Source organism: Lentzea sp. DG1S-22 (genome assembly GCF_036321065.1).
Lineage (GTDB): Bacteria > Actinomycetota > Actinomycetes > Mycobacteriales > Pseudonocardiaceae > Lentzea > Lentzea jiangxiensis.
The window spans coordinates 8,190,970-8,304,570 of sequence record NZ_CP143276.1; the positions used below are offsets into that span (position 1 = coordinate 8,190,970).

Genomic DNA, 113,601 nt, shown 5'->3' on the forward strand with positions numbered 1-113,601 from the left:
CGACGCCACCCGAGCCGACGCGCCGCTGCGCCAGGACCTGGAGCGGTGGATGGACCGCGCGGTGGACGAGGGCCTCACGGGCGACGAGGTCGACGCGATCTACACCGACGTGCGGGGCACGCACTACTAGTGTCCTTTGTGGATTAGGAGCCGCGCATGAACGCTCCCGTGCGGGCGGAGGACGTCGCGAAGCGCTTCGGGCGCACCCGAGCCCTGGACGACTGCTCGTTCACGTTGCCCGAAGGCAGCGTCACCGCCCTGGTGGGCCCGAACGGCGCGGGCAAGAGCACGCTGCTGTCGCTGATCGCGGGCCTGCTGCGGCCTTCCCGCGGCCAGGTGACCGTCTGCGGGACGCCGGTGCGCGGGCGGACGCACCCCGACGTCTCCCTGCTGACGCAGAAACGGCCGTTGTACGAGCAGTTCACCGTGCGCGAGATGATGCGGGCCGGGGCCGCCATGAACGACCGCTGGTCCGCGGAGCGCGCCTTCGAGGTGCTGGACCTGCTGGCCGGTGTGGACAAGGACGCCAGGGTGCGGACCTTGTCGGCCGGGGCGCGCACCCAGGTGGCCCTCGCGCTGGCGCTGGGGCGGTTGCCGAAGGTGCTGCTGCTCGACGAGCCGCTGTCCGACCTGGACCCGCTGGCGCGCGACGAGACCCTGCGGATCGTCATGACCGACGTGGCGGAGCGGGGGACGACGGTGCTGCTGTCGTCGCACCTGCTGACCGATCTCGGCGACGTGTGCGACCACCTGCTGCTGCTGGACGAGGGGCGGGTGCAGGTGGCCGGGGAGATCGAGGAGGTCCTGGCGGGGCACCGGGTCCTGGTTGGCCCGGCGGAGCTCGAGCCGGAGACCGGCGGGGTGGTGGTCGACTCCTCCCGCACGGCTCGGCAGACCACGGCCCTGGTCCGGGGTGGGGACGCGGCTTCCGGTTGGGAGGCAACGCATCCGGACCTGGAGGGGTTGGTGATGGGGTACCTGCGGGCGTCACGGGCCCGCAGGCTCGCCCGTCAGTAGTTACCCCGTTCGGGTGGGTTCGTCCGGATCTTCTAACAGCTGGACGCCGCGGTGCGATGACGCCGGTACCAGTCATCGTGCCAGGGGAGTCGCCACGTGTTCGGCAGCAAGCAGAAGAAGATCGTCTCCCTGGAGCAGGCCGCGGACGGGCTGCGGGCGCAGGTCGACCAGCTCAACGGGTATCTGAGGCAGATCGGCGGGCTCGACTACGTCCAGGTGCGCGGGCAGGTCGACGGGATGCGCGCCGAGCTGGCCGGTCTGCAACAGGCGCACGCTGCGGAGAAGCACGCGCAGCAGCAGGTCTTGGCGGCCGAACGCCGTGCTCAGGAGGAAACCCTGGCACTGCAGAAGAAGGGCTTCGAGCAGGGCTTGGCCCGGCTGAAGGAGGAGCTGGCGGAGGCGCAGCGAACCCTGGTGCCCTTCACCGATGAGTTGCTGTTCCAGGACGCGGGAGTGTTCCGCTACCACCACCCGCTGGAGAACTCCGAGCAGTACAAGACGCAGCTCGACCGCGTTCAGGCCTCGATGAAGGAGATGATCCGCAACAAGACCGCGGTCGTGGGCAGCAGCAACTTCACCTTCAACGGGTCGTCGCGCGAGGGCGGCAAGATGGTGGCCGACTGGTGCAAGCTCATGCTGCGTTCCTACAACGCCGAGGCGGAGAACAGCCTCCGGGTGATGAAGGCGGGATCCGTCGACGCGGCCAAGAAGCGCCTGGTTCGCGCGGCGGAGGCGATCGAGAAGCTCGGCAAGATGCTCAGCATCGAGATCGATGACCGCTACGAAAAGCTGCGCATGCTCGAGCTCGAGCTCATGGCCGACTACCTGCAGAAAAAGCAGGAGGAGAAGGAGAACGAACGCGCCGAGCGCGAGCGTTTGCGCGAAGAGGCCAAGGCGCAGGCCGAGTTCCGCCGCGAGCTGGAGAAGCTTGAGAAGGAGCGCAAGCACCTGGAGAACGTCCGCCAAGCGTTGCTGGCCAAGGGGGACCACGCCGCCGCTGAAGAGCTCCAGTCCGAGCTGGACGAGGTCGTCGCCGGCATCGACGGCGTGCACCAGCGCGAGGCCAACATCAGGGCCGGCTACGTGTACGTGATCAGCAACCTGGGCGCGTTCGGGCCGAAGATGGTGAAGATCGGCATGACCCGGCGGCTGCACCCCGAAGACCGCGTGCTGGAGCTCGGCGACGCGTCGGTGCCGTTCCGCTACGACACGCACATCCTGCACTACTCGGCCGACGCCGTCTCACTGGAGACGGCGCTGCACCAGGCGTTGTCCGACCGGCGGGTCAACCGCGTGAACATGCGCCGCGAGTTTTTCTACGCCACGCCCGAGGAAGTGCGGGAGCTGCTGAAGAAGCACTCGGGTCAGATGCTCGAGTACGTCCTCGAACCGGAGGCCGCCGAGTACCGGCAGAGCCTGACTCAGGTGTAGATCGCCCTGTGGGCGCCCTGGATCAAGGCCTTGTACAGTCCGCCCGCCACACCCCACCGCGCCAGCGCCGCCCGGGCCGCGTTGGCCCCCGCGGCCCCGTGCACGCCGCCGCCCGGCCAGGCCGACGACCCGGTCAGGTACAGCCGGTCGAACGGCGTGTCCGCGCGGCCGAGCCCCGGCACCGGCCGGAACACCAGCTGCTGGTGGATGGCCGCGGTGCCGCCGTTGACCGAGCCGATCTCGGCCGGGCCGAGCACCGAGCGGCCGACGATGCGCGAGCGGAAGCCCGGGGCGCGTTCCTCGATCATCAGCTCCAGGCGGTCGGCGCGGCGCTTCAGCCTGTCCTGCGACCAGTTCCCGCCCAGCGGCACGTGCGTGTAGGCCCAGGCGGCCTCGGTGCCGGCGGGGGAGCGGGTCGGGTCGCTCGTCGTCATCTGGCCCACGATCATGAACGGGTTGCGCGGCACCTTGCCGCACGCCAGTTCGTGGGCGGTGGTCGCGAGGCCGTTGACGTCGCCGCCGAGGTGCACGGTGCCCGCCTGCGAGGCTTCCGCGTTGCGCCACGGGATCGGGCCCGACAGCGCCCAGTCCACCTTGATCGTGTCGCCGTCCCACTGGAACCGCGTGAGGTCCTCGGCGAGCTTCGGCGGCAGCGCGTCGGCGCCGATCAGGTCGAGGTAGAGCCGAGGTGCGGGCACGTCGGCCAGGACGGCTCGGCGTGCGCGCACAACGGAACCGTCTTCCAGACGCACACCAACGGCGACACCGCGGGCGTGCAGCACCGAGGTGACGCGGGCGCCCGTTTCGATGCGGCCGCCGAAACGGCGCACGAGGGACGCGGTCAGCTCGCCGGCGCCGCCGCGGGGGACCGGGTTGCCGACGTCCTGGGCGAGCATGGCGAGCAGCCACCCGAAGCCCGCGCCGCCGGCCTGGTCCGGGCCCAGGTCGGAGTGCATCGTGTTGCCCGCGAACAACACCCGCGCGCCCTCACCGGAGAAGAGCTCCTCGCCCAGACGGCGCACGGGCAGCGTCAGCAGCCGCGTCAGGCGCAGCGTGTCACCCAGGCCCAGCTTGCGCAGCAACGACATCCCGCCGCGCGCGGGCGGGAAGGGGCGCAGCAGGCTGTCCAGCACGCTGTCGCGGATCCGCTGCCACTGCGCGAACGTCGCCTGCCAGGCTTCGGCGTCCGAGTCGGCGAACGAGCCGACGGACTTGGCGGTGACCTCGACGTCGCGGGAGAGGAGCGCGACACGGTCGTCCGGCAGCACGTGGGCGAGCACGGCGGGTGCGTGCTCCCATTGCACGTCGAGGTTCAACGCGCCGAGGACGGGCGATCCGAGGCCGAGGGGGTAGAACGCGCTGTAGACGTCGTTCGTGAAGCCCGGTGCGGTGATCTCCGCGGACGTCACGGCACCACCGACCGTGTCGCGCTGCTCCAGCACGAGCACGTCCCAGCCCGCGTCCGCCAGCAGGGCCGCGGCGACCAGGCCGTTGGGGCCGGAGCCGATGACGACCGCATCCACCTCGTTCACGCACGCCCTCCCATTGCGTCGACGACCTCGCGCAACACGTCACGCGCGTCGTGCTCAGGCCACCATTCCAGATCTTCGTGTGCCCGTGTGGTCCGCACGAGCGGAGCCTGATCGGCCATCCGGACCCATTCCGGCGTCAGCGGTTGCAGCCCGAGGCGGGCTGTCGCGCCCGCGAGCTTCTCGATCACCGGGTACGGCACCGGCAACCGGGCGGCACCGACGCGTTCGGCGATCATCGGCGCGGTCAGCACCGGCTCGGCGGCGAGGTTGAAGGGACCCAAAGCCTTGCGGCGCACGATCTCCACGATCGCGCGCGCCACGTCGTCGGCGTGCACGAGCTGCAGGCGCAGGTCGTTCCACAACGGGATCGGCAGGTAGGGCAGCAGCCTCGGCGGGAGCAACGGGCTGAGCAGCCAGCGGCGGATCTGCCGGGCCGCGGACGCCTGCCCGATGCCGCACGGCCGGATCACGCTGCACGGCAGCGGGTAGCGGCTGATCATCTCCTCCAGCCGCACCTTGTGCGCGCTGTAGGTGTTGCCGGCGATGCCCGTCAGCCGCCACGACTCGTCGACCCTCGACCAGCGCTGCGCCGGGCCGTACGCCGCGACCGAGGAGGCGATGACCAGGTGGCCGACGTCCTCCTTCACACACGCGGCCAGCACGTGTTCGCTGCCGTCGACGTTGGTCTCGCGATTCGTGGGCTTGATCGCCCACGCCAGGTGCACCACGACGTCGGCGCCGCGGAACGCGTCGCGCAACGACGAGAGGGTGCGCACGTCGACACCGGCGTCCTCGAACTCCAGATGACGGCGAAGCGCCGTGCCGACGTTGCCCGAGCCACCGGTGACGACGATTTTCACCCTGCCGGAATACCCGCGATGTGCCCGATCACGCGTATCTCATTTCGTTCGGTACCGAAGGGCTAGCACACTCCGTAGTCGAACGGTAGATGCATGAACCTTACGAGGCTGTGTTCCGTAGCACATAAGGGGCCATTGTGTGAGGCCCCGCTCGATACTGAGCTACCGCTTAGTACGCCTCGATCATCCGACAAGGACCTCTGCATGCCCCTCCGCCGCGTACTGCCCACCGCCACCCTGGCGCTCGCTGTCCTCGTGGCCGGCTGCGGCGCGAAAGAAGAGGCGAAGGCCCAGGTCAGGACCGGGCCGGGCGTTACCGACGACACGATCTCGCTCGGCATCCTCACGGACATGACCGGGCCGTTCAAAGCCTCCGCGCTGACCCGCATGAAGGGCTACGACCTCTACCTGAAGCAGGTCAACGACCGCGGCGGCATCTGCGGCCGCAAGATCGAGCTCAAGCAGAAGGACCACGCGTACGACGTGCAGAAGGCGCTCGACGCCTACTTCGACCTCGAACCGCAGGTCCTGGGGCTGCTGGAGCTCGCGGGCACGCCGATGACCGCCGCGATCGAGCCCGACCTCATGCAGACCCGCACGCTGACCGCCCCCGCCTCGTGGGCCGCGTCGCTGCTCGGCAACCCGCACATGATGATCGTCGGCACGACCTACGACCTCGACGTCATCAACGGGCTCGACCACTACAAGCGCCGCGGTGTCATCAAGGAGGGCGACACCGTCGGCCACATCTACGCCCAGGGCAGCTACGGCGACAACGCCGTGGAAGGCAGCCGGTTCGTCGGCACGCAGTGGAACATGAGGATCGCCGAGCAGCCGATCGGCGAGACCACGGCCGACCTCAGCCAGCAGATCGCCGCCCTGAAGGCCGCGGGCGCCAAGGCCGTCATGCTGAGCACCACCCCCGCGCAGACCGCGGCCGCCGTCGGCGTCGCCGCCGCGCTGAAGTGGGAGGTGCCGTTCATGGTGAACGTGGTCGGCTTCGACACCGCGATCCTCGAGTCGCCCGTGGGTCCCGCCGTGGAGAAGCAGGTGTCCGTGGTGACGTCGGTGGCGCCGTTCACCGGCAGCCAGCCCGGCCCGCGCGAGGTGGCGGCGGCGTTCAACCAGTACTACCCCAACGACAAGCCCGCGATCTACGTCGACCACGGCTACACGGTCGCGAAGGTGTTCCTCTCCGTCGTGGAGAAGGCCTGCAAGGAAGGCGACCTCACGCGCGACGGCGTGCTGAAGGCCTTCCAGGACACCAACGGCCTGGAGACCCAGGGCCTGACCGGGCCGCTGCGGTACTCGCTGGTGGGCAGGCCCTCCGCCACGCAGTCCTACATCACCAAGGTCGACTCCAAGGCGCCCGGCGGTCTCACGACCGTGGAGGAGCTGTTCGAGTCGGAGCTCGTGAAGCTCAAGGGCACCCGCGCCAAGTAGACGCCGAACGCAGAACGGCTCCTCCCGGTGTGCGGGAGGAGCCGTTCCCCGTTGTCCTACTTGCCGAAACCGGCCTTGCGGAGCGCGTCCGCCATCGACCCGTTCGCCGGCGCCGGCGAGGTGCGCTGACCACCGCCGCGCTGCTGACCGCCGCGCTGCTGCGGACGGCCGCCGCGGTCACGGCCACCGCCGCCACCGCCCGGCTTCGGGCCGGGCTTGCCCGGCTCGTCGGTCAGCCGCAGCGTCAGGCCGATCCGCTTGCGGGCCTCGTCGACCTCCAGCACCTTCACCCGCACCACGTCACCGGACTTCACGACGTCGCGCGGGTCCTTCACGTAGTTGTCGGACAGGGCGGAGATGTGCACGAGACCGTCCTGGTGCACGCCGATGTCGACGAACGCGCCGAACGCGGCCACGTTCGTCACGACGCCCTCCAGCACCATGCCGGGCTTGAGGTCGGCGATCTTCTCGACGCCGTCCGCGAAGGTCGCCGTCTTGAACGCCGGGCGCGGGTCGCGGCCCGGCTTCTCCAGCTCGCGCAGGATGTCCGTGACGGTCGGCAGACCGAACTTCTCGTCCACGAACTGCTCCGGGCGCAGCTTCGTCAGCACCGCGGTGTTGCCGATGAGCTCGGCGCCCGCGACGCTCTGCATCTTCCGCACGACCGGGTACGCCTCGGGGTGCACCGAGGAGGCGTCGAGGGGCTCGTCGCCGCCGCGGATCTTGAGGAAGCCCGCGCACTGCTCGAACGCCTTCGGGCCGAGCCGCGCCACGTTCTTCAGCGCCGCCCGCGTCCGGAACGGGCCGTTCTGGTCCCGGTGCAGCACGATGTTCTCCGCCAGGCCGGCGGTGATGCCGGAGACGCGGGTCAGCAGCGGCACGGACGCGGTGTTGAGGTCGACGCCGACCGCGTTCACGCAGTCCTCGACCACCGCGTCGAGGGACCGCGACAGCTTCGACTCGGCCAGGTCGTGCTGGTACTGGCCGACGCCGATCGACTTCGGGTCGATCTTCACGAGCTCGGCGAGCGGGTCCTGCAGGCGGCGCGCGATCGAGACGGCGCCGCGGATCGACACGTCGAGGTCCGGCAGCTCCGAGGAGGCGTAGGCCGACGCCGAGTAGACCGACGCGCCCGCCTCGGACACCACGATCTTGGTGAGGCCGAGCTCGGGGTGGCGCTTGATCAGGTCGGCGGCGAGCTTGTCGGTCTCGCGGGAGGCCGTGCCGTTGCCGATCGCGATCAGGTCGACGTTGTGCTGCTTGGCCCAGGCCGCGAGCTTCGCGATCGACTCGTCCCAGCGGTTCGCGGGCACGTGCGGCTGGATCACGCCGTGCGCGACGACCTTGCCGGTGGCGTCGACGACGGCGACCTTCACGCCCGTGCGGTAGCCGGGGTCCAGGCCCATCGTGGCGCGCGTGCCGGCCGGGGCGGCCAGCAGCAGGTCGCGCAGGTTCGAGGCGAACACCTTGACGGCCTCGTCCTCGGCGAAGCTCCGCAGACGGCCGCGCAGGTCGATGCCGAGGTGCACGAGGATGCGGGTCCGCCACGCCCAGCGGACGGTGTCGGTGAGCCACTTGTCCGCCGGGCGGCCGCGGTCGTCGATGCCGAAGCGGGCGGCGATGCGCACCTCGAACGACGACGGGCCCTCCTGCACGGGCTCCTCCGGCTCCAGGACGAGGTCGAGGACCTCCTCCTTCTCGCCGCGGAACAGCGCGAGGATGCGGTGCGACGGGAGCTTCGCGAACGGCTCGTCGAACTCGAAGTAGTCGGCGAACTTGGCGCCCTCGGTCTCCTTGCCCTCGCGGACCTTGGAGACGACGCGGCCGCGCGTCCACATCTGCTCGCGCAGCTCGCCGATCAGGTCGCCGTCCTCGCCGAACCGCTCGACCAGGATGGCCCGCGCGCCCTGCAGGGCGGCCGTCGCGTCGGCGACCTCCTTGGCGGGGTCGACGAACTTGGCGGCTTCCTCCTGCGGGTGCAGGGTGGGATCACCCAGGAGGGCGTCGGCCAGCGGCTCCAGGCCCGCTTCCTTCGCGATCTGGGCCTTCGTGCGGCGCTTTTGCTTGTACGGCAGGTAGAGGTCCTCGAGCCGCGCCTTCGAGTCGGCGGCGAGGATCTGCGCTTCGAGGGCGTCGCTGAGCTTGCCCTGCTCGCGGATCGAGTTGAGGACGGCCGCCCGGCGCTCCTCCAGTTCGCGCAGGTAGCCGAGGCGTTCCTCGAGCGTGCGCAGCTGGGCGTCGTCGAGACCGCCGGTCGCCTCCTTGCGGTAGCGGGCGACGAACGGGACGGTCGCGCCACCGTCGAGCAGTTCGACAGCAGAGCCGACCTGGCCTGCGGCCACGCCGAGCTCGTCAGCGATCTTCTGGTGGATGAGCGTTGTCACAGCGCGCCATTCTGCCCGCTGCCCGATTCGACGTGGCACGGTGTCCTTCATGACCATCGCCGCGGTCGTCCCATCACTGCTGTCGGGCCTGGAGGTTCCTGGCGTCGACAACACGCTCGGCCTGCCACCGGCCCGGCGTGTCGTCCTGCTGCTCGTCGACGGTCTCGGTCACGAGCTGTTGCGCACGCACGCAGCGCACGCGCCGTTCCTCTCCTCGCTGACCGACCGGTCGATCGACGCCGGGTTCCCGTCGTCCACCGCCACCAGCCTCGCCTCGGTCGGCACCGGGCTGCTCTCGGGCGAGCACGGCATCGTCGGCTACACGTTCGCGGTCGGCGAGGAGGTGCTCAACTCGCTGACCTGGTCCCGCGCCGGGGACCACCGCCACGACCTGCGCAAGGCGCTCGTGCCCGAGGTCGTCCAGCCGCACCCGACCGTGTTCGAGCGCGCCGCGGCGGCCGGGGTGGCGGTGAGCACGGTCGCGCCGCTCGCCCACCGCGGCAGCGGCCTGACGCGGGCCGTGCTGCGCGGGTCGTGGTTCCGCGGCGTGGCCGGGTTCGGCGACCTCGCGCTGGGGGCGGTCGCGGCGGTCGGGCAGGACCGCTCGTTCTGCTACGCCTACCACCCCGACCTGGACACGATCGGGCACTTCTACGGGCCGGGGTCGCCGGAGTGGGTGATGCAGCTGGAGTTCGTCGACGCCCTGGCGTCGCGGATCGCGTCGCGCCTGCCCGCCGGTTCGCTGTTCGTCGTCACGGCGGACCACGGCATGATCACCGCGGGGGAGCGGATCGACTTCGACGCGGAACCGCTGCTGTGGCAAGGAGTGCGCGTGATCGCGGGAGAGCCGCGGGTGCGCTACCTGCACACCGAGACCGCCGAGGTGCTGCCGGTGTGGAGGGAGTTCCTCGGTGACAGGGCGGACGTGCTGACGCGCGAGGACGCGGTGGCGGCGGGGTGGTTCGGCCCGGTCAGCCCGCTCGCGGCCGACCGCATCGGGGACGTCGTCGTGGCGATGAAGGGCACCGCGGTGCTGCTGCGGGGCCAGGCCGAGCCGAGCTGGAACGGCCTGAGGGGGTTCCACGGGGCGCGGACCAGGGAGGAGATGGCGATCCCGCTCCTGGTTCACTCAGTACCTTCAGTGTAGACCGAAACAAGCCCTTCGCGCAGGTCAGCTCTAGGATCACCGGACGTGACGATCGAACTTCCAGGACCGGTCGCCTTCGTGCTCGGCGGCGGGGGAAGCCTCGGCGCGGGACAGGTCGGCATGCTGCGCGCGTTGCGCGAGCACGGGGTGAGGCCCGACCTGGTCGTCGGCACGTCGGTCGGGTCGGTCAACGGCTCGTTGCTCGCCCTCGACCCGGACAAGGCCGCGGAACGGCTGGCCGTGCTGTGGGAGGGCATGACGCGGCAGCGGGTGTTCCCCGGCGGACCGCTCGCGCAGCTGAGGTCGTTGCGCACCAACAAGACCTACCTCTTCCCGAACACCGGCCTGGCGCACGTGCTGGCCGAGGGGCTCGACGGGGTGACGTCGTTCGGCGACCTGGTGCTGCCCTTCGGCGCGGTGTCGGTGGACTGCGTGACCGGTGAGGCCGTGAACATCACCGAGGGCGAGCTGGTCCCCGCGATCCTCGCCAGCGCGGCCATTCCGGGTGTCTACCCGCCCGTGCGCATCGGCGAGCGCGTGCTCTACGACGGCGGCGTGCTGGCGAACGTGCCGATCCGGCAGGCGCTCGCGATGGGCGCGAAGTCGTTGGTGGTGCTGGACTGCGCGTTCCCCGGCCACCTGCCGACCGTGCCGGCGACGCTCGCCGAGACGCTGCTCTTCTGGGCGACGCTGGGGATGCGCAACCAGGCCGTGCTGGAGGTCGAGCTGGCCTCGCGGCAGGCGCCGGTGCTGTACCTGCCGGGCCCGCCCGTGCAGGCCGTGACGCCGCTGGACTTCTCGCACACGGCGGAGCTGGTCGAGGCCTCCTACGGGGCCTCGGCCGCGTTCCTCACGTCGCTGGAGATCGCCGGCGCCGGGTTGTACGGCCACCCGTCCCACGGGTAGCGCGCCGCTGCCCGGTCGCGGGTGCGAACCCGGTGGTGGGCGCGGGAAACCGAACCGCCCTCCCCGCCGTCCAAACCGCATGCGCACCACGATGGCCGTCGTCCTGCTCCTGCTGGCCGCGTGCACCGGGCCCGCCGAGCCCGCGATCAGCGGCTTCGTGAAGCTGGGCGCGCTGCGCGGGAAACCACCCGAGGCGGCGGAGCTGACCGGCGACGTCGGCGACGCGACCCACCGGGCGCTGAGGCAGGTCTCCGCCGGGGACGACGAGCAGGCCCGCGAGCTGCTGACCCGCCCGCGGGCCGCCGGCACCAGGACCTTCGCGTTCGTCGAGCCCGGCTGCGCGGAGACCGGCGCGGTGCCGGTGCTGACGGGCGACGTGCTCGACGTCCGCCTCACCGGCGGCGCGAACACGGCCTGCGCGCAGGCCGCCTACTTCCTGGTGACCGTCACCGCCGAGGACCCGGACAACCGGCTGCGGTTGCGCGCGTAGCGCGACGAGCGCCGGCTCGAGACCGGTGCCAACACGAGCCGGGCGGGCGGACACGAACAGGTATGACAAGCGAAGACCCGGACGACCGCGCGTTGTGGTCGCGGGCCGCCGGGGGCAGCCGTCCAGGTCACCACCTCGCCGCCGGTCGAGACCGCGCCCGCGGACGCGGAGCCCGGAGTGCCACCGGACGTGGTCGCGGCGATCGAGGAGGGATGCGCGCGGGCCGCGGGCGTCGTCGGCAGGGCGAAGCTCTACCAGTTGCGGCGCGAGGAGACCGCGTGGGCGCTGCTCTACACCGACACCGAGTCGCTGACCTGCAACCTCGGCCAGGCGGGCGTGGAGTACCGCTCGGAGGCCAGGCGGGTGACCCCGCGGTGGCTGCCCGGCCACTTCTCCGTCGAGGACGTCGGCGCGAAGGCCGGGGGTGACCGGACCCTGCTGCCGGGCGACGCGGGACGGCCCGGTTACCGCACCGCCGCGGGACGGGTCGGCAGCGGTGTCGCGAAGGTGACGGTCTCCGCCGACGACCGCACGATCGAGGCCGGGATCGTCAACGGCACCTACGCCGCCCGCCTGTACTACCCGCCGGACTGGGGCGTCCCGCAGAACGACGGGGTCCCGTCATCAGGGCGTACGACTCCGGCGGCAAGCTCCTCGGCGCCAGTTCGCAGCCGGGGGAGTCGTGCTACTTCGAACCCGGCAGCGGCACGATCATCCAGGGTGACCTGCGCGGGGGGAGGGACCGGTGCCAGGTGGCGACGCCCTGGAGGTGATTCGTCCGCTGGCCGCTACCAGCCGGTCGGTTCAACCGACATACTGGTTGGTATGACGACTGTGGCGAACTTCGGCGGCACCAGCCACCACGCGGACCTCGGCGGCCCCGTGCACTGGGTCGACTTCGGCGGGCCGGCCGACGGCCCGCGGATCGTCCTCGTGCACGGGCTCGGCGGGTCCCACCTCAACTGGGTGCTGCTGGCGCCGTTGCTCGCGCGCAGGGCCCGCGTCATGGCAGTCGACCTGGCCGGGCACGGGCTGACCCACCCCGAGGGCCGGGAGACCACGGTCCAGGCGAACACGGAGCTGCTCGGCCGCTTCGTCGACGAGGTCGCCGGCGAGCCGGTCGTCCTGGTCGGCAACTCGATGGGCGGGATGATCTCGCTCTTCCAGACCGCCGCGCACCCCGAGCGGGTCCGGGGACTGGTGCTGGTCGACCCCGCGCTGCCGATGGTGTTCGGGACGCGGCCGGACCCGACGATGCTCGGCACGTTCTTCCTGTACTCGGTGCCGGGCCTGGGCGAGCGGTTCCTCGCGAGGTCGCGGACCGCCTCCGCGCGCCGCCAGGTGGAGCGCGTCCTCGAACTGTGCTGCGCCGACCCGTCGGCCATCCCCGAGGAGCTCAAGCAGGCGTCGGAGCACCTGATCGGCGAGCGCGCCGAGGTCGACGGCCTCGACAAGGCGTTCCTCGCCGCCGCGCGCAGCACCGTTTTCACGACGTCCAAGCGCGCCGCCTACTTCGCGGCGATGGCGAAGATCCGCGTGCCCGTGTTCCTGATGAGCGGCGACCGCGACCGGCTCGTCAACGTCGTCGCCGCCCGGCACGTGGCGCGCAAGCACCCGCACTGGCGCTACGACGAGTACGAGGGCATCGGTCACGTGCCCCAGATGGAGATCCCCGACGTCGTGGCCGAACGCGTCCTCGACTGGATGGAGGCCAACCGCCTGACCACAGGCGCCGGCTGACCGGGCTCACGCCTCGGTCTTCTCCACCGCCTCCGCGGCCAGCGCGACCATCTCGTCGAAGCCCGCGCGGATGCCGTCCGCGAGCAGCTGCACGTCCGGCACGCCGTCGAAGTCGGCGTTGATGCCGAACGTGAACCGGTCGAGGTAGGAGAAGATGCCGACCGTGATCCGGATCGTCGAGGCGACCGGCACGTACGGGAACATCTCCACCAGCGGCCGGCCGAGCATGTAGAGCGGGATGCGCGGACCGGGGACGTTCGTGGTGACGGTCTGCAGGATTTGCTGCGGGAACCGCATCGCGGTCCGCGACCCCAGCGCCATCAGCGTCGGCGCGGCGAAGTTCGACAGGTTCGTGATGACGTCGGCGCCGGCGGCCTGGCGCGAGCTCTTCAGGTCGTCCATCTGCGCGCGGATCGAGGCGAGGCGCTTCACCGGGTCCGCCTCGCCCACGGGCAGGTTCACCAGCACGGCGCTGACGCGGTTGTTCAGCTCGTTGTGCTGGTCGGCCTTGCGCATCGACACGGGCACCATGGTCCGCACGACCATGCCCTCGGTCAGCTCGCCGCGCTTCTCCAGCAGGTCGCGGAAACCGCGCGTGATCGCCGTCAGGACGACGTCGTTGACGGTGCCGCCCGCGACCGTGCGGATCTGCTTGATCTCCGCCAGGTTCGCCCGCGCCCACACCCAGCGGCGGTGTGGCCCGATAGGACCGTTCAGCGACGTCGCCGCGCGCGTCACCAAGCGACGTGCCGTACCGGGAAGAGAACCGAGAACGGACTTGCCGAAGTCCACGATCTCGTTGAGGGACCGGGCGTTGCGCGCGATCGCCGGCAACGCCGACAGGTGCTGCACCGGCGTCACCACGGCGTCGCGCACGCCGTCGACGACCAGGTCGAGCGTCGAGGGCTGCGGCCGCGGCGCCCACTCCGCGGGCTCCGGCAGCTCGCTGTCCCGCCGGAAGTCGAGCACGAGCTGCAGCATGTCCGAACCGGACACGCCGTCGACCATGCAGTGGTGGACCTTGGAGATGATCGCCCAGCGGCCGCCCTCGAGACCCTCGACGAGCCACGCCTCCCACAGCGGCTTCGAGCCGTCGAGCCTCTGCGCGAAGATCCGGCCCGCGAGGTTGCGCAGCTGGTCCTCGCCGCCCGGCGCCGGCACGGCGGTGTGGCGCACGTGGTAGAGGATGTTGAAGTGGTCGTCGTCGACCCAGACCGGACGCCCGACGTGGAACGGCAGCGCCTTCACCTTCTGCCGGTAGCGGGGCACCTGGTCCATGCGCGCCAGGAAAAGGCGGATCACGTCACCGTAGGACGGCACCGGGCCGTCGAAGACCAGGACGGAACCGACGTGCATCGGCACGTTCTCGTCCTCGATGAAGTAGAAGCCGGCGTCCAGGGAGCTCATGCGATCCACTCGGGGAACAGTAGAGGAGCTGTGCGTCCCAATCGACGTCCATGCAGGTGAGAGGCACTGCACAGCTGCGAGGTTGCCGACGCGTTACATCCGGGAGGCGAATCGAGACTCGAAAGTGCTGGCTAAAAGATCGATCACGAAACATCATGGACCCACTGGGCGAAGCCGCCCGGGGCGCCGGCTCGGGGTTGTCGACGTGTGGGGAGGCTCCTATGTCCGCTGCTGTTCCGGACGAGGTCTTCGAAGATCCTGCTGCCTCTCGCCTGCACCTCGTCAGAGGCTCGGCGCCCGGTCTCTTCTGGTACCTCACCGAGCCCACCCGCTGCGCCCTGGACGTCAGCGGGTTCGTGGCCACGCGGTCGATGCTCAAGGGCGCTCCCGCGGGGGACGGGCACCCGGTGCTCGTGTTCCCGGGGCTCGGCGCCGCCGACTCGTCCACGGTGATGCTGCGCCGTTTCCTGTCCGGTCTGGGCTACCGGGTGAACCCGTGGGGCCTCGGCCGCAACATCGGGCCGACGCGCAAGGCCGTCGACGGTATGCACGCCCTGGTGAAGAAGGTGTCCGACGAGTTCGGCGGGCCCGTGTCGATCGTGGGCTGGTCGCTGGGCGGGATCTTCGCGCGTGAGATGGCGCGCGACCACCCGCACCGCGTCCGCCAGGTCATCACGCTCGGGTCGCCGTACAACATGAGCGATCCCGTGCAGTCGCGGGCGATGCCCGCGTTCGCGTTGTTCTCACGCCTGCACATCCCGAAGGACGAGTTCCCGCCGCCCGAGGCGACGAGGCCGCCGATCCCGGTGCCCGCCACGTCGATCTACTCGAAGACCGACGGCATCGTGTCGTGGGAGTCGTGCGTCGAGGAACCGGGACCGGGCAGGGAGAACGTGCAGGTGTCGTCCTCGCACCTGGGCTACGGCTTCAACTCGAGCGTGCTGTGGGTCGTCGCGGACCGGCTGGCGCAGGCGGAGGGCACGTGGGCGCCGTTCGCCGCGCCTCCGGGAATGGCGCGGCTCTACCCGCGCGCGGCCTAGAAACCCTGTCGCGCGGGGAAAGCGGGTGGGACTCGGTCCCACCCGCTCCGCGCTTGGTCGCTTCAGAGGGTCGCGGTCAGTCGTTCACCGCCTCGAGCAGGTTCGTGGCCGCTGCGTGGGCGTTGCCGCCGTGGCCGCCGTGGCCGGTGTTGCCGCCGTGGGTGTTGCTGGCGTTGATCGCGTCGCCGGTGTTCCCCGTGGAGGTGTCACCGGAGTGACCCGAGTGCGTGCCGGTGAGGCAGATGGAGTGCACGCACATCACGGTTGCCGAGTTGTGGCCGGTGTCGCCGGAGTCACCGGAGTCGTCGCTCTCGCCGGAGGTGGCGTTGTTGGTGCTGTTGGCGTCGCCGCCCTCACCGGAAGGCGCGCCGTTGCCGCCCGTCGCGGTGGCCGTGGCGTCGCTGTCCGCGCCGCCGTGCGGGGCCTTGGCGTCGTCGTCCGACTCGATCGCGGTGGTGTTCGTGGCCGCTGCGTGGGCGTTGCCGCCGTTACCACCGTTGCCGGTGTTGCCGCCGTGGGTGTTGCTGATGTTGATCGCGTCGCCGGTGTTCCCCGTGGACGTGTCTCCCGAGTCGCCGGAGTGCGTGCCGGTGAGGCAGGCGGAGTGCACGCACATCACGGTTGCCGAGTTGTGGCCGGTGTCGCCGGAGTCACCGGAGTCGTCGCTCTCGCCGGAGGTGGCGTTGTTGGTGCTGGAGGCGTCGCCACCCTCACCGGAAGGCCCGCCGTGCCCGCCCGTCGCGGTCGCCGTGGCGTCGCTGTCGGCCGCGTCGCCGTGGTGGTGGCCAGGGGCGCTCTTGTCCTCTTCCTCGTCGGCTTCCTCGTCGTCCTCTTCCCAGTTGGCCGAGACCGAGTTGTTCGCCGCGGCGTGGGCGTTGCCACCGTTGCCGCCGTGGCCGGTGTTGCCGCCGTGGGTGTTGCTGGTGTTGATGGCGTCGCCGGTGCTCCCCGTGGACGTGCCGCCCGAGTTGCCCGAGTTCGTCCCGGTCTGGCACTTCGAGTGCACGCACATCACCAGCGCGGAGTTGTGCCCGGTGGAGCCGGAGTCGCCGGACTCACCCGAATCCCCGCTCGTCGCGTTGTTCGTGGCAGCCGCGTCGCCGCCCTCACCGGAGTGCGCGCCGTGCCCGCCCACGGCCGATGCCGCGGCCTCGAGACTGAACCACTCCGCGGACATCGGGTGATGTCCTGCGCCGCCGATCTTGAACGGGTGGAAGGCGCTGATGTCGGCACTGGCGGTCGATCCACCCGCCAGCACGAGGCCTGTGGCCACGGCCGCGGCCAGAAGGCCTGATTTGACGTTCTTGCGCATGTTCTTCCTCTCTTGACGACAACCTCTGGGAAGTGGAGGCGTGCCGGTCATCCGGCCGAGGTGTCCCTCCACGACCCGGAGTCGATCGGCGTCCGGGCCGCGGGGTTGACGTTCGAGCCGGGGACAGGACTTCGCCGCCCACCGTCGCGCGGGTGTTCCGCGATCGAGCACCTCCTCACAGCGGAACAACCTCGTTGCGCCGTTTGGAGTAGCCGGGGTGGACGGTGAAAAACATGCAGGACATCTCCTAGCTGAATGGGCGACAAGCTGTCTGCCTGCGCCGATGTCGGCAGCCACCTGACGAGGGAGGCGCACCTCGGACAGGGGACGCGCGAACGGATGACCCGTCACCGCCCGACGCGGCTGGCAGAAGGCGTTGATGTGTCAGCGGAAGGCGTTGCGCGTGTAGGTGAGGCTGAAGTCGCCCTTGCCCGAGAAGTAGCGGTCGACCACCAGCGCCGGGTCCGTGGCCAGGTAACCGCGGTGGATCGCGCCGTCGTTCTGGTCGTCCCAGCCCCACGGCGCGTTGGCGGCGTTGTCCTTGCCGTTGTCACCGCGGAACGTGCCGAAAGACGAAAACGTCTCGGAGTTGTTGCGGCGCGCCCACATGCCGTTCGCGTCGAAGATGTTCACGAGGCGGTAGCCGACGTTCCGGTCGTTGCCGCCCGACGGGACCTCGCCCGTGGCGGCGGGGAAGTAGACCACGCCGTCGCCGCCGGGGAAGTCGGTGCCGTCCCAGCGGTACAGGCCGTGGCCCTTGGCCTCCTGCCACGTGGCGGGACGGCCACCGACCAGCAGCAACGTGCCGTCGACGGTCTCCGCGCCGCTGCGGAACGGCGAGCCTGCGGGCACGTAGGAGTAGAAGTCGCTGTGCGCCACGGTGATCGCGGCCTCGAGCTTGCCGAACCCGGTGTCCCTGCGGACGACGAGCAGCACGCCCTCCAGGTCGTTCTCGTGCGTCCTCGTGCCGAACGGGTCCGGCTGGTCGTCCCAGTCGCGCGGGTGGAAGAAGCTGTAGACGAGGAACCAGTGCGTGGACGTCTCGACCACGGAGTAGTAGGAGGCGCCGGTGAGCTTGGCGAGCTGGGTCTGGTTCTCCCAGCTGTTCGAGGTGTTCCAGTCGCCGTCGAAATCCACAGTGGACAGGTAGTCGGCGTCGGCGTCGGAGTCGTCGGTGTCCTGGTGGTGCACCGGCGCCCAGTGCGACGCCAGGTCGTGGTCGGACACGGCGGCGTGGGCGGGCGCGGTGAGGGCCGTGGTGAAGAGGGCGACGGCCAGCAGGGAGGCGCGAATCGTTTTCACGCCGGCGCACGCTAGCTGTAGATGGTGACCGTCAGACGGGGGTTCGAGCGAAAATCAGTCGACTCGTAGGCGACGCGCGCGAGAGGCATCGAGCCGGCCGCCGCCGTCAGCGTCGTCTCGATCTCGTGGCGCTCGTCCTCGGTGAGGTACGACCAGAAGGAGCTGTGCCAGACCACCGTGTACGTGCCGCGGCCCTCCGGCGGCACGAGGTTCTCCCGCAGCCACCGCCCGGCGGGGGACCGCGCGACCTTCACGCCCACCTTGGCGGCGAGGTCGATGGCGTCGTCGAGGTCCCACCGCAGCGAGTCGTGCTCCGGCGGGATGAACGACTGCAGGATCATGGCGTGCTTCGGGTCGGCCGGGTCGCGCGGCTGCAGGTCGCAGCCGGCCCGGTCGACGATCTCCAGTCGCGGCGGTTGCGGCCCCGTCGCCGCCAGCCGCACCGGCGAGTCCTTGTCGCCCCACTCCCAGCCGAGCCCGAACCAGCGGTAGTGGTCGAGGATCAGGTTCAGCCCTGCGCACGCCCCGAGCTCGAGCAGCCGCACCTTCGGCGCGCCGATCATCGTCAGCCCGCGCAGCAGGAACCCGGCGGTCTTGGGCTGGTGCTGCTGCACCGTCCGGTCGAGCGCGGCCAGGACCTCGCCGGGGTTCTCGACGATCGCGTCCCGCGCCGCCAGCCACGTGAGCAGCGCCGGCGAGTCCGACTCGCCGCTCATCGCGGCGGCCTGCGCGCCGGCGAACCGCCGGCTGAGCTCCGGCGCCTTGCCCGACAGCATCAGCAACCGCACGCCCGCGAGCGCCTGGACCCCGAACAACGGGCTGTGCACGGCGCTGTGCGAGCACAGCAGGTCCGCCACGGGGCCGCCGCGGTCGAGCTCGCTCGCGAGCTCGGAGAGGAGGCGCGCGGACACGGGCGCGGTCGTCCGCAGACGCACCGCGAGAGCGCGGAGCGTCGAAGCCCCCATGGCAGCCGCGGTCACGAGCCCTCCCCTCCTCGGCAGGGGGACTTTACAAGCACACCCCCGCGATCCCGGCCCTGTGAGACCACGCGTGCCGCCGGTGGCGGTGGGTATCGTGCGGCGGGTGAGCGAGTTCCTGGAGCTGTCCGCGGCCGGTCCGGTCGCCACGTTGACGATCAACCGCCCGGCCAAGCGCAACGCGATGTCGTACGAGATGTGGTCGGCGCTGCCCGGGTTGCTCGCTCGCGTTTCCGCAGATGAGAGCGTCCGAGTGCTGGTGATCCGCGGTGGGGAGCACTTCTGTGCGGGCGCCGACATCTCCGAGTTCTCGTCGTTGCGGCGCGGTGCCGACGGCGCCGCCCGCTACGGCGAGGCGGTGCACGCGGGGGAACGCGCGATCGCCCGGCTGGACAAGCCGACGATCGCGGCGGTGTCCGGGTTCTGCGTCGGCGGCGGGTGTGAGATCGCCCTCGCCTGCGACATCCGGGTGGCCGCCCCCGGCGCCCGGTTCGGCATCACGCCCGCGAAGCTCGGGATCGTCTACAACTTCACGTCGACCAAGGCGCTGGTGGACGTCGTCGGGCCCGCCTGGGCGAAGCAGATCCTGTTCTCCGCCGACCTGGTCGACGCCTCGACGGCGTTGCGGATCGGACTCGTGAACGAGGTCGCCGAGTCGCTCGACGCCAGGGTGGAGGAGCTGTCCGGGCAGATCGCCGGGCGGGCGCAGGTGTCGGTGCGCGGCGCCAAGGAGATCATCGGCTCGATCGTCGACGGCGGGCACGAGGACGACTTCGTGCGGGCGCTGTACGCGGAGGCCGCCTCCAGCGCCGACTACGCCGAGGGCGTGTCGGCGTTCCTGGAGAAGCGGCCTCCGCGGTTCTGACTTCTAGAAGACCTCGGCGGCGATCGTCGTGTCCGGGCCGTGGCCCGTGTGCACCACGGTGTCGCCGGGCAGCGTCAGCAGCTTCTCCCGGATCGACGCCTCGATCGTCGGCCGGTCCGAGAACGACCGCCCGGTCGCGCCCGGCCCGCCCTGGAACAGGGTGTCGCCGGTGAACACCGCGCCCAGCGAGGGCACGTGGAAGCACACCGCGCCGGGCGAGTGGCCCGGCGTGTGCAGCACGTGGATCTCCTCGCCGGCGACCGTGATCACCTGGCCGTCCTCCAGGGCCTGGTGCGGGATGACGCCGGTGTGCGTCAGGTTCCACACCACGTGGTCGGCCTGGTGCAACGCCATCGGCGCGTTCGTCGCGTGCGCCAGGTCCGGTGCGACCCGGACGTGGTCGTCGTGCGCGTGCGTCAGGAGGATCGCCACGACGCGGCGCCCGGCCACGACTTCGAGGATGTCGTCAACGGAGTGCGGGGCGTCGATGACGACGCATTCGCTGTCGTCACCGATGACCCACACGTTGTTGTCGACGTCGAAGGTCTCGCCGTCGAGCGAGAACGTGCCGGAGGTGACGGTGTGGTCGACGCGCAGGGCCATCAGAACACCACGACCGATCGCAGCACGTCGCCGTGGTGCATCTTCTCGAAGGCGGCCTCGACGCCGTCCAGCGGGATCTCCTCGGTGACGAACGCGTCGAGGTCGAAGCGGCCCTGCCGGTACAGGTCGACGAGCATCGGGAAGTCGCGGGACGGCAGGCAGTCGCCGTACCAGGAGGACTTGAGCGATCCGCCGCGGGAGAAGAAGTCGATCAGCGGCATGTCGAGCTTCATGTCCGGTGTCGGGACGCCCACCAGGACCACGGTGCCGGCGAGGTCGCGGGCGTAGAAGGCCTGCTTCCACGTCTCGGGGCGGCCCACCGCGTCGATCACGACGTCGGCGCCGAACGAGTCGGTGAGGTCCTGGATCGCGGTGACGACGTCGTCGACCTCGCGGGCGTTGATCGTGTGCGTGGCGCCGAAACCCTTGGCCCACTCCAGCTTCCGCGGGTCGGTGTCGACGGCGATGATCTTCGCGGCGCCGGCGATGCGGGCGCCCGCGATGGCGCCGTCACCGACACCGCCGCAGCCGATCACGGCCACCGAGTCGCCGCGGCCGACGTTGCCGGTGTTCACCGCGGCGCCGACGCCCGCCATGACGCCACAACCCAGCAGGCCGACGGCGGCGGCGCGGGCGGACGGGTCGACCTTCGTGCACTGTCCTGAGTGGACGAGCGTCTTCTCCGCGAACGCGCCGATGCCCAGCGCCGGCGAGAGCTTCGTGCCGTCGGTCAGCGTCATCGGCTGCGAGGCGTTGAACGTCGAGAAGCAGTACCACGGCTTGCCGCGCTTGCAGGCGCGGCAGGTGCCGCAGACCGCGCGCCAGTTCAGCACGACGAAGTCGCCCGGCTCCAGGTCCGCGACGCCCTCACCGACGGACTCCACGACACCCGCGGCCTCGTGGCCCAGCAGGAACGGGAACTCGTCGTTGATGCCGCCCTCGCGGTAGTGCAGGTCGGTGTGGCAGACGCCGCACGCCTGGACCTTCACCACGGCCTCGTCGGGGCCGGGGTCGGGCACCAGGACCGAGGTCAGCTCGACGGGAAGACCTTTGCCTCGGGCGACGATGCCCTTGACCTCTTGCGCCACTGCGGTTCCGTCCTCACTTGATCAGTGTCGTGCCTTCGAACTCACCGAGTTCTTCCCGGTAGAACTCAATCCCTACACCGTTGGGGTCGCGGATGTACAGGCTGTCCTCGACGCCGCGGTCGGGCCCCAGGTACTCGATGCCCGCCTCGTCCAGCTTGGCCCTGATCTCGGCGAACCGCTCGGGGGACGTCGACAGCGCGAGGTGCTGGACGGCGCCGATCGTCTCGGAGAACGCGGGGTGGTCGTGACCCGGGAAGTCGAAGAACCCCAGCAGGTTCTTCGACCCGAGGTCGAAGAAGAAGTGGCTGGAGCCGTTGTAGTCGCGGTTCTCGACGAGCTCGACGAGCGGGAAGCCGAGGAACTCCTGGTAGAACTCGATCGTCTCCTCGACGTCCTTGCAGATCAACGCGATGTGGTGCACCCCGCGGGTGGGGGAGCCGCCTCGCTCGGCGAGCGGCTTGACGTAGCGTTCGCGCAGCTCGTCGCGCTTGGCCCGGATGGCGGCGAGCTCTTCACCCTCTGGCTGTGGCATGCCAGCAGGGTAGTTGAGGGTTCAAACTCCCGCAGGCTGAAACCGCGTCGCCCCAGTCGCGAATGCCCGGCCCGCGACGCCGTGGGCCGGGCACGCGCGACAGCTCGCTCAGTCTTCCTCGTCGCCGGGCCACTCGCCCGTCAGCTTCTGGAAGCCCTTGGCGCCGCCGCGGTCGATCGCGGCCTTGACCAGGCCGAAGATCGCACCCTGCAGCGCGGCCGCCAGCAGGACCTCGGTCCACGCGCGGTTGCGCATCGTGGCGCTCGGCGCCTCCTTGTCGCCCGCGACGAGCTTCCAGATCTGGCCGAAGATCGCGGTGGCGAGGAAACCTCCCAGCGCGCCGAACAGCATTCCCAGCGGTCGGTACAGGAGCTTCATCGGTTCCTCCTGGAAAACGCCCAGATGGCGACGATCAGCGCGATCAGCGCCGCCGCGAGGGCACCGGGGTGGCGGCGGGCCTTCTCGACCTGCTCCGCCACGGGGGTGGGCAGCGAGTCGACGGCCTGGTTGGTGGCAGCGGTGAGCCGCACGACCGTCTCGTGCGCCTGCTCCTTGACGCGACCGGCCGTCTCCTGCGCCTGCTCCTTGACGCGACCGGGCACGTCGACCTTGTGCGCCAACGCTTCCACGGTCTCACCGAGTTCGCGCCGAGTCCGTTCGACGTCGCGCTGCAGCTGCTCCTTCGGGTCGGTCATCGGTGCGCACTCTCCTTGATCATCGCGATGTCCCGCTGGACGTTGTCCATCGCCTGCCGCGGCACCGGCGGCGCGGCCTGCTTGACCTGTCCCTTGCCGACGAGCGCGAAAATGCCCGCGACCAGCAGAAGGGCGGCCGCGACGATCAGCGCGGCCGCCCACGGCGGTACTACGAGTGCCAGCAGCAGGATCAGGCCCGCGACGACGCTGAGCCCACCCCACCACGCGAACACGCCGGCCGCGCCGAACATCCCGGCGCCGACACCGGCGTGCTTGCCCTTGTCCTTCAGCTCTGCGACCGCGAGACGGATCTCATCGCGTGCGAGCCTGCTCACCTGCTCGGACAGCTGGCTCACCAGCTGCGCGGTCGACGTGTCGGTGTTCATGCACGTCGGCTACCCAGGGCGAGGTTGAGCCAATCAGTCCGCGTGGCCTCTTGCGCCTCGTGAGGTCCAGGTCAGCCCTGCTGCTGGGCCTGGGCTTCCTTGACCTTGGCGTGGACCTCGGTCATGTCCACGTTGCGCGCCTGCTCGATCAGGTCGTCCAAGGCGTTGCCCGGCAACGCACCCGGCTGCGAGAACAGCACGACGCCCTCGCGCACGATCATCAACGTCGGGATCGACCGGATGCCGAACGTGGCCGCGAGCTCCTGCTGCGCCTCGGTGTCGACCTTGCCGAACACGATGTCCTCGTTCTTGTTCGACGCCGCCTCGTAGGTGGGTCCGAACGCACGGCACGGCCCGCACCACTCAGCCCAGAAGTCGACCAGGACGATGCCGTCAGCGCCGACCACCTCGTCGAAGTTCTCCGTGGTCAGCTCGACCGTCGCCATGTGGTCCTCCTCGTTTGTCGGGTATCCGGTCCAACGGACGGGACGGCGCCGGAATTCCCCGGGCGGGTGGTGGGGTGCTTCCGGGCACGGCTCGGGAGGGCCGGGTGGGCGGAGTGCGGTCCGCCGCTCCGCTGCACCGCACTCCGCCCCGCTGCGCCGTTCTGCTCGGCTACCCCGCCGCGCCCCGCTCCACGCCCGCCCTCCCACCCCACTGTCACGTCTCTTCCCCCACCTCACCCACGTTGCCAATTCGTGTCCTTCGACCGCTTCAACTTTTTGTGGAGACCTTCAACCAGGTGTAAGCGCAGGTAGGAGCGAAGCATCGGAGCCAAACCTTCCCAGCCGCCTCGCACACCCCCGGACGTGCGGGTTCAACTTTTTGTGGACGGCTTCAACGCGGCGTTGTACGGTCCCCGCCATGATGCCGCGCCTGCTCGTGACCTCGCTTCTCGTGTTGGGGCTCGCCGCCTGCGGGTCCACGTCCGATCCCGCCTCGCAGACGTCCACCCCGCCGTCCGCGGACCTGTCGTCGGTCCGGAAGGACGACAAGCTCGCCGCCCTGCTGCCGCCGGAGGTCGCCTCGGCCGGCACGTTGAAGGTCGGGTCGAACATCCAGAACCCGCCGAACAACTTCTACGCCGAGGACGGCAAGACGCCGATGGGGTCCGAGGTGGACCTGATCAAGGCGATCGGCGCCAGGCTGGGGCTGAAGGTCGAGCACAGCGACATGGCGTTCAGCTCGCTGATCACCAGCCTCGAGACCGGGCGCGTCGACGTGACGATGGCGGCGATGAACGACACCGCCGAGCGCCAGCAGAAGATCGACTTCGTGGACTACTTCACGTCCGGCATCACGATCATGGTGCAGAAGGGCAACCCGCAGGGGGTCAAGGGGCCCGACGACCTGTGCGGCAAGGGCATCGCGGTGAACCTCGGCAGCTCGCAGGAGCAGTTCGCCAAGGAGCAGAGCGCGAAGTGCGTGGCCGCGGGCAAGCCCGAGGTGCAGCTGAGCGTCACCGACAGCGACACCGGCAACCAGAACCAGCTGCGCACCGGACGGGTCGCCGCGATCCTCAACGACCTGCCGACGGCCGTCTACGTCGCGAAGACCGCGGGTGACGGCGAGTACTTCGAGGTCGTGCCGCTCGCGCCGATCAACGGCGGGCCGTACGGGATCGGCGTCGCCAAGAAGAACGCCAAGCTGTCCGAGGCGATCAAGGCCGCGCTGCAGTCGCTGATCGACGACGGCACCTACGACAAGATCGTCACCACCTGGGACATCAAGCAGGGCGCGATCGCGAAGGCCGCCATCAATGGCAAGTGACACCCGCACCCGCGACGTCGGGGAAGAACTGGTCGTCGTGCCGCTGAGCCACCCCTGGCGGTGGATCAGCGGCGCGGTGATCGTGCTGGTCATCGCGGGGCTGGGCTGGGCGATGTCCGAGGCCCAGATCCAGTGGGAGGACGTGCCGGGGTTCTTCACGCACCCCGTGATGCTCGAAGGCCTGCTCAACACCATCGTGCTCGCCGTCGCCGCGCAGGGCGGCGCGATCGTCCTCGGCGTGGTCGTCGCGCTCATGAGGTTGTCGGCGAACCCGGTGGCCCGGTGGTTCGCGGTCGGCTACATCTGGCTGTTCCGCGGCCTGCCGGTGCTGCTGCAGATCCTGATCTGGTTCAACCTGGCGCTGATCTTCAAGAACATCAGCATCCCGATGCTGTTCTCGGTGCCCACCAACGTGGTCATGACCGCGTTCGTCGCCGCGCTGCTCGGCCTGGGGCTCAACGAGAGCGCATACATGGCGGAGATCGTGCGCGCCGGGCTCAGCAGCGTCGACGAGGGGCAGACGGAGGCGGCGAAGTCGATCGGCATGACGCCGATGACGACGTTGCGCCGAGTCGTCCTGCCGCAGGCGATGCGGGTGATCATCCCGCCGACGGGCAACAACTTCATCAACATGATCAAGGGCACGTCGATGGCGTCGGTGATCGCCTTCACGGAGCTCATCCACGCCGCGAACAACATCTCGTCGCGGAACCTGGAGATCATGGAGACCCTGTTCGCCGCCGCGGCCTGGTACCTCGTGATGGTGTCCCTCGCGTCGATCGGGCAGCACTACCTGGAGCGTGCTTATGGCCCTCGTTGAGGCGATCGGTGTCCGCAAGTCGTTCGGCCACACCGAGGTGCTCAAGGGCATCGACCTGGAGGTCGAGCGCGGCGAGGTCGTGTGCCTGCTCGGGCCGTCGGGCGCGGGCAAGTCGACGTTCCTGCGCTGCGTGAACCACCTGGAGACCATCGACGCCGGGCGGATCTGGGTCGACGGCGTGCCGGTCGGCTTCCGCTCGGCGAACGGCAAGCTCCACGAGCTGCGCGAACGCGAGGCCGCCCACCAGCGCCGCGACGTCGGGATGGTGTTCCAGCGGTTCAACCTGTTCCCGCACCGCACGGCGCTCGAGAACATCATGGAAGGGCCCGTCCAGGTGCTCGGCAGGGGCAGGGCCGAGGTGCGCGCGGAGGCGTTGGCGCTGCTGGAACGGGTCGGGCTGGCCGAGAAGGCCGGCGCCTACCCCGCGCAGCTGTCGGGTGGTCAGCAGCAACGTGTCGCGATTGCCCGCGCCCTGGCGATGAAACCCAAGCTGATGCTGTTCGACGAGCCCACGTCCGCGCTGGACCCGGAGCTGGTCGGCGAGGTGCTCGACGTCATGACCTCGCTGGCCCGCGACGGCATGACGATGATCGTGGTCACCCACGAGATCGGCTTCGCCCGCTCGGTCGCCGACCGCGTGGTGTTCCTCGTCGACGGGGCGGTGGTCGAGACCGGCACGCCGGCCGACGTGCTGGACAATCCGCAGCAGCCGCGCACGCAACAGTTCCTCGCAAAGGTGCTCTGAGTTGATCGACGCCTCGTACCTCGCCCAGTTCCGCGAACCGGAGGGGTATCTCGACTTCGCCCGCTTCGGCCCGCCGTCGCTCCCGGTCGTCACGGCCACCGCGCGGTTGATGGAGCAGGCGTCGCTCGCCGGTCCATCCACTGTGGACACCCTGATGCGCGAGGAGCAGCGGGTGAAGGCCGCCGTCGCGCGGCTGTGCCGTTCGGACACCGACCACGTCGCCCTGGTGCCGAACACCTCGACCGGCCTGTTCCAGGCGGCCTTCGGGCTGTCGGGCACGGTCATGTACTCGGCGGCGGAGTTCCCGTCCAACACCTACCCGTGGGTGCGGGCGGGGCTCCCGTCGGTCGTGCTGGACGGCCCGGTGCACCCGGCCGCGGTCGCCACCCGCCTCGAACCGGAGGTTTCCGCGCTGTCGGTGTCCGCCGTGGACTTCCGCACCGGCTACCGGGCGGACCTGGCGGCGCTGCGCGAGGCCGTGGGCGACCGGCTGCTCATCGTCGACGGCATCCAGGGCTTCGGCGTGGTCGACGAGCCCTGGGAGCTCGCCGACGTCCTGGTGGTCGGCGGCCAGAAGTGGCTGCGGGCGGGGTGGAGCACCGGTTTCGTGGTGCTCTCGGACCGGGCGCTGGAACGGCTCGACCCGGTGCTGTCGGGCTGGACGGGCGCGGTCGACGCCGGCCTCTTCGACAACGAGGTGCACGACGCCGCCCCGGACGCCGCCTCCTGGAACATCACGAACCTCTCGCCGGTCGTGTCCGGTGCCTTCGCGGAGGCGCTCGAGCTCGTGGAGCGCGCGGGGGTGCCGGAGATCGACGCCGCGGTCGGCGAGATCGTCGCGGAGCTCGAGGAGATCGTGCTGTCGAGCGGCGGCAAGGTCGTGTCGGCCCGCGAACGACGTGCCGGCATCCTCGCGTTCACCATGCCGGACGCGGCGCCGGTGGTGGGGGAGGCGTTGAACGCCTTCGGCATCACGGCCACCGTCAGGCCCGAGCACGTCCGCCTGTCGCCGCACGCCACGACGTCGCGCGGCACCCTCGAACGCCTGCGGACCGCCCTGAAGTCGTTGTCCGGCCCGGTTTACTCACCGGTGCCCGCGGCGCTGTCGGCACTGGTGCCGACGGTCGACAGCCTCGCCTCGGCGCTGGGCCCGGACACCGAGGTCGTCGTGCACGACCTGTCGAGGCTGCCGAACTCGATCATCGCGATCGCCGGGTCCCTCACCGGCCGGCAGGTGGGCGGTCCGATGACCGACCTGCTGCTCGGCCTGGTCCGCCGCGGCACGACCACCGACATGCCCGGCTACGAGACCTACGCGCCGGACGGCCGGGCGATCTGGTCGTCGACGACGTTCGTGCGCGACGCGGCCGGGGTGGCGGTGGGGTGCCTGTGCGTCAACAAGCTCGCCGCGCACGAGGCCTCCGGACCCGTGGAGTCGTTCCCCCAGGACGTGGACACCCTGCAGCGCGTGCTCGTCGAGAAGGCGATCGCGGACGTCGGCGTGCCGGTCGAGCTGATGAAGAAGGTGCACAAGTCGCAGGTCGTGAGGGTCCTCGACGAGGCGGGGTTCTTCCTCATCCGGGACTCGGTCGACCACCTGGCGGGCGTCCTGGAGGTCACCCGGTACACGATCTACAACTACCTCAACGAGAACCGAGGGACCTGAGCAGGTCCTGCCAGGCGGGGACGGAGAACGCGAGGACGGGACCGCTCGCGTTCTTCGAGTCCCGGACGAGTGCGTTGTGAGCCAGCGAGACCTCGACGCACTCGCCGTCCTCGGTGCCGTCGCTGTAGCTGCTAGTACGCCAAGTGCGGTCCTGAGTCATCGAGTTCCTCTCGCGGTCGGCTGACGTACTCCGCCAGCTTGCTCCGCGATTGTTCCGCACTCAAGGCGACCTCACCCAAGCGGTCGAAGAGGAGTCTGGTCCGCGCGATCGCTGCCGGGTCCTGGACGAAGACCTTCGCGAGGTTGGTCTCGCTGAAGACGATCGGCCTGGACTTCTCGTACTCCCACAGCACACAGCCCGTGGCGGCCATCGGTGCGTCGGCGGGCACGATGCGGATGGTGTGGGTGTCGAACAGCAGCCGGGCGTACTGGTCCTCCATGATCAGGCTGCTGCCGACTCGCAGCTGCAACGCGTGCTCGTGGATGTAGAACAAGCAACTCGGCCGATCGTGCCGGCGAAGAATCGCTTGGCGGTCGGTCCGGAACTGGACCAGCGTCGGAATGCGATCCTCGGTGACGAGTCCGGTCATCCGGTACAGCCCGTCGGCGTACTCCGGGGTCTGGACCAGGCCGGGTATCGACTGCGGTGAGTAGCTGGTGATCGTCGTGGCGGTGGACTCCGCCATCGCGACGGTGCGAAGATTCCCCGACACCTGGACGAAGTACTCGTCGAACGCGTACCGGTAGCGGCGCTTGAAGTCGTTGACGAAGTCGATGTCCTTGCCGCACATGGACAGGTACTGGATGAGGTCGATCTCGCTGGCGCGTGCCTTGCCGTGCTCGACGGTGGAGACCTTGCTCAGGTCCCAGCCGAGCTTCACGGCGAGCCTGTTGCCGCTCAACCCGGTGCAAGTCTCGCGCAGGTGCCGGAGCTCGTCGCCCAGGTCCCTGCTGTAGGCGGTGGAGGGAGTCATGCGTCGACGCTATGGGTTGTATTCACTTCAAGCAGGTGCTCGTTCGGGTGAAAACGAACTCGCGTCACCGAGCTTTCGTGAAACTTTCATCTTCCGCATCCGTCATCTCCGCTTTACCGTTCCAGGTGTGAGAGCGCTCTCAAAGGTGAGATGGCGGCGTGGTCTGGCCGCCGCAGCGATTGCCCTGTCGTCATTGGCGACGGTCGAGGCCGCGTACGCGGCCGACGACTACACGCAGAACGTGACCGCGATCGACGCGACTCAAGCCAGGATCAACTTCACGCCGACGACCCCTGCTGCCTACGTCGACGTGCACTACCTGATCCCCGGCACCTCGCAACAGAACTTCCGCATGACCAACAACGCCGGGACCTGGCAGAAGACCGTGGGGTCGCTGTCCTCCGGCACGGTGGTCGAGTACTGGTTCACCTACGAGAAGAGCGGCCCGCAGTACGACACCCCGCACTTCAGCTACACCCACCAGGGTGCGGCGCAACCGGTGGCCACGCCGACGTTCAGCCCGCCGGGCGGCACGTACGCGACGGCGCAGACGGTGACGATCTCGACGTCCACGTCCGGCGCGACGATCCGCTACACCACGGACGGCTCGACGCCCACGAGCAGCTCGCCGGTCTACAGCGGGCCGATCTCCGTGTCCGCCAACAGGACCGTCAAAGCGATCGGCATCAAGTCCGGTCAGCCGAACTCGGCGGTCGGCAGCGCGTCGTACGTGATCGGCACGGCGGTCGCGACGCCGGCGTTCAGCCCGCCGGGCGGTGCCTACGCGTCCGCGCAGACGGTGACGATCTCGACGGCGACGTCCGGCGCGACGATCCGGTACACAGTGGACGGATCAACGCCGACCAGCAGCTCGCCGGTCTACAGCGGGCCGATCTCCGTCTCCAGCAACAGGACGGTCAAGGCGATCGGCATCAAGTCGGGCCTCGCGAACTCGGCCGTGGCCAGCGCGACGTACACGATCGGCACGCAGCAGGGGTGCGTCCAGCCGGACAACCCGAGCTTCGGGCCCAACACGCGCGTGTTCGACCCGAGCATGTCGGCGACGAGCATCCAGACGCAGCTCGACATCGACTTCAACAACCAGAAGGACACGCTGACCGCGCAGATGGCGCCGCGGCGGGTCGCACACCTGTTCAAGCCCGGGACCTACAACGGCATCCACGACGACGTCGGCTACTACACGTCGGTCTCCGGCCTGGGCAAGAACCCCGGTGACGTCGTGATCAACGGTGACATCACCGTGGACGCGTTCAACGAGTCCGACAAGGGCGTGGCGCTGCAGAACTTCTGGCGCTCCGCCGAGAACATGGCGGTCGTCCCGAGCACCGGCACCAACCGGTGGGCCGTCGCGCAGGCCGCGCCGTTCCGCCGCATGGACATCCGCGGCAACCTGGCGCTCTACCCGGCCAGCTACGGCTTCGCGAGTGGCGGCTACACGGCCGACACGCGTGTGTCCGGGCAGACGGCGTCGGTCTCGCAGCAGCAGTGGTACACGCGTGACTCGAACTACGGCAGCTGGAACGGCGGCGTGTGGAACATGGTGTTCTCCGGAACGCCCGGCGCTCCGCCCACCACGTTCCCGAACCCGCCGTCGACGAACCTCGCGACGACGCCGATCTCGCGCGACGTGCCGTACCTGTACTTCGAGAACAACGCCTACCGGGTGTTCCTGCCCTCGTTGCGCACCAACGCTTCCGGCGCTTCGTGGATCAACGGCGGCACGCCCGGCACGTCGCTGCCGATGAGCCAGTTCTACGTCGTGAAGGCGGGCGACACGGCCGCCACGATCAACGCGGCGCTGGGCCAGGGCTGCAACCTGTTCTTCACGCCCGGCATCTACAACGTCGACCAGACGATCAACATCACGCGGCCCAACACCGTCGTGCTGGGCATCGGCTACGCGACGATCGTGCCGCAGAACGGCGTCACGGCCATGCAGGTCGCCGACGTCGACGGCGTGCGGATCAAGGGAATCCTGTTCGACGCGGGCACGACCCTGTCGAACTCGCTGCTGACCGTCGGCCCGTCGGGCTCGTCGGCGTCGCACGCGAGCAACCCGACGACGTTGCAGGACGTGTTCTTCCGCGTCGGCGGGGCCATCGCGGGCAAGGCGACCAACAGCCTCGTCGTCAACAGCCACAACGTGATCATCGACCACACCTGGGTCTGGCGCGCCGACCACGGCAACCCGGGCACCTGGGGCTGGGACGAGGCGATCGGTGACACCGGCGTCGTCATCAACGGCGACAACGTGCTCGCCACCGGCCTGTTCGTCGAGCACTACCAGAAGTACCAGGTGATCTGGAACGGCAACGGCGGGCGGACCATCTTCTTCCAGAACGAGATGCCGTACGACGTGCCGAGCCAGGCGGTCTGGAACAGGCCGAACGGCCAGGCCGGGTACGCGGCCTACAAGGTCGGCGACAACGTCACCACGCACGAGGCGTGGGGGCTCGGCAGCTACTGCTTCTTCAACGTCAACCCGTCGGTGCGCGCCGAGAACGCCTTCGAGGTGCCCAACCGGTCCGGCGTGAGGTTGCACAACCTGCTGACCGTGTCGCTCAACTACCAGGGAACGATCACGCACGTCGTCAACAACGTCGGCGGCGTGACGCCACCGGGCACGGTGCCGGTGAACGTCGTCAGTTACCCGTAGCCACATCGGGGAGCACGGCCCGTCACCGAGGTGGCGGGCCGTGCCCGTGTTCGGCCGTCCGGCCCGCTGACCAGTGGATTTCGTTTCACGCGCGTGGCATTGCATGATGCGTTGCATGTCGATCGAGCGTGGCCCCGAGTTCGCCGAGTTCTGGGCTGAACGGCACCTGTGCACGTTGTCCACCGTCCGCCGTGACGGGACCCCGCACGTCGTGCCCGTCGGGGTCACCCTCGACGCCGAGGCCGGTGTCGCGCGGATCATCACGCACGGCGCGTCGTGGAAGGTCAAGCACGTGCGCGCGGCCGGGTACGCGGCGGTGTGCCAGGTGGACGGACGCCGCTGGTCCACGGTGGAGGGTCCCGCCGTCGTGCGCGACGACGTGGAATCGGTCCGGGAGGCCGAGCGGCGGTACGCGCTGCGCTACCGGGAGCCCAGGGTCAACCCGGAGCGCGTCGTGATCGAGATCCAGGTGCGGCGTGTCAGCGGCTCGGTCTGACGTCGTTGTCGTCGGCATCGGCGCCGACGGGTGGGAAGGGTTGTCACCGGCCGCCCGGCAGGCGGTGTCCCGCTCCCGCGTGCTGATGGGCTCGCGGCGGCAGCTCGACCTGGTGCCGGGGGAGTTCGAACGGGTCGCGTGGCCGTCACCGCTGGTGCCGGCGTTGCCCGGGTTGTTCGAGAAGTACTCGGACGTGTGCGTTCTGGCGTCCGGCGACCCGATGTTCCACGGCATCGGCACCACCTTGGTGCGGTTGCTGGGAGATCGGGTGACGGTCGTGCCGCACCCGTCGTCCGTGTCGCTGGCCTGCGCGCGGCTCGGGTGGGCGTTGAACGAGGTCGAGGTCGTGTCGCTGGTGGCGCGGTCCGCCGACCTGCTGCGCCCCGTGCTGACGCCGGGACGGCGCGTGCTCGTCCTGGGCGGCGACCCGGCGGTGGTCGCGGAGATCGCCGGGCCGATCACGGTCCTCGAACAGCTAGGTGGCCCGGCCGAGCGGGTTTACCCTTGGTCCGGACAGGACGCCGATCCGTTGTGCGTGATCGCGATCGAGTACCGCGGGAGCGCTTTTTCGCGGGTGCCCGGACTGCCTGACGACGCGTACGAGACCGATGGTCAGCTGACGAAGCGAGAGGTGCGGGCGATTTCTCTGTCGAGATTGGCGCCGCTGCCGGGGCAGCTGCTGTGGGACGTCGGGTCCGGGACGGGGTCCATCGCGATCGAGTGGGCGCGCACGCATCCGACGTGCCGCGCCATCGCCGTCGAGCAGTCCGCCGAACGCGCGGAGCGGATCGTGCGCAACGCCGCGTCGCTGGGGGTGCCCGCGGTGGAGGTCCACATCGGACGCGCTCCGGAGGCGCTGGCGGGGCTGGAGAAGCCCGACGCGATCTTCATCGGCGGCGGGCTGACCGTGCCGGGCGTGGTGCAGGAGTGCTGGGACGCGCTGGCGTCGGGCGGGCGGCTCGTGGTGAACGCCGTGACGCTCGAGTCCGAGGCCGTGGTGGCGCAGTGGTACGCGCGGCTCGGCGGTGACCTGGTGAGGATCGCGGTGAACCGCGGGTCGTCGGTCGGCAAGTTCACCGGCTGGCGGCCGCACATGCCCGTGACGACGTGGAGCGTGACGAAGTGACCGTGCACTTCATCGGGGCGGGGCCCGGCGCCGCCGACCTGATCACGGTGCGGGGCCGGTCGTTGATCGAGTCGTCACCGGTGTGCCTGTACGCGGGCGCCCTGGTGCCGGTGGAGCTGCTGGACTTCTGCCCTCCCGGTGCCCGCAGGGTCGACACGGCGTCGCTGACGCTGGACGAGATCGTCGCCGAGCTGGTCGCGGCTTCGGAGCAGGGGCTGGACGTGGCCCGGCTGCACTCCGGCGACCCGGCGGTGTTCAGCGCCATGGCCGAGCAGATGCGCCGGTTGGACGCACTGGGGATCGACTACGACGTGACGCCCGGTGTGCCGGCGTTCGCGGCCGCCGCGGCGTCGTTGCAGCGCGAGCTGACCGTGCCCGGTGTCGGGCAGACGGTGATCCTCACGCGCACCTCGCAGCGGGCGACGCCGATGCCTCCCGGCGAGGACCTGGACACGCTGGGGCGCAGCCACGCGACCCTGGTGCTGCACCTGGCCGTGCAGCGGATCTCCGAGGTCGTCGCCGAGCTGGTGCCCAACTACGGCCCGGACTGCCCGGTGGCGGTCGTTGCCTACGCCTCCCGCGAGGACGAGGTCGTGCTGCGCGGGACGCTGGACGACATCGCCGCGCAGGTCGGGGCCGCCGGGATCAAGCGGACCGCGGTGATCATCGTCGGGCAGGTGCTCGGCGCCACGCAGTTCCCGGACAGCCACCTGTACTCGCCGACGCGCGTCCGATGATCCTGATCCTCGGCGGGACGGGGGAGGCGCGCGAACTCGCGCGGCGGCTGACGGCGGGGTCCGCGCACCGCCGGGTCGTCTCGTCCCTCGCCGGGCGGGTGAGCAACCCCGCCCTCCCCGCCGGCGAGGTCCGGATCGGGGGCTTCGGCGGAGTGGCCGGGCTGGCCCGGTGGCTGCGGGACAACGACGTGCGCGCCGTCATCGACGCCACCCACCCCTTCGCGCGGCAGATCACCGCCAACGCCTTCGAGGCCTGTGCCCGGGCGGGCGTGCCGCTGCTCGTCCTGCGGCGGCCCGGGTTCACGCCCCAGCCCGGCTGGCGGTGGGTGGACAGCGTCGCCGAGGCCGCGCGGGACCTGCCGGGCTCGCGGGTGTTCCTCACGACCGGGCGGCAGGACCTGGCGGAGTTCGCGGGCTGCCCGCAGTGGTTCCTGGCGCGGATGGTCGAGCCGCCGCAACCGCCGATGCCGCGGCGCGTCGAGGTGCTGCTGTCGCGCGGTCCGTTCACTGTGGACGGTGAGCTGGAGCTGATGCGGTCGCGGGCGGTCGACCTCCTGGTGACCAAGGACAGCGGTGGCTCGATGACCTCGGCCAAGCTCGAAGCCGCGCGACAGCTGGGAGTTCCCGTCGTGGTCGTGCGCCGGCCACCGCTCCCGCCCGCGGAGGTGGTGGCCGACGTCGACGCCGCCGTCAGGTGGTCGGGTACCGCCGGGGCGTGAAGACGACGCCCGCGTCCGTCACGACCGTCTGCGACGAACCGATGATCAGCAGGCAGCGCATGTCGATCGTGGCCGGGTCGAGGGTGCCGAGCGTGAGCACCCGGATCTCCTCCTCCGGGCCGCCGACGTCCCGCCCCACGACGACGGGGGTCTCGGGCCCGCGGTGCTCCAGCAGCAGAGCGCGCATGTCCGCGACCTGGTGCGTGCGGGCCTTGGACGCCGGGTTGTAGATCGCGATCACCAGGTCCGCCTTCGCGGTGGCGGCGAGCCGTTCGGCGATGACGTCCCACGGCTTGAGCCTGTCGCTCAGCGAGATCACCGCGTAGTCGTGGCCGAGCGGCGCACCGGCCTTGGCCGCCACGGCGTTCGCGGCCGTGACGCCGGGGACGATCCGGACCGGCACGTCCCCGGTCTCCGCCGCGACCTCCAGGACCGCCGTCGCCATCGCGAAGACGCCGGGGTCACCGGACGACACGACCGCGACCCGCGCACCCTTGCGCGCCAGGTCCAGGGCGAAGGCCGCGCGTTCGGACTCGACCTGGTTGTGGGAGAGGTGCCGCTGCTGGCCGGGACGCTCCGGAACGCGGTTGAGGTAGGTGCTGTAGCCCACCAGCTCGTCGGCGGCCTCGATCTCCTGGCGTGCCTCGGGCGTGAGCCAGTCGCGGGAACCGGGACCGAGACCCACGACCACGACCTCGCCCTTCGGCCTCGGCGGCCTGGACTGGCTCGGCAGCACGGCGATGGAGAAGTACGGAACCGTGTCCGGGTCGACGTCCACCAGCGGCGACATCCTCTGGCGCTTGCTCGTGGCGCGTTCGACGTACCAGGCGCCGTCGAGCCTGCCCGCGTCCTGCAGCGCCTGCTTGACGTTGCCGAAGGTGCGGCCCAGCTTGAGGATCGCGGCGCAGTCGGTGTCGGCGAGACGGGCCGCGAGCTCGGCGGGCGGCAGCGTGCCGGGCAGGATCGTGAGGACCTCGTCGCGTTCGACCAGCGGCGTGCCGAGGACAGCGCTCGCGCCGCTCACGGACGTGACGCCCGGGACGACCTCCCACTCGTAGCGGTCGGCCAGCCGCTTGTGCATGTGCATGTACGAGCCGTAGAAGAACGGGTCGCCCGCCGCGAGCACGACCACCGTGCGCCCGGCGTCGAGGTGCGCGGCGAGCCTGCTCGCGGCCTCCTCGTAGAAGGCGTCGATCTCGCCCTGGTAGTCGTCCGACTCCTCGGTCGTGACCGGGTAGACGAGCTGTTCGAGGACTTGGCCCTCGCGGAGGTACGGCGCCGCGATGGTCTTCGCGATCGACCTGCCGTGCCGGGCGCTGTGGAACGCCACCACGTCGGCCTCGCCGATGAGCCGCGCGGCCTTGACCGTCACGAGTTCCGGGTCGCCTGGACCGAGGCCGACACCGTAGAGCTTGCCCGTCATTCTTCTTCGCTCGCAATCGCGTTGATGGCCGCCGCCGTCATGGCACTCCCGCCGCGCCGGCCGAGCACCACGAGGTGCTCCAGATCCGTTGCGGCCAGGGCTTCCTTGGACTCCGCCGCCCCGATGAACCCGACCGGGACGCCGATCACCGCGGCGGGCCTCGGCGCGCCCCGGTCGAGGAGGTCGAGGAGGTGGAAGAGCGCGGTGGGGGCGTTGCCGATCGCGATCACGGCGCCCTCGAAGCGGTCCGCGAGCAGCTCGAGCGCCGCGGCACTGCGGGTGTTGCCGATCTCCCGCGCCTTGTGCGGCGTGCGCGGGTCCTGCAGGTAGCAGAGGACCTCGTTGTCCTTCGGCAGGCGGCGGCGCGTGACACCCGAGGCGACCATGTTGGCGTCGCAGAGGACCGGGGCGCCGTTGTTCAGCGCCTCGCGGGCGTCGCGGACGACGTTCGGCGAGAACGCCACGTCGTCGGTCAGATCGGTCATGCCGCAGGCGTGGATCATGCGGACGACCACTGTCGCGACGTCGCCGGGGAACCTGGTGAGGTCCGACTCCGCGCGGATGGTGGCGAAGGACTGGCGGTAGATCTCCGCGCCGTCCTTGATGTACTGCGTCAACGGATCTCCTCGTAGCCGTCGCCGGTCGCGACGAACTCGATCACATCGCCGGCGGGGCGACCGCAACGGCGTGCACAGCCCGACCAGTGGACCGGTCGGTCGTGCGGGGTTCCGAGCCAAGCGCGCGCATCGGCGCGGACGTCGGACAGCGACTTGGCACAGCCGGGGCGGCCGGTGCAGGCGCTGACGCCGTGCCACGGCGAGGCGGGGTCGGTGATCAAGCCGGACGTGCCGGTCCCGGCGGGCACCACCAGGCTGCGCCACGGGGTCAGCCGCAGCGGTACGCCCGGCAGTTGCGCCGCGTCCAGCCGGCCGAGCGGGACGCCCGGCGTCACAGGTGAAGGTGCGACAGGAGTCACAACCGGGCTGAACCGCTCACCCGGCGAGACGCCGAAGTGCTCGGTGATCTTCCGCACACCGCCGTCCACTTCGGACAGGCGCCACGCGGTGCCGCGCAGCGACCCGAAGAGGCGGGCCGCGGTCACCACGGCGTCGACCGGGTCGGTCACGCGGACGCCGGTGTCGCGGCCCGCGAGGAGCAGGACTGTCCCGCCGCCGCCCAGGCTGACCAGGCCGAAGTCGCCGCCCAGGCCGCTCACCGAGGCGCCCACCGTGACCAGGAAGCGGCCTGGCAGCGAGGCGAGCGACGGGTCCGCGCACAGGGCGGCGTCGAGCTCGTCGACCAGCGCCTGGTTGTCCTCCAGCGGCGCCGCGATGATGTTGCGCATCCGCTCGTGCGACCACGAGGGCAGCAGGCCGGCGGCACGCAGCCGGGAGCCCAGCTCCACCCCGTCCGCGAGGCCCCTGATCTGGAGGTTCGCCCGCGAGGTCAGCTCGATCGAACCCGAGCCGAGCTCGGCGGCCGCGACCCTCACGACATCCCACTGAGCAGCGGAAAGGGTGCCGCCCGGCACCCGGATGCGCGCCAGCCCGCCGTCGGCCGCGGGGTGCAGCTCGACGGCGCCGGGGCAGGCATCCGGGTGACTACGCATAGGTCGGACTGTAACCCGCCGGTTAGGGTGAGCCCGAACGGCGAAGCACAGGAGGAAGCCGGTGTGAATCCGGCGCGGTCCCGCCACTGTGACCAGCGGACACGCTGGGAGTCAGGAACTCCGCTTCGCCTGTCACCCGCAACCTGGGGCGAGGACCCCACGAGGGATGGAGCCTGCGTGATCCTGCTGCTGTCGACTTCCGACACCGACCTGCTGTCGGCGCGTGCGAGCGGTGCCGAGTACCGCCTCGGCAACCCCGCGCGGCTCACGGCCGAGGACCTGCCCGCGCTCGTCGAGGGCGTCGACCTGGTGGTCGTGCGCATCCTCGGTGGGCGCCGGATGTGGGAGGAGGGCCTCGACTGGCTCCTCGCCGGCGGACTGCCGGTCGTGGTGCTCGGCGGTGAGATGCAGCCCGACGCGGCGCTGATGGAGCTGTCGACGGTACCCGGCGGCGTCTGCGCGGAGGCGCACCTCTACCTCGCCCACGGCGGGCCGGCGAACCTCACCGAGCTGCACAAGTTCCTGTCGGACACGGTGCTGCTGACCGGTCACGGCTTCCAGGCGCCCGCCGCCACGCCGAGCTGGGGCGTGCTGGAACGGGAGAACACCCCGGAGGAGGGCCCGACGGTCGCGGTCCTCTACTACCGCGCGCACCACGTGGCCGGGAACACGGCGTTCGTGCACGCGCTGTGCGACGCGATCGAGGCCAAGGGCGGCAGGGCGCTGCCCGTCTACTGCTCCTCGCTGCGCACCGCGGAGCCCGAGCTGCTCGACACGCTGCGCGCGGCGGACGCCCTGGTCGTGACGGTGCTCGCGGCCGGCGGCACGAACCCGGCGAAGGCGTCGGCCGGCGGCGACGACGAGGCGTGGGACGTCGGTGCGCTGGCGGCGCTCGACGTGCCGATCCTCCAGGGCCTGTGCCTCACGTCGAGCCGTGAGACGTGGGACTCCAACGACGACGGTCTGTCTCCTTTGGACACCGCGACCCAGGTCGCCATCCCGGAGTTCGACGGCCGGATCATCACGGTCCCGTTCTCGTTCAAGGAGGTCGACTCCGACGGCCTCACGGTCTACGTGGCCGACCCGGAACGGGCGCTGCGCGTCGCGGGCATCGCGGTCCGCCACGGCCGCCTCAGGCACATCCCGGCCGAGGACCGCAAGGTCGTCGTGATGCTGTCGGCGTACCCGACGAAGCACTCGCGCATCGGCAACGCCGTCGGGCTCGACACGCCCGCGTCGACCGTGCGGCTGCTCAAGGCCATGAAGGAGCACGGCTACGACATCGGCGACGAGCTGCCGGGCGTCGACGAGCTCGACGGCGACAAGCTGATCCACGCGCTGATCGCCGCCGGTGGCCAGGACGCCGACTGGCTCACGCAGGAGCAGTTCGAGAGCAACCCGATCCGCATCGCCGCGGCCGACTACCGCGAGTTCTACGAGACGCTGCCGGACGACTTCCGCGAGTCGATGCGGGAGCACTGGGGCGACGCGCCGGGCACGCTGTTCGTCGACCACAGCAGGTCGAAGGACGGCGAGATCGTGCTGGCCGCGCTGCGGTCGGGCAACGTCGCGGTGATCGTCCAGCCGCCGCGCGGGTTCGGCGAGAACCCGATCGCGATCTACCACGACCCGGACCTGCCGCCGTCGCACCACTACCTGGCGGCGTACCGGTGGATCGAGTCGAACTTCGGCGCGGACGCCGTGGTGCACGTCGGCAAGCACGGCAACCTGGAGTGGCTGCCCGGCAAGACCGTCGGCATGTCGGCCTCCTGCGGCACGGACGCGGCGCTGGGCGACCTGCCGCTCATCTACCCGTTCCTCGTCAACGACCCCGGTGAGGGCACGCAGGCGAAGCGGCGCGCGCACGCCACGCTGGTCGACCACCTGGTGCCGCCGATGGCCCGTGCCGACAGCTACGGCGACATCGCACGGCTGGAGCAGCTGCTCGACGAGTACGGCAACATCTCCGCGATGGACCCGTCCAAGCTGCCCGCGATCCGCGCGCAGATCTGGACGCTGATCCAGGCCGCGAAGCTCGACCACGACCTCGGCCTCGAGGACCGGCCGCACGACGCCGAGTTCGACGAGTTCCTGCTGCACGTCGACGGCTGGCTGTGCGAGGTCAAGGACGTCCAGATCCGCGACGGCCTGCACGTCCTCGGCGAGGCGCCGACCGGCAGCGTGCGCGTGAACCTCGTGCTCGCGATGCTGCAGGCACGGCAGATGTGGGGCGGTCAGGTCGCCGCGCTGCCCGGTCTGCGCGAGGCGCTCGGCCTCACGACCACGGCACGTGAGGACGTCGACGCCGTCGAGGAGCAGGCGCGCGCACTCGTCCAGGCGATGGAGGACGGGGGCTGGGACCCCGAGGTCGCCAAGACCCTGCACGAGTCCGCGGACGTCCGGAAGATCCTGGAGTTCGCGGCTGTCGAGGTCGTCCCGCGGCTGGCGCGCACCACGGACGAGATGACGAACGTCCTGCACGCCCTGGACGGCGGCTACATCCCGGCCGGCCCGTCCGGCTCTCCGCTGCGCGGCCTGGTGAACGTGCTGCCGACCGGCCGCAACTTCTACTCGGTCGACCCGAAGGCCATCCCGTCGCGCCTCGCGTGGGAGACCGGCCAGGCGATGGCCGACTCGCTGCTCGCCCGCTACCGCGACGAGAACGACGGCGAGTGGCCACCCTCGGTCGGACTGTCGGTCTGGGGGACGTCCGCGATGCGCACCGCCGGCGACGACATCGCCGAGGTGTTCTCGCTGCTCGGCGTGCGGCCGGTGTGGGACGACCAGTCCCGCCGCGTCACGGGCCTCGAGGTGATCTCGCTGGAGGAGCTGGGAAGGCCGCGCATCGACGTGACCGTCCGGATCTCCGGCTTCTTCCGCGACGCCTTCCCGCACGTCGTGTCCCTTTTGGACGACGCCGTGCAGCTGGTCGCGCACCTGGACGAGCCGGCGGAGCACAACTTCGTCCGCGCGCACGTGGTGAAGGACCTGGAAGAGCACGGCGACCAGCGCCGGGCCACGTTGCGCGTCTTCGGTTCCAAGCCGGGCGCGTACGGAGCGGGTGTGCTGCCGCTGATCGACAGCCGCAACTGGCGCGACTCGTCGGACATCGCCGAGGTCTACGCGGTGTGGGGCGGGTACGCGTACGGCCGCGGCGTCGACGGCGTCGCCGCCCGTGAGGACATGGAGTCCGCGTACCGGCGGATCGCGGTGGCGGCCAAGAACATCGACACCCGCGAGCACGACATCGCCGACTCGGACGACTACTTCCAGTACCACGGCGGCATGGTCACGATGGTCAAGGCGCTGACGGGCAAGGCGCCCGCCGCGTACGTCGGCGACAGCACGCGGCCTGAGGCGGTCCGCACGCGCACCCTGACCGAGGAGACGTCGCGGATCTTCCGCGCCCGCGTGGTGAACCCGCGCTGGGTCGGGGCGATGCGCAACCACGGCTACAAGGGCGCGTTCGAGCTGCAGGCGACGGTCGAGTACCTGTTCGGCTACGACGCCACGACCGGTGTCGTCGCGGACTGGATGTACGAGAAGCTGACCGAGACCTACGTGCTCGACCCGGAGACCCGCAAGTTCTTGCAGACGTCGAACCCGTGGGCGCTGCACGGCATCGCCGAGCGCCTGCTGGAGGCGGCCGAGCGCAAGATGTGGGAGCACCCGGAGGAGTCCACTTTGGACGCGCTGCGGTCGGCCTACCTGGAGACCGAGGGCGACCTGGAGGACGGCGTCTGATCCAGCCGGACGCAGCAGTGGCCCGGTGACGGGGCGAGGCGGGCGGACACGCCGTCCGCCTCGATCCCGTCCAGCAGGCCGCTGACGAGGCAGAGGTTCATCCCGCACACCAGCTGGGTGTGCCGCTGCGCGAGGCTGTGGAACGGGCAGTTGCCCAGCAGGATCGATCCGCCCTCGGCCCGGGGTTCGAAACCGAGGTCCGCCAACGCCTCCGCCACGTCGCCGGACGCCCGCGCGGCCAGGTCCGAGCCCCACTCGTACGCGCGCCGGTTCAGGACCTCGCGCGCCGGCTCGCCGGTGGCCTCGGCCTCGGTCAGCGCGTCGGCGAGCAGGTGGCTCGCGGCCTCGTAGCGCCGGTCGGGCAGCGACACCGCGATCTGCTCCCCGGACCGCCGGTAGAGCTTCGCCGGCCGTCCGGCCCCCGGTCCGCTGCGCCCGGAACGCCGCTCGTGCACCACGGACAGCAGGCCCAGCTCCACCAGCTTGTCGAGGTGGAACGCCGCTGTCGTCCTGGGCAGCTCGACGGCCCGCGCGGCCTCGTCCTTGCTGATGGGCGCGTTCTGGCGCACCACGAAGTCGTAGAGCCTGCGCCGGTTCGGCTCGTCGAGGGCCGCGACGGCGGCGACGGGATCGGCCATCTGTAAAACCTACTCCCGTTGACTATATTCGGCGAGCCGTTCTAACGTTGACGAGAGTTGTCGTTAGAAGGAGCCGGGCCGATGAACGAAGCGATCGACGTCGAGGCGGCGCGGCAGGCCGTGTCCGACCTGCTCAAGGCGCTGGGCAAGGACCCGTACTCGGTGCACCTGGCCGACACCCCGCGCCGCGTGGCCGACGCGTACGCGGAGATGCTGACGCCGCGCACGTTCACCCTCACGACGTTCCCGAACGACGAGGGCTACGACGAGCTCGTGCTGGCGCGCGGGATCCCCGTGCAGTCGTTGTGCGAGCACCACATGCTGCCGTTCCACGGCGTCGCGCACGTCGGCTACCTGCCCGGCGAACGCATCCTGGGCCTCTCGAAGCTCGCACGGGTCGTGGAGATGTTCGCGCGCGACCTGCAGGTGCAGGAACGGCTCACCAAGCAGGTCGCCGACTGGCTGCAGGACCGGCTGCGGCCCAAGGGCGTCGGCGTCGTGATCGAGGCCGAGCACATGTGCATGGCGCTGCGCGGGGTGCGGGTCAGCGGGTCCAGCACCGTCACGTCGGCGTTGAAGGGCGCGCTGCGGGCGGATCCCGCGTCACGGCAGGAGTTCTTCACCCTCGTGCACGCGTAGCCTGCGGGGCATGGGGAAGATCCACGCCGGGGCCACGCTCACACCGCACTTCCGCGAGTTCCTGCCCGCCTGGGTGGCGGCGCAACCGTGGTGCGCCGCGCCACCGGAGGCGTTGCGGCCCATCGGGTTCTTCCGGTTCGAGGACCCGGCGGGCGAGGTCGGGGTGGAGACGCACCTGCTGCACGACGGCCGGGACGTCTACCAGGTCCCGCTGACCTACCGCCCCGCACCGCTCGCCGGGGGAGTGCTCGTCGCGCAGGCGGAGCACAGCGTGCTGGGGACGAGGTGGATCCACGACGCGGTGACCGATCCGGTCTGGATTGCCGCGGTCCTGGACCTGGTGGCGCGCAACGGGGTCTCGGACTCCGCGAGCCGCGGCCCGATCGGCCCGGCCGAGGCACGCGGGCGGGCACTGCGCCCGGTGCCGTTCACACCGGAGACGATCACGATCGACCTGGACCGCCGGATCGTCCGGGACGAGCCGGGCGACGTGGCCGGTGTGGTCACCGGCTCGTGGCACCACGACGGCGTGGTCGCCACCGGGCGGCTCGCGGTGCTGCGTCAGACCGGCCCGAACACGTAGGAGCCGGGCGCCTCCGCGTCGTCGCCCGCCCAGAACTCCGCCCACAGCGCGGCGAACTCGGCGCGCGACAACCTGCCGTCCCCGTCGAGGTCGAGCCGCGCGAAGTCGGGGTCGCCCTCGGTGCCGAGCCAGGCGTTGATCATCACCCGGTACTCGTCCTCGGACACGTAGTCGTCGTTGTCGGAGTCCACGGCGGCGAACATCGCGTCCGCCGTGCCGTGCACCGCCTCGATGGAGGTGGGCAGGACGTCCACGACCTTCAGCACGTCGTCGAGCGTCACGCGGCTCGCGCCCCCGGCGGCGGACCGCAGCGTCTCCCACCAGCCGAGCATGACCCTGGCCAGCAGCTCCTCGTCGCCGCCGCGCAGCCCCGCCCAGCGCGCGGCGAGGAGCGCGAAGTCCTCCTCGGTCAGATAACCGTCGCCGGTGGTGTCCATCGCACCGAAGACCAGGTCCACCTTGCTGCGCTGGAAGTCGCTCGCCATGAGCAAGGACGATAGGCCGAACGCCGCAACGCCAACCATCGGCCGAACGGGTCCGAACTAGTCCACGAACAGAGCATCGGACAGCTGCGAACGGCCGGAGACGCCCAGCTTGCGGTAGATGCCGGACAGCACCCCCTCGACGGAGTCCGCGGGCATGAGCAGCGTGGATGCGATCTCCCCGTCGGAACGGCCGCGTGCCGCCAGTTCCGCCACCCGGTGCTCCGTCGGGGTGAGCGCGGTCGGCCCGGTCTGGCGCATCCGCCGAGGTCCGGCGCTCGTCGCCACCAGTTCGGAGTACGCGCGGGCGGCCATCGCGGTGGAGCCGCACTTCTGGGCCAAGTCCAACGCGTCGCGCAGGCAGGTGCGCGCGCCGGAGGTCTCGCCCTGCCGTCGCAGCACCACGCCGAGGTCCACCAACGCACGCGCCAGCTCCAGGCGGGCGGGGGAGCCGCGCAGCACCCGCACGGCCTCTTCGAGCAGGCTGCGTCCGGCGGCACCCGCGGTCACCCGGCCGGCCGCGCGCAACGCCATACCCAGCGCCCTGGGAGCGCCCCAGGCCCGGGCCAGGTCGACCTCCTCCCGGGCGAGCTCGCGGGCCCGTTCACCGTCGCCCATCGCGGCGCACGCGACGGCGGCGCCCGAACGCCACGCCAGCGCCGCCGGGTTGCGGTACGGCCAGGCGGCGCAGTGCCGTTCGGCGGCCAGGAAGGCTTCCAGGGCCTCGTGGTCGTCACCCCGGGCGGTCAGCATGCGGCCGCGCACGGTCAGCACGCCGCCGAACGACCAGGTGCGCCGCGCCTCGTCCGTCGTGGCCTCCGCGATCACCTCGGCGGCCTCGTCCAGGCGGCCCTCCTCCAGCAGGATGTCGGCCAGCAGCGCGGCGTGCCAGGTCGTCACCGCGTGCCAGCGCCGGTCCTGGCGCAGGTGGCCGGCCGCCACGGCGAGGTCGGCGCGGGCGGAGACGAGATCTCCCATGCGGCGCTGGACGTTCGCGCGCATCACGTTCGTCAGCGCGCGCAACGCCGGTGCCTGCGCGCGGTCGACCTCGTCCAGCACGGCCAGCGCTTCGTCCAGGGAGTCGGCGAGGTTCAGCGTCATCGCGGACGTGAGCGCGGACAGCACGTCCGAGGTCGACACGAGCGCGACCGCCTGCGCCGCGCCGATGTCCCCGACCATGACGTGGTGCAGCACGCCCGCCGGGGTGTCGAGCGGCACCGACGACGGCACGGCCTCCCGCCACACCAGTCCGTGCACGACCAGGTGCGCCGCGGCCCAGGGGGAACCGCCCGACAGCACCGGGAGGATCTCGGCCGGGGTGCCGTCGGCGTGCAGGGCGTAGGACAGGGCCACCGCCGAGTCCGCGTCGTCCACATCGGACTGGAAGGCCTCGCGCAGCCGGGCCGTGGCACCGGGCAGGTTGCCGACCAGCTCGGCGATCCCCAGCAGCCGCAGCGCCCGGGACGGGTTCGCGACCGGTTCGCGCAACGCCCGCCACAGCAGTCGTGCGGCACCGGCGGTGTCGCCCCAGGTCACCGCCTCCTGCGCGGTCCGGTCGAGCACCTCGCCCGCCCACGGTTCCAGGCCCGGCGCGGTCTCCAGCAGGTGCTCGGCCACGGCGTGGTCCGCCGCCCCGTGCTCCCGCAGGCACCGCGCCGCCCGGAGGTGCAGCTCCGCCCGTGCGCCGGCGGGCATGTCGTCGAGGACGGCGGGCCCGGTCAGGCCGAGCAGCTCGGCGGTCCGGACGGCGCCGGCCAGCTCGACCGGGCTCAACCCCGCGAGCTCGGCCAGCACGCCGGGGTGCGGGGACGGGCCGAGCACGGCGAGGCACTGCGCCGCGGTCACGACCGAGGGCGGGCGGCGGCGCAACCGGGCAGCCACGATCTCGCCGGCCACCTCTGCGCCGCGCTGGACGACCCGCCACGTGGCCTCGGCGGCCGGCGGCACCTCGTCCTCCGCCAGCGCGGTGAGCAGGCGCGTCACCGCGAGCGGGTTGCCGCCGGTCGCGTCGAAGCAGGCCGTCACGAACTCGGGTGCCGCGGTTCCCAGGGCGTCCGAGACGAGACGGCCTGTCTCGTCCCGCGTCAGGCTGGTCAGCGTCACGCGCCGGCACGCGGCCATGATCTCGCCGTACGAGGGGTCGTCGCAGCGCTCGCCCAGCCCCACGGCCAGCACGACGGCGATCGGCAGCCGCCGCACCCTCAGCGTCAGGTAGGCGAGCCACCGCAGCGAAGCCGCGTCCGCCCAGTGGGCGTCGTCCACGACGACCAGCAGATCCCCTTGCCCGGCGAGAGCGGCGGCCAGCCGGTAGACGCCGTGCAGCACCGGGAAGCCGGCGGAGCCGGCGGTGAGGCTCAGTGCGCCGATCGCCTCCGCGGGAACGAGATCCGGGTCGACCAGGTCGAAGAGCTGGGCCACGACCCCGAACGGCAGGTCGCCCTCCAGTGCGCTGCCCCGCGCCCGCACGACCCGTCCGCCGGCGGACTCCCAGCGGGCGGCGAGGTCGTCCAGCACCGCCGTCTTGCCCGTGCCGGGAGCGCCTTCCACGACGGTCGTCGTGCCCGGCGTCACCTGATCGCTGATTCCGGCACACCAGGCTTTCAGCCGGTTTTCCAAGATCTCTCCACAATCCGCCGCTGAAAGATCAGCGGAAATGATGCTAGGAGAAAGTGCGCCACTTGACCGGGTAAAGGTTCTTCCGCCGCACGGCGTCTCAACAGGAGGGCTGCACGTATGATCCCGCGGGCAACTACCCGAATGGGTAGCGGCAGCCGGGCGGCGGTGCGCGGCGGTCATCCCAACGGTCCAGAGGGGGCACTTCGGGGCTGGTCGGGGCGCCGGTCGCTGTGGTATTGCGACGCTTGTTCTCCGCCGCCGCGGAGCGAAAGGAAAAATGGTGTTCGGGAATCGTGACGGGGTGTTCCGCGGCCGTGAGGGAGAACGGGAGCTCCTGAACGGTGTGCTGGACGCGGGCACCGGCGTGGTGCTGGTCGACGGGGCCGCGGGCACCGGCAAGACGCGCCTGCTGGCCGAGGTCGCCGCCGTCGCCGCACGCCGCGGGTTCCACGTCGCGACGGCCCAGGACGAGCTCGACCAGCCGTTCCTCCTGGCACGCCTGGCGGAACGGGAACCGGACGGCCCGACGCTCGTGGTGCTCGACGACCTCCACCTGGCCGAGCCGGGCACCCTGGCCGCCCTGCGCGCGTTGCTGCCCGCCTCCGGCGACGTCAAGGTGGTGTGGCTGCTCGCGCGCCGCCGCGGTGAGGGCGCGGACCGCCTCTTCGCCGCCGCCGCGCAGCGCGGAGCGGTGCGGATCGACCTGCGGCCGTTGCCGGAGCAGGAGGTCGTGGAGCTCGTCACCGACCTCGCCGGCGGCGTGCCCGACCACGACCTGCGCGCCCTCGCGTCCACCGCCGGGGGCAACCCCGCCGCGCTGATCGGTCTCTTCGACGCGCTGGAGCGCGACGGCCAGCTGGAGCTCGACGCGGGCAACGCCTCCCTGCGCACCGACCGCCTGCCGCGGCGCACCGAGGCGTTGCTGGGCGACCTCGTCGGATCGCTCAGCGGCACGGCGAGGCACCTGCTGCAGGTCGCCTCGGTGCTCGGCCAGCGCTTCGAACCCGGTGACGTGGCGGAGATGCTGGCGTCGAGCACCGCGACCCTGCTGCCCGCACTGGACGAGGTCGTCGGCGCGGGCGTCGTGATGTCGCTCGAGGACAGACTGGCGTTCCGGCACGAGATCCTCTGGCGGCTCGTCGCCGACTCCGTGCCGCCGCCCGTGCGCCGCGCGCTGCACCGCGAGGCGGGCGAGATGCTGCTGGCGCGCGGGGACTCCGCCGTCGTCGCGGCGAAGCACCTGCTGCACGGCGCGCAGCGCGGTGACGTGCGGTCGATCGACGGACTGGTCTCGGCGGCGAAAGCCCTGCTGTGGAACGCACCGGAGGCCGCGGCGGAGCTCGCCGTGCGGGCGCTGGAACTCACCGACCAAGCGTCTGCTTCGCTGCTGCACCGCACGGTGATCGCGGTGCGCGCGCTGACCGCGGCCGGGAAGCTCGCGGCGGCGCAGGCGCTCGCGCAGGAGGCGTTGTCGCACCAGGTCGCCCCAGACGCCGCGGCCAAGCTGCGGCACTGCGTCGCGACGACGACGCTGCTGACCGCGCGGCACGCCGAGTCCGTGGAGATCTCCGAGGCGTTGCTGCGGGAGCCCGACCTGCGCCCGGAACTCGTGGGATGGGTGGAGATCACCAGGATGATGGCGCTGCTCGGCCACGACCGGCGCCGGGCGGAGGAGCTCGCCGAGTCCGTCGTGCGCACCCACCAGGGCTCACCGGACGACGTGCTGGCCACGGCTCTCGCGGTGCTGGCGGCGATCGCGCGCGACGCGGGACAGCCCGGCGCCGCACTGGAACTGGCCCGCGAGGCCGCGCGGTCCGGTACGTCCCACGACCTGAGCGCCTACCCGCAGCTGCTGCTCGCGACCCTGCTCTCGGGGCTGCGCGAGTTCGCCGAAGCCGACGGCGTGGTGCGGCGGGTGCGCAGCGGACCGTCCGCCGTGGTCACCAGGCAGACCATGACCTCGGTCGTGCAGGCGCGGATCCTGTTGCAGGCAGGGCGGATCGAGGAGGCGTCGATCGAGGCGCGCGCCGCGCTGGCCGTGGCGGAGGAGACCGGTCACGAGACGCTCGTGGCGCCCGCGCTGGCCGTGCTCGCGATGGTCGCCGTCCACACCGGCGACCTGCCGGCCGCGGTCGAGCACGTCGAGCGCTACCGCGGGCGGGCCGCGGTCGACGGGCTCGTGTTCTCCCGCGCCTACTACCAGTGGGCCGACGTGCTGGTCACCTACGTCGGATCCGGGCTGGACGAGGCGATGGCGCTGCTCACCGGGGAGTACCCGGGGCTCGTGGCGTCGGGGCTGTTCGCGGAGGAACCCCGTGCGGCCGGGTGGTTCGTGCGCCGTGCCCTGGAAGCGGGGGACGAGCGGCTCGCGCGGGCCGTGGTGGACCGGGTGGAACGCCTCGCCGGGGACCACCCGGCGGTCGCGGCGGCCGCGCTGCACGCGCGCGGCCTGGTCGACGGCGACGCGGAGCTGCTGGAGCTGGCCTCGCAGCAGCACCGCGACCTGTGGGCGCGGGCAAACGCGGCCGAAGACCTCGGCGTGCTGCTCGCTGGCGGGCCCGAGGACCGCGCGGAGTCGGTGAAGGCGCTGGAGAACGCGCTCGGGCTGTACCGGGAGATCGGCGCGTCCCGCGACAGCGCCCGCGTGCTGGGACGGTTGCGCAAGCTCGGCCGGCGTCGCAGGGCGGCACCGGCACGGCCCGCGTCCGGGTGGTCCGGCCTGGACGACACCGAACGGGCGATCGCGAACCTGGTGGCGAAGGGTCAGACGAACCGGCAGATCTCCACGCAGCTGTTCATGTCACCGCACACGGTGAACTTCCACCTGCGCAAGATCTTCCGCAAGCTCGGGATCAGCTCTCGCGTCGAGCTGGTGATGAGGTCGAGGGACCAGTAGGGGTCGTGGCCCGCTTGGCCTGCCGGCGCAGCTGCAGGATCCGGGCCGCTCCGACCACCGCGACCAGCACCGCGCCACCGATCGCGCCGAACAGCAGCGCCACCCCGAGGGGCAGGCTGAACTGGCCCCACAGGAAGTGGATCGTCGTGTTCCCGCCGTTCTGCAGGATGAACACCAGCAGGAAGATCAGCACGACGATCGCGATCAGCACGGCGATCCAGGTGCCGCTGGTCCGGGTCGGCCGCGGCTTCTTCGCCGCGGCCGCCGGGGCGGGAGCAGGAGCGGGATCGAGGGCGGACGGCGGTGCGGCCGGGATCGGTTCCGTGACCGGCGTCTTCGGGGTCTCGTCGCTGGAGGTCGCCACGGGAGAATTATCGGCGACCCCGCCTGACGGCGCGCGTTGGCGAACGGGTGGCCTACAACCTCCGCAGGCCGGACAGCACGCGTTCGAGCAACGCCATGTTCGGCTTGTCGCCCGGCTCGTGCACGGCGACCAGGTTCAGCGTGATCAGGTCGCTCAGCAGCACCCTCGTGACGCCCAGCGGGATCTTCATCAGCGCCGAGATCTCGGCGACCGACCGGGGCTGCAGGCACAGCCGCATCATCGCCGCCTGGTCGTTCGTCGCCCGGTGCAGCCGCTCCTCGTCGGTCGAGAGCAGCGTCTCCAGGCGCAGGTCGTGGCGGGCCGCCGTCCGGCCGCCGGTGCGGGCGTAGGGGCGGATGAGCGAGCTGTCCCGCGCGGGGACGTGGGGTTCTTCTTCCTGCATCGGCCACTCCGGCGGCGGTTCCGGTGGGCGTTGGCGCAACGGTTGCTGAAGGGGCAGTTGTTGCGTCTCGGCGCCGTTGAAGTTTCCACTGCTTTCGTCCGCGCGCAGCCGTCTGCGGGTCGCGGGAGACCCGAATCGGGCTCCCGTGTAACCGATTTCCGTCGCTCCCTCGTCGTGCACGTGCCCAAGCTATAACGAAGTCGCCCAAATGTATGTCGATCACGTTGTCTTTTTGTCACCCAGATCGAATCTGACCTGGATTGCGGTGCCCGACGGCGTCGTTTGGGTGCGCACGAGGTCCGCCAAACGGTTGACAAGCAACAGACCGCGACCGCCTGGTTCGTTTGCGTGAACAGGAGTGCGTCCGGCCAGAACATCGGTGATGTGACCGTTGTCGTTGACTTGGCAAACAATACTCCTGCTTTCCGCCCACACGCGGACCGTGCTCTCGCCCCCGCCGTGCCGGACGCTGTTCGTCGCGAGCTCGGTGACCGCGAGCGCGAAGTCGTCGAGGCGCTCCGGTGCCAGACCGAGCTGCACTGCCTGCTCGCGCGCGAACGCCCGGACCGCCGCCATCGCCCCCGCCTCGGCCGAGGTGCTCACCGCGTCCGCCGGGATCTGCAGCGGCAGCGAGTGCGCCGCGACGACCACCCGTGCCGGGTGGAAGTGGTCGCTGGGGCGGTGGCCGCCCGCGTCGATCACGACCGGGTGCGTCTTCTCGGCGTCGGCCAGCACGTCGTGGCTGAGCGCCGAGGTGTCGTACGGGCACAGGATGCTGAGGTCGCGGCCGCTGAACGCGTAGTTGACGAGCGCCTCGTGCAGCGCGCAGGCCGGGTACTCGACCTCGGTGCGCAGGTCCCACACGGGTTCGCTGATGATCCGGACGGCTCCGCGGTGCCGGTCGGCGAACGAGCGGAGGTCCGGGATGATCCGGCCGGGGTTGCGGCCCGTCTCGGCCAGGTCGATGAACGTGACGAGGTGGGCGAACCCGCTCAGCGCCTCCCTGAGCAGCTGGAGTTTCCTGCTGGGGACCGCCACCGCGACGGGCTCGGCGCCGACGAGACCTTCCACGACGAACGGCACGGTCCCGTCGATGTAGGAATCCTCGTCGGAGTAGAACAGCGCCGGATGTGCGAACGTCATGTGCCACCTCTCGTCAACATCCCAGGATGCGCTCCCCGGGCGTTGTTCAAACCCATCACTTCTTGACCCTCACACCGTGTCAGCCCCTACACAGGAGCAGTCATGTTCACCATCGGAGACTTCGCCCACCTGGGGCGCGTGTCGGTGCGGATGCTGCGCCACTACGACGCGGTCGGGTTGCTGCCGCCGGCGCACGTCGACCCGTCCAGCGGCTACCGCTTCTACACCGCCGCCCAGCTGCAACGGCTCAACCGCCTGGTCGCGCTGAAGGACCTCGGACTCACGCTCGACCAGGTCCGCGTGGTGCTCGACGACGAGCTGTCCGTCGAGCAGCTGCACGGCATGTTGTCGTTGCGGCGTGCCGAGCTCAGGCAGCAGATCATCGCCGACGAGTCCCGGCTGCGCCGGGTCGAGGCACGTCTCCGCGCCATCGAGAGGGAAGGCGCCATGCCGACCGACGACATCGTTGTGAAACCCGTCCCCGCCGTCCGCGTCGCCCGGCTGACGGCGACCGCCGCGTCCTACGGGCCCGAGGACGTCGGCCCGGTGATCCAGCCGCTGTACCCGCAGCTCTTCGCACGGCTGGAGCGTGCCGGCGTCGAGTCGTCGGGCTGCGGGATCGCGACCTACGAACCCGCCGGGGGCGACGAGGTCGTCGTGCACGCCGGAGTCGAGGTGGCCGTCGAACCCTCGCCGGGCCACGACTTCGAGGTCGTGGACCTGCCGGCGCTGGCCGGGGCGGCGACCATCGTGCACCGGGGGACGATGGACGACGTCGACACGTCGTACCAGGCCGTCGCGGCGTGGATCGAGGCGCACGGGTACAGGCAGAACGGGTTCGCCCGCGAGGTGTACCTGAACTACGGCGTGGGCGACCCGTCGGACTGGGTGACCGAGCTGCAGCTGGAGATCACCAAGCCGTGAGGGCGATGACGGCGGCCAGCCCGAGCAGGCCGACCGGCAGCGAGGCGACGACGGCGAGCCCGCCCACCAGGAGCGGGCCGCCCGCGTCACCGAGCTCGCGGCCGACCTCGGCGCTGCCCATCGTCTGACCCGTCCGTTCCTCCGGAGTGGACCGGGCGAGCGCCGCGAACGCCAGTGGTGCCACGGCTCCCGAGCCCGCTCCGACGAGGACGGCCGCGACGAGCGCGCCGGCGAGCCCCGGGACCACCGCCGCGACGAACCCCGCCGCGGCCAGGAGGCCCGCTCGCGTGCCCGCGCGCGTCGAGACGCGGCCCGCGTTCAGGGCCTTGCCGATCCTCGGCTGCACCAGCGCCGCGGTGGACGCGGCGAGAGCCGCGGTGGGCCTCAGGAAGTCGCTGCGGGACAGGCGCTTCACGAGGCCGCGGACGGTTTGCCGTTGGCGTGGAAGGGGTTCGAGCTCCGGAACCGCGAGGCACCCGGCGACGACGGCGGCGAGCGCGGCCATCGTGAGGAACAACAGGTCGAAGTCGCCGAGGTGGATCAGCACGCCGCCCAGGAGCGGGCTGGCGGCGGGGGATAGCGCCGCCGCGGCCACGCCCTGGCCGAAGCGGGCCACGGCGACGTTGCCGACGAGCACGAACGCGCTGGACGCCACCGCGAACGCGAGCAGCCCGCCGGCAGCAGGCCGAGTGCGAGCAGGTTCTTCTGCAGGAAACCCAGCCCGGAGGCGACGCTGTGGGCGCCGAACGTGGTGACGAACCCGCCGCGCACAGCGGCAGGACGGTTCTCACACGTCGTCCCGGTGGATGCGGCGGTGCAGCGACTCCATCCGGTCGTCGAGCTGCGCCGCGATCATCGCCGTCGACATCAGCTCGCCCACGAAGTCCGCCGGCGGGTTGTCGTCGTACTTGTAGAACAGCTTGTGCTCGAGCGTGGCCCAGAAGTCCATCGCGATGGTGCGCAGCTGCACCTCGACCTTCACGTGCTCGACGCGGTTCGACAGGAACACCGGAATTCGCACGATCAGGTGAAGACTGCGGTAGCCGTTCGGCTTCGGCGAGGCGATGTAGTCCTTGGTGCGCAGGATCTCCACGTCGTGCTGCCGCGCCAGCATCTCCTTGACCCGGTAGACGTCCGAGACGAACGGGCAGATCACCCGCACGCCCGCGATGTCGTCGAGCCAGTCGCCGATCGAGTCGAGGTCGAGCGGGAAGCCCTTGCGCCGCAGCTTCTCCAGGATGCCCTCGGGCTTCTTCACCCGGTTGGTGATGTGCTCGATCGGGTCGTGCCGGTGGACCGAGTCGAACTCCTCGCTGAGGATGCGGAGCTTCGTCATCAGCTCCTCGATCGCGAACTTGTGGACGAGCAGCCGCCGCTCGAGGTCGCGCAGCAGGCTCAGGTCGTCGGCCAAGTCGGTCACGACACCAGGGTACTGATCACGCGCGCCACGGCTCGGAGGCGGTCACGCGCGGCGGCACCGCGCTCAGAACTGGGCGACGGCCTCCGGCGCGTAGCCGTAGAAACCGGGAAGGCCACCCGTGTGCAGGAACACGACCGGCACGTCGCTCGCCGCCGCGATCTCCCGGAACTTCACCGCCGCCTTGCCGGTGTACACCGGGTCGAGGACCACGCCCTCGGTCTCGGCGAACAGCTTCAGCACGCTCCACATCTCCGGCGTCGGCACGCCGTAACCAGGCCCGATGGTGTCGTCGGTGACGGTGACGCCGGCGAGCCCGGGGGCGGGCTCGCCGAGCAGCGCGGCGGCTTCGGCGGCGAGGGCGCGCAGCTCCCGCCCGGCTTCCGCCGCGGGGTGCGAGACGCTCGCGGCGTGGACGGTGCCCGGCCAGCCGAGCAGTTCGGTGCCGAGCGCGAGGCCCGCGGCCGTGGCGCCGCTGCCGTCCGGCACGACGACGGTGGCGGTGCCGATGCCGAGCTCGGTGAGCTGGCCGACGAGCTCGGCGGCGGCGTTGACGTAGCCGAGGGTGCCCAGGCCGTTCGAGCCGCCGACGGGGAGTGTGACGGCCCTGTCGTGGTTGACGCGCTCGTAGGTCTTCACGGTCTCGTCGGCGTCGGCGCAGACGTGGACGTTCGCGCCGAACATGTGGTCCAGCACGACGTTGCCGGACTTCTCGTACGCGTCGCCCCTCATCGGCACCTTGGCCGTGAGCACGAGCTCGCACCGCAGGCCGAGCTTCGCGCACGCCGCCGCGGTCTGCCGGCCGTGGTTGGTCTGCAGCGCGCCGAACGTGATGATCGTGTCCGCGCCCTGCTCGACCGCCTGACCCAGCAGGAACTCGAGCTTGCGCAGCTTGTTGCCGCCCGCGCCGAGGCCGTTGACGTCGTCGCGCTTGATCAGGACCCTGGGCGCGCCGAGGGCGGCCGCGAGCCTGGGGGCCTCGTCGAGCGGGGTCGGCCAGCTGCCCAGGGCGACTCGGGGGAACGCGCTCAGGTCCATGCCGCGAGCCTAATCGCCTCGCCGGCGGGGCACGCCGGGGTCGAGCCACTCGACGGCGGCGACCCCCGGCATCAGACCTCCCGGCCGAACTCGGCGTACCGCGGGGCACCGCTCTGCAGCGCGGCGAGGGCGAGGGTGAGCCGCCGGTGCAGCGACGGGTGGATCCGCGGCCGGGCCTCGTCCAGCGCCAGGTACACCACGCCCTCCAGTTCCGGGTCGCACGCCACGGCGTCGTCCACGACACCGCCGTCGAACACGAACTGGTGGCAGTCGCGCCACACGCCGTTGCGGGGCGTCCAGTCGACGACCAGCAGCGGCCCCAGCGCAAGGGTGAGGCCGAGCTCCTCGCGGATCTCGCGCAGGGCCGCCGCTCTCGGCGACTCGTCGTCCTCGGTCGTGCCGCCGGGGATGTCCAGCACGGCCTTGTAGCCCGGCACGACGAACAGCACGCGTCCCCGCGAGTCGCGGATCAGGGCGCCACCGGCGGACGTCTTCGCGGCACGCCTCGACGCCACTCCCGGCTCGTGCTCGAGTTCGGCCGGACCCTCGTCGAGGACGTCGGCGGCGAAGGTCGCGGGGTCGCCCGCGTGCTGTGCTGGCACCCGCCGATGATCACACCACCGGGTGAATCGCGCACGGGGCGGTCCCCGGTCGGCTGAAGGGCGCAACGGCAGGGTCCGCAACCAAACGATCGGGGAGTACGCTTGGTGGTGTAACTCCGTGCGATCAATCGCCGATGTCCACGGCAACATCGGTGGAGGTGACGCCAATGGGGGCAACCGGTGCCGCCAAGCGCAGACGTGACGGTAGATCGGCCCCGTGGTCGGTGGTCGGGTTGACCGTCGTGTTCGTCGTGGTGGCCCAGGTCCAGTTCGCCATCGCGATCGCGGAGCGGGTCCTGTGGCCCGTCGTGCTCGGGGTGCTGCTGCTGGCCGCGGCGGTCGCGTTCGTGAAGACGGCGCGCAGGCTGCCCTGGGAGGACGACGACCGCTTCGAGGCGCCGCCCGAGGTGGCCCAGCCGCTTCCGGCGCACTACGAGAGCCACGTCGACGCGGACGGGAGCTTGGCCCGCGCGGTCGGCGAAGTCGTGCAGGCGTCACGGCGCTGGCGGGCCTGACACCCTCACAACAGCGGAGACCGGGCCCTGGGCGGTCCGGTCGTCCGGCTTCCTCCGGACGCCGGCGTGCCGTCTCCGTACCCGCTCCCGCGAATCTCCGTACCGTTCCACGGATGTCCGCACCCCCTTCCCGCGGCTGGAATGTCGAAGTCACATTTCAGATCCGAGGGGGATTCAGATGCGGAAGTTCACCGCTCTGCTCGGCACCGCGTTCGCCGCACCGACAATGGCGTCATGCCGACGTCTGCCGAGTGGCTCGCAGTGCGCGCCCACCTGCTGGAGCACCGCCACGCCCTCGCGGTGAAGGCCGCCGCCGAGTACCCGGACGTGCCCGGGGTCGCGGGCACGCCGCTGCTCACGTCGCCGGACTGGATGCCCGCCGAGCCGATCCCGCTCGACGGGCTCACGCTGGAGCTGCGACCGTCCCCGAGCTGCCGGTGCTGCCCGCGTCCGGGCTGCCCGACGGGTTCGGCAGCTACTCGGAGGCGATGGCCGCGCTCGCCGCGCCCGCGGTGTTCGCCGACCGCGAGACCTACCGGCTGCTCGGCTTCACCGGGCGGCACCTGACGTTCGGGCTCGGCAGCTACTTCGACGGCATCGACGTCGGCGAGGCCTGCGCGCACGAGTACGCGGGGCAGGTCCCCGGGCTGCCGTTGCGCGCGGCGGTGGGGAATCCGTGCGATCCGCGGCGACGACCGGTCAACGTCGCCATCAGCACGCTCACCCTGCGGCACGACCCGGCGTCCGGCGAGGCGGCGACGTTCTTCCTGCACTGGCGCGACCCGAAGCGCGTCGGGCACGCGGGCGGGATGTTCCAGGTGCTGCCGGTCGGCGTCTTCCAGGGCACGTCCGAGACCGACTTCTCGTTGTGGCACTGCATGGTCCGGGAGTTCGCCGAGGAGATGCTGGGCGCGGAGGAGATCCACTCGGTGGACTACGGCACCTGGCCGTTCGCCCGGGAGCTGACGGCGGCGGCACGGGTGTTCTACCTCGGCACGGGAGTGGACCCGCTGACGTTCGCGACCGACCTGCTCACCGTCGCGGTGATCGAGGCTTCCCGGTTCGACGAGCTGTTCGGGGACCTGGTGCCGCACAACGAAGAGGGACAGGTGTTGCGCGGGCTCCCGTTCACCGCCGCGAACGTCGAGCGCTTCGTGCACCACGAACCGACGCAGGCCGCCGGTGCCGCGCTGCTGTCGCTGGCGTGGCGGCACCGCGAGGAGCTGTTCAGCTCCTGAACGGGTTCGGCAGGTGCGCCCAGGCCGTCGTGCCGGGGTCGATCCGCATCAGCGTGAGGGGCTTGGCGGGCAACGGGTCGTGCAGCAACGCGTGCCGGTCCGGAGTGTCCGGCAGGACTTGGGCCACCACGTCCCAGAGCTCGGCGTCCGGAGCGTCGAGGGTGCCGATCAACCCGGTCAGCGCCGTGGCGAAGAACGTGGCGAACGTCTTGGCGCGCAACGCCTCCGGACTCGCGTGCAGCCGCGTGGGCAGCCCGGCGCGCGGGCTGACGCGGATGTCGGCCAGGTCGCGGTAGACCACCCGGTGCGGCCTGCCGTTCACGAGGCCGATCAGCAGGTTCTGCTCGTGCGCCTCCAACGCGACACCGCGCGCCAGCAACGTCATCAGCGGCGGCACGGTCAGCTCGGCGAACTCCCTGAACCACCCGACCGGGTCGGGGATCCGCCAGGCGCCCAGCGCGGCCAGGGGCAGGAGGTTCTCGCCGTCGTGCGGGACGGGCCTGTCGCGCAGGACCACCCCGAGCCGGCGATCCGGCTCGCCGTCGGTCAGCACGGCCGCCGACGCCCGGTTGTGCTGCAGCTCGATGCCCTCGACGACCGAGCCGAGGAAGTCGGAGACCGTCGTCGCGGTCGCGATCGAGCCGCCGGAGATGTCCCGCACGGCCGAGGTGATCTGGGCGCTCAGCGTCGTCTTGACGTGCCAGGCACCGGCCGACAGCGTGCGCAACGCCATGAGCGGGCTCGCGTCCAGGGTGCCCGCGCTGCGCACGCCGAGCCGGTCCGCCTGCCAGGGGTGCACGGGCAGCAGGATCCGCTCGCCGTCGCGCAGCTCGTCGGGCCAGTCGCCGAACACCACGTGGTTCGCCGCCGGGTGCAGCCGGAGCCGGACGACCGGGCGGTGCTCGGGGCCGTACGCGAGGTGGTCGAGGGCGGTGAAACCGGTGCGGTTGCGGCAGCACGGGTGCAACGGGTGGCCGTCGACGACGCTCTGCTCGTGCTCCTCCAGCGACCTGTCCGCGAACGGGGTCGTGAGCGGGCTCGTCGTGCGCGACAGGGCCAGTCCCGCCACGCTGTGGGCGACCTCCGTGACGAGGCTCTCAGAGCCCGGCCAGCGCAGCGCGGTGAGGAGGTCGACGGGGTGCTCGTACGCGGACGGATCGACGCTGACCTGCGGCAACGGCTCGACGGCCAGGGCTCGGCGCAGGCGCGCGAGTACGGCCGCACGGGCGCCGGGCAACGCCGCGGTGAACCTTTCGGCGCGGCTTTCACCCAGAGCGGCGAGGAACTCGGACTCGACCGGTGTGTGCGTCAGAATGATCTGATCCTGACACATCGCCCGAGGGAAGCGGACACCGGTGGAAGCGATCACTGATCCCGACGGCGTCACGTCGACGGCGCTGCTCAACTGCCTGCGCCGCGAGGTCGGGGAACGGGGTCCGGACGGCACGCTGCGGCTGCCCCGCACCGGCGTCGTGCTGCGGGCGCGGGAGGGGCGCTGGCTGTCGGACCCCGAGGTGTTCACCGGATCGTGGCAGCCGCTGCCGTGGCACGAGCTCGCCGTGCTCGTCGCCGAGGAGCTCGGAGACCCTCCGGTCGGCTTCTTCGACGAGATCGCGGCGTCGCGGTCGGCCGTCGCCGCCATCCTCGACGCCCGCCCCGCCGCCCCGCCCGCCGACCTCTACCGGCGCTCCGAACAGGCGCTGGTCGCGGGCCACCGCTACCACCCCGCGCCGAAGGGCCGCGGCGGCCTGCCCCCGTCGCAGTGGCTGCCGTACTCGCCGGAGGTGCACGCCACCTTCTCCCTGGCACGCCTGGAGGGCGAGTTCGTCGACGACGGCGAGGTGCCGCTGCCCGCCGGTGTCCTGCCCGCGCACCCGTGGCAGCTGGCGTTGCTGGGCAGGGAGGGCAACGCCGCGGGCCACGAGGTGTGGCCGACGTCGTCGGTGCGCACGGTCTACGACCCGGCGGCCGACCTGTTCCACAAGTTCAGCCTGGACGTGCGGATCACCAACGACGTGCGGCGGCTGTGGGCGCACGACCTGCGCTGGATCCCGCCGCTCGCGGCGCTCCTCAAGCCGGTGTTCGACGACATCGCCTCGGTGTTCCCGGGAACGGCCTTCCTTCTCGACCGCGGCTACCGGACGTCGCCGGAGGAGTTCGAGGGTCTGGCCGTCGTGGTGCGCGACGGCCTGCGCCGGCACCTGCTGCCCGGCGCCACCCCGTTGCTGGCGGCCGGGATCAGCGAGGGCTTCGAGGGCAACCCGCTGGACGGCCTGGACGCCGGGGCGGCGCTGCACTGGTTCCGCCGGTACGTGTCGGTCGTCGTTCCCCCGGTGCTGCACGCGTTCTTCGCGCACGGCGTCGTGATGGAGTGCCACCTGCAGAACGTCCTGGTGGGCGTCGACGCCTCGGGCGTGCCGGTGCAGGCGATCCACCGCGATCCCGAGGGCATGCGCCTGCTGCCGCGGCACGCCGCGCTGCTGTCCTCGATGGACGGTCCCGGTTCCGCGCGCGGCGTCACCGAGGCGAAGGGCTGGGAGCGGCTGCAGTACTGCCTGGTCGTCAACCACCTCGTCGAGATCGCCGGCGCGGTGCTGGACCGGCACCCGGGACTGGACGTGTGGGCCGAGGCGCGCGCCGTGTTCGTCGCCTACGCGCGGGAGCACGGAGCCGAGCAGGTCTTGTCGTTGCTGGAGAACCGGTTCGTGCCCGCCAAGGCGAACCTGCTGCTGCGCTGGACGCGCGCGGAGGGGGCGGCGAGCCGGTACGTCGACTGCCCGAACCCGCTGCACAGGGGCTGACCACAGGCGCGGCGACGGCGACACCTCGGCGTCCTCCGGCAGCACGGGCGGTCAGCCCGGGTGGACGTGGTGGGCGCTCTCCCACAGCACGCGGTGCCGAGCTCGTTCTGCCTCGGCGGCTGTGCGCGTGGCGGGGGACACGCGGTCGTCCCAGTCGTCCAGCACGCCGGCGATCTCCGTCACGAACGTCGTCCACAGTGGCCGGTCGGAGCGCGGCCGGTCCGTTCAGCCGGAGCTCGGGCGCGAGCGCGCGGCCACCCAGTCCTCGATGCCGTCGAGGAACCGGTCCACGCCGAAGCCCAGCTCGAACGGCAGCCCGTCCCCGTCCGGGCCCTGCTGATCGCCGGTTTCGGCGGCGTGCACCGCCGTCAGCGCCGGGTATTCCTCCTCGTCGAGGAACTCGGTGACGGCGTGCGTGAGACCGGCGTGCGGGAGTCCGTCCGCGCGTTTGCGCTCGCTGCTCGTGCTGAGGCTGATCTGCGCCGTGCCGCGCACGACGGCGGTGAGGTGCAGGGCCGCGCTCCTGGCCTCGCCGCCCACCAGTCCGGCCGCCAGCAGCGGGCGGAGCAGGCGGTCGAGCCACGCGAGCTGGTTGGGGCCCACAGGCGCGTGGTCGAGCGGGACGCGCAGCAGCCAGGGGCGGCTCCGGAGACCGGCCCACAGCGCGCCGGCCCAGAGCCGGACCGCCTGCCGGAAGTCCTCGGCGCCGGCGAGGTCGGGAGGCGGGCCCGCCGCGACGTCGGCGGCCACCTCCAGCAGCAGGTCCTTTCCGGGAACGTGGTTGTAGAGCGACATCGTGGAAAAGCCGAGTTCGGCGGCGACGCGCTGCATCGACAGCGCCTCCAGCCCGTCGGCGTCCGCGACCCGCACGGCGGCCTGCGCGATCTGCTCGACGCTGAGCTTGGGCCGGGGTCCCCGGCTGCCCCTGCGTCGTCCCGCCCACAGCAGCGCGAGGCTCCGTTGCAGGTCGGGGTCCTTCTCTTGCCGTGCCGTCATCCGCCATCCCGTTCGTCGGCCGGATGCCATCATAAAACTACGTACGTCATACGTTTCTATGTATGGTGTACGTAGTTTCTTCGCGACGAACGGACTCCCATGACCTCGACTGCCCCGCCCCGCCGGAAGACCTGGTGGCGCCGCCCCTGGATCGCGCCGCTGATGATGGTGGTCGCGGCGTTCCTGGCGTTCTCCGTGCCGCCCTACCTGGCCTTCGACCCGGCCCACTCGCGGCTGGAACCGCCGCCGGGCAACGACCTCTACTACCCGCTGCTGGTCGCGCACGTCCTCTGCGGCACCGTCGCCATGGCGACCGCCTGCTTCCAGGTCTGGCCGGCGTTCCGCGCACGCCACCGGACCGGGCACCGCATCACCGGCCGCGTCTACGTCTACGCCGGCGCGTTGCCGGCGGGCGTGCTCGGCCTCTACGTCGGCTGGCACACGACGGCGGGCCCGTCGGTGCTGGTGGCCAACCTCGTGGGGTCGGCGCTGTGGGTGGTGACCACGGCCACCGGGCTCTGGATGGCCCGCAGGCGCCGCTACGACGAGCACCGCAGGTGGATGTCGCGCAGCTTCGCGCTCGCCATGTCGATCGCGCTGAGCCGTGTCATCAACGTCCCGGCCTTGATCGTGCTCACGCCTCAGGTGGACACGGCGTTCGGCGGCAACGAGGTGTTGATGCGCAACACCGCGACGAGCATCGGCGTCTGGCTCAGCCCCCTGCTCCTGCTGCTGCTCACGGACTGGGTCCTGGAGCGCCGCAAGCCGGGTGCCCGCCGGGCGGCGCCCCGTGGTGCGGCGGCGGGGGTGCGCCTGGTGACCGGCTGACCTGCGTCACCGGGAGGCGTACGCCGGTGTAGGGCAAGCGGGATCTCGGCCGCCCGCCCTCCACCGTGGATGTCCACTCAGGACTGAATCGGCGTCGCAGCAGGCCGTCGACGACCACCTCGTAGAACTTGTGGGCGCTCCCGCCGGTCTCGGACAGCTCCAGGTACGTGGTGGCAGAACGCCTGAGAGTGATCAGGCGGCTACCGGATCGGGACGGAAACGGCGTTTCTCCTTGCGCTGAACGGGTACTCGGCGGTTCCCCGAACATCCGCGGCGTGTCGGCGCCCCGAGCAGGACGGTGAGACGTGGAAAAGGCGCCCTCGAAGGACGCGTGGAGTCCGACGGTAGGTGTGGAGGAGGAGTTCCTCCTGGTGGACCCGGAAACGGGTGCGCCGGCGAACCTGGCGGACGAGGTCGTCACCATCGCGCGCGAGAAGCTCGGTCTGGAGCTCGAGCACGAGCTGACCGGCGCGCAGGTGGAGATCAACACGTCGATCTGCCGCGACGTCGAGCAGGCCCGGCAGGAGCTCCTGGCCACCCGTCGCCTGGTCGCGCAGGCCGCTCGGATGGCCGGGTGCCGTGCCGTCGCCGTCGGGGCCCCTCCGCTCGGTGAGGCGACCGGCGAGGTCACGGACAGCCTGCGGTACCGGCGCATCGCCCGCGAGTTCGGCGCTCTGGCCGAGCAGCAGCTGATCTGCGGTTGTCACGTGCACGTCGCCGTCCCCGACCGGGAGACCGCGGTGCAGGTGTGCAACCACGTGCGTCCCTGGCTTCCCGTGCTGGCCGCCGTGACCGCGAACTCGCCGTTCTCCGGCGGCGAGGACACGGGTTTCGCGAGCTGGCGTTCGACGGTCTGGTCGCGCTGGCCGGTTTCCGGGCCACCACCGGTTTTCGAGTCGTGGCAGCACTACGAGGAGCTCTGCGACACCATGATCACGGCGGGCACGGCCCTGGACCGCGCGATGGTCTACTGGGACGTCCGCCCCGCCACCGAGCTGCCCACCGTCGAGGTCCGGGTCTCGGACGTCGCGGCGACCGTGGACGAAGCGGTGCTCCTGGCGGCCCTGGTGCGCGCTCTGGTCGCCCAAGCCGTCGTCGACGTCGGGCGCGGCGTCGAGGCGGAGCCGGTTCCCCAGGAGACGCTGCGCCAGGCGTGCTGGAGCGCGGCCAACGAAGGCCTGCGCGGCACCGTCCTCGACGTGCTGGCCGGCGAGCCGAGGCCCGTGCGGCAGCAGCTCGACGACCTGGTGCGGCGGCTGACCCCGATCTTCGAGGCGAACGGCGACCTGCCTGCCGTGCAACGAGGTCTGCACCTGCTGGACACGCAGGGCGGCGGCGCGGACCGCCAGCGCGCCGCGTTCCGCGGCGGTCGGGTCGAGTCGTTGCTGAGCCTGGTCGACGTCGACAACGCCGACCGCGCCGAGCGGCGGCAGAGCACCGCGAGCTGAGGCCCGGCGGCCTTCGCGGGCTGCCGGGTGCTCATCGGGTCACGGCGTGGCCGGCGCGTTGGTCAGCCCCTGACCGCGCCGGTCACCGTGTTCGACGCGCGCACGACGTTGGGCAGCGCCGAGCACTTCGACACCGAGGTGACGTGGATGGCGTACCGGCCCACGCCGCCGAGGTCCGAACGGTTGGCGCGCCAGGTGTTCCCGCACCCGTTCGGCAGGCCCACCGGTCGTCGAGTCAGGCTCCGGCGCCCGCGAGCCCGCGGCGGAACCACTCCGGCATCTGCTCCTCGGACCGCGGGAACCAGTCCTGCTCGGTCGCGAAGTCCTCCGCCGACGGCGCTTCGTCGAACTTCGGGGCCTCGTCGCGGTTGTAGGTGATGCTGTACCTGCCGGGCGGGTCGAGGACGTACTCGAAGCCGATCCACGAGCCGAGCCCTTCGGCGTACATGCCCTTGCGCAGCTGCTGGAACTTCCGCCACGCGTCCGGCGTGAACGACCAGCCGCGCACGGTGCCGTCGGGCATCTTCACGCCCGTGTCGGCCTCGCTGTGCATGCCGATCATCTTGACGCGCACCACCAGGCGCACCCAGCCGTGCGGCAGGGTGGGCAGGATCTCCTGCGTGATCTCCGCGAGCTTCTCCTGCTGCTCGGTCGGGCTGAGCGCCGGCCAGTTCGCCATGGTGTCGCTTCCTCCTAGATCGCGGTCGGACCCGGCCAGCCTACTGATCGGCCGGGCTCGCCTCCTGCTCGCGCTGGAGCTCCTCACCGCGTTCGACCATTTCGCGCAACCAGTCCGGGACGTGCTCGTCGGCCCTCGGGAAGGCCTCCAGGTCGCGCACGAACATCATCGGGTGCAGGTCCGGTGACCACCGCGGGTTCTCGTCGTAGTTGAACGTCACCTCGGGCTCGGCTCCGCGCTGCAGCACGAACCGCGCCGACAACCACGCGCCGCGGTCCTCCCGGTACATCTGCTCGCGGAGGTCCTGCAGCCGTTCGACCATGTCCGCCAGCCGAACCTCACCCGCGAACCTGCCCTGCGCGTTCTTCGCCGACGCGGCCAGCTCGTACGCGTGGACGTTCGCCCAGACGTCCAGCGTGACGCGGTGCCACCCGACCGGAGCGCCCGCCTCCAGCAGCGCGCAGATCTCAGCGCTTCGCGTATCGGTTCGTGGGTCCATAGTTCACCTCCGGACGGTTCGGGAAGACCCGTTCCTTGGTCACCACGTTCTCCACGATCTTATTGCCGTCCGCGTCCAGCTTCGGCTTGCCGTTCGCGTCGACCTCGTACGTGACCTCCTGCCAGCGCATGGTCACCTCGTCCGGCACGCCGTCGGCGCCGCGGGTGGCCCGCACCTGGTAGTTCTGGACGTCCTGGTGCTCCTTGGAGGCGAACTCGACGAGGTAGTTCTCCTTCTCCCGCCACGACGCGGCGTGCACCCAGCCGTCGCGGATGTTGCCGGAGTTGGACGCGGCCATCTGCGGGTGCATGTTGAGGTACTCGCCGAGGCCGCCGAGCTCGTTGGCGAGCAGGTGACCGCCGGCCCACTTGACGCGCGAGTTCTCCAGCTCCTGCGGGGTGAGCTCGCGGTCCGGCGGGTTGCTCGGGTACGCGGCCTCGCCCTCCTGGTAAGCGCGCTGCTGGGCGCCCTTGCCGGAGTCGTCGTCGCGGTAGTCCGTGTTCTGCCCCTTCGCCTCGACCTCACCGGTCATCGCGTCGGTCTGGCCGTGCTCGTTCGTGTGGAACGAGAGCACCTTGTCCGGGTTGTGGGTGTTCGGCACCTGGTACTGGACGTCCGGCAGCAGCGGGTGGCTGAGGTCGGGGTTGAACCCGGACCACTTGCCCTTGCCGTCGATCGACATGTCCTGGCGGCCGGGCGTCGCCTCGACCCACTTGACCTTGCCGTCGCCGTCGGTGATGAACGTCGTGCGCGTGCCGTTCTCGTTGCGCACCGGGTACTCGGTCCACGGCCGCAGCGGCTGGTGGTCGCGCAGCGGTGCGGGAACCGTGTCCGGGGCCTCGACCGGCTGCAGCCGGTCGGGCTGGGTGTTGCCGTCCGGAACGGTCTCCCGGTCGCGGTGCGGCGCGTAGATCTCCTCGTTCCGGTTGAGCGGACGCGGCGGGGCGTCGGGGTTGTCCGGGTCGACCGGCTGGTGCGTCGGCCGGTCGTACTCGACGAACCGGTCGTTGTAGGTCGGGTCGTCCGGCCTGATGACCCGGTCCTTCGGGATCGGCGTGTGCTCGGGATCCGGCCTGCGCGGGGCGTCCTGGTTCTCCGGCGCGTCGCTGTTCTCCTGGCCGTCGGAGTCCCCGCGGTCCCTGGCGCCGTCGCCGTCGGTGTTCCGGTCGCTGCCGGGCGCGTACCCGTCCTCGCCGGCCCTGGTCCTCGACCCGTCCGGGTGGTGCGTCTCCCACTCGCCGTTCGGGGGGATCCGCGGTGAGCGCGTGCCGTCCGGGCCGATCTCCGCGTCACTGGCGAAGACGCGCCCGCTGCTGTCCGTCCACGCGGGCCTGTTCGGCGCCACGACCGGCGCGTCGAGGTGCCGCGACAACTGCTGCGCGAAGTCGTTGCCGCCCGCGTCGCAGCCGATCAGGCGGACCGGCCTGCTGCCGTCGTACCCGCTGCGGCGCAACATGTCCGCGTACTCGGCCGGCGTGTAGTGGTGCCCGCCGATGCGAGCCCGGCCGTCCGGCGTGACGTGCACGTCAGCGGTGAAGAACCGCGGGTCGTCCGGCACGCGGTGCGGCAGGTCGCCCATGTCGGGGTCGCCACCGTGGTGCGACACACCGGCGGGCGTCCGCTCGGCGTGCCGTTCGTGGGCCTGCTCCGGCGTCGGGCGCTCGTCCGCATGGGCGTTCGGGCTGTTCGGGGTGTCGCCGTCCGTGCGGCCGTCGGCGTCGGGGCCGTCGGGCCGGTGGTGCGGCTGGCCGGGCGCGTCGGGACGCTGACCGGGGTGCGTGGTGGGGCTTTCCGCACCGCGCGGGCGGGCGCCGTCCGCATCGGGCCTGTGGTGGACGGGGTCGGGCCGGCTCGGACCACCGGGGTGCCCGCCGGGCGCGTCCGTGCGGGGCCGCGAGGCGTCGGGCCGCCCGTCGGGACGCGAGCCCGGTCCGTCGGGCCTGTGCCCTGGCGCGTCAGGACGCCCGCCGGGACCGTGACCACCCGGCGCGTGCGACCCGGGACCACCGGCGTGCGGCGCACCGGGACCACCCGGACTCGGCGTGAAGCCGGGCTGCTGCGGCACGTGCGGCGAGCCGGGAGCGTTGGGCGCGTTCGGACTCGTGTGCGGCGCGGACGGGCCGTCCGCGTGAGTGGGAGACGTGGTCGACTGCGGACGCGTGGGCGCGTCCGTCCGCCCCGCCGGCGAAGTCGTGCCAGGACCGTGCGGCCCGTCCGGCGAGTGCGGGGCACCGCCACCGGGACCGTGCGGTGCACCAGGACCGCCATGCGGTGCGTTCGGAGCGGACGGCCCGCTCGGGCTGTGGGGCGCACCCGGTCCGGACGGCCCACCGTGCGGCGCGTTCGGGCTGTGCGGCGCGCTGGGAGCGTTCGGCGACCCGGACGGCCCGAAACCGGGCTGCGACGGCGCCGACGGCCGAGCCGGCGAGGGCGACACGTCCGGCGTGCGCTGCGACGGCATGCCCGACCCGAGATCGCCGCGAGAGCCCGGCGTACCGGTCCACCCCCCGCCGGCCCCGGGACGCGCACCGCCGGCAGCCGGCGGACTGCCCGGCGCCCCTGCACCGGGCGTTCCCGCTGGACCACCCGTCGGCCCCTGCTGCGCAGTGGTCGGAGAGCCGGCCGACGGACCCCCGTCACGCGGCGCGGAAGGCGCGTGCTGCGTCGGAGCCTCCGGCGTGGTGACACCCGCCTGGCTCGTCTGACCGGTGTTGCGCGGCACCGCCGGGGCGTCCGGCGTCGATCCCGGCCCGTTCGCACTCGGAGCCGACGGCCCACCCGGAGGCGGCCCGCCCGCGGGCCCGCCGCTCGACGGCGACCCGGCCGAAGGCGACGACGGCGAACCGGGCGCCGGAGCGTTCGGCGAACCGGGCCCGTCCGGGCTCGGCGACGACGAAGGCGAGGGCCCGTTCGACGAAGGCGACGGCGAAGGTCCGCTCGGAGCTGGGGGAGGCGAGGACGAGGACGGCGGCGAGGACGGCGACGACCCGGTCGAAGGCGACGTCGGGCTGGAACCGTCCGGCGAGGACGGTGAAGGGGAAGACGAAGACGAGGTCGGCGATGAGTCCGGAGTGGACGAAGAAGAGTCGGGCGACGAAGGCGTGCCACGCCCACCCGACGGCGAGAGGTCCGGGGCGTCGGTGCGGTGGAACAACCCGCCCGGCTTGATGGACTTCGTGGAGATCACGTCGAGCCCGGTCACCTTGCCGACCAGCTTGCCGACGACCTTCATGATCTTCGTGAAGACCTCGACGATCTTGCCGAGCAGCGGCGAGACCTTCTTGATGGTCTTGATGAGCTTCTGGATCAGCTCACCGATCCGCGTGGCCCACTTGGAGATCGCCGTGACGGCCTGCGCCACGATCACCGGCGTGCCGAACCCGAGCGTGAACACCGCCTCGAGCACCCACGTGATCAGCTTCGCCACCAGGTCGGCGATCAGGTCGCGCACCATCTCGCGCACGAAGCCGACCACCATGCCCATGACACCGACAACGGTGCCAACCGAACCGGCGGTGGAAGCGGCACCGGCGAGCGCGTCCCCCTGGGCCCCGGCAGCCGCCCGATAAGCGTCCGCGGCCGCGCCTTCCCACTGCGCCGTGCCCTGCTGCACCGCCTGCTGGTAGTCCTGAGCGATCTTGCCGAGTTCCTCGGACACCTTGTTCCACGTCGCCGAGTACGACTCGATGACCGGCGGATCACCCGCGAGCCAGTCCAACGCCTCCTTGAGAGGCTGCATGTGCTCCATCAGGAACGAAGCCGCGGACGACAACAACGTCCCGAAGGGGTCGATCGCCATGGAAGCGGCGTCCGCGACCAGCCCCACCATGCCCAGGCCGCCCTCGACCCAGTTGCCGTCCTTGATGCCGTTGAACGTGTCCATCGCCGACTCGGCGATGGAGATGCCCGTCATCCAGCCGTTGTCACCGGTGCCGGCGTTCACGAACCCGGACGGCGCGGCATCGGGCTGGACCACCAGAGGGTTCGACATCACTTGCCTCCGAAGGTCTCGGCGACGTTCCTGGCCACCACTCGACAAGGCCCGGCGCGACCCCGGCCGGAGATCCTCGACGCCGAACCGGCGATGTCCTCGGGCACCGTGCCGTCCTTCCCCCTGAACGCAGCGGTACGTACTCGGTCCACAGGATGACGCAGCGCTGCACGGACCGGTTCCACTCGGCCCGCAAATGGGCCGGACAGAGCAACAGCGCTGCCCCGAAGTGCTCAGTACCCGTTCTCCCGGCGGTCTCGAGGCACGGCAAAGGCGGAGGCCCGGAACCATTCCTGGTTCCGGGCCTCCGACCTGTGCGGGTGCTCGTCAGATCAAGCGCACCACGTGTTGCCGGTGTACTGCAGTTTGCCGGAAAGAATCCAGCCCCATTTTCCGTTCGCGACGTTGAACCCGTAGTAGCGGGGGCTTCCCTGGATTCGAACGTTGAACGTGTCGTTGGGGTAGGCCCAGCCGACGAAGGAACCACCGCTTTCCGCGTTGGTCATGTCGCCGTAGCTCGTGACGGTGTACTGCCAGACCTGGGTGCATTGCGCGCCCACGGGACTTGCCACCTGCTCGCCGGCGGGAAGTGCTTGAGCGGGCGAAGTCCCGCCAAGAGCTGACACGCCGAGTACGGCAATCCCAAGAGCAATACCGCGCAACTTGCTCAATGCGAACTCCCGGAAGATGTCGTTAGGGAACGAACGATTCAGAGTCTCGCTGAGCCTGGCGACGAGGTCTAGCTCCGATCCAGTGCTGAGGCTGCGGCAACCGGACGGCGCGTGGATCAAAGCGGATAACGCGCTGTAACCAATGGCCGGTCGTGTTCGGTGAGCGAGGTACGGCCGAATGCCGGTTTACGCCCTGCGCGCGGCTCGCCCCTCATCGTCTTCACTCTCTCGTCGAGCAGATGAGGACGTGGTCGAGGATCTCGTGCCGGATGGTGCCGATGATGCGTTCGCAGTGGGCGTTCGTCCGCGGTGCCTGCGGCGCACTCTTGATCACGCGTGGTTCGTCGGCTCCGAAGACGGCGTCGAACACCTCGCTGTACTTGCCGTCGCGGTCGCGCAGCAGGAAGTGCAGTGACTCCATCCGCGTTCCGAGGTCGGCGGTGAGGTTCCTGGCCTGCTGCACAGCTACCTGTCCTCCAACGCCGGTGCCGCATTCACCGGCGTCGTACAGGATCCTGCCCGACTGACCTCCACCGCAGGCGCGTTGGCGTTCGCGGCGTGGGTCGTCGTCACGCTGATCGTCGCTGCGGTGCTGCTACGCATAGCCGGCCTCGGACTGCGAGGACGCCGGTGCCGAGGTTCAGTGGTTGGTCGCTTCGGCTGTGGCGTCGGCGTACTTGATGATCAGGCGTGCGAGTTCGTGGCGTTCGGTCTCGGGCCAGTCGCGGGTGATGTACTCGAATGCCTGACGTTGTTGTGACCGGAAGCGGTCGCGCAGTGCGATTCCTGCTTCGGTGAGTTGCAGTACCGCGCGACGGCCGTCGGCCTGGGACGGCACGCGCAGCAGGTAGCCGTGTGCGATGCAGTCGCCGACCATCCTGCTGGCCACCGACGGGTCGATCCCGAGTGCCTCGGCCACGCCGCCGACGCTGATCTCGCCCACCGCCTCGTCGACGACGTTGAGCACCAGGTTGCGGTTCATGTCCTTGCGCTCGACCGGCGGATCCACCGGCACCTGCGTCGTGCGCCTGCGCAGCCGGGCGAACGCCGGGCCCACTGCGTCCAGCAGCAGATCCGCCTCGCGACGGCCCTCGGACTTGTCCCTCTTCGCCACAGGCCGAGTCTAGAGCCAGCCACGCGGTGGCGATCGCCTTGTCACCTGAGGGAACTCTCAGCATCGGCACGGGCCTCCACGAAAAGCATGTAGTTTGCATGTATAGACGCTATGCACATACATGCCGAACGTCATTGAAGGGGTTGTTCTCGATGTGTCCGATCAACCGTCGCGTGCTGCTGAAGTCGGCAGGCCTGACGGCAGCCGCGGTGGGCTCGTCAACGGTGCTGGGAGCCTGCACCGGTAACTCACCGCAGCAGCCGCAGGGCCTGACGGCCATCACGAATGCGCGGATTTTCGACGGTGAACGGGTGCTCGACCAGCGCACCGTCCTGATCGAGGGCGGCTCGATCGTTGCGGTCACCGGCACTCCGCCGCCGCACGCCCAGATCGTTGACGCCGGCGGCGCCACGCTGCTGCCCGGGCTGATCGACTCCCACGTGCACACCTCGGAGGAAGGCCTGCGCGACGCCCTGCTGTTCGGCGTCACCACAGAACTGGAGATGCAGGGAGGTTTCGACGCGGCGGGGCGCAAGTCGATCGCGAACCGGGATGACCTCGCGGACGTCCGTTCAGCCGGGTTCGGCCTGACCGCGCCGGGCGGGCACCCCAGCGAACTGGTTCCCGACGACGCTCAGCCGGACACGGGCGACGGAGAGGGTCCGCCAGAGGGCGAATCCGGGGCGAACCCTGCCGAATCGGAGGTCACCACACCGGAGCAGGCCGTCGCCGCGGTGCGCACCCGAGCCGAAGGGGGCTCCGACTTCATCAAGATCATGATCGAGGACGGGCACGTCCTCGGCGCGCCCAACCTGCCGATGATGAGCAACGCCACGGTCATGGCGGCAGTGCTGGAGGCACGACGGCTGGGCAAGCTCACCGTCGCGCACACGCTGACCGTGGCGGCGACCGAGCAGGCCATCGCCGCCGGCATGGACGGCCTGGCACATTTGTTCATCGACCGGCCGCACACGCCACAGATCATCGAGAACATGGTGCGGTCCGGCGTGTTCGTGACTCCGTGCCTGTGCCTCAACGCCTCCATCATGGGCCGGACCGGCGCCGAACTCGCGGCGGACTCACGCGTGGGTCCGAAGCTGAGCCCTGAGTGGCTCGCGACGCTCAACGGCAGCCTCGACAAGTACCCGCAGGGCGACTTCGACGCGGTCCTCGCGACCGTCGCGGCGCTGCACACGGCCGGCGTGGACATCCTCGTCGGCACGGACGTGTCCGTCGCGTGGCCCGAGCTCGGCGGCATGGCCCACGGCGCCAGCGTCCACCACGAGATGCAACTGCTGGTCAAAGCCGGCCTCACCCCTATCGCGGCGTTGAAGGCAGCGACGTCCACGCCCGCACGGCGGTTCGGGCTGCTCGACCGGGGTCGCATCGCCGCCGGAGCACGCGCGGACCTGCTGCTGGTCGAAGGCGATCCGACGACGAAGATCAGCGACTCGCTGTCGATCAAGGACGTCTGGCGCCGAGGCGTTCGTCAGGCGAGAAAGTAGTCCTGCCTCCAACATCCACGCCGCCCCTACTTCCCCGGAACGGTGGAACGACCATGACCATCGCCATCACCAACGCACGGATCTTCGACGGCCGGGAAGTGCTTGACGCACGAACGGTTCTCATCGAGGACGGACTGATCACCGGCGTCGGCCGCGAGGCCCCCGCCGATGCAGAGATCGTCGACGCCCGCAGCGGCACCCTGCTGCCAGGGCTGATCGACGCACACGTCCACACCGGTGAGGAACCCCTCGCTCTCGCTCTCCGTTTCGGGGTGACGACGGAACTGGAGATGCAGGGCAGTCACACGCGCGGCAACCGCGGTCACATCACGGACAACGACACCGTCGCCGATGTGCGCTCGGCAGGCTTCGCCATCACCCCGCCGGGAGGACATCCCAGCGAACTGTTCCCGGAAGGCTTCGAGCCGGTAGGCGACCGCACCATCCGATACCCCAACGGTGACTTCGGTCCGCCGGTCATGCCGTTCTCGACCACTCCGGAGCAGGCGGTCGCCTTCATCCCCCAGCTGGTCGAAACCGGCTCGGACTACATCAAGTTCATGGTCGACGACGGCAGCGTCGAAGGACATCCGGGAATCCCCGCGCTCGACCAGGCGACCCTGGACGCGGGAGTCGCGGAGGCCAAACGCCACGGCATGCTCACGATCGCGCACGCCCTGACCGTCGACGCCACCTGGATGGCCCTCGAAGCGGGCATCGACGGCTTCGCCCACCTGTTCTTGGATCAACCCCACAACGACCAGATCATCGGCTTGATCGCCCGCTCGGGAACCTTCGTCGTACCGTGCGTGGTGCTGAACGCCTCCTTGATGGGCATCACGGGCTCCGAGTTCGCGGCGGACCCGCGAGTGAGCTCCCGGCTGGACGACGCATGGATGAAGACGCTGTGCTCCAGCTTCGACCTCTACCACCAGGGTGCTCTCAGCGACGTCATGGCTTCGGTGGCGGCGCTGAACCAGGCCGGCGTCGATCTGATCGTGGGCACCGACGCCTCGGTGCCCGTACCGTTCCTCGGCGGTCTCGCCCACGGCGCGAGCGTCCACCACGAACTCCAGTACCTCGTCAAGGCAGGCCTCACTCCTGTCGAGGCACTGCGCGCGGCAACCAGCACCCCGGCACGTCGCTTCGGCCTCACCGACCGCGGGCGGATCGCCGAAGGCTTGCGCGCGGACCTGCTGCTGGTCGAGGGCGACCCCACGTCGATCATCTCCGACACGCTCGGCATCCAGGCGGTCTGGCGGCGCGGCGTGAGGCTCAAGTCCGACTGATCGGGGCCGGTTCTTCGACGTACCAAGGGGATGTCTCAACACCGCGAGCATCGGTGTCCCGCCCGCCGCGGTGTCGGCAATGTGGCAGCGACGTTGAACAGGTGGGGAACAGGCGCACTCCGATCGACCGAGTTGGACGCCCACGTCGAGCGGGCTCGACAAGGCTTCGCAGACTTCGTGCGCGTGGACGGCGACCGGGTGGCGATCGGTTCGGCTGTCTCCTCCCTCGTTGGTCTGGTCGCGGCAAGCGTGCCCGACGACTCACGGGTTCTCGTGACGACGGGAGATTTCACCAGCGTCGTGTGGCCCTTCGCCGTGCAAGGTTCCCGCGGTGTGACGGTGACCGAGGTCGACGTCGCCGACGTCGGTCACCGCGCTCCGCCACAGGTGGAGCCCCGGTCCCTGCGTACCCCTGGCACGGCCAGATCTCACCGGACAGCCCTCGGCTCGTGGTCGGACACCCGCGCAATCCGGCCCGGACCGGTCAGGCTGATCACGTGCCGGCAGTCCAGCGCCGGGTAGGACTCGGTCCACGCGTGGGCCGCTCCTCACATCCATGAAGGCGGGGAGTTGCGGGAGTGCCCAGCGGGAGAGGTCTGCGGGAGCCACTCGGGCCTGTGCGTACGCCGCCTACATCCGCTCCGTCGTCTTCTGCCGCACCAGTTGACGAGCTGTTGATCAGGTGATGGGAGGAGCGCCGATCGGTTCCAGGCCGCGCCAGGGCCACAGGTCCGAGCCGCACACGCAGGTGACAGCGGTGCGGATGACCGCGTCGGTCGGGTGGAGGATCTTCGGGTCCTCCAGAGCTTCGGAGCGGACGTCGCCGGGGCGTGGATCACTGCTCCGCGCATGAAGTGGCCTTTCGGTGTCGAGCCGAGCGGTGTCTCACGCGGACGGTGATCCACCGGTGAGGTCGAGATGTGGGTTCGGCGGGGGCCTGACCCGTTGCCCACCCAGGAAAGTCGCCGGGATTCATCCGGGGAAGGCACTGTCCACAGGTGTACTGACAGGGCGTCCTTCGCCGACACGACACCGTAGGAACCGCGAACCGGTGCGGCCGGGTCCTGCGGCATCTGCGATCGGCGCGGTCGCGTGCTTCGATCAGCGCTCGGTCACGACGAGATGCTGGTTTCGGAGGCCGCCCAGGAGGCGAGCAGCGACAGCGCCTGCGCGGTCGGCGAGCCGGGTTCGGCGGCGTAGATCGTCATGATGAGATCCGGCTCGGCCCGCAGTTCCATGCTCTCGTACGCCAGGTCGAGATCGCCGACGACGTGGTGGCGAAAGGTTTTCATACCGGTGCCGTGGATGCGGACGTTGTGCGCGCCCCAGCGGCGGCGGAACTCGTCGCTGCGCGTGGACAGCTCGCCCACGAGGTCATGCAGGCTTTTGTCGTGCGGATCGACGCCTGCGGCGGTGCGCAGATTCGCCACCAGCATGTCGGCGGCGACGTCCCAGTTCGGGTAGAACCGGCGCGCGGCAGGGTCGAGGAAGGTGAACCGGCCGAAGTTCGGCGCACCGGCTGATCCGGTGTAGACATCGCTGTACATCGCACGGCCGAGCAGGTTCGCGGCGAGCAGGTCCTGACGCAGGTTCACCACGATCGCCGGGCCGGTGACGCTGTCGAGCGACCACTGCAGGCTCGGCCGGATCGCGCGCTGTTTCGACTTGCGGGTGGGGCGCAACAGCGCGCCGCTGCCGTTGGCCTCCTGTGCCAGCCGCAGCAGGTGGGCCCGCTCGGCGTCGTCGAGTTGCAGGGCGCGGGCGATCGCCTCCAGCACACCGGGGGAGACCCCGGCGAGCTGACCGCGCTCGAGCTTGGCGTAGTACTCCACGCTCATCCCGGCCAGTGCGGCCACCTCGGTGCGGCGCAGCCCAGGGACGCGGCGCTGCCCCGCGGTCGGCAGGCCGGCCTGCTCAGGCGTGACCTTGGCACGCCGCGAAGTGAGGAAGTCGTGCACTTCGGCTCGGTTGTTCACGTTCTCGACGGTACGACGCATCCCGCTGAACTGGGATGTACTGCCGATACACCTATGGCTGGTGTCTTCTTGGCGCCGCCCGCAACGGGTTTGCTCAGATACATGCCCTCACCGATCTCCGCACCGGCGCCGCCGGCCGACAGGGGCGTGGCCCGCCCGGTGCGTCGCCAGGCGCGGCTCACCGCCGGTCTGGTCGCCACCGTGATCTTCCTGACCGCGATCGCGCCGCTGGCCACCGACATGTACGTGCCGGCGTTCCCCCGCGTCGCGGGTGACCTGACGGCCACGGCGACGCAGGTGCAGCTGACTCTGACCACCTTCTTCGTCGGCATGGCCCTCGGGCAGCTCATCGGCGGCCCGGTGTCCGACCAGCACGGCCGGCGGCGGCTGCTGACCGCCTCGATCGTCGTCATGACGGTCGCCTCGGTCGTGTGCGCTCTCAGCCCCTCCATCGCGGTCATGATGGCGGGACGCTTCCTGCAGGGCTTCGCCGGCGGCTGGGCGATGGTGATCGGCCGGGCCGTCATCGTCGACCTCGCTCGTGGCGCCCGGCTGGTGCGCATCTTGAACGTCATCGCGGCCGTCGGCGGTATCGCGCCGATCGTCGGGCCGTTGCTCGGCGCGGTCGTCCTGCAGCTGTCGCACTGGCGGGTGTCGTTCTGGGCCGTCGCGGCCATGGGCGTGGCGATGACCCTCGCTGTGCTGGTGGCCGTACCGGAGACGCTGCCGGTCGAGCAGCGGCACGGCGGCGGTCTGCGGGCGTTCGTGACCAACGGACGGCTGGTGCTGCGCCAGCGCCGCTACATCGGGTATGTGCTGGTCAGCGGGTCGGCGATGGGGGCGGTGTTCGCCTATGTGGCGACATCGGCGTTCGTGCTGCAATCGATGAACGGAATGTCCCCGCTCGCGTACTCGGCAAACTTCGCCGCCAACGCCGCCGGTATGACGGCCGCCGCGCTGATCGCCGCCCGGCTCGCCGGACGCGTCGCGACACGCAAGGTCATCGCCGCCGGACAGATCGCCGCCCTGCTGGCCGGCGTGGCGATGCTCGCCGGTGCGCTGTGGTGGGACACCCCACTGCCGCTCGCGATCGTCTGCTTCGCCGTGCTCATGACCGCGCAGGGCCTCATCGGCCCCAACGGCGGGGCACTCGCCTCCGCGGAGGTCCCCGAGCACCCCGGCACCGGCTCGGCGGTTCTCGGCTTCGTCCAGTGGATCGCCGCCGGCGTCATCGCCCCGATCGCCGGACTCGGCGGCGAGCACACCGCAGTACCGATGGCCCTGCTGATGATCACGTGCGTCGCGCTGTCCATGTCGGGCCTGCTCCTCCTCGCCCGACCTGGGAAGACGCCCACCGGACCAGCGGGCGCGGGCGCCTGAACAGCCATCACCGACCGTCTCGTCCTTCCCACCAATCGAATGTGAGGACCACTTCATGGAACGTCGCAAAGCGCTCGGACTGTTCGCTGCGACCGCCGCCTCCTTCGCGGCTCTGCCCTCCCTCGGCGCGGGGACCAGCCTCGCCGAAGACGCCACAGGACAGGGCAGGGGCGGCTACACCTTCGCGCTGGACAAGAACGTCAAGCGGACGTCGGTGCGGTTCAAGAACCGCTACGGCATCCAGGTCGCCGGGGACCTCTATGTGCCGAAGAACGCCAGGGGCGCACTGCCCGCCCTGGTGGTCAGCGGACCGTTCGGCGCGGTCAAGGAACAGTCCTCGGGCCTGTACGCCAACGAGTTCGCCCGCCGCGGCTACGTCGCCCTCGCCTTCGACCCCTCCTGCACCGGGGAGAGCGGCGGCACGGTGCGCGACGTGGCCTCACCCGACATCTACACCGAGGACTACAGCGCCGCCGTCGACTTCCTCGGTCTGCAGAAAATCGTCGACCGCGAGCGCATCGGTGCCATGGCCGTTTGCGGGTTGAGCGGCATGGCGCTCACCGCGGCCGCCGCGGACAGCCGCATCAAGGCCGTCGCCACGACCTCGATGTACGACATGTCGCGCAGCATGTCCCGCGGCCACCAGGACTACTACACCCGCGAGCAGCGCCAGAAGGTCGTCGACCACCTCAGCCGGCAGCGCTGGATCGACGCCGAGAACGGCACCTGCGCGCGGCTCTCCCACGAGGTCCCCTTCGACCAGAACGGCAACGTTGCCCCTACCGACCGTGTCCTGCCCAAGACCCTCCCACCGGACGCCGACCCGATCACGAGGATCTTCTTCGACTACTACCGCACCGAGCGCGGATTCCACCCGCGCTCGATCAACTCGACCACCGCGTGGACCGCTACCACGCCGATGTCGTTCTTCGCCTTCCCGCTGATGACGAACATCGACATGCTGGCGCCCCGCAAAGCCCTTCTGGTCGCCGGTGCGGATGCGCACTCCCGCTACTACTCCGAGGACGTCCGGGCGATGGCCCCCGGCACCGTCGACCTCGTGATCGTCCCCGGCGCGGACCACGTCGACCTGTACGACCGCAAGGACCTCATCCCCTTTGACAGGCTCGACGAGTTCTTCACCACCAACCTCGCCTGACCGCGAGTGCGTCCGCCGCGGAAGCGGCCCTCTGGGAAACGGTCGGAACGGTCACCCCGCGCAGCTTGCTGATGGCGCACCGCGGGCACGGATTGCCTACCGCGCGCACAGACCCGATCAACCCGCGCAAGCGCACGAACCGAACGAGAACCAGTCGCCAGCGCGGGACTTCGCTGCCAACCGATGACAGCCCGTTCGACACATCGTCGCGGGCGGGCTCATCTGACATGGACATGGAGACGCCCATGCCAGCCTCACGCACGGTCGTCTGCGCAGCGCTGTTGACGGTCGTCGGAGTGACCGTCACCGGCTGCGGTGGAACGCCATCGACCTCACCCGGCAGCGCCCGGGACGCAACCCGCTCACCGACAGCCGCAGCGCCGCAGCCAAGCGGCACCCCCAGCGACACGGACTCCTCGCCTCACCAGGAAGAGCAGATGAAGATCCAGATCACCGTCGGCGACCAGCGCCTTCAAGCCACGATCTTCGACAGCGCCACTGGCCGTGACCTCATCGCCCAGCTACCCCTGACCATCGACATGATCGATCACGGCTCGGTGGAGAAAACCGGACCGCTGCCCGCACCGCTGTCACGGAACGGTCAACCAGACGGCGCGGACCCCGACATCGGCGATGTCGGGTACTACGCGCCCGGCAACGATCTCGTCTTCTACTACGGCGACCAGTCCTACTATTCCGGCATTGTGATCATCGGACGTCTGGACGGCGACGCCTCCAGCCGCATCGCCGACCTGGACGGCGCCATCACCGCAACTGTCGAAATCCACACCGAATGAACTGGTGACCAACTCACCGCCCACGCCGAGCCCCGGTCGCGGGGCGGTCGGCCTGTGGACCCACTCCAATGTGCGCGACACCCTCACCACCCCGAAGTACACCGGGCACATGGTGTGGAACCGCCGCGCCCGCAAACCCGGAGGCAACGCCCGCAACCCCGTCTCCGAATGGATTCGGTCACCCGAACCGTTCACCCGGCAGGGAGAGATGATTCCGCTGTGGCCTTCTGCGCGCTGGGCGACTGCCCGACCTGCCTCACTCCGGAGGTCTACTGTCCGGATCGGCTCACAGGGACGACCGCTTTGCTGCAGAGTCTGGACCGCAGGCACGAACTCGAGAGCGTGATCAGGTTCCTCGGGTGGTGCGGCTGGCGCGGTTGGGTCACAAGCGCAAGGGCGTCAACGACAACTACTCGCATGTGACGGACGTCATGATCACCCGCATGCTGGCGTGATTGCAGCGCCGCTGGGAAGAGGACGGGGATGGACCTGGGAGCGGGAAAACGGGCCGTCAGCGGCATGAACACTTAGGTACCGCGAATGTGTTCATCAGGCCGTGCTCTCCGTTCGCTCCCCGCAACGACAGACGGCCTGCCGATGGAATCCATCGACAGGCCGTCTGATCAGGTAAAACGCACTGTGGGCGATACTGGGATCGAACCAGTGACCTCTTCGGTGTGAACGAAGCGCTCTCCCGCTGAGCTAAACGCCCGTGTTCTGTTGTCTTGCTGTCCCGCTCTCGCGGTGTGGCCATAGCTTACAACATCATCAACGAGAACCAAAAATCGGGCTCTGCAACCAGCTCCACTCGAGGCCGAACCAGCCGCCTACCAGCGCGAACACGTTGAGGAAGTAGCAGGTGACGAGCACGATGCCGCAGACGCCGGCCATCACGAGGCCGCGGACCCAGGACGGCTGGCGCTTGAGCCACTCGATCCAGCGGTCGTAGTAGCGCTTCGCGAACTTGAGGACTCGGCCCGCCCACTCGAACTCCGTCGCGAGGATCGCGAGGCCCGCGAAGACCACGAGCCAGCCCGGGCCGGGGTACGGGATCATGATGACGCCCGCGACCAGCACGATGCCGCCGATCACCCCGACGCCGATGCGGTAGGCGAGGTTCAGCGCCGGGTTGCGGTGGAACCAGTGGCGCCAGCCCTTGTGCTCGTCCTCGGGCTTCACGTCGGGCTTCGTCATGTGTCGATCATCCTGTTGGGACTCAGGCGGGTGCAACCTGGCCTCCCGCCACCACGTCCGAGGGTTCCGGCGGGAGCTGGCGGCCCGGTTCGAGCGACACCGCGAAGGTCGTGTGCTTGTGCGCTTCGGACGACCAGGCCAGCAGTTGCGGGTCGGTCGAACCAGCACGAACGTCGAACATCGCCAACGGTACCGGCGCTTTCGTGCTCGCACCCCAAACTACGTAAACATGGCCTGGGTCGTTCGGTTTCAGGCCCTTCGGCACCACGGCGGCGGCGGCCGAGTTCGAGAGGACGACGGCCACCTCGTCGCCCTTGTCGGTGCGCAGGACCGCCCTGTTCGTGCTCGGGTCGGCGGCCAGCGAGAGAGCCGTGTTCAGGTCGTTGGTGCGGGCTTCGGAGGCCGTCACCTGGTCCGACAGCTGATTCACGCGCACGCCGAGGTAGGCGCCTCCCGCCAGGACCGCGGCTGCGGCGGCCGCGGCCAGCAGTGCGCGGCCGGTGCGGCGGCGGTGTTGCGGGCGCAGCGGGATCGGGGCCGCCGCGTGGCGCGGGGTGTGGTGGTGCGCCGGGGGCTCCTGCGGGGTCTGCTCGATCTGCTCCATCAGCCTCGCGCGCAGGCGGGGTGGTGGCTGCTCCTGGCGGACCGCTCCGCCGATGCCCGCCAAGACCTCCTGCGTCGCCCGCACCGTGCTGCGGCACGGGGGGCAGGTCGGCAGGTGGTCGCGGACCAAAGCTTCCTCGTCGGGCTCCAAGGAGTGCATCGCCCAGCCGACGGCGAGCTCCTCCTGGGTGCACGGGTCGCCGTTCACCGGTGTGCTCCCGTCGTCTCTCCGGTCTCGCCGGTCCACAAGTTGCCCAACGTCCCTCTCAGACGTCTTATGGCGGCGAACGTGCGCGATTTCACAGTCCCCAGTGGCACGCCCGTCAGTTTCGCGACCTCGCACTGCGTGTAGCCACCCAGATAGGCGAGGGCTATCACCTGGCGCTGCTCTTCGGGCAACGTGTGGAGCGCTGCTCTGACCTCAGCGCTCACCACGCTGACCAACGCCGCGTGGTCCGAGCCCTCGGTGGGAGGCGGCGATACGTCGTCGGTGAGGGGAACAGTTCGGCGCCTTTGGGTGTTCTCTTTACGTACGGCATCCACCGCGCGGTGGTGAACCAAGGTCATCAACCAGGTGCCGAAACTTCCGCGGGTGGGGTCGAACCTGGCGGGGTGCCGCCAGAGCGCGAGGAAAGCCTCCTGGACGACGTCCTCGGCCAGTTCCGGGTCCACGCAGATGCGTCTGGCCAGCGAATAGGCTGGTGTGCCGTACCTGTCGTACAGCTCACCGAACGCCGGCCGATCGCCCTGTGCGAGCCTTTGCACGAGCTCGAAATCAGTCGGCCTGCCGTCGCGTGGCGCGACGGTCGGGCCGGGCGATTCAGCCACCAGAGATGTCCTCACGTCCAACATTCGCGCAACAGCCGGTACCGGGTTCAGGTTAGACCCAGCAAGATGGGGGTCGCTGAACATCGGCTGACGAGCGAGGAGGACACGGAGTGCGTGCAAGCGGTCGCATTGCGGAGTCGAGCTGACCCGATGGGGTGATCTGACCCCGGATCGCGAGCGTTCCTCGCCACATGCACGTCACAACGGAGGTGCTCGGTCGTTTCATTGACCGGGAAGGGAGAAGAGGGTAACGACGATGCGCAACGATCACGTGACGCTCCGCTCGACAGCGGTCTTCGACCTGCTGGCGCCGAGGACCCCCGCGGTTCCGGTTCAGGTGGAGCTGCGATACGACACGAAGGACCCGTACGCGGTAGTCGCCGCGTTCCGCACCGGCCGCGCCGGTTGGGTCGAGTGGGTGTACGCCCGCGACCTGCTCGCAGACGGTCTCATCGCCGACGCCGGCGACGGTGACGTCCGGATCCGCCCCGCCGCCGACGACCCCGAGGTCGTCGTGATCGAGCTGAGCTCCCCGTCCGGCCACGCCATGTTCGAGGCGTCCGCCCAGGAGCTCGCCGACTTCCTCGACCGCACCTACGACGTGGTCGTGCCGGGCAACGAGCACCTCTGGGTCAACGTCGACGAGGCGCTCACGCACCTCATCTCGAACGACCTGAGCTGAATAACCCGAGGTAGGGGGCCCGCGAAGGCGAAGCGGGCACCCCCGGTGAAAACCGCTTGAACCCCTCGTATAAGGTAGTTTCAACATCACGAAGTCAGTGATGTACGCGGATGTAGCGCAGTTGGTAGCGCATCACCTTGCCAAGGTGAGGGTCGCGAGTTCGAGTCTCGTCATCCGCTCTGTGGGTCCTCAGTGGAGTTTCGCTGTGGACTCATGCTCCTGGCGGAGTGGCCGAGTGGCTTAGGCAAGGGCCTGCAAAGCCCTGTACACGGGTTCGATTCCCGTCTCCGCCTCGGACGATTAGCTCAGCGGGAGAGCACTACCTTGACACGGTAGGGGTCACTGGTTCAATCCCAGTATCGTCCACTCGGATCACCCAGCGGGGCCCGGTGCACATCGCACCGGGCCCCGCTGGCGTTCCCGGGGCCTGCCGGCGGGCGCCTCGGCCTCAAGATCAGCCGATTTGGAACTTCCGGGGACCGTCGGATAAAGTTCCTCTCGCGCCGCGGGAAACCGGGGAGCAAAGCGGATGTAGCGCAGTTGGTAGCGCATCACCTTGCCAAGGTGAGGGTCGCGAGTTCGAGTCTCGTCATCCGCTCGGACGATTAGCTCAGCGGGAGAGCACTACCTTGACACGGTAGGGGTCACTGGTTCAATCCCAGTATCGTCCACTCAGCACCGAAGAAGCCCCCTGGTCGAACTCGATCGGGGGGCTTCTCGCTGTTCCGGGCTCGTGAGGTCGTCCGCCCGGTTTTTGTCCAATTTTTGGTCGCAACGGCCGAAAATGCCCACTTTTTTGTCTTTTATCGACCGGTGCGCCGCATCTAACGTTGTTCCTCGTGTCCGGCTACGAGTTCGATTTCTTCATCAGCTACAGCCGTCAGGGCAACGTCCAGAAATGGCTGTTGAACCACTTCTACAACAAGCTGAAGGACTGCCTCGCCGACGAGTGCGCACCGACGCCGAAGATCTACATGGACCGCCACATGCCCAAAGCGGTGCAGTGGGCGCACAACCTGCAGACCTCGCTGCGGCGCAGCAAGATCATGATCCAGGTCATGACACCGCACTACTTCACGTCGGGCTGGTGCATGGCGGAGCTGTACAGCATGCGGGCTCGGGAGGAGATGCTGGGCTTTGCCACCGCCGAGATCCCCCAGGGATTGATCTATCCCATCCTCTTCTCTGATTCGGAGAACTTCCCGGAGGAGGAACGGATGCGCAGCTATCACGACTTCAAGGAATTCGCGCATCCCGATCCGGTGTACCAGCAGACCGTCCACTACTTCCAGTTTCACCAGGAAGTGAAGCGGCTGGCCCGGGATCTGGTGGAACTGGTCAACCAGGTTCCCGACTGGCAGCCCGACTGGCCGATCGTCGAGCTCCCCGACCCGATCGTCACTCCGCGACCGCCTTTGCCGAGGTTCAAGCCATGTCCGGAACCGTGATCACGTTCTACTCCTACAAGGGCGGCGTCGGGCGCAGCTTTACCTTGGCCAACACGGCGGTGCTGCTCGCCCGCTGGGGTTATCGGGTGCTCGCCGTCGACTGGGACCTGGAAGCGCCCGGTCTTCACCTCTACTTCCGCCCCCACCTCTCCCACATGCCGGACAGCGGTGTGGTGGATCTCGCTTACGACTTCCTCCAAAAGGTTGAAGTGCCTCCGGCACACACGGTTCGTGTGGACGTCGAGGGTGGCGTGCTCGACCTGATGGCAGCGGGCAAGGTGGTGGGGAACAAGCTCGACGCTGCCTACACGTACCGGATGCAGGAGATCGACTGGGAGGAGCTCTACGAACAGGGCTTCGCCGAATACCTCGAGGACCGCCGCGAGGAATGGATTGCCAAGTACGACTTCGTGCTGATCGACAGCCGTACCGGCGTCTCGGACATCGCCGGCATCTGCGCCGCGCAACTGCCGGACCGGTTGGTGGTGGTGTTCACCGCCAACGAGCAGAACCTCAACGAGGTCGTGGACATCGTCCACCTCGCGGATCAGGCGCGGGACCGCTTGCCCTACGACCGGCCACGTCATCAGGTGATGCCGGTGCTATCTCGGCTCGACAACCGCATGGAGTACGAGCGGGCCGAGGAATGGCAGCAGAAGTGCGTCGGCGTCGTTGCGCCGTTGTTCAGCAACTGGCTGGTCAAGGGCGTTACTCCGGAACAGATGGTGCGACATCTGACGGTGCCGTACATCTCGTACTGGAGCTTCGGCGAACTGCTGCCGGTGCTGGCCGAGCGACCTCCGTCCTCGGACCAGATTTCGTTCGCTCTGGAAACCGTCGCCGCGGTGATCGCCCAGGAGTTCGACCGGACCGACCTCCTGGCTGACAACCGCGACGCCTACGTGGCGGCGGCCCGCTCGCGACACCGCCGCAAGTTCGACTGGGACCTTCTGGTGTCCAGTCCGCGGACGCTCTGGCGCACTGGGACGGAGCTCATCACCGAACTGCGGTTGCTCGGGGTGACAGCCGACAGGTCGGTGTCGGGAGACCCTGAATTCCTCGATCAGACGGACGATCCCGCCGAGCACCTCTGCCTCGTGGTCGACGGTGCGCTGAGCCGGTGGCAGTTGACCGAGGCGGAACGTTTCATGCGACGCACCCTCGGACCGGACGGGTCTCAGCGGCAGATGTTCTGCTTGCTCACCCGGGGCACGGACCGTGAGCTGCTCCCCGGCTTCCTGCGCAGCTTGCGGCACTTGGAGTTCGACCCGGCCGGGCGGCCCGCGCAGGTGGCGCGTGAACTGCACGACCTCATCAAGGCGGCTCCCGCGCCCGAGACCGAGCCGGATCTCGAAGCGCTGCGCATCGCGGAGGCCGCCCTGCGCGAGCTGCCGGACCAACTTTCCTACGAGGCACGGCTCGCACTGCTCGGGGAGACGGTGGGCGGGATGACGAGCGCCCTCGACGACGGGGACATGGACCTCCTCCGCGACCGGTCGGCGGACCTGATGCTGCTCAGCAAGAGCCGGAGCAACAGGACCGGCGTGCCGGTGCCGGGGCGGTTGCGCGCAGAGGTGGGCGCACTGCTCACCCGCATCGATCGACGAATCAACGCGTTCACGGACTGAAAGGCGGCGTGATGCCGGAGACGTACAGCCCTCAGGCACGAGCGGCACTGATGCAGCTCATGCTGGAAGACCGCGCCATCCCGCACAAGGAGTTGACCGACCGGTTCAAGATCAAGCTGCCGCCGAAGGTGCGCGGCCCGCTGAACGACGACGACCTGATGTCGACCTCGAAGGAGGCCGGCAGGCTTGTGCACGAGATCACCGACAAGGGTGTCGAGTGGTGCATGAAGGATCTCGTCCGCGGTGATGCGCCCACCCATGCCGGACCGCTGGCTCGGGCGCACACCGAGATGCTCCGCCGAGTCATCGGGTTTCTCCACCGCCGCGGCCTGCTCGTCGAGGCGGTCCGCTCTGAGGACCTGGAGTCGCTGATCCGAGCGGTCTACGGCGACCTGGCCAGCGCGCCGGAGGAGTGGATCCGCCTGGCCCGCATCCGCCCCCGGTTGAACGGAGCCGAGAAGAGCCAGGTGGACGAGGTGCTGCTGGAGATGTTGAAGACCGGGACCGTCCACCTGGCACCGGACTCGAACACGAAGATGCTCAGCGCGGACGACCGCGCCGCCGCGGTGCGGATCGGCGGTGAGGACTTGCACCTCATCGCGATCGAGGAATCGTCATGACTGCGCAACTGCGGGAAGCGCTCGCCGCGTTGCGCTTCAACTCCGCCGAGACACCGGATGACGTCTGGCAAACCTCGCCTTCGCACGTCGACGGTCTGCACCCCAGGGCGGAGCACCGCATCAGGACTGGCATCGCGGACGCCAAGGCGAGCACCGGGCCGAGCCCGATCGGACTTGCGCTGCAGGGACGCAAGGGCATCGGCAAGACCCACCTTCTCGGTTCGGTACGTCGAGTCGTGCAGCGAGAAGGGGGCTACTTCTTCCTGATCGAGCTCACGTCCGGCCAGATGTTCTGGGACGATGTCGCGGACGCGATGCGCAGCGAACTGCTCAGGGCCAACGATGACGGTGTATTCCAGCTGACGGTGCTGTTGAAGCAGCTATGCGAACGAGCCGCCTCGTCGGTAGAGGTCACGCGCGCGGTTCTGGGTGAGGCTCCGCTGATCCCGGACGATCTTCGTGCGCTGCTCAACGGACTGCGCCAGGTGGACGGACGGATCGCCGTCGAGTGCGGTGACACGATCAAAGCTCTCGTGCTCTACGCCTCCGAACACGCGGACATCGGCCGTTCCTACCTCGAGGGCCTCGACGAGTTGCAGGACGAGCGCCGCCACTGGGGCCTCCCGGTCAAGCCGAAGCGTCCGCAGACGCTCGTGCGGGACATCTCGCGCATCCTCGCGATGACGGGGCCGTGCGTGATCGCGGTCGACCAGCTGGACACACTGGTGAACAAGAGCCAGGACGCCTTCGACGACGACACGTCAAACAGCGAGTTGACGCAGGAGATCGCACTCATCTCGGACGGGTTGATGCAGCTCCGCGAGACCACGAGGCGAACGTTGACGATCGTGGCCTGCCTGCCGAACACGTGGGTGAAACTCGGATCGATCGCGAGCGACACCGTGGGTGACCGCTTCTCCACCACCCCGATCCTCTCCGCGATCATGGACGGCGGGATCGCACGCACGCTCGTGGAGAAGTGGCTGGGGACGATCTACCAGCGCAAGGGGATCATTCCACCGCATCCGACCTGGCCCGTTGCCGCGGAAGCGTTCGATTCCTGGCAGCCGATGACTCCACGCGAGCTGCTCAAGCGGATCCACGCACATGCCGAGAGCTGCTTCCACGGTGAGATCAGGGAACTGCGGTCGTTCGACGAGAAGCAGCAGCCTCGTGAGGAAGCGGTGCAGAGCGTCCCCGCGGTGACCGCGGAGCAGGAGTTCGACGACCTTGCCGAGCTCGACGCCGAGTTCGCGCGGCTGCGCGCGGAGGCGGGCCTCGCGGCCGCCGACGTCAAGCCGCACAACGAGGACGAGGTCATGCCGGCACTGCTGCTGGCAGGCTTGAGGTCCTGGGTCACCGAGATCGGCAACGACGACCTCACCTGGCACCCGGAACCCCAGCTGGACGACAACAGCCTGCACGCCGGACTCCGCCACACCGTGGACGAGGAAAAGGACGTCGAGGAACGCTGGGTGTTCCGTCTTATCGCCAGCAGCCACGGCAACCGCGTGCTGCGCAGGCTCCGGGACGCCCGTGCCGCGGCGGAGAACGTGCGGGGCCGCCACTTGATCCTCATCCGCAACGGCGCCAAGGGGTGGACCGGCGCGAAGACCCGCGGCGAGGTCGCGGAGTTCGAACGCAGCGGCGGCAGGAGCATCGACGTCTCCGATGACGACCTACGCACCTTCGGCGCGCTCAAAGAGATGTGGTCCACCCAGAGCTACCAGCTGTTCGCGTGGCTCGCCGCACGCAAACCCGCCAGCAGCACCACGTTCCTGCGGCAAATCATGCCCGATCCGACGCGCACCACCCCGAGGGGAGGACGGCAGGAGACGCGTCCTCCGCCGCGGCGGAAGCTTGAACCGCCCCGACGAGGGCCAGAACCGAACCCTGTGCAGATGCCGGAACCGCCTTCGCTGCCTGAGGTGCCGCAGCCGCATCAGGGAAGACAGCGGCAGGGCGCGCAAGAGGGCGAGATCGTGCTCGGGATGGACGGGGAGATCCGGATCGCGCTGGAGTCGTTGCGCAAGCACGCGATCGTCTTCGCCGGGTCGGGTAGCGGCAAGACCGTGTTGCTGCGCCGGATCGTCGAAGAGTGTGCGTTGCAAGGGGTTTCGGCGATCGTGCTGGATCCCAACAACGACCTGGCGCGGCTCGGGGACGCCTGGCCCGAGCCGCCGGGGGAGTGGCGGCCGGGTGATCGGGAGGCGGCTGCCGAGTACTTGGCCGGCACCGAGGTCGTCGTGTGGACGCCCGGGAGGGCCGGTGGGCGGCCGCTGGTGTTCCACCCGTTGCCCGATTTCGCCGAGGTGCGGGGGGACGAGGACGAGTTCGTCGCCGCCGTCGAGGCCGCGGTCGCCCGGCTGGTGCCCCATGCGCGGATTGCCAACGAGACGAAGTTCGCCGTGAGAGGGCGGGCTGTGCTCAAGGAGGCGCTGAAGCACTATGCGCACAGCGATCGGCGAGATCTCGGTGGGTTCGTCGATCTGCTGGCCGAGTTGCCGGAGGGGGTCAGCGGGTTGAACTCGGCGGCGGCCACGGCCGCGGATCTCGCCGAGACGCTGCGGGCGGCCATGGTCAACGACCCGTTGCTCGGCGGGCAGGGCGAGCCGACCGATCCCGGTGTGCTGCTCCAGCCGTCCGCGGGGAAGAAGGCGCGGATCTCGGTGATCAACTTCATCGGGTTGCCGTCGGACGAGCAGCGGCAGGGGTTCATCAGCCAGTTGCAGCTGGAGGTGTTCGCCTGGATCAAGCGGAACCCGGCGGTGGATCGGCCGCTCGGCGGGCTGATGGTGATGGACGAGGCTCAGACGATCGCTCCGTCCGGAGGGGTCACGGCCAGCACCCAGACGACGATCCTGCTGGCCTCGCAGGCTCGGAAGTACGGGCTCGGGTTGGTGCTCGCCACGCAGGCGCCCAAGGGTGTGCACAACCAGATCACCGGCAACGCCACCACGCAGTTCTTCGGGCGGTTGAACAGTCCCGCGCAGATCGCGGCGGCGACGGAGATGGCTCGTGCCAAGGGGAGCTCGGTCGCGGACATCTCGCGGCTGCAACGCGGGCAGTTCTACGTCACCGGGGACACCTTCGGCTTCCGGCGGATGCTGGCGCCGATGTGCCTGAGCCACCACCCTCCGAGTCCGCTGCGGCTGGAGGAAGTGGTCGAACGGGCCAAGCAGTGAGAAAGGGCGGTGCCCCCCGAAGGGGACACCGCCCTTTTCGCGTCACGCGGTCGCGGTCAGCATGTCCTCGATGCGGTGCCACAGCGTGGAGAACTGGTCGGTCGCGCCGCCGATGACGACGAAGTTCACGATGTCGTCGTTGACGCCGTCGTTGCGCACCTCCACGGCGTAGACCGCGTCCTCCGCGCGCTCGACGCGCACCGCGACCGTGGTGTCGCCGAGGTGCATCGTGCCGGCGAGGCCGCGCTTGGCGAGTGCCGGCGACGCGGCGGCGAACTGCTCGGCCAGGGTGCGCAGGGGGTTGTTGTCCTGAACAGCGACCTCGGGTTCCGGCTCCGGCTGCTTGAGCGCGGTCACGAGGTCGGCGACGGGAACCCGGCCACGTCCTGCGGTCTCGGCGGCCTCGACGCGCGCGACCAGGGTGTCGACGAGGTGCTCGTCCGCGCGCAGGTGTGCTGAGGACGTGGCGTTCTCGCCGGTCAGCACCGGCAGCACGTGCTCGTCGTTCGTCCTCACCTCGTCCTCACCGGACACGAACGGCACGAGGAAGCGCACCTCCGCCTCGGGGAGGTCGTTGCTCTCCAGCACGGTCAGGCCGCGCTGGCGGCACGCCTCGACCACCTCGTCCACCACGGCGCGCTGTTCCTCGGTGAACGACACGGCGATGTCGTAGCTCGCGGATTCGGTCACTCCAACCTCCCTGTTGCGACTCCCCGGCCGGCGGCCGGGTGCGCGCAGCATCCACGTCCGGTGTTGACCAGAAGTGGATGAGGAGTGGACGTGTTGACCACCGCGGTGGGCAACGGGAAACACCTGGTTACGCGCTTTTCGAAGACGAATGCTCGAAGGGAGCCCGCCGGAGAGCGGGCGAAATCCGAAAAACAAATCCGATCCCTTCGGAGGATTCGCCATGTCCAAAATCATGTCCACTTTCGCTGCGGGTGCCGCCACTCTGCTGACCGCGATCGCGGTCGCCGCTTCCGTTTCCGGCGGTGTCGTTGCGAACGCCGACGACACCCCGCCGCCGCCTCCCACCACGACCACGACCACGGAAAACCAGCAGGGCGGCGGCAACCCGTGGCACGGGTGAGCTAGCCGCGAATGCGCGCCCCGGCCATTTCTCGGAAACGGCCGGGGCGATTGCGGTGCAACGGTTGGTGGTGGTGTACTCGGATCACGCCGGAGCGGGAGGCAAATCGTGGCCGAAACTTTTGGTGAGTTGCTGCGCGCACATCGCGTCGCGGCAGGACTGTCGATGGGACAGCTGGCCAAGCTGATCCACTACAGCAAGGGTTATCTCAGCAAGATCGAGAACGATCTCAAACCGCCGACACCCACGGTGGCCCGGCTCTGCGACGGCGTGCTGGACGTCGGTGGCCGGTTGGTCGAGGCGGCCATGCACATCGGACCGTCCTCCCGCGACAGCCAGGCGCTCGGTCGGCGCCAGGTGCTCGTGGCCGGAACGATGCTCGGCGTCGGCGCGCTCACCGGCAGCGGACGGCGGCCGGTTCCGGACGAGCACGTGATCGCCGGCATGCGCTCCTCGTTCGAACAGCTGAGAGGACTCGGTCTGCGCACCAGTCCCCAGGTGGTCCTCGAACCGTTGCAAGCGCTGCAGCACACGGTGCACGGCATGGCCAGGGAGAACACCGGCCCGGTGGGCATCCGGCTGCTCCGGCTCGCCGCGCGCATCGCCGAGTACACCGGCTGGATGTGCCAGGAGGCGGGCGACGAGCAGGGGGCGCTGTGGTGGACCAGGCACTCCTCCGAGCTCGCGCGCGCGGCGGGCGACGCGGACATCGCGAGCTACGCGTTCGTGCGGGAAGCGGGTCTCGCGCTCTACCGCCAGGACGCGGCCGCCACGGTCAACCTCGCCCAGCAGGCGCAGTGGATCGGACAGGCGGGTTCTCGCGTCCTCGCCCTGGCCGCACGGCGTGAGGCGCAGGGACACGCGCTCGCGGGAGACCGCGGTGCCGCGGAACGGGCTTTCGACCTCGCCGCACAGCGGATGGAGTCCCTTCCGCCCGACAGCCCCTACCCCGCGCTCGGGTCGAGCGCCCCGGATCCGCTGGAACTGGCCAGGGGCTGGTCGCTCGCCGATCTCGGACGCAACGCTCGAGCAGCCGAGGTGCTGGACGGGCAACTCGCCCTGGTGCCGGCCACGTCACGCCGCAGCCGGGCCCGGTTCGGCACCCGGCGGTCGCTCGCCCACGCGTTGTCGGGCGAGGTCGACGAGAGCTGCCGGACGCTCGCGCAGACGCTGGACGACGTGGCGCACGTCGACTCCGCGACGGTCCGCACGGACCTGCGCCAGCTCGCCAGAACCCTGGGCAGGTGGCACAACCACGGTGCGGTGCGCGAGGTCTACCCCGACCTGAAGCGGCTGCTGGCTCACCGCTGACCGCACGCGCAGGTCAGCACCGCACGCTCGAGCCGCACCTCGTCGGCTTCGGGCTGGTCGAGTTCGCGGTACACGGCCTCCGCCGCGTCCCAGTGCGGCACAGCGTCCGCGTGCCTGCCCAGGGCGTGCATCGTGCGTGCGGCACCGATCTCACCGTACGACTCGTGCGTGCGGTTGCCGGTGCCGCCGGCCACGTCCAGCAACGACTGGTAGAGCCGCAACGCCGCACGCAGGTCACCGCGGTCGGTCTCCGTGGCGGCCCGGTCGCGGAAGAGCCTCGCCTGGAGTTCCGCGTCCGCCAGCCCGGTGGCCGCCCTCGCCGCCAGGTCGTGGTGGTGCACCGCTTCGGGAATCCTGCCCGCGAGCCGGTGCGCGTCGGCGATGTTGGTCAACGCGTAGGCCGCCACGCAGGAATCACCGAGCTCGAGCGCGATCTCGTGCGCCTCCAGGTGGTCGGGGATGGCCTCGTCGATCATCCCGAGGTGCTGCCGGTTCGCGCCGAGGTTGTTGAGCGCGTGAGCGAGTCCCTGCAGGTGCCCGATCTCCCGCAGGATCCGGGCGGAGGCTTCGTGCTGCCGCACGGCGACGGCATACCTGCCGTGCTGCTCGTTGAGGTAGCCGAGCAGGCTCAGCGCGTGGCCTTGGCCGCGCAGGTCCCCGACCTGCTCGTACTTCGTCAACGCCGCCTCGTAGTGGCGTGCCGCTTCGCCGTGCGCCCCGAGTTGCATCGTGGACACGGCGATCGCGCACAGGGCCGCGGCTTCGCCGGGGACATCGCCCAGGCGGGTGAAGAGCGCCAACGCCTGTTCTGCCAGGTCGAGTGCCTCGGCGTGCCGGCCGCGCCGGTCGTTCGCGGTGGAGAGCCGGGACAGCAGGTGCGCTCGGCCGAAGTCGTCGTCCACCCGCACGGACTTCACGGCGTCGATCCAGTCGTCGAACCGGTTCGCGGTGTTGAAGTGCCGCCAGATCAACGCCGCCAGCCGCCACGCGTGGTCCGGCTCGGCCTGCCGGATGGCGGCCATCAGGTTGTCGCGCTCGGCTGTGATCCACGCCAGCGCCGGGTCCTGGCTGGTGAACGTGCGGCTGAGCGGGCTCTCACGGTCCACCGGTGGGTGGACGGTGCGGTCGAACGGGTAGGCGACGCTCACCGCGTTCGCCAGCGTCACCAGGTAGAAGTCCAGCAGACGCGTGACCGCGTCCAAGTCCCGCGGTTCGAGAGCGGTGTACTCCTTGATGGAGTTGAGCATCTGGTAGCGGTCCGGTGCGACCTCTTCGAGCAGGCAGACCTCGTGCAGGTCGTCGAGGAGTTTGCGCGCGGTGGCGACGTCGCTTCCGATGAGCGCCGCCGCGCCGACGACGTCGACGTCAGGTCCCGGCAGGTGCCCGAACAACCGGAAGACCCGTTGCTGGTGGACGTCGAGCTCGCGGTAGGAGGCGTGGATGGCCGCTCCGTCCTCCCGCCACGCCCCGCTGTCGTCCATCCGGCCGAGCAGGTGGTCGAGCGACCACCGGTCGTGCTTGCGCAGCAACGCCGCCGCGATGGTGATCGACACCGGGAGGTACCCGCAGCGCTTGACCAGTCCCGCGACGTCCGCCGTCCTGCCGCGCACGCGGGCCTGCCCGGTGAGCCGCTGGAACAGTGCCGACGCGTCGGCGGGTGGCATCGGCGCGAGCCGGACGTGCTCGGTGATGTCCGGCTCGCCCATCCTCCTGCTCGTCACGACGGCGAAGCAGTCGGGGGTCTCCGGCAGCAACGGCCGGACCTGGTCCGGAGACGCCGCGTTGTCCAGCACCACCAGCGTTTTCGTGCCGTAGAGGCGGGTTTGGTAGAGCGTCGCCTTGCGGCCCACCGTGTCCGGGATCTGCTCGGCGGGCACGCCCAGCTCGGTGAGCAGCTGGGTCAGGGCGTCCGACACGGACATCGGCGCCACGTTCGGCGTGAAACCGTTGAGCCGCACCATGAGCTGGCCGTCCGGGAACCGGTGGCGCAGGCGGTGTGCGGCCTCCACGGCCAGACCGGTCTTGCCGGTGCCGTGGGCACCGCTGATCCACACCGCGCGGCGTTCGTCGGAGCCGGCGGCGGCCGCCTCGACCTTGGCGAGTTCCTCGGAACGGCCGGTGAACCCGCCGGGACGTGACGGCAGCGAGCTGACCGGTTCACCGCGCCGCGCGCGTTCCGCGAGGTTGCGCAGCACCGTTCCGGGCTCGATGCCGGACTCGGCCAGAGCTTGGGCCGCGGTGTCGAACGCCCTGATCGCGCCGGCCTGGTCGCCATCCGCGATCAACGCCCGCATCAGGAACTCCGCGTACTTCTGGTTGTCCGGAGAGGTGCGGACCGCGCGACGCATCCGGTCCCTGGCCGACCTGTGGTCGCCCGTGACCAGCTCCAGTTCCGCCAGGTCGCCCAGCGCGTCGTGATAGGTCTCGTCGGGGATGAAGACGTCGGCGCCGCCGACCCTGTCGATGTCGATGTCCTCCAGGAACCGGCCGCGCCACAGCGCCACCGCCTCGCGCAGCCGATCGATGGCTTTGCGCTGGTCGTTGTCCTGCTGGGCTTGGGCGGCCTCCCCACGCAGCCGGTCGAAGCGGACGATGTCGATGTCGTCTTCCTCGACGCGCAGCACGTACCCGGTCGCCGTCGTCTCGATCGAGGTGCCGGTCGGCTCGAACGCCTTGCGCAACTTGTTGATGTAGCCGCGGACCAGCGTTCTGCGTTCCGGCTGGTCCGGCCACACCACCTCGGTGATCCGTTCCGCTGACACGGGTTTGTTCGCGTTCAGCAGGAGCACGACGAGGATGAACCGTTGCTGCAGGTCACCCAGGGGCACGGAGGTCTCCCCGTGCCACGCTTCCAGCGGACCCAGCATCCGGAACTCCACGCGTCCTCCTAGGTGTCCGAGCCTCCATCCGGATGGAATGTCGTACATGGCGCCGTTGGTGTGTCAGCGAATCAGCTTTTTGTCCACGTTTGATCAACGCGATCCGGTAACGGTGGCTCCCGTGGCGGTCGGGTGCTGAGGGGGAGACGGATGGTTCCGGACGTGTTGCCGTGCTACCTGGTGTGCGACGTGTCGTTGTCGATGAGCGGCCACATCGACGAGGTGAACGCGGGTGTGCGCGAGTTCCGCGGTGTGGTGCACGCGGATCGGCGGCCGGCCGCGCAGGTTCGGCTCTGCGTGGTCGTCTTCGCGGAGAGCCCGGCGGTCGTGCGGCCGTTGCGGCCCGCGCTCGACCCGGCCGCGGTGATCAGGCCGCGCCTGGAACCCGGCTCCGACTTCGGCTCCGCGTTCACCTTCGTGCGCACCACGATCGAGAGCGATGTCGAAGGCCTGAAGGCGCAGCGCATCCCGGTCCGCCGTCCGGTCCTCTTCTTCGTCTCCGACGGCAGGGCGACCGACCAGGCGTGGCCCGCCGCGCTGGCACGTCTCACCGCCACGACGTCGTGTCCCGAGATGGTCGCGTTCGGGGTCGGGGCCGTCGACCAGAGGGCGCTCGACCGCATCGGCACGTCGCGGGTCTTCCTGGGCCGGGACGGCGTGCGCCTGGGGGTCGCGCTCGCCTCGTCGGTGGCGCGGACCGCGCTGAGACCGGAGCACGTGTGACCGATCCACGGCGTGTCCACTTCTCGTCCACATGCCCGCCGCAACCTTCCTGCGCCGCACGTGAGCGAGCGAGGGAGGAGACCGCGAGATGACGACGGACCTGGTCCGGGAACTGAAGACCCTCCGAAAGGGACGGGGCGTGCACACGGGACGGATCGTGGACAAGATCGGCGCCGGGATCGCCGTCGCCTGCGGGATCACGAGGGCCGACGGGCCGGGAGCCGCCCGGCAGAAGCTGGTCGTGAGGCTCACCGAGCTGGTCGAGCAGCTCCCGGAGGACCTCCAGCTCGCGGCGCGGGCCGCGTTCGGCCTCATCCCCGAGGTCCGGCACCCGCTCTACCAGGAGAGGGTCAGCTGGGTCGCGGCGGAGATCGACCGCGACTCCCGCACGGTCCGCCGCCGCGTCGACGAGGCGGTCGAGCAGCTCGCCGAGCTGGCGGCCACGACCACCAGCCGGGTGGACGGCGGCTGGCACACCGCGGAGCTCAGCGTCGCCGTGGTGCTGGACCAGGGGCAGCCGGAGGTGCTGGAGCGCCACCAGGTCGTGGTCGACCAGGACGGGGTGGACTCGCTGGATTTCACGTCGGTGTTCCCGGTGCGCCGGCGGGACGTCGACGTGCATCTGCTGTACGGAGGGACGTTGGAGAACCGCGTGGACCGTCCGGGTTTCACGCTCGTCCCGGCCGAGCCGCTGAGGCGCGGTGACACCCACGACTTCACCGTCCGCTACCGGTTGCCGAACCGCGAGGCCATGCACCCGTGTGTGCTGCACGTGCCCGAACGGCCCTGCGAGCTGTTCGACCTGCGGGTGAGGTTCGAACACGACCGCAGGCGGTTCGTGCGGACGTTCGACGGCGTGCTGCAGCGCTCCGACGTGGAGCCTGCCGGGATGCAGCAGGCTGTGGACCGGGCGGGGGAGGTCCACCTGAGGTTCCGGCGGCTGCTGCCCGGCCTGCTCTACGGCGTGAGGTGGGGAGGGTCGGCCGTCTGCTCGGCACGGCGGGCGTCATGACCTGCGGGGCTCGTACCAGGTCTCGCCCGCCGGCTCGCCCGCCATGTTCCACGCCCAGGCCCGCGTCGGCGTGATCCGGCAGTAGAGGCCGGGCCCGACGAGCCCCACCCGCTCGACCGGGTCGTCCGCCGTGCCGTAGACGCGGATCGCGCGGGCCACGAAGGGGGTGAGCGACGGCAGGTCGTCGATCACCAGCGACACCTTGCGGCGGCCCGCGGTGATGTTGCGGAACTTGCGGGTGCGCAGGACCTGCTCGCCCGCGCCGCCGACCCAGAAGTGGGTGCCGTCGTACTCGAACGCCACGGGCACGACGTCGGGCTGGCCGTCCTCGTCGACCGTGGCGAGGCGGGCCAGGGGCTGGGAGCGCAGGTAGGCAAGCTCTTCGTAGGTGAACATGCCGTCTATACGAACAGCCGCCCGCGGATTCGACCAGGGATGCTGGTGTGGTGCGCCCACTTGTCCTGCTCGACGTCGACGGCCCGCTCAACCCCTGGGCGGGTAGTCCGAAGCCGGCGAACTACCGGCCGTTCGACATCAAGGTCGGGTGGCGGCGCAGGTTGCGCGTCTGGCTCGATCCCGGGCACGGTGAGCAGCTGAGACTCCTGGCGGAGGAGACCGGTGCCGAGCTGGCCTGGGCGTCGAGCTGGCTGCACCGCGCGAACGCCGAGATCGGGCCGCGGCTGGGGTTGCCGCCGCTCGAGGTGGTCGAGTTCCACGACGCGCACGGCTGGAAGTACCCCGCTGTCGCCCGGTACGCCTACGAACGGCCGCTCGTCTGGTTCGACGACGACTTCGGGCTGCACCCGGCGCGCCGGGAGGAGTTCGTCCACAAGCGACGGCACCTGACCACCGCGCTCATCCACGTCGATCCGAGGACCGGGATCTCGGCGCGGCACCTGGACGAGGCCCGGGAAGCATTCAGCCGCAACCCTTAGGGCACCGAGAATTCACGGTTGGAGTCGAGAAGGTCTCAACCGGCGCGGCTGGCTTGACAACGAAAGCGATGCGCGCGAATCCTCCGCCTGTGCTGAAGCGAGGGAACGTCACCACGAAACTCATCGGTGTCGGCGCGTTGGTGCTGGCAGTGGCCGCCTGCGGTGCCCCGCCCGCCAAGGAGGCGCAGACCGGCGCCGCCGGGACGGCCAAGTCCGCGAGCGAGTTCGGCGGTGTGGACAAGCTGGTCGAGGCCGCCAAGAAGGAGGGCAAGCTCAACGTCATCGCGCTGCCCCCGGACTGGGCGAACTACGGCAAGATCATCGAGGCGTTCGAGGCCAAGTACGGGATCGAGGTCGACTCCGCGCAGCCCGACGCGTCGAGCCAGGAGGAGATCAACGCCGCCAAGCAGCTCAAGGGCAACGACCGCGCGCCGGACGTGTTCGACCTCGGGCTGAACGTGGCGCTGGCCAACAAGGACCTGTTCGCCCCCTACAAGGTCAGCACGTGGGACGACATCCCCGCGGAGCTCAAGGACGCGGACGGCCTGTACTACGGCGACTACGGCGGCTTCATGTCGATCGGCTACGACGCCGCGAAGGTGCCGGCGCCGACCAGCGTGAAGGACCTGCTCAAGCCCGAGTACAAGGGCAAGGTCGCGCTCAACGGCAACCCGACGGAGGCCGGTGCGGCGTTCGCGGGCGTGGTCATGGCCTCGCTCGGCAACGGTGGTTCCGCCGACGACATCGCGCCCGGTGTCGAGTTCTTCAAGCAGCTCAAGCAGGCCGGCAACTTCCAGCCGGTCGACCCGTCGCCCGCGACGATCGAGTCCGGCCAGACGCCGGTCGTCATCGACTGGGACTACACCAACGCCGCCCAGACCGACAAGCTCAAGGGCAAGCTCGACTGGAAGGTCGTCGTCCCGGCCGAGGCGCAGATCGGCGGCTACTACAACCAGGCCGTCAACAAGGACGCGCCGCACCCCGCGGCCGCGCGCCTGTGGCAGGAGTTCCTCTACTCCGACGAGGGTCAGAACCTGTACCTGCAGGGCATGTCCCGCCCGGTGCGCCTCGACAAGATGGGCGACAAGGCGGACAAGGCGGCGAAGGACAAGCTGCCGAAGACCGACGGCAAGCAGGTGTTCCAGACGCAGGCCCAAGCCGACAAGGCCAAGGCCGTCCTGACCGCGACCTGGGCGCAGGCCATCGGATGACCTCGGTCGCTCCAGTAGCGACGACGCCCGGCGGTTCCACCGAGGTCAAGGGTGGGGCCGCCGGTCGGCCGTCTGCGGCCGCCTGGCTCGTCGCGGTGCCGTTCCTCGCGTTCGCCGGCACCTTCCTCGTCTACCCGACGGTCCTCGTGCTGGCCGGGGCGTTCCAGGACTCGAACGGCGCGTTCACCCTCGCCAACCTCGAGACCCTGTTCACGGGCGTCGTCTTCGACGCCTTCGTGCGCAGCATCGAGCTCTCCGCGCTCACGGCGCTGATCGGCGCGGTCTTCGGCGCGCTGCTCACGTGGGCCATCGCGGTCGGCAACCCCGACGGCATGCTGCGCCGGGTCGTCGTCGCGGGCAGCGGTGTGCTCGCCCAGTTCGGTGGCGTGCCGCTGGCCTTCGCGTTCCTCGCGACGGTCGGCTTCGAAGGTCTCGTCACGAAGTTCCTGCGCGACAACGCCGGCATCGACCTGTTCGCGAGCAGCGCGTGGTTGTTCGAGCTGCCCGGCCTGACGCTCGTCTACACGTTCTTCCAGATCCCGTTGATGGTCATCGTGTTCCTGCCGGCGCTGGACGGGCTGCGGCCGCAGTGGCGCGAGGCGAACGCGAGCCTCGGCGGCACGAGCTGGACCTACTGGCGCCACGTCGGCGGACCGATCCTCACGCCGCCGTTCCTCGGTGCGCTGCTGTTGTTGTTCGCCAACGCCTTCAGCGCCTACGCCACGGCCGCCGCCCTCGTCTCGCAGGGCAGCCCGATCGTGCCGCTGCAGATCCGCGGCTTCCTCACCGGCGAGGTCGTGCTGGGGCAGGAGAACCTCGGCAAGGCGCTGGGCCTCGGCATGGTGGTCGTCGTCAGCATCGCGATGGGCGTCAACGTGCTGCTGCAGCGAAGGGTGGCCAAGTGGGTTCGCTAGTCAGGCAACGCGTCCTGCGCACGGTCGTCCTGCTGGTCCTCGGCGTCTACTTCGTCCTGCCGCTGATCGCGATGGCGGAGTTCTCGACGCGCGGCAGGAACGAGACCCGCAGCCTCGAGTCGTGGACGTCGATCGTCGACGACGAAGGCCTCATGGAGGCGCTCGTCAACTCGCTGCTGCTGTCGGTCACGAGCGCGGTGCTGATGCTGGTGCTGCTCGTGCCGACGATGGCGTGGATCCGGTTGCGGCTCCCGAAGTTGCAGCGGCTCGTGGAGTTCCTGTGCCTGCTGCCGCTCGCGATCCCCGCGATCGTGCTCGTGGTCGGCATGGCGCCGCTCTACGCGTGGGTGAACTACTTCCTCGGCGACTCGGCGCTGACGCTCACGTTCGCGTACACGATCCTCGTCCTGCCGTTCGCGTACCGCGCGATCGACGCCGGACTCGCCGCGATCGACCTGAAGACGCTCGCCGAAGCAGCGCGCAGCCTCGGGGCGTCGTGGCTCACGGTGCTGTGGAAGGTCGTGGTGCCGAACATCCGCGTGGCACTCATCGGTGCTTCGCTGCTGAGCGTGGCGTTGGTGCTCGGGGAGTTCACCATCGCGTCGCTGCTCAACTTCGACACGCTGCAGGTCCAGGTCAACCTGCTCGGCAAGCGCAACGCGGGCGTCTCGATCGCGGTGTCGCTGCTGTGCCTGGTATTCGCGTTCGTCCTCCTGTTCGCACTCTCCTATGTCGGCCAGCGGCGCCGTCAGACCGTGGTCGAGGAGTAACAACACATGGGTCATCTGGAACTCAAGGGGCTGCGCAAGTCCTTCGGCGGCAACATCGCGCTGGACGGGCTCGACCTCGACCTGGCGGAGGGCGAGCTCGTCAGCCTGCTCGGGCCGTCGGGCTGCGGCAAGACGACGGCGCTGCGCATCGTCGCGGGCTTCGAGACCGCCGACTCCGGCACGGTCGCGGTGGGCGGCAGGGACATCACGAAGGTCCCGGCCAACAAGCGGGACATGGGCATGGTCTTCCAGGCCTACAGCCTCTTCCCGAACATGACGGCGGCGCAGAACGTCGCGTTCGGCCTCAAGATGCGCAAGGCCGACACGAAGCGCACGGGAGAACTGCTCGAACTCGTCGGCCTCTCCCACCTCGGCGGCCGGTACCCGCACCAGATGTCGGGCGGTCAGCAGCAACGCATCGCACTGGCGCGCGCACTCGCGATCCAGCCGCGCGTGCTGCTGCTCGACGAGCCCCTGTCCGCGCTGGACGCCAAGGTGCGCGTGGCGCTGCGGGACGAGATCCGCCGCATCCAGACCGAGCTGGGCATGACGACGTTGTTCGTCACGCACGACCAGGAGGAGGCGCTCGCCGTCTCGGACCGGGTCGGCGTCATGTCGCACGGCAGGCTGGAGCAGCTCGACACCCCGTCCGCGGTCTACCGGCAGCCGGCGACGGCGTTCGTGGCGCAGTTCGTCGGCGTCACGAACTCGGTGGAGGCCAGGGCGGAGGGCCAGACCGTCGTCATCAACGGCGTCACGGTGCCCGCCGAGCACGACCAGCCGTCCGGCAGCGACGTCCGCGTCATCGTGCGGCCGGAGGACATCGGGGTGTCCGGGCACGACGGGGACGCCGGTGGCAAGATCGTGGGCGACGTGCTGACCCAGTCGTTCCTCGGGCCGGTCACGCGGATCTCGGTCAGGGTCGGCGACCAGGTGCTGCGCGTCGACCAGCCGTCCAACGCCGCCTCCGCGTACCAGCCGGGCACGCGGGTCGCACTGGACCTCAGCGAGTCGAGGATCATGGTGGTGCCGGGATGATCAGGAAGCTCCTCGCGCGCGACACGGCGGAGACCCACCGGGTCGCGACGCCGTTGGAGCTGCTGTTCGACCTGAGCTTCGTGGTGGCGGTCGCCCAGGCCGCCGCCTCGCTGCACCACGCCGTCACCGAGGACCACGCCGGTGCCGGGCTGATGGCGTTCTGCATGGCGTTCTTCGTCCTCTGGCTGCCGTGGCTCAACTTCACGTGGTTCTCCAGCGCGTTCGACAACGACGACACGCTGTACCGGATCCTCACGATGGTCCAGATCGCCGGCGTGCTCGTGGTCGCGTCGGGCATCCCGGCCGTCTTCGAACGCCAGGACTACCGCATCGTCGTCGGCGGCTACGTCGTCATCCGGCTCGCGATGGTCGCGCACTGGCTGCGGGCGTCGCGGGACAACCCGGAGCACAGGACCTGCACCCGCCGGTACGCCGGTGGCATCGCCTTCATGCAGGTCGTCTGGGTGTTGTGGGTGCTGGTCGTGCCGCCCGCCCTGCAGATCCCGCTGTGGGTGCTCTTCATGATCGGTGAGCTGCTGGTGCCGGCCTGGGCCGAGCGGTCGGGCGCGACGACGTGGCACCCGCACCACATCGCCGAACGGCACGGCCTGTTCACCCTGATCGTGCTCGGCGAGTCGATCCTCGCGGCGACGCTCGCGTTCCAGAAGGGCTTCGACACCGGCGTCAACCTGATCTCGCTCGCCGCGGCGTCGCTCGTCATCGTCTTCTCGGTGTGGTGGATCTACTTCGAGGCGCCGACCCACCTGCACAACCTGAGGAAGGCGTTCCTCTGGGGCTACGCGCACCTCTTCATCCTCGGCTCGATCGCGGCGCTCGGCGCGGGCCTCGCCGCGTCGGTGGACCACGACCTGCACCTCTCGCACGCGCCGGGGACGACGGTCGCGGCGTTCACGACGGTGCCGCTGGCGGTGTTCTTCCTGTTCGTCTGGTACGTGCAGGACTGCCCCGGGCAGGACGGCCCGCGCAGGTACCTGCTGCCGCTCGGGGCGGTGGCGGTGCTGGCGGCGACGTTCGGGCCGGCGCCGATCCACGTGACGGCGGGGATCGTGCTGGTGCTGGTCGTCGCGACCCGGCTGGTGCGGGGAGCGCCTCAGCGCGTCGAGGTCTGAGGCAGTTCCGCGTCTTCTCCTCGTTCCGGCACGAGGGGTGAAATGATCGTCACCATGACCGGTGTCCGTGAGCTCCGCCTGGTCGTCACCGCCGACGACTACGAAGAAGCCCTGCGTTTCTACCGAGACGTCCTCGGCCTCGAGCAACGGGCGGCGTTCGCGTCCGAGGGCGGCCGGGTCACGATCCTCGAGGCCGGCCGGGCCACGCTCGAGATCACCGATCCGCCGCACGCCGAGTTCATCGACTCCGTCGAGGTGGGCAGGCGCGTCGCCGGGCACATCCGCGTGGCGTTCGAGGTGACCGACGCCGAAGGGGTGACCCGCACGCTGGAGGCGGCCGGGGCCGAGGTGGTCGCGGAACCCACGCGCACGCCGTGGAACTCGCTCAACGCCAGGCTGCGAGCGCCCGCCGGGCTGCAGCTGACGCTGTTCGAGGAGCTGGGCGAGTAGATGACGATCTCCGCTGCCGGGTACCGCGACCTCGCGAACCGGGACGTGCTGGCGTGCGCCGTGGTGACGGTCGCCGCGAAGCTGCCGATGTCGATGACGCCGCTGATGATGGTGTTCCTGACCAGGGGACTGCCCGGCGGGTACGTGCTGGCGGCGTCGCTCGTCGCGGTCTACGTGCTGGGGGAGGTCCTCGGCGCCGCGCTGCTCGGGTTGTTCCTCGACCCGTCCCGGATGCGCGGGCAGCTCTCGGTCGGGCTGGTCGTCGGGGCGGCGGCGTTCACGACGCTGGCGCTGACCCAGAACGTGACGGTGCTGGCGATCGCGGCGTTCGTCGCGGGCGCCGGTCCGTCGACGACGCCCGGCGGGCTGCGGGCGATGCTGCTCGGACTGGTGCCGGACTCCCTGGTGCCCAAGGCGATGGGCTTCGACGCCATGATCACGCAGGTGGTGTGGGCGGTGGCGCCCGCACTGGTCACCGTGCTGGCGTTGAGCGTCGACCACCGCGCGCCGGTCGTGGTGTCGGTCAGCCTCGTCGTCGTGGCGGCGTGGCTCGTGTTCATCCTGCCGCGCGGGCACGTGACGTCGCGGTCCGGCACGGCGAAGGTGCGCGTGGTCGCGTCGGCGTGGCCGATCTACCTCGTCAGCGCGGCGGCTCTGGCGCAGCTCGCGGTGGCGGAGCTGGTGCTGCCCGCGTTGCTGGAGCACCGGGGGATCGGCATCGGCTGGACCGGGCCGCTGCTCACCGGGTTCGCGGCGTGCAGCGCGCTGGGCGCGGTGCTGTACGGGCTCAAGCCGTGGCCCGGCACGTTCCGCACGCAGGGGCTGGTGCTGCTCGTCGTGACGGCGACCTGCGTCGGCGCGCTGGCGCTCTTCCCGAACCTGCCGGGCATCGCGGGCGCGCTGCTCGCGGCCGGGCTGTTCCAGTCCGGTGTGCTGGTGACCCGGAGCCTCGCGCTGCGCGAACGGCTCCCGATCGGCGCGCACGCGGCAGGGTTCTCGATGATGTACGCGGTGACCGGCGCGGGCTACGGCCTCACGGCGGTCGTCGCCGCGTGGGCGATGGACGTCGGCTCGCCGGTCTGGGCGGTGTTCGGCGGCGTCGCCGTCACCCTGGTCCTGACAGCGATCAGCGCGGCTGCCGAACGCCGGCAGCCGCGCTGATCTGGGTGGGAACTCCTACCCGCGGTAGAAGTTGCCCTGGGTCTGCACGTTCAGCTCGTCCGTGCGGAACAGCTTCGCGACGAACGTGCGCGGGTCGCGCATGTCGATGACGTCGAAGCCGCGGCCCATCTCCGAGGAGTAGATGTAGCCGTTGTACCAGTAGGTCGACCACGTGCCGCCGGTCACGCCGTTCGGCATCGCGCCACGCTCGAAGAAGCCGATCTCACGCGGCTTGTTCGAGTTGGTGAAGTCCCACACCGAGATGCCGCCCTGGTACCAGGACTGCACCATGATGTCCTTGCCGGGCACCGGGATCAGCGAACCGTTGTGCGCGACGCAGTTCTCCGTGTCGCCCTGCATGCGCGGGATCTTGTAGTAGGACTTGAACACCAGCTTGCGGTCCTTGCCCTTGCCCACGATGTCGTAGATGCCGTTGGCACCGCGCGTCGGACCGATCTTCTCGTTGCAGGTCGCGGCGCCACCGCCACCGAGCTCGTCGGTGAAGACGACCTTGGCGCCGTTGTTGTTGAAGGTGGCCGAGTGCCAGAACGCGAAGTTCGCGTCGTCCTGCACGCGGTTGATCTCGACCAGGTTCTCCCGGTCGGAGATGTCCCACAGGACGCCGTCACCCATGCAGGCGCCGGCCGCGAGGTCGATCTGCGGGTACACGGTGATGTCGTGGCAACCGGAGGTCGCGCTGACGTAGCCGGTCTCGATGGTGCCGGTGCGGCCCTGGTTGCCACCGTCCGGGAACACCACGGGCGCCTTGAGCAGCGAGGCCTGGGCCGGGTTCTTCACCGGGACCTTGACGATCGAGATCTTGTCGTGCGGCGGCTGGCAGTCCGGGAACGTGGCGTTGGGCGAGTACGACGAGACGTAGAGGTACACGTCCTTCTTGTTCTTGCCCGGGACCAGCGTGTGGGTGTGCGAGCCGCAGGCGGTCTCGACGGCCGCGACGTACTTGGGGGCGGCCTTGTCGCTGATGTCGAAGACCTTGATGCCCTCCCACGACTCCTTGATCGTCGCGGACTGGGACACGCTGGTGCACGAGTTGTCGCTGCGCGACGAGTCGGTCGACAGGAACAGCAGGTTCCCGTACACCGAGATGTCGTTCTGCGAGCCCGGGCACAGGACCTGCGACTTGATCGTCGGCTTCTTCGGGTTGCGGATGTCGTAGATGACGAAGCCGTCGTAGTTGCCGACGAACGCGTAGTTGTCCTGGAACGCGATGTCGGTCTGCGTCGAGCTGAGCGGAGCCTGCTTGTCCAGGTGCGCGACCGGGACCATGTTGCGGCTGCGCGAGATCTCGTCGGCGCCGGGGAGACCGTCGACCGCTTCCGCCTGCGCTTCGAGCTGTGCCTCGGTCAGCCCCTTGCCGTCGGCGGGCAGGTCGGGCTCGGCGAGCGCGGGCGCGGTCAACGTCGACAGCGTCAGCGCGAGCGCCCCCAGAACCGCCAACGGCGCTCTGCGCCGCCGGGTCGTTGCGCGTGAAGTCACTGCTGTACCCCCTCGGTACGGGTTGGTGGAGGGGAGTATGACCCCTTCGCCTTGCTAAGGGCCAGCATCTTTCGGAGGGATCTGAACTTTGTCCGCACGAGGGAGACCGGACAACGGAGTCGATCACCTGTTCGACCGGGTCGTGCCCGGGAGTGCCCGTTCGCGGGCGGGCGAACTGTATTGTCCGGGCATGCGCTCTCCGGTTCTGGTCGTCGTGGCGGCGTTCGCCCTGCTGGCAGGCTGTTCGTCGGAGCCCGCCGCGGCTCCGGTCATCGCACCGGACACACCCGGGGGGTCGGCGCCGACCGTCGCGCCCTCGGACGTGAGCGCCAGGGTCGCGCCGCCGCCGAACGACGCCGACCGCCAGTACGTGGCGATGATGATCGCCCACCACGAGCAGGCGCTCGCGATGACCAGGTTCGCGCCCGACCGCGCCGAGAACGCGACCGTGAAGGGCCTCGCGGACCGCATCCGGTTCAGCCAGGAACCCGAGATCGGCGCCATGAAGCAGTGGCAGCGCACGTTCAACGCGATCGGCACGCACGGCGACCACTCGTCGATGCCGGGCATGGCCACCCAGGACCAGCTCAACGCCCTCGGCGCGGCGCGGGGCAAGGACTTCGACCGGATGTTCCTGGAGCTGATGGTCAAACACCACGAGGGTGCGATCAAGATGGCGACGGACGTGCGCGGGGCGGGCACCAACGTCCAGGTCGAGGAGATGGCGGACGACGTGGTGGCCACGCAGTCCGACGAGATCAACCGGATGAAGGCGCTGCTGGCGACCCTGTGAGCCGGGCGCGGGCCTTCGCGGCGTCGGCGTGGCCCAGGCGTTCGCAGATCTCGAGCGCCTGCTCCCACGCCTGCCGCGCTTCGCGGGTCTCGCCGGTCGCGGCGTGGGTGTCGCCGAGGTTCACGAGCGTGGTGGCGATCTCCAGCTCTTCGCCGATGGCGGTGAACACCTCCAGCGACTCGCGGTAGTGCGCGATCGCGCCGGCGAAGTCGCCGACGTGGTGCAGGTTGTAGGCGATGCTGTCGAGGGTGCTCGCCTCGCCGAGCCGGTCGCCGCACTCGCGCAGCAACGGCAGCGCCGCGCGGCAGTGGTCGAGGGCCTTCGCCCGGTCGCCGAGCCTGCCGACGTACCAGCCGACCTGGTTCATCGAGCCGCCCAGACCGGAGACGTCGCCCGCGCGTGCGCTCAGCTCGACGGCACGTTCGGCGTGGTGCAGCGCGCCCACCAGATCGCCCTTGGTCTCCCGGTAGAACGCGTAGTTGCGGTGCACGCGGATCTGCCCGTCGAGGTTGCCCGTGCGTTCGTTGAGGCGCATCGCCTCGATGAGGTGCGACTCGGCGGCGGCCAGGTCGTCGAGCCGGTGTTCGACGTGGGCGAGCAACTGGTGCAGCAGCGCCTGGGCCCGCTCGTCCCGCAGGCGTCGCGCCGGCTCCAGCGCGCCGTGCAGCAGAACCGCCGAGCGGTGCCAGCGGCCGGTGATGTCCATGAAGTTGCTCACGCACCAGATGAGCTGCCAGGCGTGCCGGTCGAACCCCGTCACCACCGCGAGCTCGCACAGCGTGGTCACCACGTCGACCTCGGCCTCGAACCACCGCCGTGCCCCTTCGTGGCCGTGCACGGTTTCGGCGACGACTCCGCCGGCGGGCACGCCGGTGTCGACCGAGGTGAGGAACCGGTGCAGCTCGACGGCGGCCGTGGCGCCGCTGTGCAGGTAGTGGTCGAGCAGCCGCCGCAACGCCTCGCGGCCTTCGGCTTCACCGACCAGGTCGCGGGCGTGTGCGCGGACCAGGTCGTGCAGGACGAAGCGGTCGCCGGCCTCGGTGACCAGGTTGGCGGCGACGAGCTCGGCGAGCGCGGGCGTCGTGCCCGCGAGGCTCCTGGCGGCCGCCGCCGACACGTCCGGTCCGGGGTGGACACCCAGCAGTCGGAAGAGGCGTTGCGCCGCAGGCGAAAGGCGTTGGTAGGACCAGTCGAACACCGAGCGGACGCTCGTCGTCTCCTCGCCGGTGTCGAGGAAGTCGAGCACGTCGTCGTCCGCGAAGTCGTCGGCCAGCGCCGTGAGCGAGTGCTGCGGGTGGGCGCGGGCGGCCACGATCGCGAGGGCGAGGGGGAGTCCGCCGCAGCGTGCGGCGAGCCGGGAGAGCGCCTCGGGCTCGGAGGTGGCGCGGGCGCCGATGCGGTGGGCGAGAACCTCTTGCGCCTCCGACTGGTCCATCACGTCGATGCGCACTCTCGTGATGCCGTCGAGGTCGTCCATGCGGTTGCGGCTGGTGATGACGACGCGGCAGGCCGGGTCGTCCGGCAGCAGCGGGCGGACCTGGTCGGCGTCGCGGGCGTTGTCGAGCAGGAGCAGCATGTTCTTGCCGCGCAACAACCTCCGGTACAGCCGCGCCTGTTCGTGGGTGTCCGCGGGCAGGTTCTCCGGTGGCACGCCGAGTGCGCCGAGGAAGCTCCGGATGGTCTCCTCGGGCCGTGCGGGTGCCGTGGGGTCGAAACCGCGCAGGTTCACGTGCAGCTGCCCGGCGGGGAAGTGGGTCTCGTTCGCCCACCGCAGCGCGAGGGTGGTCTTGCCGGCGCCGCCGACACCGCTGAGCAGGGTGACCGGGCCGCAGTGGCGCAGCGCGGCCAGTTCGCGGTCACGACCGGCGAACTGGGCCGGCGGGGCGGGGATCTGGCGCGGCACCGGGACGAGCGCTTCGACGGCCCGGCGTTCGCGGCTGAGGTCTTCCGCGACCGCCCGGACCACGTCGATGCCCTCGAACGGGTCTCCGCGCCAGAGCGCGAGGGCCTCGGCGTACCGGCTCTGGGCGCGCAGCGAGCGGAAGTCGAGCAGGTCGGAGTCGGTGACGTGCGCGAGGTAGCCGCTCTCGTGGGTGCGGATCAGGTCCACCCCGCCCAGCGCGCGCCGCAGTCTGCTGATGGCGGTGCGCAGGGCGCGGGTGTCGCCCAGCTCGTGCAGCGGGACGACCTCGTTCGCGCGGGCGACGAGGATCGCCAGCAGGTCCCTGCCCCGGCCTGCGGGCAGCGCGATCGGCCTGCCGCCCACCTCGGCCGCGAGCGGGCCGAGCACCAGGAAGCGGACGTCCCCCACGCGGGGGAGTATCGCCTACACCTCGGCGCGCTGCTGCGGCAGCACCAGGTCCTCGGCGTGCTGGAACGTCTCGACGGCGTTGCCCGTGACGTGCCGCGCGATGCCGCGGTTGCGCTTGTGCGCCTCGCGGAACGAGTCGGACGCGACCCAGGCGCGGAAGTGCTCCTCGGACTCGAACTCGTTGACCGACACGTACGGCTGGTCGTCCTTCGTGGGCTTGAGCAGCGTGCTGCGCAGCAGGCCGGGGACGCCGGGCAGGTACGTGCGCATGTTGTCGCGGAAGTGGGCCTCGAACTCCTCTGCCCGGTCGGCAGGGACGAACAGGCGGTTCGTCGCGATGAACATGGGGCCCTCCTGATTCCGACGCTGTGTCGGGAACTATTCCAACTCCCCGTCGGGAAATCAAGCGCGATACGATTCCGGTGTGCCGAGGATCAGCGCAGACACCGTGGCGGAGCACCGCGCCAACCGGTTGCGCGCCCTGCTGGACGCGGGGCGGGACATCGTGGCGACCGGGGGTGCGGAGGCGCTGACGCTCGCGTCGCTCGCCCGGCGCGTGGGCCTGTCGCGGCCGAGCCTCTACGAGTACTTCCGCTCGCGCGAGGAACTGGTCGCGGCGATCGTGTCGGACGCGCTGCCGGAGTGGGCGGACAAGCTGGAGGACGCGGTCAACGGGGCCTCGTCCGTGCCGGACAAGATCGAGGCGTACCTGCGCGCGGAGCTCGCGATCATCACCGACGGCAGCCACGGGGCCGTGGTGGCCCTGTCCGCGCACGCGCTGCCGGACTCGTCGCGCGAGCAGATCAGGGCCGAGCACGAACGGTTGCTGGCACCGCTGGTCGGTGTCTTCACGACGGCCGGTGTGCAGCGCGCGCACCTGCGGGCGATGCTCGTGCACGCGATGGTCGAGGCGACGTCGCGGATGATCACGCCGGGGCGCACCGAGCACAACGAAGCCGTCATCCAGACGTTGCTCGACCAGGTGGTGCACGGGCTGGACAAGCCCATCAGCTGAAGGGCACCACCTCGCCGTGGCGCACCAGTTCGCCGTAGTGCCGCGGTTCGGGCGGGTTCAGGGCGAGGTCCAGCACCGCGGTCGCGGCCTGGTCCGGGGTCGGGGCGGTGCTGACGTCCCACCACAGCGCGGAAGTCGGCGTGTTGATCATTCCTGGGCACACGGCGGCGATCAGGATGCCCCTCTCGAGGTCCGCGTCTCGCCGTTGGGCGGCCAGGATGCGCACGGCGGCAACTTGGCCGATCTTCGACGGGATGTTCACGAAGCCCGGCCACGCCCCGGTGCGCCGGTCCGCGACCTCGTCACGCCAGCGAGCGACCTGCTCGTCGATTTCGTCCAAAGTGGATGGAGCGGTGAACCTCCGGTGCAGCACCGGGGCCAGGTGGTGCAGGGTGCCGAGCGAGCTGGCGACGACGAGCAGCTTCCCGCCGTCGTTCAGCAACGGGGCGAACGCCCGCAGAAGCCTTGTGGTGCCGTGGTTGTTGACCTGGACGTACTCGTCGATGAACGCCCGCGGGTCGTCGTCGGGGCCGATGAGCATCACGGCGTTGCCGATCACGACGTCGATCCCGCCGTGCCGCCGCGCGATCTGCTCGGCGAGTTCCCGCGCCGCGCCGGGGTCGGCGACGTCGAACAGCGCGCCGCGAACCTCGGCTCCACCCGCGGGCGCGGCCTCGGCGGCGGTCGCCACGCGGCTCGCGTCGCGGCCGGTGAGGTAGACGGTGTCCGACGGCCCCAGACGCCGCGCGAGCCCGTGGGCCAGCGCGAGTCCGAGCCCCTGCGTGGCTCCGGTGACCAGTGCGACCGCCACGGGTCAGGCCTTCGCGAGGAGGGTCTCGAAGCGCGCCCACGGGCGGGCGGCGGTGCTGGTGGATTCGAACTCTGTTGCGATCATGCCTCCACGCTAGGGTCGCCGGGGGTATGCGGGTAGCGAGAGTTGCTCAAGCCGGGTATGCGGAGATGTCATGGCCTTCACGGATGCGTCGCTGGTCGCCCTGAGGGTGTTCCGCGAGGTGGCGGAGCGCGGCACGCTGACCGCGGCAGCGACGGCGCTGGGGTACACGCAGTCGGCGGTCTCGCGGCAGGTCGCGGCGCTGGAGCGGGCGGCGGGCGTGGAGCTGCTGGAAAGGCGGCACGACGGCGTGCGGCTCACCGCCGCCGGGCGGCTCGTGCTGCGGCGGGCGGCGGTCGTCGTCGACGAGATCGACGCGGGGACCCGTGAGCTCGCGGGGCTGCCGGACGACGAGAGCACGGTCCGGCTCGGCTGGTTCGCGACGGCGGGCGCGTGGCTGGTCCCCCAGGCGCTGATGGCGCTCGGACGGACGCATCCGTCGATCACCGTCATCACGCGCGAGGGGAACACACCGGCGCTGGTGCGCGCGCTGCGTGCGGGCACGTTGGACGTCGCACTCATCGCGTCGGCACCGCCGTTCCGCGCGCCTGACGACGAGACGCCCGCGCTGGAGGTCGACACCCTGGTCGAACGCAGCCTGCGCGTGGCTGTCCCGGCCGGGCACCCGTTGTCGCGCAACGACTACATCGACGTCGAGGACCTGCGGGGCCAGCGGTGGATCTCCGGACCCGGCGACCCCTGGGTGATGGGGGTGTGGCCGGGGCTGGACGAACGGCCGGTCGTCGCGCACACCGCCCGCGACTGGCTGGCGAAGCTGCAGCTCGTCGCGGCCGGGTTCGGCATCACCACGATCCCCGCGTCACTGGTCGCCGTCGCGCCCGCCGGTGTGCGGGTCCTGCCGGTGCGGGGCGGGCCCGCCGAGCAGCGCCGCGTGCTGCTCGCCCGCCTGCCCGGACCGCTGCCCGAACCGGTCGCGCGTCTGGCCGCCGCCCTGCGCGCCGTCGTCGTGGAGACCGGGTAGCGGCATCAACCGATCGGTTGACCCAGGTGGGACTCGTCGTTCGATGATCCGGCGCCGTCGTTCCGGCGAGGCTTGGCGCATGGCAATCATCGAAGTGCGCGACCTCGGGAAGCGCTACGGGCCCCGCGTCGCGGTGGACTCGGTGTCGTTCGAGGTGGCCGAGGGGGAGATCTTCGGCGTCCTGGGGCCGAACGGGGCGGGCAAGACGACGACGGTCGAGTGCGTGGCGGGGCTGCGGACGCCGGACCGGGGCAGCGTCGCGGTGCTGGGGAAGCGGCCGGCCGACGTGCGGGCCGCGATCGGCGTGCAGCTGCAGGCCTCCGAGCTGCCCGAACGGATGCGGGTCGGCGAGGCGCTGTCGCTGTTCTCGTCGTTCTACCCGTCACCGGTCAACTGGTCCGGGCGGCTGGGGCTCACCGAGCACCTGAAGGCGGAGTTCGGGCAGCTGTCCGGCGGGTTGAAGCAGCGGCTGTCGATCGCGCTGGCCCTGATCGGGTCGCCGCGGGTCGCGGTCCTGGACGAGCTGACGACCGGGCTGGACCCGCGGGCGCGCCGCGACACGTGGTCGGTGATCGAGGAGGTGCGGGCGGCCGGCGTGACGATCCTGCTGGTCACGCACTTCATGGAGGAGGCGGAGCGGCTCTGCGACCGGGTGGCGGTGTTCCGCGACGGGCGGATCGTCGCGCTGGACACGCCCTCCGCGCTGGTGTCGCGCGTGGACTGTGCGGCGCGGGTGCGGTTCGTGCCGTCGGACTCCCTGGACCTGTCCGCGCTGCGGGCGCTGCCGGAGGTCACCGAGGTGACGTCGGTGGGCGAGCAGCTCGTCGTCAGCGGTTCGCAGGACCTGCTGCACGCGGTGACTTCCTTCCTGGCGCGCAAGCACGTCGTGGCGCGCCATCTGCGCGTCGACCAGCTCTCGCTGGACGACGCCTACGTCGAGCTGACCGGGGGTAGCGGTGCTGAAGATCGTTGAGGTGGAGGCGCGGCTGTTCCTCCGCGACCGGCTGAACTCGTTGTTCGCCGTGGTGTTCCCGAGCGTGCTCCTGCTCGTGCTGGGGGCGGTTCCGGCGTTGCGGACGCCCGCTCCGGAGTTCGGCGGCCTGCGGTTCATCGACGGGTACCTGTCGTCGCTGGTCGTGTTCACGCTGGGGTTCATCGGGTTGCAGCGCGTGCCGGCGGTCGTGGCGACCTACCGGGAGAAGGGTGTGCTGCGGCGGCTGTCGACCACTCCCATGAGCCCGGCGCGGTTGCTCGTGGGCCAGATGGTGGTCAACTTCGCCGCGGTGATCTTGTCGGTGCTGCTGACTATCGTGGTGGCGTACGTCGTTTTCGGCGTCGACCTGCCTCACCACCCCCTGGGCCTGGCGTGTGCCCTGGTGCTGGGAGGCGCCGGGACGTTCGCGCTGGGCCTGGTGATCGCCGCTCTGGCCCCCACCGCGCGGGCGGCCGGCGGCTGGGCGGCGGCGGTGTTCATGCTGCTGATGTTCCTCGGTGGCGTGTACCTGCCGCGGTTCATGCTGCCCACAGCGATCCAGGCGATCGGCTCGTACACGCCTCCCGGTGTGGAGGCGCTGCACCAGGCGTGGCTCGGCACCGCGCCGGACTGGAGGCATCTCGCGATCATGGGGCTTGTGAGCCTCGTGGCGGGTACCGTCGCGGCCAGAACGTTCCGCTGGGAGTAGCTCGTGGACATGGCCGCGCTGGACAGGTGGGAGCGCAGACTCACCTCGATCGCCCACGTGATCCCGTACTTCGTGCTGACCGTGACCACCGTGGTGTACTCGATCTTCACCACGCACCCGGCCTCGGAGCGCTGGTTCACCTATGGCGTCGTGGCGTTCGGTTACGCGTGGATGGTGTGGTGGTTCACGCTGCATCCCGCGTGGCACAAGCGCACGGAGCTCATGGCCGTGTTCATCGGTGGCATGGTCGTGTTCTACGCGGTGCTGGGCCTGCGCGATCACTGGTTCGGCGCGGTGTCGTTCGCGGTCTACCTCTTCGCGAGCGAGGTCCTGCGCGGCCGCTGGATGTTCTTCGTCGTGGCGATCACCGCCGCGCTGGCGACGCTGTCGTTGTTCGGCGGCTACCCGCCCGAGGGCGCGGAGGCGGCCTTCTGGCTGCTGCTGCTCATCTTCGTGGTGGTGGCGTGCACGTTCACGTACGTCGGCCACGTGACGACCGAGCAGTCCCGCCTGCGCAAGGAACTGCTGGAGGAGAACGAGGGCCTGCACGCCCAGCTCCTCGTGCAGGCGCACGAGGCGGGTGTGCAGGACGAACGCCACCGCCTGGCCGGGGAGATCCACGACACCCTGGCCCAGGGCCTGGCGGGCATCATCACGCAGCTGTCGGCGGCCACCCCCGCCGACTGGGAGCGCCGCGTGGCGGTGGCCACCGGCCTGGCCCGCACGAACCTGACCGAGGCCCGCCGCTCGGTGCACGCCCTGCGCCCGCCGGCCCTCGACTCCGCCGCGCTGCACGAGGCGCTGGACGAGGTGGCCGCGGGCTGGTCGGCGCTGAACGGCGTCCCGGTGTCGGTGACGCTGACCGGCTCCGTGCGCGAAACGCACCCGGAGGTGGAGGTCGCGCTGCTGCGCACGGCGCAGGAAGCCCTCGCCAACGTGGCGAAGCACGCCTCGGCCTCGCGGGTGGGGCTGACCCTGTCCTACATGGAGGACGTGGTGACGCTCGACGTGCGCGACGACGGCGTGGGGTTCGACCTCACCGTGCCGTCGCCGGGCTTCGGGCTGCCCGCGATGAGGCACCGGGTGCACCGGCTGTCGGGGGCGTTGTTCGTGGAGTCGGAGCCCGGGGCGGGGACGGCGATCTCGGCTCGGGTGCCGGCGTGAGGTGGTGGATGGGGTGGTGGATGGGGTGGTGCGCTGTGAGTGGCTGGCTGGAGTGCGTCGTGCGGGGGAGTGATCGCTCGAGGTGCGCGTCGGGTGCGGCTGGGCGCTTCGGGGTGGTCGCGTGATCCGGCTGGTCATCGTCGACGACCACCCGGTCGT

At 70.4% G+C, this 113,601-nt stretch carries 109 protein-coding genes, 6 tRNA genes and 1 riboswitch (2 of these 116 cut by a window edge); of the genes, 64 read left to right on the plus strand and 51 right to left on the minus strand.

Going from position 1 to position 113,601, the window contains the following annotated elements:
- From V1227_RS39055 to V1227_RS39065, 3 genes are all read left to right on the plus strand, one after another.
- On the plus strand, positions 1–130 hold the final stretch of the coding sequence (locus V1227_RS39055) for a GntR family transcriptional regulator (protein ID WP_329790102.1). Its footprint begins 248 nt before the window's first position; only the last 130 of its 378 coding nucleotides appear in the window; its start codon lies beyond the left edge, outside the window; its stop codon occupies positions 128–130.
- A gap of 26 nt (positions 131–156) precedes the next feature.
- A complete protein-coding gene (locus V1227_RS39060) occupies positions 157–1,017 on the plus strand; it encodes an ABC transporter ATP-binding protein (protein WP_329790103.1) in 861 nt (286 codons plus the stop codon).
- Between the two features lie 96 nt (positions 1,018–1,113).
- Positions 1,114–2,448: a DUF4041 domain-containing protein gene (locus V1227_RS39065; RefSeq protein ID WP_329790104.1), complete on the plus strand. Its 1,335-nt coding sequence runs from the start codon at positions 1,114–1,116 to the stop codon at positions 2,446–2,448.
- Here V1227_RS39065 and V1227_RS39070 read toward each other — a convergent pair.
- Both V1227_RS39070 and V1227_RS39075 read right to left on the minus strand, forming a co-directional pair.
- The gene (locus tag V1227_RS39070) at positions 2,439–3,980 is read right to left on the minus strand and encodes a phytoene desaturase family protein (protein ID WP_329790105.1); all 1,542 of its coding nucleotides are present in this window, start codon (positions 3,978–3,980) and stop codon (positions 2,439–2,441) included. The genes V1227_RS39065 and V1227_RS39070 overlap by 10 nt on opposite strands.
- Positions 3,977–4,840, minus strand: coding sequence for an NAD-dependent epimerase/dehydratase family protein (locus tag V1227_RS39075; RefSeq protein ID WP_329790106.1), 864 nt, complete (start codon positions 4,838–4,840; stop codon positions 3,977–3,979). The genes V1227_RS39070 and V1227_RS39075 overlap by 4 nt, the downstream gene beginning before the upstream one ends.
- 204 nt (positions 4,841–5,044) lie before the next feature.
- On the opposite strand from V1227_RS39075, the gene V1227_RS39080 reads away from it, so the two are divergent.
- Entirely contained in the window at positions 5,045–6,283 is a 1,239-nt protein-coding gene (locus V1227_RS39080) for an ABC transporter substrate-binding protein (protein ID WP_329790107.1), read from the plus strand.
- A gap of 56 nt (positions 6,284–6,339) precedes the next feature.
- On the opposite strand, the gene V1227_RS39085 is transcribed toward V1227_RS39080, so the two are convergent.
- A complete protein-coding gene (locus tag V1227_RS39085) occupies positions 6,340–8,667 on the minus strand; it encodes a Tex family protein (protein WP_329790108.1) in 2,328 nt (775 codons plus the stop codon).
- Between the two features lie 49 nt (positions 8,668–8,716).
- On the opposite strand from V1227_RS39085, the gene V1227_RS39090 reads away from it, so the two are divergent.
- The 4 genes from V1227_RS39090 (at position 8,717) to V1227_RS39105 (ending at position 12,950) form a co-directional block, all read left to right on the plus strand.
- Positions 8,717–9,814 (plus strand): alkaline phosphatase family protein, encoded by a 1,098-nt coding sequence (locus V1227_RS39090; protein ID WP_329790109.1) that lies wholly within the window; start codon positions 8,717–8,719, stop codon positions 9,812–9,814.
- Between the two features lie 45 nt (positions 9,815–9,859).
- Positions 9,860–10,720 (plus strand): patatin-like phospholipase family protein, encoded by an 861-nt coding sequence (locus V1227_RS39095; protein WP_329790110.1) that lies wholly within the window; start codon positions 9,860–9,862, stop codon positions 10,718–10,720.
- 79 nt (positions 10,721–10,799) lie between these two features.
- The gene (locus V1227_RS39100) at positions 10,800–11,210 is read left to right on the plus strand and encodes a hypothetical protein (RefSeq protein ID WP_329790111.1); all 411 of its coding nucleotides are present in this window, start codon (positions 10,800–10,802) and stop codon (positions 11,208–11,210) included.
- 177 nt (positions 11,211–11,387) lie between these two features.
- A complete protein-coding gene (locus tag V1227_RS39105) occupies positions 11,388–12,950 on the plus strand; it encodes an alpha/beta fold hydrolase (RefSeq protein ID WP_329790112.1) in 1,563 nt (520 codons plus the stop codon).
- A 6-nt stretch (positions 12,951–12,956) separates the two neighbouring features.
- On the opposite strand, the gene V1227_RS39110 is transcribed toward V1227_RS39105, so the two are convergent.
- Complete coding sequence (locus tag V1227_RS39110; RefSeq protein ID WP_329794218.1) at positions 12,957–14,357, minus strand: WS/DGAT/MGAT family O-acyltransferase; 1,401 nt, start codon at positions 14,355–14,357, stop codon at positions 12,957–12,959.
- A 221-nt stretch (positions 14,358–14,578) separates the two neighbouring features.
- Here V1227_RS39110 and V1227_RS39115 point away from each other — a divergent pair, with 221 nt between their 5' ends.
- Positions 14,579–15,397 (plus strand): esterase/lipase family protein, encoded by an 819-nt coding sequence (locus V1227_RS39115; protein WP_236217451.1) that lies wholly within the window; start codon positions 14,579–14,581, stop codon positions 15,395–15,397.
- 76 nt (positions 15,398–15,473) lie between these two features.
- Here V1227_RS39115 and V1227_RS39120 read toward each other — a convergent pair whose 3' ends face one another.
- From V1227_RS39120 to V1227_RS39130, 3 genes are all read right to left on the minus strand, one after another.
- Positions 15,474–16,709, minus strand: coding sequence for a hypothetical protein (locus V1227_RS39120; protein ID WP_329790113.1), 1,236 nt, complete (start codon positions 16,707–16,709; stop codon positions 15,474–15,476).
- 384 nt (positions 16,710–17,093) lie between these two features.
- Entirely contained in the window at positions 17,094–18,011 is a 918-nt protein-coding gene (locus V1227_RS39125; RefSeq protein WP_329790114.1) for a hypothetical protein, read from the minus strand.
- Positions 18,012–18,022: 11 nt separating this feature from the next.
- Positions 18,023–18,991: a DUF2332 family protein gene (locus V1227_RS39130; RefSeq protein WP_329790115.1), complete on the minus strand. Its 969-nt coding sequence runs from the start codon at positions 18,989–18,991 to the stop codon at positions 18,023–18,025.
- A gap of 103 nt (positions 18,992–19,094) precedes the next feature.
- Here V1227_RS39130 and V1227_RS39135 point away from each other — a divergent pair, with 103 nt between their 5' ends.
- Positions 19,095–19,853, plus strand: a complete 759-nt coding sequence (locus V1227_RS39135; RefSeq protein ID WP_329790116.1) for an enoyl-CoA hydratase/isomerase family protein — start codon at positions 19,095–19,097, stop codon at positions 19,851–19,853.
- 3 nt (positions 19,854–19,856) lie between these two features.
- Here V1227_RS39135 and V1227_RS39140 read toward each other — a convergent pair whose 3' ends face one another.
- The 7 genes from V1227_RS39140 to trxA form a co-directional block, all read right to left on the minus strand.
- Positions 19,857–20,456, minus strand: coding sequence for an MBL fold metallo-hydrolase (locus V1227_RS39140; protein WP_329790117.1), 600 nt, complete (start codon positions 20,454–20,456; stop codon positions 19,857–19,859).
- The gene (locus V1227_RS39145; protein ID WP_329790118.1) at positions 20,456–21,544 is read right to left on the minus strand and encodes an S-(hydroxymethyl)mycothiol dehydrogenase; all 1,089 of its coding nucleotides are present in this window, start codon (positions 21,542–21,544) and stop codon (positions 20,456–20,458) included. Before V1227_RS39145 ends, V1227_RS39140 begins: the two co-directional genes overlap by 1 nt.
- Before the next feature lie 13 nt (positions 21,545–21,557).
- Positions 21,558–22,076, minus strand: coding sequence for a VOC family protein (locus V1227_RS39150; RefSeq protein ID WP_329790119.1), 519 nt, complete (start codon positions 22,074–22,076; stop codon positions 21,558–21,560).
- A 108-nt stretch (positions 22,077–22,184) separates the two neighbouring features.
- Positions 22,185–22,454 carry a DUF4235 domain-containing protein gene (locus V1227_RS39155; RefSeq protein ID WP_090101560.1) on the minus strand — a complete coding sequence of 90 codons (270 nt, stop codon included), beginning with the start codon at positions 22,452–22,454 and terminating at the stop codon, positions 22,185–22,187.
- Positions 22,451–22,771 (minus strand): DUF3618 domain-containing protein, encoded by a 321-nt coding sequence (locus V1227_RS39160; protein ID WP_329790120.1) that lies wholly within the window; start codon positions 22,769–22,771, stop codon positions 22,451–22,453. The genes V1227_RS39155 and V1227_RS39160 overlap by 4 nt, the downstream gene beginning before the upstream one ends.
- Positions 22,768–23,157 (minus strand): phage holin family protein, encoded by a 390-nt coding sequence (locus tag V1227_RS39165; protein WP_329790121.1) that lies wholly within the window; start codon positions 23,155–23,157, stop codon positions 22,768–22,770. The genes V1227_RS39160 and V1227_RS39165 overlap by 4 nt, the downstream gene beginning before the upstream one ends.
- A 71-nt stretch (positions 23,158–23,228) precedes the next feature.
- A complete protein-coding gene (gene trxA / locus V1227_RS39170) occupies positions 23,229–23,603 on the minus strand; it encodes a thioredoxin (RefSeq protein ID WP_090101565.1) in 375 nt (124 codons plus the stop codon).
- 418 nt (positions 23,604–24,021) lie between these two features.
- On the opposite strand from trxA, the gene V1227_RS39175 reads away from it, so the two are divergent.
- From V1227_RS39175 to V1227_RS39190, 4 genes are read left to right on the plus strand one after another with little or no spacing between them, the layout of a single operon-like run.
- On the plus strand, positions 24,022–24,927 hold the full coding sequence (locus V1227_RS39175; protein ID WP_236217430.1) for an ABC transporter substrate-binding protein: 906 nt from the start codon (positions 24,022–24,024) through the stop codon (positions 24,925–24,927).
- On the plus strand, positions 24,917–25,747 hold the full coding sequence (locus V1227_RS39180; RefSeq protein ID WP_236217428.1) for an amino acid ABC transporter permease: 831 nt from the start codon (positions 24,917–24,919) through the stop codon (positions 25,745–25,747). Before V1227_RS39175 ends, V1227_RS39180 begins: the two co-directional genes overlap by 11 nt.
- Positions 25,734–26,492, plus strand: a complete 759-nt coding sequence (locus V1227_RS39185) for an amino acid ABC transporter ATP-binding protein (protein ID WP_442916421.1) — start codon at positions 25,734–25,736, stop codon at positions 26,490–26,492. The genes V1227_RS39180 and V1227_RS39185 overlap by 14 nt, the downstream gene beginning before the upstream one ends.
- Position 26,493: 1 nt before the next feature.
- Entirely contained in the window at positions 26,494–28,158 is a 1,665-nt protein-coding gene (locus V1227_RS39190; RefSeq protein ID WP_329790123.1) for an aminotransferase class V-fold PLP-dependent enzyme, read from the plus strand.
- On the opposite strand, the gene V1227_RS39195 is transcribed toward V1227_RS39190, so the two are convergent.
- Together V1227_RS39195 and V1227_RS39200 are read right to left on the minus strand one after the other, a co-directional pair.
- Positions 28,136–28,318 carry a DUF397 domain-containing protein gene (locus tag V1227_RS39195; protein WP_329790124.1) on the minus strand — a complete coding sequence of 61 codons (183 nt, stop codon included), beginning with the start codon at positions 28,316–28,318 and terminating at the stop codon, positions 28,136–28,138. The genes V1227_RS39190 and V1227_RS39195 overlap by 23 nt on opposite strands.
- Positions 28,290–29,132: a helix-turn-helix domain-containing protein gene (locus V1227_RS39200; protein ID WP_329790125.1), complete on the minus strand. Its 843-nt coding sequence runs from the start codon at positions 29,130–29,132 to the stop codon at positions 28,290–28,292. Before V1227_RS39200 ends, V1227_RS39195 begins: the two co-directional genes overlap by 29 nt.
- A gap of 241 nt (positions 29,133–29,373) precedes the next feature.
- Here V1227_RS39200 and V1227_RS39205 point away from each other — a divergent pair, with 241 nt between their 5' ends.
- The 5 genes from V1227_RS39205 to V1227_RS39225 all read left to right on the plus strand — a co-directional run bounded on the left by V1227_RS39205 (position 29,374) and on the right by V1227_RS39225 (position 34,887).
- A complete protein-coding gene (locus tag V1227_RS39205) occupies positions 29,374–31,809 on the plus strand; it encodes a chitobiase/beta-hexosaminidase C-terminal domain-containing protein (RefSeq protein ID WP_442916568.1) in 2,436 nt (811 codons plus the stop codon).
- 106 nt (positions 31,810–31,915) lie between these two features.
- Complete coding sequence (locus V1227_RS39210; RefSeq protein ID WP_236217416.1) at positions 31,916–32,305, plus strand: TIGR03618 family F420-dependent PPOX class oxidoreductase; 390 nt, start codon at positions 31,916–31,918, stop codon at positions 32,303–32,305.
- The gene (cbiE, locus tag V1227_RS39215) at positions 32,286–33,431 is read left to right on the plus strand and encodes a precorrin-6y C5,15-methyltransferase (decarboxylating) subunit CbiE (RefSeq protein ID WP_329790127.1); all 1,146 of its coding nucleotides are present in this window, start codon (positions 32,286–32,288) and stop codon (positions 33,429–33,431) included. The genes V1227_RS39210 and cbiE overlap by 20 nt, the downstream gene beginning before the upstream one ends.
- On the plus strand, positions 33,428–34,168 hold the full coding sequence (gene cobM, locus V1227_RS39220; protein WP_329790128.1) for a precorrin-4 C(11)-methyltransferase: 741 nt from the start codon (positions 33,428–33,430) through the stop codon (positions 34,166–34,168). Before cbiE ends, cobM begins: the two co-directional genes overlap by 4 nt.
- Positions 34,165–34,887, plus strand: coding sequence for a cobalt-precorrin-6A reductase (locus V1227_RS39225; RefSeq protein ID WP_329790129.1), 723 nt, complete (start codon positions 34,165–34,167; stop codon positions 34,885–34,887). The genes cobM and V1227_RS39225 overlap by 4 nt, the downstream gene beginning before the upstream one ends.
- On the opposite strand, the gene V1227_RS39230 is transcribed toward V1227_RS39225, so the two are convergent.
- Genes V1227_RS39230 through V1227_RS39240 form a run of 3 tightly spaced genes read right to left on the minus strand, consistent with a single transcriptional unit; the run spans position 34,859 to position 37,919 of the window.
- On the minus strand, positions 34,859–36,310 hold the full coding sequence (locus V1227_RS39230) for a precorrin-2 C(20)-methyltransferase (protein WP_329790130.1): 1,452 nt from the start codon (positions 36,308–36,310) through the stop codon (positions 34,859–34,861). The genes V1227_RS39225 and V1227_RS39230 overlap by 29 nt on opposite strands.
- Complete coding sequence (locus tag V1227_RS39235; RefSeq protein WP_329790131.1) at positions 36,307–36,927, minus strand: precorrin-8X methylmutase; 621 nt, start codon at positions 36,925–36,927, stop codon at positions 36,307–36,309. Before V1227_RS39235 ends, V1227_RS39230 begins: the two co-directional genes overlap by 4 nt.
- On the minus strand, positions 36,924–37,919 hold the full coding sequence (locus V1227_RS39240; RefSeq protein WP_329790132.1) for a hypothetical protein: 996 nt from the start codon (positions 37,917–37,919) through the stop codon (positions 36,924–36,926). Before V1227_RS39240 ends, V1227_RS39235 begins: the two co-directional genes overlap by 4 nt.
- A gap of 8 nt (positions 37,920–37,927) precedes the next feature.
- Positions 37,928–38,061, plus strand: a riboswitch (cobalamin riboswitch).
- 35 nt (positions 38,062–38,096) lie between these two features.
- Between V1227_RS39240 and cobN the strand changes: the two genes are divergently transcribed.
- On the plus strand, positions 38,097–41,663 hold the full coding sequence (gene cobN, locus V1227_RS39245; protein ID WP_329790133.1) for a cobaltochelatase subunit CobN: 3,567 nt from the start codon (positions 38,097–38,099) through the stop codon (positions 41,661–41,663).
- On the opposite strand, the gene V1227_RS39250 is transcribed toward cobN, so the two are convergent.
- Positions 41,624–42,301 (minus strand): helix-turn-helix transcriptional regulator, encoded by a 678-nt coding sequence (locus V1227_RS39250; protein WP_329790134.1) that lies wholly within the window; start codon positions 42,299–42,301, stop codon positions 41,624–41,626. The genes cobN and V1227_RS39250 overlap by 40 nt on opposite strands.
- A gap of 81 nt (positions 42,302–42,382) precedes the next feature.
- Between V1227_RS39250 and folE the strand changes: the two genes are divergently transcribed.
- Positions 42,383–42,940: a GTP cyclohydrolase I FolE gene (gene folE, locus V1227_RS39255; protein WP_329790135.1), complete on the plus strand. Its 558-nt coding sequence runs from the start codon at positions 42,383–42,385 to the stop codon at positions 42,938–42,940.
- Positions 42,941–42,950: 10 nt separating this feature from the next.
- Entirely contained in the window at positions 42,951–43,523 is a 573-nt protein-coding gene (locus V1227_RS39260; RefSeq protein WP_329790136.1) for a maltokinase N-terminal cap-like domain-containing protein, read from the plus strand.
- On the opposite strand, the gene V1227_RS39265 is transcribed toward V1227_RS39260, so the two are convergent.
- Positions 43,502–44,008 carry an EF-hand domain-containing protein gene (locus V1227_RS39265; protein WP_329790137.1) on the minus strand — a complete coding sequence of 169 codons (507 nt, stop codon included), beginning with the start codon at positions 44,006–44,008 and terminating at the stop codon, positions 43,502–43,504. The two genes, V1227_RS39260 and V1227_RS39265, sit on opposite strands and share 22 nt — an antisense overlap.
- Before the next feature lie 57 nt (positions 44,009–44,065).
- Complete coding sequence (locus tag V1227_RS39270) at positions 44,066–46,576, minus strand: helix-turn-helix transcriptional regulator (RefSeq protein WP_329790138.1); 2,511 nt, start codon at positions 46,574–46,576, stop codon at positions 44,066–44,068.
- Between the two features lie 325 nt (positions 46,577–46,901).
- Between V1227_RS39270 and V1227_RS39275 the strand changes: the two genes are divergently transcribed.
- Positions 46,902–49,517, plus strand: a complete 2,616-nt coding sequence (locus V1227_RS39275; RefSeq protein ID WP_329790139.1) for a helix-turn-helix transcriptional regulator — start codon at positions 46,902–46,904, stop codon at positions 49,515–49,517.
- Here the strand turns inward: V1227_RS39275 and V1227_RS39280 are convergent.
- The 3 genes from V1227_RS39280 to V1227_RS39290 all read right to left on the minus strand — a co-directional run bounded on the left by V1227_RS39280 (position 49,474) and on the right by V1227_RS39290 (position 51,427).
- Complete coding sequence (locus V1227_RS39280; protein WP_329790140.1) at positions 49,474–49,881, minus strand: LapA family protein; 408 nt, start codon at positions 49,879–49,881, stop codon at positions 49,474–49,476. The genes V1227_RS39275 and V1227_RS39280 overlap by 44 nt on opposite strands.
- A 52-nt stretch (positions 49,882–49,933) precedes the next feature.
- Positions 49,934–50,284 (minus strand): DUF742 domain-containing protein, encoded by a 351-nt coding sequence (locus V1227_RS39285; protein ID WP_090104702.1) that lies wholly within the window; start codon positions 50,282–50,284, stop codon positions 49,934–49,936.
- Between the two features lie 219 nt (positions 50,285–50,503).
- On the minus strand, positions 50,504–51,427 hold the full coding sequence (locus V1227_RS39290; RefSeq protein WP_329790141.1) for a sensor histidine kinase: 924 nt from the start codon (positions 51,425–51,427) through the stop codon (positions 50,504–50,506).
- Positions 51,428–51,529: 102 nt separating this feature from the next.
- On the opposite strand from V1227_RS39290, the gene V1227_RS39295 reads away from it, so the two are divergent.
- Positions 51,530–52,351: a MerR family transcriptional regulator gene (locus V1227_RS39295; RefSeq protein ID WP_329790142.1), complete on the plus strand. Its 822-nt coding sequence runs from the start codon at positions 51,530–51,532 to the stop codon at positions 52,349–52,351.
- On the opposite strand, the gene V1227_RS39300 is transcribed toward V1227_RS39295, so the two are convergent.
- From V1227_RS39300 to V1227_RS39315, 4 genes are all read right to left on the minus strand, one after another.
- The gene (locus V1227_RS39300) at positions 52,338–53,006 is read right to left on the minus strand and encodes a hypothetical protein (RefSeq protein ID WP_329790143.1); all 669 of its coding nucleotides are present in this window, start codon (positions 53,004–53,006) and stop codon (positions 52,338–52,340) included. The genes V1227_RS39295 and V1227_RS39300 overlap by 14 nt on opposite strands.
- A 132-nt stretch (positions 53,007–53,138) precedes the next feature.
- Entirely contained in the window at positions 53,139–53,771 is a 633-nt protein-coding gene (locus V1227_RS39305) for a GTP pyrophosphokinase (protein WP_236217378.1), read from the minus strand.
- 63 nt (positions 53,772–53,834) lie between these two features.
- The gene (locus tag V1227_RS39310; RefSeq protein ID WP_329790144.1) at positions 53,835–54,806 is read right to left on the minus strand and encodes a D-cysteine desulfhydrase family protein; all 972 of its coding nucleotides are present in this window, start codon (positions 54,804–54,806) and stop codon (positions 53,835–53,837) included.
- 71 nt (positions 54,807–54,877) lie between these two features.
- Positions 54,878–55,408, minus strand: coding sequence for an NUDIX hydrolase (locus V1227_RS39315; RefSeq protein WP_329790145.1), 531 nt, complete (start codon positions 55,406–55,408; stop codon positions 54,878–54,880).
- Between the two features lie 233 nt (positions 55,409–55,641).
- On the opposite strand from V1227_RS39315, the gene V1227_RS39320 reads away from it, so the two are divergent.
- Both V1227_RS39320 and V1227_RS39325 read left to right on the plus strand, forming a co-directional pair.
- Positions 55,642–55,923 (plus strand): hypothetical protein, encoded by a 282-nt coding sequence (locus V1227_RS39320; RefSeq protein WP_236217375.1) that lies wholly within the window; start codon positions 55,642–55,644, stop codon positions 55,921–55,923.
- 437 nt (positions 55,924–56,360) lie between these two features.
- Entirely contained in the window at positions 56,361–57,161 is an 801-nt protein-coding gene (locus V1227_RS39325; protein WP_329790146.1) for a hypothetical protein, read from the plus strand.
- On the opposite strand, the gene V1227_RS39330 is transcribed toward V1227_RS39325, so the two are convergent.
- Entirely contained in the window at positions 57,151–58,494 is a 1,344-nt protein-coding gene (locus tag V1227_RS39330; RefSeq protein WP_329790147.1) for an IucA/IucC family protein, read from the minus strand. The two genes, V1227_RS39325 and V1227_RS39330, sit on opposite strands and share 11 nt — an antisense overlap.
- Positions 58,495–58,516: 22 nt before the next feature.
- Between V1227_RS39330 and V1227_RS39335 the strand changes: the two genes are divergently transcribed.
- Positions 58,517–59,962, plus strand: a complete 1,446-nt coding sequence (locus tag V1227_RS39335) for an IucA/IucC family C-terminal-domain containing protein (protein ID WP_329790148.1) — start codon at positions 58,517–58,519, stop codon at positions 59,960–59,962.
- Positions 59,963–60,013: 51 nt separating this feature from the next.
- On the opposite strand, the gene V1227_RS39340 is transcribed toward V1227_RS39335, so the two are convergent.
- Positions 60,014–60,145: a hypothetical protein gene (locus V1227_RS39340; protein WP_329790149.1), complete on the minus strand. Its 132-nt coding sequence runs from the start codon at positions 60,143–60,145 to the stop codon at positions 60,014–60,016.
- Between the two features lie 42 nt (positions 60,146–60,187).
- Entirely contained in the window at positions 60,188–60,958 is a 771-nt protein-coding gene (locus V1227_RS39345) for a TetR/AcrR family transcriptional regulator (protein ID WP_329790150.1), read from the minus strand.
- Between the two features lie 99 nt (positions 60,959–61,057).
- Here V1227_RS39345 and V1227_RS39350 point away from each other — a divergent pair, with 99 nt between their 5' ends.
- Both V1227_RS39350 and V1227_RS39355 read left to right on the plus strand, forming a co-directional pair.
- Complete coding sequence (locus V1227_RS39350) at positions 61,058–61,786, plus strand: DUF2306 domain-containing protein (protein WP_329790151.1); 729 nt, start codon at positions 61,058–61,060, stop codon at positions 61,784–61,786.
- A gap of 305 nt (positions 61,787–62,091) precedes the next feature.
- Complete coding sequence (locus V1227_RS39355; RefSeq protein WP_329790152.1) at positions 62,092–63,234, plus strand: carboxylate-amine ligase; 1,143 nt, start codon at positions 62,092–62,094, stop codon at positions 63,232–63,234.
- Positions 63,235–63,296: 62 nt separating this feature from the next.
- On the opposite strand, the gene V1227_RS39360 is transcribed toward V1227_RS39355, so the two are convergent.
- The 7 genes from V1227_RS39360 to V1227_RS39390 all read right to left on the minus strand — a co-directional run bounded on the left by V1227_RS39360 (position 63,297) and on the right by V1227_RS39390 (position 70,188).
- On the minus strand, positions 63,297–63,458 hold the full coding sequence (locus V1227_RS39360; protein ID WP_329790153.1) for a hypothetical protein: 162 nt from the start codon (positions 63,456–63,458) through the stop codon (positions 63,297–63,299).
- 11 nt (positions 63,459–63,469) lie between these two features.
- Positions 63,470–63,913 (minus strand): hypothetical protein, encoded by a 444-nt coding sequence (locus V1227_RS39365; protein WP_329790154.1) that lies wholly within the window; start codon positions 63,911–63,913, stop codon positions 63,470–63,472.
- 40 nt (positions 63,914–63,953) lie between these two features.
- Entirely contained in the window at positions 63,954–64,412 is a 459-nt protein-coding gene (locus V1227_RS39370) for a hypothetical protein (protein WP_329790155.1), read from the minus strand.
- Positions 64,381–68,403: a hypothetical protein gene (locus V1227_RS39375; RefSeq protein WP_329790156.1), complete on the minus strand. Its 4,023-nt coding sequence runs from the start codon at positions 68,401–68,403 to the stop codon at positions 64,381–64,383. Before V1227_RS39375 ends, V1227_RS39370 begins: the two co-directional genes overlap by 32 nt.
- A 332-nt stretch (positions 68,404–68,735) precedes the next feature.
- Complete coding sequence (locus V1227_RS39380; protein ID WP_329790157.1) at positions 68,736–69,074, minus strand: hypothetical protein; 339 nt, start codon at positions 69,072–69,074, stop codon at positions 68,736–68,738.
- Positions 69,075–69,294: 220 nt separating this feature from the next.
- The gene (locus tag V1227_RS39385; protein ID WP_329790158.1) at positions 69,295–69,537 is read right to left on the minus strand and encodes a hypothetical protein; all 243 of its coding nucleotides are present in this window, start codon (positions 69,535–69,537) and stop codon (positions 69,295–69,297) included.
- 177 nt (positions 69,538–69,714) lie between these two features.
- Positions 69,715–70,188: a MarR family winged helix-turn-helix transcriptional regulator gene (locus V1227_RS39390; protein WP_329790159.1), complete on the minus strand. Its 474-nt coding sequence runs from the start codon at positions 70,186–70,188 to the stop codon at positions 69,715–69,717.
- A 98-nt stretch (positions 70,189–70,286) separates the two neighbouring features.
- On the opposite strand from V1227_RS39390, the gene V1227_RS39395 reads away from it, so the two are divergent.
- Positions 70,287–71,693, plus strand: a complete 1,407-nt coding sequence (locus tag V1227_RS39395) for an amidohydrolase family protein (RefSeq protein WP_329790160.1) — start codon at positions 70,287–70,289, stop codon at positions 71,691–71,693.
- A gap of 53 nt (positions 71,694–71,746) precedes the next feature.
- Entirely contained in the window at positions 71,747–72,982 is a 1,236-nt protein-coding gene (locus V1227_RS39400; protein ID WP_329790161.1) for an amidohydrolase family protein, read from the plus strand.
- Between the two features lie 1,112 nt (positions 72,983–74,094).
- Here the strand turns inward: V1227_RS39400 and V1227_RS39405 are convergent.
- Positions 74,095–74,958, minus strand: coding sequence for a helix-turn-helix transcriptional regulator (locus V1227_RS39405; RefSeq protein WP_329790162.1), 864 nt, complete (start codon positions 74,956–74,958; stop codon positions 74,095–74,097).
- Positions 74,959–75,060: 102 nt separating this feature from the next.
- Between V1227_RS39405 and V1227_RS39410 the strand changes: the two genes are divergently transcribed.
- The 4 genes from V1227_RS39410 (at position 75,061) to V1227_RS40790 (ending at position 78,640) form a co-directional block, all read left to right on the plus strand.
- Positions 75,061–76,338 carry a multidrug effflux MFS transporter gene (locus V1227_RS39410; RefSeq protein WP_329790163.1) on the plus strand — a complete coding sequence of 426 codons (1,278 nt, stop codon included), beginning with the start codon at positions 75,061–75,063 and terminating at the stop codon, positions 76,336–76,338.
- 55 nt (positions 76,339–76,393) lie between these two features.
- Positions 76,394–77,497 (plus strand): alpha/beta hydrolase, encoded by a 1,104-nt coding sequence (locus V1227_RS39415; RefSeq protein ID WP_329790164.1) that lies wholly within the window; start codon positions 76,394–76,396, stop codon positions 77,495–77,497.
- Positions 77,498–77,934: 437 nt separating this feature from the next.
- Positions 77,935–78,294 carry a cyclophilin-like fold protein gene (locus tag V1227_RS39420; RefSeq protein ID WP_329790165.1) on the plus strand — a complete coding sequence of 120 codons (360 nt, stop codon included), beginning with the start codon at positions 77,935–77,937 and terminating at the stop codon, positions 78,292–78,294.
- A gap of 4 nt (positions 78,295–78,298) precedes the next feature.
- Positions 78,299–78,640, plus strand: a complete 342-nt coding sequence (locus V1227_RS40790) for a recombinase family protein (protein WP_442916422.1) — start codon at positions 78,299–78,301, stop codon at positions 78,638–78,640.
- A gap of 294 nt (positions 78,641–78,934) precedes the next feature.
- On the opposite strand, the gene V1227_RS39425 is transcribed toward V1227_RS40790, so the two are convergent.
- From V1227_RS39425 to V1227_RS39440, 4 genes are all read right to left on the minus strand, one after another.
- Positions 78,935–79,006: transfer RNA gene (locus V1227_RS39425), tRNA-Val, on the minus strand.
- 56 nt (positions 79,007–79,062) lie between these two features.
- Complete coding sequence (locus tag V1227_RS39430; protein WP_329790166.1) at positions 79,063–79,488, minus strand: TIGR02611 family protein; 426 nt, start codon at positions 79,486–79,488, stop codon at positions 79,063–79,065.
- A gap of 22 nt (positions 79,489–79,510) precedes the next feature.
- On the minus strand, positions 79,511–80,299 hold the full coding sequence (locus V1227_RS39435) for an anti-sigma factor (RefSeq protein ID WP_329790167.1): 789 nt from the start codon (positions 80,297–80,299) through the stop codon (positions 79,511–79,513).
- Complete coding sequence (locus V1227_RS39440) at positions 80,296–80,919, minus strand: RNA polymerase sigma factor (RefSeq protein ID WP_236217339.1); 624 nt, start codon at positions 80,917–80,919, stop codon at positions 80,296–80,298. Before V1227_RS39440 ends, V1227_RS39435 begins: the two co-directional genes overlap by 4 nt.
- 256 nt (positions 80,920–81,175) lie before the next feature.
- Between V1227_RS39440 and V1227_RS39445 the strand changes: the two genes are divergently transcribed.
- The 10 genes from V1227_RS39445 to V1227_RS39490 all read left to right on the plus strand — a co-directional run bounded on the left by V1227_RS39445 (position 81,176) and on the right by V1227_RS39490 (position 88,482).
- Positions 81,176–81,601 (plus strand): SsgA family sporulation/cell division regulator, encoded by a 426-nt coding sequence (locus V1227_RS39445; RefSeq protein WP_030477975.1) that lies wholly within the window; start codon positions 81,176–81,178, stop codon positions 81,599–81,601.
- A gap of 106 nt (positions 81,602–81,707) precedes the next feature.
- A tRNA-Gly gene (locus tag V1227_RS39450) sits at positions 81,708–81,780 on the plus strand.
- A gap of 42 nt (positions 81,781–81,822) precedes the next feature.
- Positions 81,823–81,894: transfer RNA gene (locus V1227_RS39455), tRNA-Cys, on the plus strand.
- Position 81,895: 1 nt separating this feature from the next.
- Positions 81,896–81,967, plus strand: a tRNA-Val gene (locus V1227_RS39460).
- 159 nt (positions 81,968–82,126) lie between these two features.
- A tRNA-Gly gene (locus V1227_RS39465) sits at positions 82,127–82,199 on the plus strand.
- A 1-nt stretch (position 82,200) separates the two neighbouring features.
- Positions 82,201–82,272: transfer RNA gene (locus V1227_RS39470), tRNA-Val, on the plus strand.
- 168 nt (positions 82,273–82,440) lie between these two features.
- Positions 82,441–83,049, plus strand: a complete 609-nt coding sequence (locus V1227_RS39475) for a TIR domain-containing protein (protein ID WP_329790168.1) — start codon at positions 82,441–82,443, stop codon at positions 83,047–83,049.
- Positions 83,034–84,677: a KGGVGR-motif variant AAA ATPase gene (locus V1227_RS39480; RefSeq protein ID WP_329790169.1), complete on the plus strand. Its 1,644-nt coding sequence runs from the start codon at positions 83,034–83,036 to the stop codon at positions 84,675–84,677. Before V1227_RS39475 ends, V1227_RS39480 begins: the two co-directional genes overlap by 16 nt.
- 50 nt (positions 84,678–84,727) lie before the next feature.
- Positions 84,728–85,297 (plus strand): hypothetical protein, encoded by a 570-nt coding sequence (locus V1227_RS39485; protein WP_329790170.1) that lies wholly within the window; start codon positions 84,728–84,730, stop codon positions 85,295–85,297.
- Complete coding sequence (locus tag V1227_RS39490; RefSeq protein WP_329790171.1) at positions 85,294–88,482, plus strand: ATP-binding protein; 3,189 nt, start codon at positions 85,294–85,296, stop codon at positions 88,480–88,482. Before V1227_RS39485 ends, V1227_RS39490 begins: the two co-directional genes overlap by 4 nt.
- A gap of 42 nt (positions 88,483–88,524) precedes the next feature.
- On the opposite strand, the gene V1227_RS39495 is transcribed toward V1227_RS39490, so the two are convergent.
- Positions 88,525–89,172: a hypothetical protein gene (locus V1227_RS39495; RefSeq protein ID WP_329790172.1), complete on the minus strand. Its 648-nt coding sequence runs from the start codon at positions 89,170–89,172 to the stop codon at positions 88,525–88,527.
- 220 nt (positions 89,173–89,392) lie between these two features.
- On the opposite strand from V1227_RS39495, the gene V1227_RS39500 reads away from it, so the two are divergent.
- The gene (locus V1227_RS39500) at positions 89,393–89,572 is read left to right on the plus strand and encodes a hypothetical protein (protein ID WP_329790173.1); all 180 of its coding nucleotides are present in this window, start codon (positions 89,393–89,395) and stop codon (positions 89,570–89,572) included.
- 108 nt (positions 89,573–89,680) lie between these two features.
- Complete coding sequence (locus V1227_RS39505; RefSeq protein WP_329790174.1) at positions 89,681–90,883, plus strand: helix-turn-helix domain-containing protein; 1,203 nt, start codon at positions 89,681–89,683, stop codon at positions 90,881–90,883.
- On the opposite strand, the gene V1227_RS39510 is transcribed toward V1227_RS39505, so the two are convergent.
- On the minus strand, positions 90,874–93,762 hold the full coding sequence (locus V1227_RS39510) for an AfsR/SARP family transcriptional regulator (protein WP_329790175.1): 2,889 nt from the start codon (positions 93,760–93,762) through the stop codon (positions 90,874–90,876). The genes V1227_RS39505 and V1227_RS39510 overlap by 10 nt on opposite strands.
- 150 nt (positions 93,763–93,912) lie before the next feature.
- Here V1227_RS39510 and V1227_RS39515 point away from each other — a divergent pair, with 150 nt between their 5' ends.
- Positions 93,913–94,485 (plus strand): vWA domain-containing protein, encoded by a 573-nt coding sequence (locus V1227_RS39515; protein ID WP_329790176.1) that lies wholly within the window; start codon positions 93,913–93,915, stop codon positions 94,483–94,485.
- An 88-nt stretch (positions 94,486–94,573) separates the two neighbouring features.
- A complete protein-coding gene (locus V1227_RS39520) occupies positions 94,574–95,497 on the plus strand; it encodes a hypothetical protein (protein WP_329790177.1) in 924 nt (307 codons plus the stop codon).
- On the opposite strand, the gene V1227_RS39525 is transcribed toward V1227_RS39520, so the two are convergent.
- Positions 95,492–95,893, minus strand: coding sequence for a PPOX class F420-dependent oxidoreductase (locus tag V1227_RS39525; RefSeq protein ID WP_329790178.1), 402 nt, complete (start codon positions 95,891–95,893; stop codon positions 95,492–95,494). The genes V1227_RS39520 and V1227_RS39525 overlap by 6 nt on opposite strands.
- Positions 95,894–95,943: 50 nt before the next feature.
- Between V1227_RS39525 and V1227_RS39530 the strand changes: the two genes are divergently transcribed.
- From V1227_RS39530 to V1227_RS39565, 8 genes are all read left to right on the plus strand, one after another.
- A complete protein-coding gene (locus V1227_RS39530) occupies positions 95,944–96,432 on the plus strand; it encodes an HAD domain-containing protein (RefSeq protein ID WP_329790179.1) in 489 nt (162 codons plus the stop codon).
- 89 nt (positions 96,433–96,521) lie between these two features.
- A complete protein-coding gene (locus V1227_RS39535; RefSeq protein WP_329790180.1) occupies positions 96,522–97,643 on the plus strand; it encodes an ABC transporter substrate-binding protein in 1,122 nt (373 codons plus the stop codon).
- Positions 97,640–98,557: an ABC transporter permease gene (locus V1227_RS39540; protein ID WP_329790181.1), complete on the plus strand. Its 918-nt coding sequence runs from the start codon at positions 97,640–97,642 to the stop codon at positions 98,555–98,557. Before V1227_RS39535 ends, V1227_RS39540 begins: the two co-directional genes overlap by 4 nt.
- Positions 98,545–99,327 carry an ABC transporter permease gene (locus V1227_RS39545; RefSeq protein WP_329790182.1) on the plus strand — a complete coding sequence of 261 codons (783 nt, stop codon included), beginning with the start codon at positions 98,545–98,547 and terminating at the stop codon, positions 99,325–99,327. The genes V1227_RS39540 and V1227_RS39545 overlap by 13 nt, the downstream gene beginning before the upstream one ends.
- 6 nt (positions 99,328–99,333) lie before the next feature.
- The gene (locus V1227_RS39550; protein WP_329790183.1) at positions 99,334–100,365 is read left to right on the plus strand and encodes an ABC transporter ATP-binding protein; all 1,032 of its coding nucleotides are present in this window, start codon (positions 99,334–99,336) and stop codon (positions 100,363–100,365) included.
- On the plus strand, positions 100,362–101,495 hold the full coding sequence (locus V1227_RS39555; protein ID WP_329790184.1) for a low temperature requirement protein A: 1,134 nt from the start codon (positions 100,362–100,364) through the stop codon (positions 101,493–101,495). The genes V1227_RS39550 and V1227_RS39555 overlap by 4 nt, the downstream gene beginning before the upstream one ends.
- A 54-nt stretch (positions 101,496–101,549) precedes the next feature.
- Entirely contained in the window at positions 101,550–101,945 is a 396-nt protein-coding gene (locus V1227_RS39560; RefSeq protein ID WP_090103362.1) for a VOC family protein, read from the plus strand.
- Positions 101,946–103,106 carry an MFS transporter gene (locus tag V1227_RS39565; RefSeq protein ID WP_329790185.1) on the plus strand — a complete coding sequence of 387 codons (1,161 nt, stop codon included), beginning with the start codon at positions 101,946–101,948 and terminating at the stop codon, positions 103,104–103,106.
- 15 nt (positions 103,107–103,121) lie between these two features.
- Here the strand turns inward: V1227_RS39565 and V1227_RS39570 are convergent, their stop codons facing one another.
- Positions 103,122–104,393 carry an LVIVD repeat-containing protein gene (locus V1227_RS39570; RefSeq protein ID WP_329794219.1) on the minus strand — a complete coding sequence of 424 codons (1,272 nt, stop codon included), beginning with the start codon at positions 104,391–104,393 and terminating at the stop codon, positions 103,122–103,124.
- 400 nt (positions 104,394–104,793) lie between these two features.
- On the opposite strand from V1227_RS39570, the gene V1227_RS39575 reads away from it, so the two are divergent.
- Positions 104,794–105,396 carry a DUF305 domain-containing protein gene (locus V1227_RS39575; RefSeq protein WP_329790186.1) on the plus strand — a complete coding sequence of 201 codons (603 nt, stop codon included), beginning with the start codon at positions 104,794–104,796 and terminating at the stop codon, positions 105,394–105,396.
- Here the strand turns inward: V1227_RS39575 and V1227_RS39580 are convergent.
- Together V1227_RS39580 and V1227_RS39585 are read right to left on the minus strand one after the other, a co-directional pair.
- A complete protein-coding gene (locus V1227_RS39580) occupies positions 105,362–107,707 on the minus strand; it encodes an ATP-binding protein (RefSeq protein WP_329790187.1) in 2,346 nt (781 codons plus the stop codon). The genes V1227_RS39575 and V1227_RS39580 overlap by 35 nt on opposite strands.
- A 15-nt stretch (positions 107,708–107,722) precedes the next feature.
- Positions 107,723–108,052 carry an antibiotic biosynthesis monooxygenase family protein gene (locus tag V1227_RS39585; protein WP_090103257.1) on the minus strand — a complete coding sequence of 110 codons (330 nt, stop codon included), beginning with the start codon at positions 108,050–108,052 and terminating at the stop codon, positions 107,723–107,725.
- A 79-nt stretch (positions 108,053–108,131) separates the two neighbouring features.
- On the opposite strand from V1227_RS39585, the gene V1227_RS39590 reads away from it, so the two are divergent.
- Positions 108,132–108,722: a TetR/AcrR family transcriptional regulator gene (locus tag V1227_RS39590; protein WP_236217300.1), complete on the plus strand. Its 591-nt coding sequence runs from the start codon at positions 108,132–108,134 to the stop codon at positions 108,720–108,722.
- On the opposite strand, the gene V1227_RS39595 is transcribed toward V1227_RS39590, so the two are convergent.
- Positions 108,715–109,533 carry an SDR family NAD(P)-dependent oxidoreductase gene (locus tag V1227_RS39595; protein WP_329790188.1) on the minus strand — a complete coding sequence of 273 codons (819 nt, stop codon included), beginning with the start codon at positions 109,531–109,533 and terminating at the stop codon, positions 108,715–108,717. The genes V1227_RS39590 and V1227_RS39595 overlap by 8 nt on opposite strands.
- Positions 109,534–109,687: 154 nt before the next feature.
- On the opposite strand from V1227_RS39595, the gene V1227_RS39600 reads away from it, so the two are divergent.
- The 5 genes from V1227_RS39600 to V1227_RS39620 form a co-directional block, all read left to right on the plus strand.
- Positions 109,688–110,596 (plus strand): LysR family transcriptional regulator, encoded by a 909-nt coding sequence (locus V1227_RS39600; protein ID WP_329790189.1) that lies wholly within the window; start codon positions 109,688–109,690, stop codon positions 110,594–110,596.
- Positions 110,597–110,675: 79 nt separating this feature from the next.
- Positions 110,676–111,569, plus strand: a complete 894-nt coding sequence (locus V1227_RS39605) for an ABC transporter ATP-binding protein (RefSeq protein WP_329790190.1) — start codon at positions 110,676–110,678, stop codon at positions 111,567–111,569.
- Positions 111,553–112,278, plus strand: a complete 726-nt coding sequence (locus V1227_RS39610; RefSeq protein WP_329790191.1) for an ABC transporter permease — start codon at positions 111,553–111,555, stop codon at positions 112,276–112,278. Before V1227_RS39605 ends, V1227_RS39610 begins: the two co-directional genes overlap by 17 nt.
- 9 nt (positions 112,279–112,287) lie before the next feature.
- On the plus strand, positions 112,288–113,442 hold the full coding sequence (locus tag V1227_RS39615) for a sensor histidine kinase (RefSeq protein WP_236217751.1): 1,155 nt from the start codon (positions 112,288–112,290) through the stop codon (positions 113,440–113,442).
- A 121-nt stretch (positions 113,443–113,563) separates the two neighbouring features.
- Positions 113,564–113,601: the 5' end (the start) of a response regulator transcription factor gene (locus V1227_RS39620; protein ID WP_329790192.1), read on the plus strand. It continues 589 nt past the right edge of the window; only the first 38 of its 627 coding nucleotides appear in the window; its start codon is at positions 113,564–113,566; its stop codon lies beyond the right edge, outside the window.

Bases quoted from the DNA above. Each gene is read 5' to 3' on its own strand.
- V1227_RS39060 (WP_329790103.1), top strand. From the start codon at position 157: ATGAACGCTCCCGTGCGGGCGGAGGACGTCGCGAAGCGCTTCGGGCGC.
- V1227_RS39080 (WP_329790107.1), top strand. From the start codon at position 5,045: ATGCCCCTCCGCCGCGTACTGCCCACCGCCACCCTGGCGCTCGCTGTC.
- V1227_RS39090 (WP_329790109.1), top strand. From the start codon at position 8,717: ATGACCATCGCCGCGGTCGTCCCATCACTGCTGTCGGGCCTGGAGGTT.
- V1227_RS39100 (WP_329790111.1), top strand. From the start codon at position 10,800: ATGCGCACCACGATGGCCGTCGTCCTGCTCCTGCTGGCCGCGTGCACC.
- V1227_RS39110 (WP_329794218.1), bottom strand. From the start codon at position 14,357: ATGAGCTCCCTGGACGCCGGCTTCTACTTCATCGAGGACGAGAACGTG.
- V1227_RS39115 (WP_236217451.1), top strand. From the start codon at position 14,579: ATGTCCGCTGCTGTTCCGGACGAGGTCTTCGAAGATCCTGCTGCCTCT.
- V1227_RS39120 (WP_329790113.1), bottom strand. From the start codon at position 16,709: ATGCGCAAGAACGTCAAATCAGGCCTTCTGGCCGCGGCCGTGGCCACA.
- V1227_RS39140 (WP_329790117.1), bottom strand. From the start codon at position 20,456: ATGGCCCTGCGCGTCGACCACACCGTCACCTCCGGCACGTTCTCGCTC.
- V1227_RS39150 (WP_329790119.1), bottom strand. From the start codon at position 22,076: ATGCCACAGCCAGAGGGTGAAGAGCTCGCCGCCATCCGGGCCAAGCGC.
- V1227_RS39155 (WP_090101560.1), bottom strand. From the start codon at position 22,454: ATGAAGCTCCTGTACCGACCGCTGGGAATGCTGTTCGGCGCGCTGGGA.
- V1227_RS39160 (WP_329790120.1), bottom strand. From the start codon at position 22,771: ATGACCGACCCGAAGGAGCAGCTGCAGCGCGACGTCGAACGGACTCGG.
- V1227_RS39165 (WP_329790121.1), bottom strand. From the start codon at position 23,157: ATGAACACCGACACGTCGACCGCGCAGCTGGTGAGCCAGCTGTCCGAG.
- trxA (WP_090101565.1), bottom strand. From the start codon at position 23,603: ATGGCGACGGTCGAGCTGACCACGGAGAACTTCGACGAGGTGGTCGGC.
- V1227_RS39175 (WP_236217430.1), top strand. From the start codon at position 24,022: ATGATGCCGCGCCTGCTCGTGACCTCGCTTCTCGTGTTGGGGCTCGCC.
- V1227_RS39180 (WP_236217428.1), top strand. From the start codon at position 24,917: ATGGCAAGTGACACCCGCACCCGCGACGTCGGGGAAGAACTGGTCGTC.
- V1227_RS39185 (WP_442916421.1), top strand. From the start codon at position 25,734: ATGGCCCTCGTTGAGGCGATCGGTGTCCGCAAGTCGTTCGGCCACACC.
- V1227_RS39195 (WP_329790124.1), bottom strand. From the start codon at position 28,318: ATGACTCAGGACCGCACTTGGCGTACTAGCAGCTACAGCGACGGCACC.
- V1227_RS39200 (WP_329790125.1), bottom strand. From the start codon at position 29,132: ATGACTCCCTCCACCGCCTACAGCAGGGACCTGGGCGACGAGCTCCGG.
- V1227_RS39210 (WP_236217416.1), top strand. From the start codon at position 31,916: ATGCGTTGCATGTCGATCGAGCGTGGCCCCGAGTTCGCCGAGTTCTGG.
- V1227_RS39225 (WP_329790129.1), top strand. From the start codon at position 34,165: ATGATCCTGATCCTCGGCGGGACGGGGGAGGCGCGCGAACTCGCGCGG.
- V1227_RS39230 (WP_329790130.1), bottom strand. From the start codon at position 36,310: ATGACGGGCAAGCTCTACGGTGTCGGCCTCGGTCCAGGCGACCCGGAA.
- V1227_RS39240 (WP_329790132.1), bottom strand. From the start codon at position 37,919: ATGCGTAGTCACCCGGATGCCTGCCCCGGCGCCGTCGAGCTGCACCCC.
- V1227_RS39250 (WP_329790134.1), bottom strand. From the start codon at position 42,301: ATGGCCGATCCCGTCGCCGCCGTCGCGGCCCTCGACGAGCCGAACCGG.
- folE (WP_329790135.1), top strand. From the start codon at position 42,383: ATGAACGAAGCGATCGACGTCGAGGCGGCGCGGCAGGCCGTGTCCGAC.
- V1227_RS39260 (WP_329790136.1), top strand. From the start codon at position 42,951: ATGGGGAAGATCCACGCCGGGGCCACGCTCACACCGCACTTCCGCGAG.
- V1227_RS39265 (WP_329790137.1), bottom strand. From the start codon at position 44,008: ATGGCGAGCGACTTCCAGCGCAGCAAGGTGGACCTGGTCTTCGGTGCG.
- V1227_RS39285 (WP_090104702.1), bottom strand. From the start codon at position 50,284: ATGCAGGAAGAAGAACCCCACGTCCCCGCGCGGGACAGCTCGCTCATC.
- V1227_RS39290 (WP_329790141.1), bottom strand. From the start codon at position 51,427: ATGACGTTCGCACATCCGGCGCTGTTCTACTCCGACGAGGATTCCTAC.
- V1227_RS39295 (WP_329790142.1), top strand. From the start codon at position 51,530: ATGTTCACCATCGGAGACTTCGCCCACCTGGGGCGCGTGTCGGTGCGG.
- V1227_RS39310 (WP_329790144.1), bottom strand. From the start codon at position 54,806: ATGGACCTGAGCGCGTTCCCCCGAGTCGCCCTGGGCAGCTGGCCGACC.
- V1227_RS39330 (WP_329790147.1), bottom strand. From the start codon at position 58,494: ATGTGTCAGGATCAGATCATTCTGACGCACACACCGGTCGAGTCCGAG.
- V1227_RS39345 (WP_329790150.1), bottom strand. From the start codon at position 60,958: ATGACGGCACGGCAAGAGAAGGACCCCGACCTGCAACGGAGCCTCGCG.
- V1227_RS39350 (WP_329790151.1), top strand. From the start codon at position 61,058: ATGACCTCGACTGCCCCGCCCCGCCGGAAGACCTGGTGGCGCCGCCCC.
- V1227_RS39365 (WP_329790154.1), bottom strand. From the start codon at position 63,913: ATGGCGAACTGGCCGGCGCTCAGCCCGACCGAGCAGCAGGAGAAGCTC.
- V1227_RS39370 (WP_329790155.1), bottom strand. From the start codon at position 64,412: ATGGACCCACGAACCGATACGCGAAGCGCTGAGATCTGCGCGCTGCTG.
- V1227_RS39375 (WP_329790156.1), bottom strand. From the start codon at position 68,403: ATGTCGAACCCTCTGGTGGTCCAGCCCGATGCCGCGCCGTCCGGGTTC.
- V1227_RS39395 (WP_329790160.1), top strand. From the start codon at position 70,287: ATGTATAGACGCTATGCACATACATGCCGAACGTCATTGAAGGGGTTG.
- V1227_RS39400 (WP_329790161.1), top strand. From the start codon at position 71,747: ATGACCATCGCCATCACCAACGCACGGATCTTCGACGGCCGGGAAGTG.
- V1227_RS39410 (WP_329790163.1), top strand. From the start codon at position 75,061: ATGCCCTCACCGATCTCCGCACCGGCGCCGCCGGCCGACAGGGGCGTG.
- V1227_RS39415 (WP_329790164.1), top strand. From the start codon at position 76,394: ATGGAACGTCGCAAAGCGCTCGGACTGTTCGCTGCGACCGCCGCCTCC.
- V1227_RS39420 (WP_329790165.1), top strand. From the start codon at position 77,935: ATGAAGATCCAGATCACCGTCGGCGACCAGCGCCTTCAAGCCACGATC.
- V1227_RS39430 (WP_329790166.1), bottom strand. From the start codon at position 79,488: ATGACGAAGCCCGACGTGAAGCCCGAGGACGAGCACAAGGGCTGGCGC.
- V1227_RS39445 (WP_030477975.1), top strand. From the start codon at position 81,176: ATGCGCAACGATCACGTGACGCTCCGCTCGACAGCGGTCTTCGACCTG.
- V1227_RS39480 (WP_329790169.1), top strand. From the start codon at position 83,034: ATGTCCGGAACCGTGATCACGTTCTACTCCTACAAGGGCGGCGTCGGG.
- V1227_RS39485 (WP_329790170.1), top strand. From the start codon at position 84,728: ATGCAGCTCATGCTGGAAGACCGCGCCATCCCGCACAAGGAGTTGACC.
- V1227_RS39490 (WP_329790171.1), top strand. From the start codon at position 85,294: ATGACTGCGCAACTGCGGGAAGCGCTCGCCGCGTTGCGCTTCAACTCC.
- V1227_RS39500 (WP_329790173.1), top strand. From the start codon at position 89,393: ATGTCCAAAATCATGTCCACTTTCGCTGCGGGTGCCGCCACTCTGCTG.
- V1227_RS39515 (WP_329790176.1), top strand. From the start codon at position 93,913: ATGGTTCCGGACGTGTTGCCGTGCTACCTGGTGTGCGACGTGTCGTTG.
- V1227_RS39520 (WP_329790177.1), top strand. From the start codon at position 94,574: ATGACGACGGACCTGGTCCGGGAACTGAAGACCCTCCGAAAGGGACGG.
- V1227_RS39525 (WP_329790178.1), bottom strand. From the start codon at position 95,893: ATGTTCACCTACGAAGAGCTTGCCTACCTGCGCTCCCAGCCCCTGGCC.
- V1227_RS39540 (WP_329790181.1), top strand. From the start codon at position 97,640: ATGACCTCGGTCGCTCCAGTAGCGACGACGCCCGGCGGTTCCACCGAG.
- V1227_RS39550 (WP_329790183.1), top strand. From the start codon at position 99,334: ATGGGTCATCTGGAACTCAAGGGGCTGCGCAAGTCCTTCGGCGGCAAC.
- V1227_RS39555 (WP_329790184.1), top strand. From the start codon at position 100,362: ATGATCAGGAAGCTCCTCGCGCGCGACACGGCGGAGACCCACCGGGTC.
- V1227_RS39560 (WP_090103362.1), top strand. From the start codon at position 101,550: ATGACCGGTGTCCGTGAGCTCCGCCTGGTCGTCACCGCCGACGACTAC.
- V1227_RS39565 (WP_329790185.1), top strand. From the start codon at position 101,946: ATGACGATCTCCGCTGCCGGGTACCGCGACCTCGCGAACCGGGACGTG.
- V1227_RS39570 (WP_329794219.1), bottom strand. From the start codon at position 104,393: ATGGTCCCGGTCGCGCACCTGGACAAGCAGGCTCCGCTCAGCTCGACG.
- V1227_RS39575 (WP_329790186.1), top strand. From the start codon at position 104,794: ATGCGCTCTCCGGTTCTGGTCGTCGTGGCGGCGTTCGCCCTGCTGGCA.
- V1227_RS39585 (WP_090103257.1), bottom strand. From the start codon at position 108,052: ATGTTCATCGCGACGAACCGCCTGTTCGTCCCTGCCGACCGGGCAGAG.
- V1227_RS39600 (WP_329790189.1), top strand. From the start codon at position 109,688: ATGGCCTTCACGGATGCGTCGCTGGTCGCCCTGAGGGTGTTCCGCGAG.
- V1227_RS39605 (WP_329790190.1), top strand. From the start codon at position 110,676: ATGGCAATCATCGAAGTGCGCGACCTCGGGAAGCGCTACGGGCCCCGC.
- V1227_RS39615 (WP_236217751.1), top strand. From the start codon at position 112,288: ATGGCCGCGCTGGACAGGTGGGAGCGCAGACTCACCTCGATCGCCCAC.